We start from the raw sequence: 110,371 nt of genomic DNA on the forward strand, positions 1-110,371 counted from the left end.
GACAAGGCGCGTGCCCGCACGCGGCGGCTGAACCTGCCGAACGTCGACGCGATCCGCGTGGGAGACGCCGAGGCGCTGGATTTCGCGGACGAGTCGTTCGACGTCGTCGTGGCGCAATATGTGGTGAGCGCGGTCGCCAACCCGCGGCGGGCGCTGGATGAATTCGCGCGCGTCTGCCGGCCCGGCGGCGAGATCGTCATCACGACGCGGGTCGGCGCCGAGCAGGGGCTGCGCGGCGGGATCGAACGCGCACTGATGCCGATCACCGAGCGGCTGGGCTTCCGCACCGATTTCCCGTTCGCGCTCTACACCGACTGGATCGCGACGCGCAGCGACGTGTCGCTGACCGAGCGCCGCGCGATCCCGCCTTTCGGACATTTCTCGCTGGTCCGCATCGCCAAGGAGAAGGCATGATGCCGTCGCTTCGCAAGCTCCGTTTCGAGGATGAGCAGGGCAATCCCGGGTTCCGCGCGCAATTGAAGGAGCAGCGCTGGGACGATCATCGTTATTATCATCACGATCTGATTAACCAGAGCCTGCATTTCGTCAGCGCGTGCACGTTCATCACCGCTTATGCGTTGCTGTTCGTCGACGCCGCGTTGGCGAGCCTGCTGGCATGGGGCGTCGCGATGACCAGCCGGCAGGCCGGCCATTTCTTCTTCGAGCCGAAGGATTACGACGAGGAGAATGGCGTCAGCCACGAATATAAGGAAGAGGTGAAGGTCGGCTACAATCTGATGCGCAAATATGTGCTGATGGGGTTGTGGCTGGCGATCCCGGTGGTGCTGGCGCTGTTCCCGACATTGTTCGGGTTGCTGGAGCGGCCGGAGGGGGCGATGGACTTCCTGCGGCACGTCGGCTTCGGGTGGCTGTTCTTCGGCGTGGCGGCGATCCTGTTCCGGGTCGGGCAATTGTGGATCGAGCGCGATCTGGAGACCGGGATCGTCTGGGCGACCAAGATCGTCACCGATCCGTTCAGCGACTTCCGCCTGTACCGCACCGCGCCGGCGCGGTTGCTGAAGCACGGGCGCAGCGACGACACGCACGCCGCGGCGTGAGGCGGCTTTAGCGTCATTGCGAGCGTAGCGAAGCAATCCAGGGCCGGACCAGGACGCCCTGGATTGCTTCGCTACGCTCGCAACGACGGAAATGCCTGTCACCCACCCCGCAAGCGCGCCGTCAGCGACTCCTTCAACGCCTGCCGCTTCAATTGTTTGTTGGTCGCGACCGGCCCGTCCCACCAGCCGTCCGCCAGCATCGCTTTCCCAGCTGCGACGATCCGCGCGGCGATCTGTTCGAACAGCGCATCGTCGATGTCGAGGCTGAAGATCAGCCGCCCGGTGCCGACCCACGACAACGCCAGCCCCTCGGCGCGGAGGTAATATTGCAGCATCCAGTTATAGCGCGACGGGCGAATGTAGAGGATCGTCCATACCGTCGCGAGATGCGCGATCGAGAGCGGCAATCCCGCCGCTTCGAGCAAGGCGTTGAGCTGCGCGGCGCGAGCGGTCCAGCGCTCGGTCATGCCGTCATACAATGCGGCGACTTCCGGCGTGTCGAGCCGGCGCAGGAAGGCGTCGGTTGCGGCCATGACATAGGGGTGCGCGTTGAACGTGCCGCGCGCGAAGCAGATGTCGACCGGACGATCGTCGCGCCAGCGTTTCATCAGCGCCGCGCGGCCGGTCAGCACGCCGATCGGCAACCCGCCGCCGAGCGTCTTGCCCCACACGATCATGTCCGGGTCGATGCCCCAGGCGCGCGCGACGCTGCCCGGTGCGAGGCGGAAGCCCATGAAGACTTCATCGACAATCAGCACGATGCCGTTGGCGCGGCAGGTCTCGGCGAGCCGGCGCAGCCACGCGATGTACGCGGGCAGGTCTGCGCCGGCCGTGCGCGCGCTGTCGACCAGCTGGCTGTCGGACGGTGCGCCGGCGTTGGGATGAAGCGCCTGCAACGGATTGACCAGCACGCAGGCGATGTCCTTGCGCCGGGCGAGCACCGCGAGCGTCTGTTCGGACTGGTCGGCGAGCGTCAGCGTGTGGTCGGCGGGAACCGGGTTGCCGATGCCCGGCTGCACGTCGCCCCACCAGCCGTGATACGCGCCCGCGAACCGCACCAGCCGGCGCCTGCCGGTGTGATAGCGCGCCAGCCGCACCGCCTGCATCACCGCCTCGGTGCCCGACATGTGGAACGACACCTCGTCCAGCCCCGACAAAGCGCGCAACCGGCGGACGTTGTCGGCGACGACCGGGTGATAGCTGCCCAGCACGCCGCCGAGCGGCTCGGCGGTGTCGAGCGCTTCTCGCATCGTCGCCTTGTAGAAGTCGTTGCCGAACAGGTTGACGCCATAGCTGCCGGTCAGGTCGATGAAGCGGTTGCCATCGAGATCGGTCAGCCACGCGCCGTCCGCGCGCGCCATGAACGCGCCGACCGGCAGATGTTCGCGCACCGTCGCCGCGAACGGGAAGGGCACGCGGTAGCGGCCGGTGAATTGCAGGTCGGACAGCCCTTCGCGTGTCTCGGCGGTCAGCGCGAGCGTCTGCGGGAAGCGTTCGGCATAGAGTGCGGCGAGTCGCTCGAACCCGGCACGGCGGCGGGCGGCGACATCGGCGTCGCAGCCGTCGGCGCGGAAGAAGCGGTCGTCGACGTGCGCGTAATAAGGGATCTGCCCGGCGATCCGCTTGGCCATGCGGACGTGCCCGCCGGGGCCGGGATGCTTGGCGCGCGACAGCGCGAGCCGCTCGCGGCCCTTGGTGGCGGCGAACAGGGTGCCGGCGACGAGCCCGGCGACGGCGGCGAGGGTCTTTTTCTCCATGGCGCCACTACGCGCGCCGCGATGACGCAGGTGTGACAATGCGAGCCGGACTGATGCGCGTGCTGATGCAGGAGGACCTCAATTTCCTGCTGACCAACCGCTTGCCGCGGCGCTGGGCGACGAAGATGGTCGGGCGGATCGCCGCGATCGAGCATCCTTTGGTCGCGAAGCCGGCGCTGGCGGCGTGGCGGTTTTTCTGCGACGTCGACCTGCGCGACGCCGAGACGACGCGCTTCGCGAGCCTGCGCGACGGGTTCATCCGGCGGCTGCGCGACGGGGCGCGCGTGTTCGCGGAGGGCGACGCGGTGGTGGCGAGCCCGTGCGACGCGATCGTCGGCGCGCATGGGCGGGTGGAGAACGGGCAAGTCTATCAGGTGAAGGGGTTTCCGTACCGGCTGGCCGAGCTGGTGCCGGATGCGGCGCTGGCGGCGCGCTTCGCGGACGGGTGGTTCGTGACGCTGCGGCTGACCGCGGGGATGTACCACCGCTTCCACGCGCCCGCCGACCTGACGGTCGAGGCGGTGACCTATCAGTCGGGCGATTGCTGGAACGTCAACCCGATCGCGCTGCGCCGCGTCGAGCGGCTGTTCTGCCGTAACGAGCGCGCGGTGATCGAGGCGCGCGGGACGGGCGGGCGCGAACTGTTGCTGGTGCCGGTCGCGGCGATCCTCGTGGCGAGCATCCGGCTGACCTTCCTCGATACCGAGCGGACGTTGCGGGAGCACGGGCCGGGGCGGCGTGCGTGCGATGTCGCGGTGACCAAGGGCGCGGAAATGGGGTGCTTCGAGCATGGCTCGACGATCGTGATGTTCCTGCCCGGTGGAGCGCGGCTGCGTGAGGGGTTGCAGGAGGGGCAGCCGATCCGCGCTGGAGAGGCGATCGCTGAATGGTGAGCGGTTCGTCCTTGCGAGCGTAGCGAAGCAATCCAGGGCGTCCTGGTCCGGCACTGGATTGCTTCGCTACGCTCGCAATGACGAGTCAGGCCGCCGGCAACGTCAGCGTCACCAAGAGGCCATGCGGCGCATTTTCCGCCAGCGTCACTGCGCCGCCGTAGAGCGCCGCAAGCTCCGCGACGATCGGCAACCCGAAGCCGTGACCATCGCCGCGCTCGTCGAGCCGCGTGCCGGGTTGCAGCACCTGCGCGCGGGCGTCGGCGGGGATGCCGGGGCCGTCGTCGGCAATCGTTAACGCGACGCTGCGCCCGTCACGCCGTGCGACCACGCTGATCCGCGACGTGGCATGGCGCGCGGCATTGTCGAGCAGATTGCCGAGCAGTTCGTCGAGGTCCTGCGCATCGACCGCGACCGCGAGATCTTCCGCGATCGCGCGCCCGATCGTCAGCGGGGGGCCGTCGCGGAGCCGCTCCACCACCGCGGCGATGTCCGCGACCGCAGGCGCGAGGGGTGTGGCGACGCGGCGGTTGACCGCGGCGGCGCGGGCGCGGGCGAGATGGTGGCGGATCGTGCGGTCGATCCGCGCCACCGTCGCGGCGAGGCGCGGCTGGTCGCGCAGGTCGATCGCCAGCGCCGCGACCGGGGTCTTGAGCGCATGGGCGAGATTGGCGGCGGAGGCGCGCGCGCTCGCCAGCGCCGCTTGGCTATCGGTGGCGAGTGCGTTGAGTTCGCTCGCCAACGGCGCCAGTTCGGCGGGCTGGTCTTCGTCGACGCGCTCACGCATGCCGGTACGGATCGCCGCGACCTGCTCGCGCAACCGGCGCAGCGGCCGCAGCGCGACGCGCAGCTGGACGAGCAACGCCGCGGTCAGCAGCGCCGCGACACCCGCGAGCGCCATCAGCAACGGCGCGAGCGCCCCCTCGATCGGGCGCGCGATCACGTCGCGCGGCGCGGCGGCGGTTAGCGTCACGTCGCCGCGGCGGGTGGTAAGCGTGATCGTGCGGGCGTGGAGCGCACCGCCGTCCGCCGCTTTCGCCTCGACCGGCCGCGGGCCGGGCGGAGCGGGCGGGGCGGGGGGCGCCGGCGGCGTCGGCGGTCCGGCGGGCGGGGTCGGGACGTCGGCGGCGCCGATCGCGCCGTCCGGGCCCGCGATCCGCCATTGCCAGCCGGGATCGCTGCCGAACGCCGCGACGCGCTGCGTCAGTCGCGCGCGGTCGACACGCCCCTCGCCGTCGACGACCGAGGCGAGCACCAGCAATTGCGCGTCGAGCCGGCGGTCGAGCCCCTCGGTGACGAACCTACCGAGCAGGCCCGCCATCACCGCGCCCGCCAGCACCAGCGCGAGCGATGTCGCGACCGCCGACACCAGCAGCATCCGTGCCTGGAGCGAGCGCGGCACCCAGCGGATCATGCCGGGCACACCAGCCGGTAGCCGCGCCCGCGCACCGTCTCGATCAGCGTCGCGCCGATCTTCTTGCGCAGCCGCCCGACGATCACCTCGAGGCTGTTCGAATCGACATCGGCGTCGCCTTCGTACACGCGCTCGAGCAGGTCGAGCCGCTCGATCACCGCGTTGCGATGGAGCATCAGCTGCGACAGCACGCGCCATTCGAAGGCGGTCAGCTTGAGCGGCAGGCCGTCGCGCTCGAACACCCCGGTCTGCGAATCGAACGACAGTGGCCCGCACGTCAGCAACGCCTGCGCATGACCGGCGGCGCGGCGCATGAGCGCGCGGAGCCGCATCACCAGTTCCTCGACGCGGAACGGTTTGACGAGGAAGTCGTCGGCACCCGCCTTGAACCCGGCAACCTTGTCCGACCAGCCGTCGCGCGCGGTGAGGATCAGCACCGGCAGGTCGCGGTGCGCGTCGCGCCACGCCTTGAGCACCGAAATGCCGTCGCGCCCCGGCAGGCCGAGGTCGAGCACCGCGGCGTCGAAGCGCTCGGTTTCGCCGAGATGCGCGGCGTCGACGCCATTGGTGGCGAGGTCGACCGCGAAATTCTCCTCGCGCAGCGCGCGCGCGATCGCCGGTCCGAGATCGCGGTCGTCCTCGACCAGCAGGATACGCATCGTGCCCCTTCCTTCGTGCGTCGCGTGAACCATCTTCCCTTTGGTCATCCCGGACTTGATCCGGGATCCCGCTTCTTGCCACCGTCGCTGAAAGCGGGGCCCCGGATCAAGTCCGGGGCGACGGGGAGGTGCAGGTGCTTCCTGCTGTCTTCCGCCCCTATGCCGATCGCTTAAACCGAAACTGAACGATCCGGTTCAGCGCGGGTGGCAGGGGGCGCGCCTAAACGTCGCTCATCAACCCGAAGAGGAGTGAGTGATGAAGGCTTCGATGATCCCGCATCTGTCGCGCGGCCAGCGGGTCGCGCTCGGCGGTGCCGCCTTGCTGGCGATGGGTGCCGCGGGCGGCGCGGGCGCGGTGCAGCTGACGCGGCCGAGCGTGGAGATGGCGCCGACCGTGCCGACCGCAATCGCCAAACTGCCCGCTACCAGCGGCATCGTGACGGTGCGTGGGCGCGTCGCGGGTGTCTATGGCACGCGCTTTCTGGTCGAGGATGCCAGCGGGCGCACGCTGGTCGACGCCGGGCCGGGCGCGGGCACGTTGACCAAGGGCGCGCCGGTGCTGGTGCAGGGCCGCTTCGACGATGGCCAGTTGCGCGCGCGCTTCCTCGCCGATCAGGGCGGGGTGCGCGAGGTCGGTGCGCCGCCGCCCCCGCCGCCCCCGCCGGCTCCGGGGGCCGGCGCACCGCCGCCTCCGCCGCCTGGAGCCGGTGCGCCGCCGCCTCCGCCGCCGGGTGCGGGCGCGCCCCCGCCGCCTCCGCCGCCGGGCGCTGGCGCGCCGCCGGCCCCGCCTGCACCGGGCGCTGGTACTCCACCGCCTCCTCCCGCACCGGGCGCCGGCGCGCCGCCGCCGCCACCGGTGAACGGGCAGGTGCCGCCCGCGCCGGTCGCTCCGCGCGCGTGATCGAACCGGGGGAGCAGCGCCACGCGCGCTGCTCCCCTTTTCGCGCGTCAGGCGGTTTCAGGCACCGGGGTCAGCGCCGCTCCGCGGTCGAACCAGCTGATGAGGTTATCGACCACCAACTGCCCCATCGCCGCGCGGGTCTGTTCGGAGGCCGAGCCGAGGTGCGGCAGTAGCACGACATTGTCCATCGCGCGCAGCTCGGCCGGCACATGCGGTTCGTCGGCATATACATCGAGCCCGGCGGCGAGGATCGTGCCTTCGCGCAGCGCCGCGATCAGCGCCGGCTCGTCGGTAACGCTGCCGCGCGCGACGTTGATGAAGATGCCCCTCTCGCCCAGTGCCGCCAGCACCTCGGCGTCGACCAGATGCCGCGTCGACGCGCCGCCCGGCACGATCGCGATCAGCACGTCGCACGCTTTCGCGAGCGCGACCGGAGTGTCGTGATAGGCATAGGCAACATCGTCGCGTCGCGTCCGCTGATGATAGGCGATCGCGACATCGAACCCCTCCAGTCGCCGCGCGATCTGCTGCCCGATCGCGCCCAGCCCGAGGATGCCGACCGTCCGCCCGCGCAATGTCGGCGAGAGCGGGAAGGGCGCCTGTTCCCAGCGCCCGTCGCGCACGTAGCGGTCGGCTTGCGGCAGGCGGCGGATCGTCGCGAGCAACAGCCCGAGCGCGAGATCGGCAACCTCGGCGTCCAGCACGCCGGGCGTGTTGGTGACCATGATCCCGCGCGCCGCCGCCGCCTGCGCGTCGATATTGTCATAGCCGACGCCGAAATTGGCGACGATCTCGAGTGCGGGCAGCCGGTCGAACAGCGCGGCATCGACCCGGCCGGCAAGCGTATTGGCGGCCAGCCCGCGGATCGTCGGCCCGTGTTCCGCCAGATACGCATCGGCGTCGGGCTGCTCCCACAGGCGGTGCAGCGTGAAGCGCGCGTCGAGCGCGGCGATCACCGCGCCGGGCATCGGGGCGGGCATGAGGATGTGCGTGTCGGTCATGCCCGCCGGTGTAGCGGCTCGTGCGCCGCGCGTCAGCCGACCGGACGCGCGCCGGGCGTGCCGCATTTGACGAACTTGCCGTTGGCGGCCTTGCAGCGCGTCGCCTTTGCAGGCGGGCATTTGACGAACTTGCCGGTCTTGGGGTCCTTGCACGGCGCGGCGGCGACCGGCGGGGCCACCAGCGTCAGCACAGCGGCAACGGCGAGCAGACGAAGCATCGGACATCCTCCAGCCCGATCATCGGGCACGATCAAGGTTAAGCCCTTCTTTGTGCGAGGGAAAGTCGAAGGGCTTGTCCGCTCGACGGTTTAGCGCCGATAGGTTGGCCAAGACGAGAAGGAGGGGCTGTATGCGACGGATGATATGGGCGGGCGTGGCGGCGATGCTGGCGAGCGGGATGGCGCAGGCCGAACCGGCAAGGCTCGATCCGAAGACCGCGGTCTATGAATTGCGCACCTATTACCCGGCGCCCGGCAAGACGGCGGCGCTCAACGCGCGGTTTCGTGAGCATACGCTGGGGCTGTTCGCCAAGCACGGCATGACCAACGTCGCCTATTGGAATGAGATCGCCACCGACGCCGCGCCCGAGGGACGGGTGGTGTATGTGCTCGCCTATCCGAGCCGTGCGGCGCGCGATGCGGATTGGGCGGCGTTCGGCAAGGACCCCGAGTGGCAGAAGGTCGTCGCGGCGTCCGAGGCGGGGGGCAAGCTGGTGACCAAGGTCGACAGCGTGTTCATGACCGCAACGGATTACTCGCCGCCGATCCTTCCGAAATGATCGTCGCCCCGGACTTGATCCGGGGCCCCGCTTTTCGGACGGCCGGGAGAAGAAGCGGGATCCCGGATCAAGTCCGGGATGACGGGATCGCTACGCCGCGCCGCCCGGCTTGAGCAGGTCGAGCACCGCGGCGGTCATCGCGGTCGCGCCGGTGGTGACGACCGCCTGCGGATCGACCTTGAACAGCGGCGAATGGTGCGACGGGATCGGCGGTCCGCCCTTCGCGGCGGCGTCGAACGCCGCCTGCTGCGTGCCGCCAACCGCGAAATAATAGCCCTTGATGCCGTATTTGGGTTCGATGAACGCGGCGAAATCCTCCGCGCCCATGCCCTTTTGCTGGAAGGGGATCACCTTGTCCGCGCCCAGCGTCGTCGCCATCACCGCGTTGAGCCGGCGCGCCAGCGCGGCGTCGTTAATCGTCGTCGGCGTGCCCTCGATCACCGTCACGACCGGCAGCTTGTCCGCGGGCATCCCGTTCAGCTCGCCGATCCCGCGCGCGACGCGCCTGATCCCGGCGAGCAGTTGCGCGCGCGTCGCCTCGTCGTTTGCGCGCACCGTCACCTGCAATTTTGCCTGATCCGAGATGATGTTGTGCTTGAGCCCGGCGTGGAAGCTGCCGACGGTGATGACCGCCGGGCGCAGCGGCTGGCGCTCGCGGCTGACCAGCCCTTGGAGCGCGATGACCAATTGGCTGGCCATATAGACCGGGTCCTTGCCGGCCTGCGGGCTCGCGCCGTGCGCGCCGATGCCGGGGACGACAATGTCGACGCTGTCCGACGAGCTGTACTGGATGTCCTCCGACGCCGACACGGTGCCCGCCAGCCCTTCGGAGTTCGAGTGATAGGCCAAAGCGTAATCGGGCTTGGGGAAGCGCGTGTAGAGCCCGTCCTTGACCATCGCCGCCGCGCCGCCGACGCGTTCCTCGGCGGGCTGGACGACGAAGACGACCGTCCCGGCCCAGCGATCCTTCATCGCGGCGAGCCGCCGAGCGGTCGCGACCAGCCCGACGATATGCGTGTCGTGCCCGCAGGCGTGCATCACCGGCGCCTCGACGCCGTCCACGCCGACCTGCCGCACGGTGCTTGCGTTGGCGAGCCCGGACTTCTCCTCGACTGGCAGCCCGTCCATGTCGGCGCGGACCAGCACGACCGGGCCGCTGCCGTTCTTCAACACCCCGACCACGCCGGTCCCGCCGACCTTCTCGGTGACCTGCACGCCTTTGATCGCGCGCAGCGCCGCCGCCATCTTCGCGGCGGTGCGCTCTTCCTTGAACGACAGTTCGGGGTGGCGGTGGAAGTCGTCCCACATCGCGGCGAGCGACGTGTCGTAATCGGCGCGGATCGCCGCGGCATAATCGGGCTCGGCGGACGCAGGCTGCGCGAAAGCCCCGAGCGCGGCGGCGGCGAGAAGCAGATGACGCATGGCAAGACCCCCTTGTTTTCCGCAGCCTAGGGTCTGCGTCCGGTCACAACAAGCGATCGTGTGCCGTCTAAACGTCATTGCGAGCGGAGCGAAGCAATCCAGGGCCGGATCAGGACGCCCTGGATTGCTTCGCTACGCTCGCAATGACGAAGGTTCACATCCGCAAAGTCGCCGACAGATAGAAGCTGCGGCCGTAGAAGCTGCTCTCCTGCCAGATCGACGGATTGTTGTTGTAATAGGCTTCTTCGCGGCTGTTGTTCAGGTTGATGACGCCCGCCGCGAAGCTGAGATAATCGGTCGGGGTGAAGCCCGCCGACAGGTCGAACTGCGTGCGCGCGCGCACCGTATGGCCCTCGGTCGCGAAGAAGCTGTCCGCGCCATTCTGTTCGTAGGAGCTGCGGTAATTGGCCGACAGCCGCAGGCTGAATAGCCGGTTCTCCCAATAAGGCGTGATGTTGGCGGTGTTCTTCGACAGGTTGCGCACCGTGAAGCCGGTGCCGATCGCGACCTTGGTCGGGATCACGCGCGTATAATTGGCGAGCAGCCCGAAGCCGTCGACCGGCAGCCAGCGGTCGAACGACTGGTTCCAGCTCACCTCGACGCCGCGGATGCGGATCGTACTGGGGTCGTTCGAGGTCTGGGTGATGTTATAGATGTTGCCCGCGGCATCGACGCAGTCGCCGTTGGTCGCGCCGGTGCTGGCGCGCGACAGCGCGGTGCCGTTGAACGCCGACGGGCAGACCAGCGACGAGAAGGTGCCGTTCTTCACCCATTTGTAGAAGCCGTTGATCGACAGCGCACTGGCCGGGCCGTAATACCATTCGACGCCCAGATCGAGCTGGTCGGCGGTCAGCGGCTTGAGCCCCGACTGGCCGAGATCGATCGTCAGCGTGCGCGTGCCGACCGGGAAGGTGTTGGCGGTCGACGAGGTGGTCTGCGCCAGCGAGCTGCGCGAATCGAGGATCGGGCGCACCAGCACCTTGGCGGCGGCGAAGCGCACCTGCAGCGTGCGGGTCGGCTCCAGCACGAGGTTCAGGCTCGGCAGGACGTTGTCATATTCCTGTGTCTCGACATATTCGCCAATCTTCTGCGTGACGTCGGTGTAGCTGCCGGTGCGTGGCTGGGTGATGTTGCCGTTCACGACCTGCCGAGTGTGCTCGTAGCGCACGCCGAGATTGCCGCGCAGCGGCGCGCCGAACACCATGCTGTCGAGCGAGGCCATCGCATAGACCGCGGGGATGTAGCGATCGACGGTATAGCTGCCCTCTGGCGCAGGCAGGTCGGGCACCGCGATCCCGGCATTGGCGAGCGCCTGGCGATAGCCGGCGGTGTCGGGCGCGATCCACGCATTGGGCAGGTTGCCGTTTCCGTCGAGGAACCCGCCGACGCCGTAGCTGGCCGCCGACAGCGCCGGGAACAAGGTGCTGGTCGGCCCCGGCCGGTTGGCGATCGAGCCGAGATCGTGGCGGCCGACATCGCGGACGAAGCTTTCATGGCGGAACTTGGTGCCGGCCGCGAATTGCGAGATCGGGCCGAGCGTCACGTCCTTGGTGACGTCGACCTGCGTCGAGACTTCCTTGCCGGTGGTGCGACGCGTCGCGCCGTTCGGGAATTCGTTCCGCACCAGCGTCGCCTGATTGTAGAGCGCCGGATCGGACAGGTTCGCCGCGACCGTGTATTTCGGCTTGCGCGGATCGGTGATGTCGAGCGTCGCCGACGGGATGGTGACGCCGAGGATCGCGGCATCCTCGCGCGAATAGGCGTAGCCACGCGTGAAATTGCCGACCGCGCGGACCGCGAGCCCGTCCTCGTCCTTCCACTTCATCGCCAGCGTATAGCCCTGGCTCGACAGCTTGCGGCTTTCCTCCTGCCGGTTGTTCTCCAGCGTGAAGTTGGTGGCGGTCGTCACCTTCGACGCGCCGTCGCTGATGCTGCCGGCGGTCAGCCGCGCGGTGTTGAACAGGAACACCTGCTGGTTGACGTCATATTTGGTGTCGTCGCGCGCGTAGATCGCGGTGGCGTCGATCTCGAGCCGGTCGGTCGGGCGCCATTGCAGCCCGCCGCTGCCGGTCAATTGCTCGATCGAGCGGTCGATGCGGCGATAGCGCGGGCGGCGCGGCACCGCGATTATCGCGCCGTCGATCGTCTGCGTCGCCCAGCGATCCTGGAACAGATAGTCGGCGCGATCCTCGAGCTTCTGATAGCCGAGGTTGACGTACACGCCGAGCCGCCCGTCCGCGAACTGGTCGACATAGCTCGCGCCGAACTTCGGCGTGATCGTCTTGCCGGCATATTCGCTGTTCTGCGCCTTGGCGGACAGCACGATCTTGCGGTTCTTGTAGTCGAGCGGCTGGACGGTCTGGATGTTGATCGTCCCCGACAGCCCGCCGCTGTCCATGTCAGGGGTCGGCGACTTCAGCACCTGCACGGCATTGGCCAGTTCGGTCTGGATGATGTCGTAGCGAAAGCCGTCGGTGAAGTCGGCGCTCTTGAAGGTCTGGCCGTTGATCGTGGTGAGCGCATATTGCGGGCCGAGCCCGCGGATGCTGATCGTCGCGCCGCGGCCGTTGATGTTCTGCATCTGCACGCCGGAGATGCGCTGGATCGATTCGGTGATGTTCTGGCTCGGGAACTTGCCGAGATCCTCCGCGGAAATCCCGTCGCTGACACGCGTGTCGCGGCGCTTGGCGTCGAGCGCGGTGGCGATCGAGGCGCGGAAGCCGGTGACGACGACCTCGCCCGCTTCCTCGGCGGCATCGGCGGCGGCGATCGGCTCGCTGGTCGCCGGGGTAGGCGTGACGGGATCATTGGGGTCGACCGGGACGGTCTGTGCGGCAGCGATCTGCGCCATCAGGAACAACGCAGACCCTGCGGTGCCGAGCAGCATCGTCTTCACCGCACGCAGAGCGCGTGCCGGTTCGCGAACAACAACAGCCATTTTCCCAACCCCCGAGTTGTTAAGCATGTGACGCCGGTCGGCTTTCGTCCGATCGCGGGCCCTGCTCCTCCTGCACGACCAAGGTGCTTTGGTATCAAGCGGCTGTCAATTGGTTTTACAACGGTCCCATATTGCCCTGACCAAATCACCGTCGCTTCCTAATGGAACCTACTAATCCAGAGCAGGTTATGTTGGCGAATGCGACGCGGATCGGCGTCGTTCGGCTGCGGAGAGCGGTGGTGATCGGACGAAATCCCACGGGCACCCTGCTGCTTCAACTACTTTCATCGGAGGATCGAGCATGAACAAGCACGAACTGCACGGTGGTGCGCGCTATGTCGGCGGCAAGGTCGAGGAGGCCGTCGGCGACGTCGCCGACCGTCGCGACTGGCAGGCCGATGGCGTGCTGAACCAGGTCGCGGGCGGTGCCGAGAATTTGTTCGGCCGCGCGCAGTCGATCGCAAGCGACGTTGCGGACATGACCCCGGGGCTGATCGAGGAAGCGCGTGAGCGGATCGGCGACACCGCCGATCGTGCCGCGGCCGCGACGCGCCACGGGGCGCAGGCGGCGAGCATGACCGTGCGTGAGAACAAGGGCGCGACGCTGGCGCTGGTGGCCGCGCTGGGCGGGGTCGCATTGGGGTGGCTGCTCTTCGCGCGTCGCCGCTGACGATTACGATTCGAGTTCAAGAGTAACAGGAGTGCGTATGGCTACGAACCTCTCGGCCGGCATGATGCCGGTGGAGCAAAGCGCAATCGCTCGCGCCGGACGGCGCGTGTCGTGGGGCGCGATCTTCGCCGGTGTGGTGATCGCGGTGGCGGTGCAACTGCTGCTCGGCATTCTGGGCACCGGCATCGGGCTGTCGATGGTCGACCCGGTCGATGGGACCACGCCGGGCGCGACGGGCTTCGGGATCGGGGCCGGCATCTACTGGCTGATCACGACCGTGATCGCGCTAGGCTCAGGCGGCTATGCCGCTGCGCGGCTGTCGGGCGTGACCGAGAAGTTCGATGCCTTGTCGCATGGGTTGGTGGTGTGGGGCGTCACGCTGATCCTGACGCTCTACCTGCTGACCTCGGCGGTCGGCGGGATCATCGGCGGTGCGTTCCGCACGGTCGGCTCGGTGACGGGCGCTGCCGGGGCGACGGTCGGGGCGGTCGCCCCCAGGGCAGCGCAGGTCGCGGGCGTCGATGCCGGCGACGTGCGGCAGGAAGCGTCGGCCTATCTGTCGGACGCGCCCAGCGATCCGGCGCAGATGACGTCGGAGCAGGCGCAGACCGAAATCGCCAAGCAGTTGCCAGCGCTCGCCCGCGGCGGTGCTGACGGGCAGCGCGCGGAAAGCCGGATCGTCGACATCGTCGCTGCGCAGCGCAAGATCAGCCGCGAACAGGCACAGGCGCAGGTCACGCGGGCCAAGGCGCAGTTCGTTCAGACCAAGAATGACGCGGTCGAAACCGCCAAGTCGGCGACCGACGCCGCCGCCGGCGCCGCTGCCAGCACCTCGTTCATCCTCGTACTCGCGCTGTTGGCCGGCGCCGGTGCGGCCGCCTTTGGCGCGACGACGGCAACCCGCCGCCGCCTGCGCTGAGTGCCCGCGGCGGGCCAGCGTATCCGGCCCGCCGCACCCCTTTTTCCTGCAACGGAGACGATGATGAACCGCAAGATCGCTCTCGCTACTGCCTCGCTCGCGATGCTGACGCTGTCGGCCTGCAACACCGTTCACGGCGCAGGCAAGGACCTGAAGTCGGCCGGGCAGGCGGTGTCGAACGCCTCGGGCGAAGAAAAGAAATAGCTTCGATCGGCGGTGCGGCGCGTAGCGTAGGCCGCGCCGTCGGTCGGACTATCGGCGGCCCGCCGGGACGATCGTCCCGGCGGGCCGCTTGCTTTTCGACATATCCCGTTCCGGCGCAGCGCTCCTCGGGAAATGCGTGTCAGCCGATCAGCAACCCGGCCAGGGCTGCGCTCATCAGATTGGCGAGGCTTCCCGCCGCCAGCGCGCGCAGCCCCAGCCGCGCGATCGTCGGGCGCTGGTTGGGGGCGAGGCTGCCGGTCACCGCCATCTGGATCGCGATCGAGCTGAAATTGGCGAAGCCGCACAAGGCGAACGTCACCACCGCGATCGTGCGCGGCGACAGCGCCGCCGCCTGCTTGCCGAGATCGATGTACGCAACGAATTCGTTGAGCACGATCTTCTCGCCGAACAACCCCCCGGCGATCCCGGCCTCGTTCCACGGCACGCCCAGCAGATACATGACCGGCTGGAAGACATAACCGAGCAGCCCCTGGAAGCTCAGCCCCGGCATCCCGATCAACCCGCCCGCCGCGCCGAGCAGCCCGTTGGCGAGCGCCACCAGCGCGACGAACGCCAGCACCATCGCGCCGACCGCCACCGCCAGCTTGACGCCGGTCTGCGCCCCCTGCGCGGCGGCCATGATGAGATTGGCAGGCTTTTCCTCGTCATGCGTCGCATCGGGCAAAGGCTCGCCCGGCGTGCCCTCGGGCAGCAGCGCCGCCGGGCCACGCCCGCTGATCCGTGCCTCGGCCAGCGCGATCTGGCGCTGTTCGTCGGGCAGGTCGCCGAGCGGCAGCTCGCCCTCAGGCGGCACGACGCGATCGGGCATGATGATCTTGGCCATCAGAATTCCGCCCGGCGCGGCCATGAAGCTGGCGGCGAGCAGGTAATCGATGCTGATCCCCATCGAGGCATAGGCGGCGAGGATCGTCCCCGCGACGCCGGCCATCCCGCTGGTCATCACCGTGAACACCTGCGCCGGGGTCAGCCCGGCGAGATAGGGGCGGATCACCAGCGGCGATTCGCTTTGCCCGACGAAGATGTTGGCGGCGGCGCACAGGCTCTCGACCTTGCTGGTGCCGATCACCTTCTCGATCGCGCCGCCGATCCAGCGGACGACGAATTGCATGACCCCCAGATAATAGAGGATCGAGACCAGGCTGGCGAAGAAGATGATGACCGGCAGCGCCGCGATCGCGAAGCTCTGCCCGCCGACCGCCGGGCTGGCGAGATTGCCGAACAGGAATTCGGTGCCCTTCTGCGAATAGCCGAGCAGCGCCGCGACCCCCGCCGACGCGCCGGCCAGCGCGGCGCGACCCGGCGTCCAGTAGAGCACGATTGTCGCAATGGCTGCCTGCAATGCGAACGCGCTGGCGACGATCCGCGGCCGAATCGCGCGCCGGTCGGCCGACAGCAGCACCGCGAGCAGCAGGATGACGGCGATCCCCGCCAGGCCGATGAGAGTCCGTTGCATTTTTCTTCTTCGCTGCCGAAGTTCCGCGCCATGACATGCCCGCCGGCGGATCGCCAGCGAAGATCATGTCAACGCGCTATCCGCCCCATCCGTTCGCCCTGAGGAGAGGCTGAGCTTGTCGAAGCCTCGTCTCGAAGGGCCTTCGCCAACGCGGTGCTTCGAGACAGCATTTCGACAAGCTCAATGCTTCCTCAGCACGAACGGACTGGTGTATGTCACGGGCAATCGGTGATTGCCCGCCCCGCCGCCGCCCCGTACACCGCCGCGATGGAAGACCCCGACCATCGCCCGATCGCCCACCGCGCGATCCCGCCCTCGCTGTTCGCCTTTTCGATCTTCTACGGCGGGATGGTGTGCATCGCCGGGGTGCTCGGCAACAAGCAGGTGTCGCTCGGCCCGATCTCGCGGCTCGGGCCGCTGGTCGGGCTGCCGCCGCTCGCGGTGGAGGCGGGGATCTTCGCCTTTCTGCTGCTGGTCGTCACCTCCAGCGCGGTCGCCGAACTGCACGGGCAGAAGGTCGCGGGGCGGCTGGTGCTGATGGGGTTCGTGCCGCTGCTCGTCTCGATGGTGCTGACGCTGGTCGTGCTGGTGCTGCCCGCCGCGCCGGAGATGGATGGCGGGCATCTGGCGGCGTTCAACCAGATGATGGGCGCGACGCCATGGATCTGGGCGGGCGGGATCGTCGCCTATGGCGTGTCGCAGACGCTCAACGTTACGATCTTCTCGTGGTTGAAGGGCAGGGAAGGCGGCAAGCTGCTGTGGTTCCGCGCCGCGACGGCCAGCGCGCTCAGCCAGATCGTCGATTCGGTGCTGTTCATCTCGATTGCCTTCGGGCTGTCGGCGGTCGGGTGGTTGATGGCGGGGCAGATGCTGGCCAAGGTCGTGCTGTCGGTGGCGCTGGTGCCGCCGCTGATCTACGCGCTGGTGGCGATCGGGCGCCGGCTCGACGCCTGACCTTTTCGGCGCGCCCTGCCGCCGCTATGGCGCCGCACATGACCGATCCGAACCTATCGCCCGCCTTGAAGGCCGAAACGCTGGTCGAGGCGCTGCCGTATCTGCAACGCTATGCCGGCAAGACCTTCGTCGTGAAATACGGCGGGCACGCGATGGGCGATCCCGAGGCGCAGGCCGATTTCGCCGAGGACGTGGTGCTGCTCAAGGCGGTCGGGATCAACCCGGTCGTCGTCCACGGCGGCGGGCCGCAGATCGGTCGGATGCTCAAGCGGCTGGGCGTGGAGTCGCGCTTTGTCGATGGCTTGCGCGTCACCGATGCCGAAACCGCGCAGATCGCCGAAATGGTGCTGGCGGGCTCGATCAACAAGGAAATCGTCAGCTGGATCGGCCGCGCCGGGGGCCGTGCGGTCGGCATCTCGGGCAAGGACGCCGGGCTGGTGCAGGCCGAGAAGGTCGGCCGGAGCGATCCCGACCGGTTGCAGGGGATCGAGCGCAAGGTCGATCTCGGCTTCGTCGGCGAGCCGGTCGCGGTCGATCGCCGGATCATCGATTCGCTCAGCCGCGACGGAATCATCCCGGTGATCGCGCCGATCGGCATCGGTGCCGACGGCCACACCTACAATATCAACGCCGATACGATGGCGGGTGCGATCGCCGCCGCGCTGGGCGCGTCGCGCTTCTTCCTGCTCACCGATGTCGCGGGGGTGCTCGACAAGCAGGGGCAACTGGTCACCGACCTGAACCCGGCGGCGGTCGCCGCGCTGCGCGCCGACGGCACGATCTCGGGCGGGATGATCCCCAAATTGGAGACGTGCGTTGCGGCGGTCGAGTCCGGCGTGGATGCCGCGGTGGTGCTCGACGGGCGCGTGCCGCACGCGATGTTGCTCGAAATCTTTACGAAACGCGGTGCAGGCACGCTGATCCGCAAATGAGCGGCAGCCTTTCGATCCGCCCGCCGGTGCTCTACATTACCGGCACACCTATTGGGAGACGCCCGGCGTGCTGACGACCACCATCATCCAGATCCTGCAGGTGATCCTGAACCTCGTCTGGTGGATCATCATCGTGCAATTCGTGCTGTCGCTGCTGATCTCGTTCAACGTCGTCAACACCTCGAACAACTTCGTCCGCTCGCTGTACGAGGGGCTCGATCGCCTCACCGAGCCGATGTACCGCCCAATCCGCCGGATGCTGCCGAACACCGGCGGGATCGATTTCGCGCCGGCGGTGGTGCTGGTGCTGATGGCGATCATCAACATCATCCTCAACAATATCGCGCTGAGCGCGATGACCGGCGGTACGGCGATCTGAGCGCCTGGCGCGAGACGCCGGACGGGCTCGCGATTGCGGTTCGCGTCACGCCGCGCGGCGGGCGTGACGCGCTGCTCGCCGGGACCGACGAGCATTTCACGGCGCGCCTTTCCGCCGCGCCCGTCGACGGCGCGGCCAATGCGGCGCTGATCGTGCTGATCGCCAAGCATTTCGGCGTCGCGAAGCGTGACGTCACGCTGATCGCCGGACAGACCGCGCGCCTGAAGCGGCTCGCGATCGCGGGCGATCCGCAGGTGCTGGCGCGCGCCGCCGCTTCGCTCTATGCGGTCGCGCCATGACTGCTCGCCTCATCGACGGAAAAGCCTTTGCCGCCAAGCTGCGCGACCGTGTCGCCATCGCGGCCGCCGCCTTCACCGAACAGGCAGGGCGCAAGCCCGGTCTCGCGGTGGTGCTGGTCGGCGAGGACCCGGCCTCGTCGGTCTATGTCCGCTCCAAGGGCAAGGCGACCATCGCCGCAGGCATGGAGAGTTTCGAGCACCGCCTGTCCGCCGATGTGACCGAGGCGGAGCTGATCGCGCTGGTCGATCGCCTCAACGCCGACGAGACGGTCGACGGCATCCTCGTTCAATTGCCGCTGCCGAAGCATATCGACGAGCGTGCGGTCATCACCCGCCTCGACCCCGACAAGGATGTCGACGGCTTTCACCCGGTCAACGCCGGGCGGCTCGCGACCGGGCTCGACGGGCTGGTGCCGTGCACCCCGCTCGGCTGCCTGATGCTGCTCCAGGACATCCACCCGCATCTGGCCGGGCTGGAGGCGGTGGTGATCGGCCGCTCGAACATCGTCGGCAAGCCGATGGCGGCATTGCTGCTCCAGCAGAGCTGCACCGTCACCACCGTCCACAGCCGCACGCGCGACGTGATGGGGCATGTCCGTCAGGCCGATATCGTCGTCGCCGCGGTCGGCCTTCCCGGGTTCGTTCAGCCGGAGTGGATCAAGCCCGGTGCGACCGTGATCGATGTCGGCATCAACCGCACCGATGAAGGGCTGGTCGGCGACGTCGACCCGCGCGCGGCCGAGATTGCGGGCGCGATCACGCCGGTGCCGGGTGGCGTCGGTCCGATGACGATCGCGGTGCTGATGCGCAACACGCTCGTCGCCGCCGGACGCCGTGCTGGCATCGCGGTCGATCCGGCGCTCTGATGATCGAGCTGTTCGTCTCGTCGTTCATCACGCTGTTCGTCATCATCGATCCGCCCGGCTGCGCGCCGATCTTCGCCGGGCTCACCGCCGGCGCGACCGCCGCGCACCGCCGCGCGATGGCAATCCGCGCGGTGATGGTCGCGGCGGGGATCCTGCTGGTCTTCGCGCTGGCGGGCGAGCCGCTGCTTCATGCGCTCGGGATCGAGCTGGCGTCGTTCCGGATCGCGGGCGGGGTGATGCTGTTCCTGATCGCGCTGGAGATGGTGTTCGAGAAGCGCACCCAGCGCCGCGAGGACCGCGCCGCCAAGATCACCGAGGAAGAGGCCGACGACGTCTCGATCTTCCCGATGGCGATGCCGATGATCGCCGGACCGGGCTCGATCGCGTCGGTGATGCTGCTCACCGCGCGCAGCCACGGCATCGAACAGACCGCGGTGGTGATGGCGGCGCTGGCGGCCAACCTGCTGCTGATGCTGATGGCGCTGCTCGCCGCCGGGCCGCTGATGCGGGTGCTGGGGGCGAAGATCGAGGCGGTCATCACTCGCCTGCTCGGCGTGCTGCTCGCCGCGCTGGCGGTGCAATTCGTGATCGACGGCGTGATGGAGCAGTTGCGGTAAGTTCGTCATTGCGAGCGCAGCGAAGCAATCCAGGACCGTATCAGGATGCCTTGGATTGCTTCGCTGCGCTCGCAGTGACGTAATCTACTCCACCCGGAACGCTCTGAACGGTGATCCCTTCTTGATCGGCAGCGGCACCAGCCAGTCGAAATGCTCGCCCTTCGCCAGCCGGTCGTAGAAGCCGCCGCGCGCCTTGGCACGGTAGTTGGTCGACTCGGCCATGTCAGGACACACCAGCAGCATCGTCGCGCCGTGGCGCTTCATGATCGCGCGCGCCACCTCCGGCGTGCCCATGAACGCGTGGTGGACGTCGAGGATCGCGTTGCCGTTGCGGTGGTACGGGCCGGCGATGGCGTTGTGGTGGGTCAGGGTGATGAGCCGCGGTCCGAGGTCGACGAAGGTGAAGACGGTCTGTGCCGGATAGCGGTCGAGCGGCTGCATCGCCGGGATCGTCAGGCAGCGCCCGGTCGCCTTGTTGACGCGGCGGACATAGGCGCTGGGGCGATCGACCTTGAAGCGATCGATGATGATCTGGGTAAAGCTGCCCGAGACGATCACGAACAGCGCCGCCGCCGCCGCTGCCTTCGCCCACCAGTAACGCGGTGCGATCAGCCACGGCACGGCCATCCACGCCAGCGCCGCCGCGCCGGGGATCGCGAGCAGCTGCGCCGCCGGACCGGCGCGCGCCTGCCACAACAGCATCAGCGCCGCGAATGCCCCGAACAGCGCCACGCATGCCCAGCCGCGCAGGGTCGGCTGCCGGCGTGCCCGCCACGTCGCAAATAATGCGCCGATCAGTCCGATGAGCGGGAGGGTGACGATCGGGAGCGCGACACGCAGCGGATGGCGGTAGATCGGCTTGGCCTCGCGGACCTGCGACAGCCAGCTCGTATAGAGTTCGTTCGAAACCTGCTCGGGCCGGCCGAGGCATTGCGGGAAGGCGAGCGCGAAGAACGCCGCTACGAGCGCACCCGCCGCGACCACCAGCAACAATCGTATCAAGGGTTTGCGCGGCGAAACGACCGCGAGCGCCAGCAGCAGCCCGCCCGCCAGCACCATCGTCGAGGCATAGACCGGGGTGAGCGCATCGCAGCGATAGACGCGATTGGCGTAGGAAGTGAACGCCGCGAATCCCGCCGCCACCCCGCCGGCGAGCGCCAGCGCGTAGAAGGCCAGCCGTTCACGTTCTGCCCGCTCCCATACCCAGGCGAGCGCGATGATCCCCCCCGCCATCGCGGCATAGGGCAGCATTTCCAGCCCGATCGTCAGTGAAATTGCGGTCGCGGTGCCGACCAGTGCACCACCGCGCGCGCGGTGCGGATCGCACAGCCCGGCGACCGTCACCGCCAGCATTGCGAGCTGCCAGCCGTGATGGTCGATCCGATCGGGCATGAACATGCCGAGCGCGACGTTGGTGGCGAGGAACAGCGCGATCCCCAGCGGCCACGCCAGCGGATGCACCAGCCGCCGCAGCGTCGCGCCGAGCGCCACCAGCACCACCGCCATCGGCAGCAGCGGCGCGATCCCGCACGCCAGCCGCTCGGCCTCCGCCACGCCCACGAACGGCCGCAGCAGCACGATCAGCCCGGCGATCGGCAGGTCGACGAGCCGCGACCAATGGATGTCGAACCCGCCCGGCGGATTGAGCCGGTAGTTGCGCAGGTCGAACCAGCCCTGGCCGTTCAGCAGCGCGCGGACCTGCATCAGCCGCATATTGTCGTCGGTATCGCCCAGTGACAGCCAATGGATCGCGGCCCAGCGCTGCCACACGTACCAGATCGCGATGCCGGCCCATGCCAGTAGCGTCAGCCGGAGCCAGTGGCGATCGAGCGTCCGCGCGACGCGGTCGTGCGTGGCGGGCGGCAACAATGGGTCGGTCAACACTTTTCCTTCACGCCGCACCCTGGCGCGCGGTCCATCGATGGCGCGATAGGCCGCAGCGGGAAAAACGGCAACGGCGTCCCGTCCCCGCGCGCACGCGACCATTGCCAGCATCGGCGCGCGGCCCTAGGCGGGCGGCGGAAAGGGCTAGGTTGTGGCGACGTTGCAAGCAGACGGCAAGATCGATCAATTCCGCGCGCTTTTCTGGCAGATCGTCCGCTTCGGGCTGACCGGGGGCGCCGCGACCGTCATCTATGCGGCGGTCTACTGGCCGATCGCCACCTATGCGCAGGTGCGCTGGCCGCTGGAACATCGCAGCGTCTGGCCGCTGATCGCCAATGTCCTGGGCTATCTGGTGTCGATGATGGCGGGCTATGTCATCCACAGCCGCTGGAGCTTTCGCGGGGTGGGCGAGCGTGGCAATGTCGCGCGGACCGGCGGCCGCTACCTGGTGGTGATGCTGGTCAGCTTCACGATGAACACGTTCTTCGTCTGGTTCCTGACCGGGCCGATGCACGGGGCGACGTGGTGGCCGCTGGTGACCAACGTCTTCGTCACCCCGATGCTGACCTTCGTTCTTTATCGTTTCTGGGTGTTCGCTTGAGCAAGAGTAATCGCTGATGGACCGTCGCGTCTATGATCGCATGGCCGAACACGATTCGACCCATTGGTGGTATCGCGCGCGCCGCGACATTCTGGCCGATTATCTGACGCGCGAAGGTCGATTGCCGACGCCCGCACGGATACTGGAGATCGGTTGCGGCACCGGGCACAATCTGCCGATGCTGGCGGGGTTCGGCGAGGTCGATGCGATCGAGATCGATCCCGCCGCGCGTGCGATCGCCAGCCAGCGGCTCGGCAAGCCGGTCAGCGATGCACCGCTGCCCGCACTGCCCGGCGTGCCGCGCGGCCATTACGACCTGATCGCGGTGCTGGATGTCGTGGAGCATATCGAGGACGATGTCGCCGCGTTGACGGCGATGCGCGAATGTCTCGCGCCCGGCGGCAAGATCCTGATCGCGGTGCCGGCGCATCAGTGGATGTGGAGCGCGCACGACGTGGTGAACCATCACCACCGCCGCTATTCGAAGAAGACGCTGCTCGGCGCGATCCACAAGGCGGGATTGAAGGAGCGGGGGCTTACCTACTTCAATTCGCTGCTGTTTCCGCTGGCCGCCGCGGCGCGGGTCGCGGGTCGGCTGACCGGGCGCGACGACAGCGACGATTCGCCGCCGGCCGCGCCTGTCAACGCGCTGTTCGAGCGGATCTTCCGGGTCGAGCGGCATCTGGTCGGGCGCGTGCCGATGCCGACTGGCGTGTCGATCCTGACGCTGGCGGAGCCGAGTTAGGCTAAGGGATAGCGTCAGTGTGATGTCGTTGCGAATGCAGCGTTTAGGACGCCCTGGATTGCTTCGCTCCGCTCGCAATGACGAACGGTGTAGCCGACCTCACGTCATTGAGATCTGGCCGTCGCCCCTGCGGAGGCAGGGGCCTATGGCTGCGGAGTTTGTGTGATTGGCCGACACATGAGCGGCGTTCTTTGTGTCTGATGTTACGACAGGACGGGACAGACATGGGTCCCTGCCTGCGCAGGGACGACGGTGGTTCTTGTCGAACGGCGTTCTAGCGCATTTCCGGATTGGGCGGCATCTGGTCGGGCACTGGCGGAGTCGATGTGGCGGTGCCGAATTGATGCCTTCGCAGGCGCGACGGTCGGGAAGTGCGGTTATTCGCCGATCACATGTAGCGCCAGAGTCCGGCGGTGGGGGGCGGTGCGGTGTTCGAACAGGTAGAGGCCCTGCCACGTGCCCAACATCATCCGCCCGTCGTGAACCGGAATGCCAAGCGAGACGTTCGTCAGCGCAGTCTTGAGGTGCGCGGGCATATCGTCGGGGCCTTCGTCGTCATGTTCATAGTCGCGTGACTCGGGGGCGAGCCGCTGAAAATAGCGTTCCAGATCGCGACGGACTGCCGAGGCTGCGTTTTCGTTGATGAGCAGCGACGCCGAGGTGTGGCGGCAGAACACCGTCAGCAGCCCGTCGGTGATGCCCTGCGCATCCAGCCAGGTGGTGACGGCGTCAGTGATCTCGACCAGCCCGGCCCCGCGGGTCGCGACCGTCAATCTGCCATGCGCCTGCCGCATCAGAACAGCCGCCCGCCATCGGGAACAGGGAAGGTGGGATGCACCAGCACCACCTTGCCCTGCGCATCCGGGAAGCCGAGCGTGAGCACTTGTGACATGAACTTGCCAATCTGGCGCGGCGGGAAGTTGATCACGGCCGCCACCTGTCGCCCGACCAGTCCGTCGCAATCGTAATGTTCGGTGATCTGCGCCGACGATCGTTTCACCCCGATCGTCGGGCCGAAGTCGATCGTTAGCTTGAACGCCGGCTTGCGCGCCTCGGGGAACGGCTCCGCGGCGACGATCGTCCCGACCCGCACGTCGACCGCCAGAAAGTCGTCGAACCCTATCTCGGGCGCGGGCGGGGCGGCGGGGTCGTGGGTGGCGTGCATCAGAAGTCCGGATTCTCGTAATAGCTCGGCGGTTCGATCCCGCTGATCCGCTCGGCGAGCAGCGGGCGGAAGCTGCGGCGGCTCTTGAACGCCGAATACCACGCCTTGGTCAGCGCATGGCCCGCCCAGTCGATCCCGCCGAGATAGTCGGCGACCGAGATTTGCGCCGCCGCGGCGAGGTCGGCGAGGCTGATCGTCGAGCCGGCGATCCACTTCCGATGGTCGAGCAGGAAGTCGATGTAATCGAGGTGCCCGACCGCCGACTTCATCGCCTCGCGCAGCCGCGACGCGTCGGGGGCCATGCGGTGCGCGATGCGCTTGATCATGCGCTCGTCGAGCAGCGGTTGCGTGACGTCGCGATAGAAATGCGTGTCGAACCACGCCACCAGACGGCGGATCTCGGCGCGGTTGGCGGCGGTGCCGTTGATCATCGCGACCCGCTCGACGGTTTCTTCGAAATATTCGCAGATCGCCATCGAATCGACCAGCACGACGCCCCGATCGTTGTCGGTCATCACCGGCGTCTGCCCGGCGGGGTTCATGTCGATGAACGCGTCGCGCCGCTCCCACGGATTCTCGCGCATGAGCTGATAGCCCACGTCCTTTTCATTGAGGAGCGTGCGGACCTTGCGCGTGAACGGACACAGCGGGAACTGATAGAGCTGCCACATATATCGGCGCTGTTAGGCCGAAGTAGGGGGCGCAGGGAAGCGCCTTCGTCGCGCGAGCGGGACGATCAGCCCGTGGCGCGCGGGCGGCGGCGCGGCACCGCATCCGACTGCCGCCGGATCAGCGCGTAATCGACCACGACATGCGGGTGATCCTCGCTGCTGCCGGCGCGCCGCTGGCGAATCTCGCGCATCAGCAGGTCAACCGCGGTGCGTGCCATGTCGCTGACCGGCTGGCGGATCGTGGTCAGCTCCGGCCAGACCGTTGTGGCGAGTGCCGAATCGTCGAAACCGCAGACGGTGAGGTCGCCGGGCACGTCGAGATCGCGGCGGTGCGCGATCGCGACGGTCGCGGCGGCCATGTCGTCGTTGCTGGCGAAGATCGCGGTCGGCGCATCGGACAGGTCGAGCAAGCGTTCCGCCGCGTCCAGCCCCGAGCGATAGCCGAAATTGCCCTCCGCGATCAGCGTGTCGTCGACGTCGAGCGCCATGTCGACGAGCGCATCGCGATAGCCGGCGAGCCGCTCGCCGGTGGCGCTCTGGTTCGCCGCGCCGGTGATGAAGCCGATCCGCCGATGGCCGAGCGTACCGAGATGGCGGGTCATCTCGTAAGCGGCCTTGCGATCGTCGATGCTGACCGACAGCGCCCATTCCGGCGCGCGCCCGGTCGAAACCGCGACGACCGGCACGTCACGCTCGCGCAGCATCGCCACGACCGCCTCGGCATCGCCGAGCGGGGGCGGGAGCAGCAGGCCGTCGACGCGCCCGTTCAGCAGGTGCTCGATCGCCGCCAGTTCCGCGCCCTCCGCGCATTGTTCGACGATGATCTGCCCGTTCTGGCGCGCGGCCTGATCGAGACAGCCGACCAGGAACTCGCTGAAATAGAACAGGCTGGTCGTGGTGTGCAGGACGCCGAGGCGGAAATCCTCGCCCCCGGCCAGCATCCGTGCCGCCGCCGACGGTGCGTAGCGGAGCGCGGCGATCGCCGCCTCGACCCGCTCGCGCGTCGCCTCGCGCACGCTGCCTTCGCGATTGATGACGCGGCTGACCGTCATCGGCGACACGCCCGCGCGCGCCGCGACGTCGCTGATCGTCGGGGCGTTGCGTTGGCGGCGCGACCCGCGCGGTTCGTTCATGCCGGACAGTCCATATGCTACGGTTCTTGGCGGGCCGGAGCGGCGTCGGCAAGCACGAGATTAGTCGTGGTGACCCGGAACGTACGCAAAGGACTGCGCCTCGTACCAGGCCAGATCGTGCGCGGGCGGCGCGACGCCGGCGGGCAGGGCGCGGCCGTTGACCGACATCCAGTATGCGAGGCTGGCGTCGCGCCACCAGCGCGCCTCGCGCTCCTGCACCGCCAGATAGGTGGCGGTCTTCTGCCAGCGTTCGGCATCGACCTGCGTGCGCACGCCATCCCATTGCTGTCGCATTGCCGCGACATAGGCGACGCCGCGGTCGTAATGCGCGACAAGGTCTTCCCACAGCGTCTTGCCCGACGGCATCTTCCGGTCCCAGGCGACGTGGTGGAACCACAACAGGTCGCGCTCGGGCGTGGTCTTCGGGTCGGCAAAGCGCTTTGCGACCGGCGGCGCATATTGCGCCACCGCGTTGCTGCCCGTCTTCGTCCGGTCGAAACCGATGCCGTCGCGGTCGGCCTTGTGGTAATAGACCGGGTTCCATTCGGGGCGCGCCAGATCGGCGACCCACGGCCCCGGCCCGTAATGGTGTCCGGTCGCCATCAGATGCGCCAGCCCGAGCGCGCCGGTGTAATCGACCACCGCCTCGCGCGAGCCCATCATCATCGCAACCGCGGTATCGACCACCGGACGGTCGGTGCCGAACGTCTGCTGCGCCCATTCGCGCGCGATCGGCTCCGCCTTGAGCGCCGGGTCCCACGCCATCCGGCCGAGGGCGTACCAATTGGCCTGATTGAAGGTCGACCCCGACCAGTCGCGATCGCGCCCGATATTGGCGACGCCGGCCATGCCGGTCAGGCGATGCCGCTCGCTGCTGCCGTCGACGACCGAGGCGACCGTCTCGGCGCCGCGCCCGGTCTTCGCCGACAGCACTTCCTCGAACAGCGGGCCGAGATAGGCGAGGTGGGTCGCGAAGCCGAGATATTCCTTGGTGATCTGGAATTCCATCATCAGCGGCGTCTTCGGCATCGCGCCGAACAGCGGATGGAAGGGCTCGCGCGGCTGGAAGTCGATCGCACCATTCTTGACCTGCACCATCACATTGTCGGCGAAGGTGCCGTCGAGCGGCTTGAACTCGGTATAGGCCTGCTTCGCGCGGTCCTCGGGATCGGTCTCGGCATAGACGAACGCGCGCCACATCACGACGCCGCCGTGCGGCTTCACCGCGGCGGCGAGCATGTTCGCGCCGTCGGCGTGGCTGGCGCCGTAATCGCGCGGGCCGGGCTGGCCCTCGCTGTTCGCCTTCACCAGAAAGCCGCCGAAATCCGGGATCGCGCGGTAGATTTCGTCGGCCTTCGCCTTCCACCACGCGGCCACCTGCGGATCGCGCGGGTCGGCGGTCTTGAGACCGCCCAGCTCGATCGGCGCGGAGAAGCGCGCGGAGAGATAGACCTTGATCCCCCACGGCCGGAACACGTCGGCCAGCGCCGCCGCCTTGGCGATGTAGCGCGGGGTCAGGCTATCGGCCTTGGCGTTGACGTTGTTGAGGACGGTGCCGTTGATGCCGATCGAGGCATTGGCGCGCGCATAGTCGGTGTAGCGCGGGTCCTTGAGGTCGGGGAGCGTCCACCAGTCCCACAGCGACACGCCGGCATAGCCGCGCTCGACGGTGCCATCGAGATTGTCCCAGTGGTTGAGGACGCGCAGCTTCACCTTGGGCGCGCTGATGAGCGTCGCGTTCGCCGCCGTACCGCCGGTCGCGAGATGCCGGAGCAGCGCGAAGGCGCCGTAGAGCGCGCCCCGGTCGGTGTTGCCGGCGACCAGCAACGTCGGCTTGCCGTCCAGCGTGACCGGGCGAACCAGATAGCCCTCGTCACCGAGCGGCGCGAACGGCAGCCGCAACCCCACGACCTGTGCGTCGGCGGAGGTGGCGACGGTGACGCTCATGCCCGCCGGCAGCGCGCGGGTCAGCTCATCGGCGGCGAGGCGCAGCGTGGCGGTGTCGCCGCGCACCGCGACCGTCGCGGCGGCCGGCGTCGCCGCCGGTGCACGCAGCCACAACCGATAGCCGTCATCGGCGTGCGCGGCGCTTGCCAGCATCAGGGCAAGCGCACCCAGCCATCCCGAACGTGCCTTCATCACCGCTCCCGCTACCTTTGGCGGCATTGACAACGCCGCTTCTGAACGGCCATGGTACCGCTATCAGCAAAATTCACAAGTCCCGGCGCCAGATCGGGAAAGTTAGGAGAATGTGCGCGTGACCGCCCATCGTCGACCGACCGCGGTCATCGCCCGTCGCGACCTGCTGCGCTGGAGCGCCGGAGTTTCCGCGCTCGCTTTCCTGCCCGCCGCCGCCAGCGTGCCGATCTATCGCGACCCGCGTGCGCCGGTCGACCTGCGCGTCCGCGACCTGCTGGGGCGGATGACGCTGGACGAGAAGGTCGCGCAGCTGATCACGCTGTCGACCACCAAACGCGACGTGATGGACGAGGCGCGCGCGTTCGCGCCGGGCAAGGCCGACAGCGCCTATCCGCACGGCATTGGGCAGATCGCGCGGCCGTCGGATCGCGGCGGGGCGGCGACCGCCAACAATACCGGGACCGATGTGACCGGACGGTGGCGCAAGCCCGCCGACACGATCGCGTTCGTCAATGCCGCGCAGGACTGGGCGAAGCGGACCCCGCTGGGCATCCCGATCCTGTTCCACGAGGAATCGCTGCACGGCTATATGGCGCCGGGTGCGACCAGCTTTCCGCAGGCGATCGCGCTGGCGGGTTCGTTCGACCGCGCGCTGATGCAGCGCGTCCAGTCGGTGATCGGGCGCGAAGTGCGCGCACACGGCACGACGCTGGCGCTGTCGCCGGTGGTGGACATCGCGCGCGACCCGCGCTGGGGTCGGATCGAGGAGACGTTCGGCGAGGATCCTTATCTGTGCGGCGAGATGGGCGTCGCAGCGGTCCGGGGCCTGCAGGGGAACGGGAAAGAGCTTGGGCCGGGCAAGGTCCACGCCACGCTGAAGCATATGACCGGGCATGGCCAACCGCAGGCGGGCAACAATGTCGCGCCCGCGCAGCTGGGCGAACGCGAATTGCGCGAGAGCTATTTCCCGCCGTTCCGCAAGGTGGTCGAGCAGACCGGGATCGCGGCGGTGATGCCGTCGTATAACGAGATCGACGGCGTGCCGAGCCATGCGAACCATTGGTTGCTGGGCAAGATCCTGCGCGGCGAATGGGGCTTCGACGGCGCGGTGGTCAGCGACTACGCCGCGATCCCCGAGCTGGACTATTTCCACCATGTCGCGGCTTCCAAGGAGGGGGCGGCGAAGCTGGCGCTGGAGGCGGGGGTCGATTGCGATCTGCCGGACGGCGTCGCCTATCGGACGCTCGCCGATCAGGTGCGGGCCGGGGCGGTGCCGGTGGCGGCGATCGATCTGGCATGCGCGCGGATGCTGACGATGAAGTTCCGCGCGGGTCTGTTCGAGGAGGCGACCGTCGACGCGCGCGCCGCCGCGAAGCTGACCGCGAATGCGGAGGCGCTGGCACTGGCGCGCGAGGCGGCGGGCAAGTCGATCGCGCTGCTGGTCAATGACGGGACGCTGCCGCTGACGCCGGGTGCGCAGAAGCGGGTGGCGGTGATCGGGCCGAATGCGGCGGTGCCGCGGCTGGGCGGCTATTCGTCGCTCCCGACCGATCCGGTGTCGCTGCTCGCCGGGGTGCGCGCGAAGCTGGAGGGGCGCGCGGAGGTGGTCCATGCGCAGGGCGTGTTCATCACGCAGAGCGAGGATCGCTCCGCCAACGAGGTGCTGCTCGCCGACCCGGCGCGCAACCGGCAGTTGATCGCCGAGGCGGTCGAGGTCGCCAAAAGCGCCGACGTGATCCTGCTCGCGATCGGCGATACCGAGCAGACCAGCCGCGAGGGCTATGCCAAGACGCATCTCGGCGATCGCACCGACCTCGATCTGCTCGGCGAACAGAACGAGCTGTTCCGCGCGATGAAGGCGACCGGCAAGCCGGTGGTGGTCGTCGCGATCAACGGGCGGCCGCCGTCATGGCCGACCGTCGTGGCGGGCGCGAATGCGCTGGTCGAATGCTGGTATGCCGGGCAGCAGGGCGGGCACGCGGTCGCCGACGTGCTGTTCGGTGACGTCAATCCGGGCGCCAAGCTGCCGGTGACGGTGGTGCGCGACGTCGGGCAGGTGCCCTTCTATTACAACCACAAGCCCTCGGCGCGGCGCGGCTATCTGTTCGACGACGATCAGCCGTTGTTCCCGTTCGGCTTCGGGCTGAGCTACACGACCTTCACCCTGTCGCCGCCGCGGCTGTCCGCGCCGCGCATCGCGACCGCCGGGCAGGTGGTGGTCGAGGTCGATGTCGCGAACACCGGGCAGCGCGCGGGCGACGAAGTGGTGCAGCTCTATGTCCGCGATCAGGTGTCGTCGGTGGCGCGCCCGGTCAAGGAATTGAAGGAGTTCGCACGCGTCTCGCTCGCGCCGGGCGAGCGGAAGACCGTGCGCTTCACGCTCGGCCCCGAGGCGTTCCGGATGTGGGACGAGGACATGCGCGAGGTGGTCGAGCCGGGCCGCTTCGATATCATGACCGGCCCCAACAGCCGCGACGTGCAGACCGTCACGCTCGACATCGCCTGAGAGAGACCATGCCGATCATCACCGATGCCCGCGTCATCATCACCTGTCCGGGGCGCAATCTCGTCACGCTCAAGATCACCTGCGACGACGGCACGACCGGCGTCGGCGATGCGACGCTCAACGGCCGCGAGCTGGCGGTCGCCGCGTATCTTTCCGAGCATGTCGTGCCGTGCCTGATCGGGCGCGACGCGCACCGGATCGAGGACATCTGGCAATATCTCTACAAGGGCGCGTATTGGCGGCGCGGGCCGGTGACGATGACCGCGATCGCAGCGGTCGACGTGGCGCTGTGGGACATCAAGGGCAAGCTGGCCGGATTGCCGGTTTACCAGTTGCTGGGTGGCGCGAGCCGCGAGGCGTGCATGGTCTATGCACACGCCAACGGCACGACGATCGAGGACACGATCAACGTCGCGCTGGCCGAGCGCGACAAGGGCTACAAGGCGATCCGGCTGCAATGCGGGGTGCCGGGGCTCGCCTCCACCTATGGCGTCGCCAAGCCGGGGCAACGCTACGAGCCCGCCGATGCCGCGCTGCCGAGCGAGTCGGTGTGGTCGACCGAGAAGTATTTGCGCGTCGTGCCCGAATTGTTCGCGGCGGCGCGCGACGCACTGGGGCCGGACGTACATTTGCTCCACGACGTCCACCACCGGCTGACCCCGATCGAGGCCGGGCGGCTGGGGCGTGATCTGGAGCCGTACCGTCCGTTCTGGATCGAGGACCCGACCCCGGCGGAGAATCAGGACGCGTTCCGGCTGATCCGCCATCACACCACGACGCCGATCGCGGTCGGCGAGGTGTTCAATTCGATCTGGGACTGCAAGGCGCTGATCGAGCAGCAGTCGATCGACTATGTCCGCGCGACGATCGTCCATGCCGGCGGGATCACGCATTTGCGTCGGGTCGCTGCGCTCGCCGATCTGTATCAGGTGCGGACCGGCTGCCACGGCGCGACCGACCTGTCGCCGGTGACGATGGCCGCGGCGCTGCACTTCGGGCTGTCGGTGCCGAACTTCGGGGTGCAGGAGCATATGCCGCACACCGCCGAGACCGATGCGGTGTTCCCGCATGGCTATCGCTTCGAGGACGGCATGATGCACCCGGGCGATGCGCCGGGGCTGGGGGTCGACGTGGATGAAGAGCTGGCGGCGGGGTATGAATACAAGCGCGCGTACCTGCCGGTGAACCGGCTGGAGGATGGCACGCTGTGGAGCTGGTGAGGGTGACGCCAGCGCCGACTTTGTGGAGGCGAACAAGCTCCACCTCCGTTCGCCCTGAGGAGAGGCTGAGCTTGTCGAAGCCTCGTCTCGAAGGGCACGCGCGGGGCGGTGCTTCGAGACGGCATTTCGACAAGCTCAATGCCTCCTCAGCACGAACGGTTTGGAGAAAAGCGCGAGACGGCAGGTGAGGGAAATAGACAGCTTATGAGCGACTTCACCCACATCGCGCAGCACGCGCCCGAGACCGCCGCGCACGAGGTGCCGCGACCGAAAGGCCGCATCCGCTGGATCATCTGCGCGCTGTTGTTCGCGGCGGTGGTGCTGTCGTATGTCGACCGGCTGGTGCTGGGCGTGCTCAAGCCGCAGCTCACCGAACTCTACAACTGGACCAACACCGGCTACGGCGACGTCACCGGTTATTTTCAGGTCTTCTACGGAATTGGCTTCCTGATCTTCGGGTGGCTGATCGACCGGATCGGGCCGAAATACGGCTATCTGCTCGCGATGGGGAGCTGGACGCTCGGCCATTTCGCGCAGACATTGGTCACCTCGACGACCGGCTTCGTGATCGCGCGCATCCCCCTCGCGTTCGGCGAGGCGGGGACTTATCCTTCTGCCTTGGCGGCGGCATCGCAATGGTTCCCCAAGAAGGAACGTGCGCTCGCGATCGGGATCTTCAACGCCGGGGCGAATGTCGGCGCGGTGGTCACGCCGCTGCTGATCGGGTTCATCGTCGCCGGATTGCTGCTCGACTGGCGCTGGGCGTTCATCATCACCGGATTGTTCAACCTGGTGTGGCTGTTCGCGTGGTGGCGGCTGTATCACAAGCCCGCCGAGCATCCGCGGCTGACAATCGAGGAACGCGCCTGGATCGAGACCGAGCCGGCGGTCGATCAGGGCCGCGCCGGCTTCCTGCGCGTGCTGCGGCATCGCGAGGCATGGGCCTATATGGCGGGGCGCTTCCTGATCGATCCGGTGTGGTGGACGTTCCTGTTCTGGCTGCCGGACTTCTTCAACAAGCAATATGGCTATGATCTGAAGAGCTTCGGTCCGCCGCTCGTCGCGATCTACATCCTCGCCGATCTCGGCGCGATCGCGGGCGGCTGGTATTCGTCGCATCTGCTCAAGCGCGGCGTGGCGACCGGACGCGCGCGCAAGCGGGCGATGTTCGCCTGCGCCCTGTTTGCGCTACCCGTGATGTTCGCGGGGCAGGCGAGCAATATCTGGATCGCGGTGACGCTGATCGGGCTGGCGTGCGCGGCGCATCAGGGGTTCTCGACCAATTTGTTCGCGTTGCCGGGCGACCAGTTCCCGCGCTTCGCACAGGGGACGCTGATCGGGTTGGGCGGGTTCGCGGGCGCCGTCGGCGGGTTCATCGCGTCCAAGTCGCTTGGGTTGCTGCTGGACACGGTCGGGAGTTACGGGCCGTTCTTCGTGGCGTGCGGCGTGGCGTATCTGGTCGCGTTGCTGGTCTTCCACCTGCTCAACCCGCGCTACCGCGACGTTCGTCTGACGCAGGCCGGTTGACGGATGCGGACAAGTTCTTGATACCGCTATCAACACCACGCGGCCATGGTCTCGGATCAGGTGCGACCGGCATGAACGGTCAGGGAGAGGAAAGATGTCGATCACCACGCCCGGCCCGCTGCACGCCGCTCTTGACGTCTTTCCTCTGCTGCCGCCCGGCATCAGCCCGATTTCCTGATTGCGTTAGGCGCGCCGTTTTTCTCCCCTTTATTCGGCGCGTCGCCTCTCGGGGCCGGTCTCTTCGCGAGCCCGGCCCTTCTTTCTTTTCGGAGCGACCATGCGATCCTCTCTCGTGCTTGCCGCCGCGCTGCTTAGCCTTTCCGCCACCCCCGCCGCGGCGCGCGCCTGTAGCTGGCAAGCGGCCTGGGCCTCGGCGCAGATGACGCCGCAGGGCGAGAATGTCCTCCCCGCCAATGCGCTGCGCGATGCGACGCTGCGGCAGGTGGTGCGGCCGTCGATCGGCGGTGCGCGGGTGCGGGTGCGCTTTTCGAACGCTTATGGCCGCGCGCCGCTGCACGTCGCCGCCGCGAGCATCGCGCGCTCGGCGGATCTCGCCAGCGCACGGGTGACCCCGGGCAGCGTGCGGGCGCTGTCGTTCGGCGGCGCCCGCGAGGTGATCGTGCCGCCGGGCGCGGAATGGTGGAGCGATGCGGTGGCGCTGCCGATCACGGCCTTCGACGATCTGGCGGTGTCGGCCTATTTTCCGGTCGCGCCGGACGGGCAGACCTCGCACCCCGGGTCGCGCGCGACGTCGTGGATCGCGAAGGGCGAGGCGACCGGCGCGGCCGATCTGACCGGGGCGACCAAGACCGATCACTGGTTCCAGCTCTCCGGCATCGAGGTCGAGCGCTGCGCCGCGCCGAACGGGGTGGTCGCGTTCGGCGATTCGATCACCGATGGGTACGGCGTGAAGCCGAACACCAATGCGCGCTGGACCGATGTCCTCGCGCGGCGACTGGGCGGCAAGGCGGCGGTGCTCAACCTCGGGATCGGCGGCAACCGCGTGTTGCTCGACGGGTTGGGGCCGAACGCGATGGCGCGCTTCGATCGCGACGTGCTGGGGCAGGCGGGGGCGAAGCATCTGATCGTGCTGGAGGGCGTCAACGATATCGGCGTGCTGACCGGCGAACAGCCCGCGACCCCGGAGGCGCATCGCGCGCTGGTGGCGGGGGTGACGGGCGCCTATGCGCAGATGGTGGCGCGCGCGCACGCCAAGGGGATGACGGTGCATCTCGCGACGATCATGCCGTTTGCCACCAATGCTTATTACCACCCCGGCGCGGCGAGCGAGGCCGACCGGCAGGCGATCAACGCGTGGATCCGGACGCCGGGCAACGCCGATCGCGTGATCGACTTCGACCGGCTGATGCGCGATCCGGCGCGGCCCGACCGCTTGTTGCCCGCCTATGACAGCGGCGACGGGCTGCATCCGAGCATCGCCGGCTATCGCGCGATGGCGGAAGGAATTTCGCTGGCGTCGCTGCGCTGAGCGATGCTATTTGTCCGACTATATACCTGACTCGTTCTGGAGCCCGCCTGCATGACCGCCCCCCACGATCCGACGAAGCTGCGCAGCCGTGCGTGGTTCGACAATCCGGCGAACATCGACATGACGGCGCTGTATCTGGAGCGCTATCTGAACTTCGGTCTGACGCTGGAGGAGCTGCGCTCGGGCAAGCCGATCATCGGCATCGCGCAGACCGGCTCGGACCTGTCGCCCTGCAACCGCCACCATCTGGTGCTGGCGGAGCGGGTGCGCGAGGGCGTGCGCGAGATGGGCGGGATCGTGCTGGAATTCCCGGTGCATCCGATCCAGGAAACCGGCAAGCGCCCGACCGCCGGGCTCGACCGCAATCTGGCGTATCTCGGGCTGGTCGAGGTGCTGTACGGCTATCCGCTCGACGGCGTGGTGCTGACGATCGGCTGCGACAAGACCACCCCGGCCTGCCTGATGGCGGCGGCGACGGTCAACATCCCGGCGATTGCGCTGTCGGTCGGTCCCATGCTCAACGGCTGGCACAAGGGCGAGCGGACCGGCTCGGGGACGATCGTCTGGAAGGCGCGGCAGTTGCTCGCGGCGGGCGAGATCGACGATGCCGAGTTCATCCGGCTGGTGGCGTCGTCGGCGCCATCGACCGGCTATTGCAACACGATGGGCACCGCGACGACGATGAACTCGCTGGCGGAAGCGCTCGGCATGTCGCTGCCCGGCTCGGCGGCGATCCCGGCACCGTATCGCGACCGGCAGGAGGTCGCGTACCTCACCGGCAAGCGGATCGTCGAGATGGTCGCCGAGGATCTCAAGCCCTCGGACATCCTGACCAAGGATGCGTTCCACAACGCGATCAAGGTCAACTCCGCGATCGGCGGATCTACCAACGCGCCGATCCATTTGGCCGCGCTGGCGCGTCACATCGGCGTCGAGCTGCCGATCAAGGATTGGGAGGAGCAGGGCCACAAGGTGCCGCTGCTCGTCAACCTGCAACCGGCCGGCGAGTATCTGGGCGAGGATTATTACCGCGCGGGCGGGGTGCCGGCGGTGGTCAACCAGTTGATGGAACAGGGGCTGATCGCCGAGGACGCGCTGACCGTCAACGGCAAGACCATGGGCGACAATTGCCGTGGCGTCGCGATCGAGGACGAGAAGGTCATCCGTCCGTATGACGCGCCGCTCAAGGAAGAGGCCGGGTTCATCGTGCTGTCGGGCAATCTGTTCGACGCGGCGGTGATGAAGACCAGCGTGATCTCGCCTGAGTTCCGCGACCGTTACCTGTCGAACCCCGACGATCCCGAGGCGTTCGAGGGCCCGGCGGTGGTGTTCGACGGGCCGGAGGATTATCACGCGCGCATCGACGATCCGGCGACCGGGATCACGCCCGAGACGCTGCTGTTCATGCGCGGCGCAGGGCCGATCGGCTATCCGGGGGCGGCCGAGGTCGTCAACATGCGCCCGCCGGCCTATCTGATCACCGAGGGCGTCCATGCCTTGCCGTGCATCGGCGATGGTCGGCAGTCGGGGACGAGCGGGTCGCCGTCGATCCTCAACGCCTCGCCCGAGGCGGCGGCGATGGGGGGCCTCGCGCTGCTTCAGACCGGTGACCGGGTGCGGGTCGATCTGGGCAAGGGGACGGCCAACGTGCTGATCTCCGACGCGGAACTGGCCGAGCGGCGCGCGGCGCTGGAGGCGGCGGGGGGGCTATGCGTACCCGGCCTCGCAGACGCCGTGGCAGGAGATCCAGCGCGCGGTGGTCGGGCAGATGAGCACCGGCGCGATCCTCGAGGGCTCCGAGAAGTACCAGCGCATCGCGCAGACGAAGGGACTGCCGCGCGACAACCACTGACGGATCGGTACACGCGGCGGCGCGGAGGGTCTTCTCTCCGCGCCTTTTTTGTTCGCGCAGAGCACGCAGAGGACGCAGAGCGGTTGCGCCATAGGCACGGCTCCCGTCCGCCACCGGGATGATGGTGGTTGCTGCCGCGGAATGTGACACAGCGCACCGCCTCTCCGCGTCCTTTGCGTGCTCTGCGCGAACTCAAGATTTCTCACGCGGAGGCGCGGAGGCGCGGAGGGCTGCTCGGGGAGTCTCTCCCGGCTGCGCCAGCAGCCTCTCATATCCTTGTGAGGAGCTGCACGATGCGTAGCCCACGACCTCTCTGCGCCTCTGCGTCTCTGCGCGCATAAAACTGCTGCACGCGCCGCCGCGAGGACGCCGGACAAGTGGCACGGTGTCGCCTGCTGGACAGCTTCATGTTCGCGGCTGCGCGCGGATTGATCGCGCGCAGAGACGCGGAGGCGCAGAGAGGGCGCGTTTGCCGCGCCCGCCGGACATCATTTCCGTCATTGCGAGCGGAGCGAAGCAATCCAGGGCGTCCTGATCCGGCTCTGGATTGCTTTGCTGCGCTCGCAATGACGGATCCGCCTTCGTTGTTGAACATGCCTGCGGCGCTGGGCGGAGCACCTCCGCGCCTCCGCGTGGAAAAAAAAGGGGCGGCCCCGCGAGGCCGCCCTTTCCGCTTCACATCAACCCGCGAACCTTACCGCGGCGACGCCTCGCGCTTGCCGTCGATGCGGCGGGCGATGCCCCACGGGTTGGCGTCCGAGACCGCGTCCGGCAGCAGTCCGGCGGGCAGGTTCTGGAGGCTGACGGGGCGCAGGAAGCGATAGATCGCCCCCGTGCCCACCGAGGTGGTGCGGCCGTCGCTGGTCGCCGGGAACGGGCCGCCATGGACCATCGCCGGAGCGACCTCGACGCCGGTCGGCCAGCCGTTGACGAGGATGCGGCCGACGCGGTCGGCGAGTACCGGGATCAGCCCCTTGGCGTCGCCCTCGTCCTCGGCATCGATCTGGAGCGTCGCGGTGAGCTGGCCTTCGAGGCTGGCGATCACCTTCTTCAACTCGGCGAGATCGCGGCACGCGACGACGATCGACGACGAGCCGAACACCTCATGCCCGAGCGCGCGATCGGCGAGGAACGCCTCGGCGTCGGTGCGGAACAGCGCGCCGACCGCCTGGTTGACGCCCTCGCCGACCTTGCCGCGCGCGACGGTGGTGACCGCCGCATGCGAGGCGAGCGCCTCGACGCCCTTTTCGAAGCTGGCGTGGATGCCGGGGGTGAGCATCGTGCTCGGCGCGCTCTCCGTCAGCGCCTGACCGGCCGCTTCGACAAACGCGTCGAGCGCCGGGCCGGCGATCGCGAGCACGAGGCCGGGGTTGGTGCAGAACTGGCCCGCGCCCATCGTCAGCGACTGGACATAGGCCGGGGCGAGCGCCGCGCCGCGTGCTTCGAGCGCGTGCGGCATAAGGACGACCGGATTGATCGCCGACATCTCGGCATAGACCGGGATCGGCTCGTCACGCTCGGCGGCGATCTTCATCAGCGCCATGCCGCCGCCGCGCGAGCCGGTGAAGCCGACCGCCTTGATGCGCGGATCGCGGACGATTGCGCCGCCCAGCTCGTTGGTCTCGCCGGGCAGATAGGAGAAGACGCCGGCCGGGAGCCCGGCCTTCTCGACCGCCTTGGCGATCGCACGCGCAACCAGCTCGCCGGTGCCGGGGTGCGCCGGATGGCCCTTGACGACCACCGGGCAGCCCGCCGCGAGCGCCGAGGCGGTGTCGCCGCCCGCGACCGAGAAGGCGAGCGGGAAGTTCGACGCGCCGAACACCGCGACGGGTCCGAGCGCGACGTTCATGCGGCGCAGGTCGGGGCGTGGCAGCGGCTGGCGGTCGGGAAGCGCGGGGTCGATCGTCGCGTCCAGCCAGTCGCCCTGACGGACGACCTGCGCGAACAGCTTGAGCTGGCCGACCGTCCGGCCGCGCTCACCCTCGAGGCGCGCGCGCGGCAGGCCGCTTTCCTGCATCGCGCGGACGATCAGCTCGTCGCCGAGCGCGAGGATCTCGTCGGTGATGCCCTCGAGGAACGCGGCGCGGGTTTCGGGATCGGTCGCGCTGTAGGTCGGGAACGCCTCGGCGGCGAGCGCGGCGGCGGCGTCGACCGCATCGGGGCCGGCGGAGGAGAAGTCGGGCGTCAGCGTCTCGCCGGTCGACGGATCGACCGAGGTGAACCGCTTGTCAGCCTGACGCGCCTCGGCGCCGATGAGCATCGCTCCGTCGATCATGATCGTCCTCGTGATGGGAATTAGTCGGACATTAATTAGGCGGCAGGGGGTGGATTCGCAACCCTGCGGCTGGGTGAGCGGGCTCGGTATCATCAAGCCCCTCTCCCTCGGGGGAGGGGTTGGGGTGAGAAAGTCTTGGCGCTGGTCTCGGTGAGACACGGCCCCACCCCTAGCCCCTCCCCTGAAGGGGAGAGAGAATTTTCGTGTCACCCAGTTCCATTCACCGTGATCCCCGCGGAGGCGGGGATCCAGATGCTCTGCGGTCGCGCCTCTATCGACGGACCTGCGCGTCTGGATTCCCGCCTTCGCGAGACCTCCGCGGAAGTGCGGGCCATATCCTTCGTAAGCCGTTCCCCGGCGGAGGCCGGGGTCCAGTTGGGAAGGTGTTTCGGTTAGCTACAAGCCTCTCCCAACTGGGCCCCGGCCTTCGCCGGGGAACAGAAGACGGGTTTCGCAGAGGTCTCGCCTGCGCGGGAATGACGATTTGAGGATCAGATGAAGCGGTTGACGATATTCTCGATCCGCTCCTGACGGCCCGAGCGCGGGCGCGGGTTGACGTCGGCGCTCTCCGCCAGATCGGCGATCCCGGCGAGGTCGAGCGACGACACCTTCTGCCCGAACTCGGCGTCCCAGCCCGCGTAACGCTCCTTTTTGATCGCATCGAGGCGACCGTCCTCGATCAGCGCCGCAGCGTTGAGCAGGCCCTTCGCGACGACGTCGATTCCGCCGACATGGCCGTAGAACAGATCGACCGCGTCCATCGACTGACGGCGCACCTTGGCGTCGAAATTGAAGCCGCCAGTGGTGAAGCCGCCGGCGCGGAGAATCTCGAGCATCGCGAGCGTCAGTTCCTCAACCGAGTTCGGGAATTGGTCGGTGTCCCAGCCGTTCTGGTGATCGCCGCGGTTGGCGTCGATCGACCCGAAGATGCCGAGCGCGCCGGCCATCGCGATCTCATGTTCGAAGGTGTGACCAGCCAGCGTGGCGTGGTTCGCCTCGATGTTGACCTTGACCTCGTTCTCCAGCCCGTACTTCTTGAGGAAGCCGTACACGGTGGCGGTGTCGAAGTCGTACTGGTGCTTGGTCGGCTCGTGCGGCTTAGGCTCGATCAGGATCGTGCCGTCGAAGCCGATCTTGTGCTTGTGCTCGACGACCAGCGTCAGGAAGCGGCCGAGATTGTCCAGCTCGCGCTTCAGGTCGGTGTTGGCGAGCGTCTCGTAGCCCTCGCGGCCGCCCCACAGCACATAGTTGCTGCCGCCGAGGCGGTGCGTTGCCTCCAGCGCGTCGCGGACCTGCATGGCGCCGAACGCATAGACCTCCGGGTCCGGGTTGGTCGCGCCGCCGGCGGCGAAGCGCGGGTTGCCGAAAAGATTCGCGGTGCCCCACAGCAGCTTGCGGCCCGACGACGCCTGGAGCTTCTCGAGATGGTCGACCGCCTCGCCGAAGAAGCGGCGGTGCTCGGCGACGCTGTTGGCGTCGGCCATCACGTCGACATCGTGGAAGCAGTAATAGGGCACGTCGAGCTTGGTGAAGAAGTCGAACGCCACCTCACGCTTCTGCGCCGCCGCGGCGCTGTCGTTCGCGCCGGCATGCCACGGGCGGTTGAAGGTGCCGCCGCCGAACACGTCCGAACCCGGCCAGCAGAAGGTGTGCCAGAAGCAGGCGGCGAAGCGGAGGTGGTCCTCCATGCGCTTGCCGAGCACGACCCGATCCTTGTCGTAATAACGATAGGCGAGTTCGTTGGTGGTTTCCGGCCCCTCATATTTGATCTGGGGGATGTCGGCGAAGAAGTCGGTGCTCACGGGCGTGCTCCTTTAGGGCTTGATGCGGGGATAGGCGGCGCGGAAGGCGGCGCGCTTGGGGGCGAGCCGGTCGACCAGCGTCGGGTCGGGGGTGATGACGTGGCTGATCGGCGGGGCGACGCAGACGTCGGCGGGGATGCCGCCGTCGACCGCGAGCTGCGCGAGGCGCGCCGCGCCCATCGCCGGGCCGACCTCGCCGCCCTTGAGATAGGCGAGTTCGACCTCCAGCGCGGCGGCGAGCGTCTCGCCCCAATAACGCGAGCGCGCGCCGCCGCCGATCACCGACAGGCGTTCGACGGTGGTGCCGGACTCGCGCAGCACGCGGACGCCGTCGGCGAGCGCGAAGGAGACGCCTTCGAGGACGGCCTGCGCCAGCCGCTCGGGGGTGCTGTCGTGATCGAGCCCGAGGAAGCCGCCGCGGACCTGCGCGTCATTGTGCGGGGTGCGCTCGCCGGAGAGATAGGGGAGGAACAGTTCGGGGCCGCTCGCCGGGCCGGCGATCTCGGCGCGCGCGAACACGTCGGCCGCGGCCGCCGCCCCGATCAGCCGCGCGACCCAGTCGACGCAGACCGCCGCCGACAGATGCACCGCCATCTGGTGCCACATACCCGGGATGCAGTGGCAAAAGGCATGGACCGCCGCCGCCGGGTTGGCGCGCAGCGTGTCGGTGGCGACGAAGATCACCCCGGATGTACCGAGCGACAGCAAGGCGTCGCCGTCGCGGACGACGCCGATGCCGGCCGCGCCCGCGGCATTGTCGCCGCCGCCGCCCGCGACCGGGACGGCGTCCATCCCCCAGCTGTCGGCGATTTCCTGACGGAGCGTGCCGGTGACGTCGCTGCCCTCGACCGCGCGCGGCATCTGCGCGTGGGTGAGCCCGGTCGCGGCGAGCAGTTCGTCGCTCCAGTCGCGCTTCGCGACGTCGAGCCACAAGGTGCCGGCGGCGTCGGACACGTCGGACGCCTTCTCGCCGGTCATGATGAGCCGGACGTGATCCTTGGGGAGAAGGACGGTGCGGATCGCCGCGAAGGTCTCGGGTTCGTGATGCCTGACCCACAGCAGCTTGGGCGCGGTGAAGCCGGGCATCGCGATGTTCGCGGCGATGTCACGCAGCGCAGGGACGGCGCGCTCCAGCTCCTCGCATTCGGCAAACGAGCGGCCGTCATTCCACAAGATCGCGGGGCGCAACGGACGGTCGTCAGCGCCGAGCAGCGTCGCGCCGTGCATCTGGCCGGCGATGCCGACGCCGCGCACTGCACGCCGCACGTCGGCAGGGAGCGCGCGCACCGCGGCGTCGGTCGCCTGCCACCAGGCGTCCGGGTCCTGTTCGGACCAGAGCGGGTGCGGGCGCTGGACGGTCAGCGCGGCGGTGGCCTGTGCGGCGATCGTGCCGTCACGGTCGATCACCACCGCCTTCACGCCCGAGGTGCCGATGTCGATGCCGAGGAACATGGGGGTCTTTCAAGATGAGTGCCCCGGCGAAGGCCGGGGCCCAGTGTCGGAGGTCGCGGGGAAGGCGGCTGCGTTTCCCGACTGGACCCCGGCCTTCGCCGGGGCACAGGCATCACTTCACGAAGGGATCGATCGTCTGGATCGTGCCGTCGGGATTGTACTTCAACTCGGTCATTTTGACGTTGCGCAGCCGCGTCTGTCCCGACAGCTGCGTGTCGGCGTAGAACAGCCACCATTTGCCCTTCCACTCGACGATCGAATGGTGCGTCGTCCAGCCCTCGACCGGCTGGAGGATGCGGCCCTTGTAGGTGAACGGGCCATAAGGCGAGTCGCCGATCGCATAGACGAGGTAATGCGTGTCGCCGGTCGAATAGCTGAAGTAATATTTGCCCTTGTACTTATGCATCCACGAAGCCTCGAAGAAGCGGCGGTCGTGGTCGCCGCCGAGCAGCGGCTTGCCCTTTTCGTCGAGGATCACGACGTCGCGCGGCTTGCCGGCGAACGTCTTCATGTCGGCGGCCATCGGCGCCACCTTCGGGGTCAGCGCGGGCTTGTCGTCGGCGCCGAGATCGGTCTTCGAGCCGTTCGGATCGTATGTGCCGGTGGTGTTGCGCTGGAGCTGCCCACCCCAGATTCCGCCGAAATACATATAGCTCTTGCCATCGTCGTCGGTGAACACCGCCGGATCGATCGAGAAGCTGCCCGCGATCGGCTGCGGATCGGCCTTGAACGGGCCGACCGGCGATTTCGAGGTGGCGACGCCGATCCGGAACGCGCCCTGCCGGTCCTTGGCGGGGAAGTAGAGGAAGTAGGTGTCGTTCTTATAGGCGGCGTCGGGCGCCCACATCTGCTTTTCGGCCCAGGGCACGTCCTTGACGTCGAGCGCGACCGGGTGCGCGGTCACCTTGCCGCCGGGTTCGTCCATGCTGAGCACGCGGTAGTCGCGCATCTCAAAATGGCCGCCGAGATCGTCTTCTTTCGCCGAGCCGTCGATGTCGTGGCTGGGATAGACGTAGAGCTTGCCGTCGAAGACGTGAGCCGAGGGATCGGCGGTGTAGAAATCGGTGATCAAAGGCTGCGACAGATAGCGGCGGCCGTCCTTGGCGCGCGGTGCGTCGGTGGCGGCGCCATTGGCGGTGGTCGCATTGTCGGCGGTCGTCGTCCGGTCACCACAGGCGGCGAGCGGCAGCGCGGCGAGCAGCGGCAACAGATAGGCACGGGTCGGGCGACGCATCGTCTCGGGCTCCTCTCAGGTCCATGTCACAGGTCTACGCCTGTGCTTTCATTAGGAGTTAGCGCTACCATCTCCACCACGCAACCGTTTTCGCGTCAGAGCCCTTCACCCCCGACCCATTGGGCATTTGCGAGCCGCCGGGCGAGCGTCCAATTCTGTTGCCGGATGTCGGGAACGGCGACGACTTCCCACAAGCCGCCCCGCGTCATCGGCCCGATCGCGTAGAATTGTTCGGCGACGGTGCCGTCCGCTTCCACGACGCGCGATTGGGCATCGACCTCCAGCCCGATGCGCAGCGGATCGGGGCGAATCATGCCTCGCGCCAGCAGATCGTGGAGCAGGGGCTCGGCGGAGCGGAGCAGGTCGCCCTGCGGCCCGGTGCAATTGACCACGCGCGCGGCCCGCAGGCGGCGGACCGCTCCACCGCCCCGCGGACGCCAGTCGAGGAGCGCGTGCGCGCCATCGGCGGTGGCGGCGATCAGCTTGCCCGCCGTCACCTCCAGCCGCCCGGCGGCGAGCAACGCGTCGATGCGGTCGGCGACCGCCGGGGCGAGGCGGTGGCGGTGCACATCCCACCACGGCCGCAGGTGGCGAAGGAAGCGCGCGCGGGTCGCGGCATCGGCGGCGCCCCACATCATCTGCGTGACCGGACGCAGCTCGTCGACCGCCGCGCGCCAGCCGATCGCCGCGCTGCGAATGCGGACGTGGCGGAGCAGCGCCGACAGCGTCGCGGCGGGGCGCTCGGCAAGGCCGGGTTGCGGCGGCAGATCGGCATGGCGGCGCGGCGCGAGCCCGCGCCGCGACAGTGCGACGATCCGCCCGCAAAACCCGCTCGAATCGAGCAGCAGCGCGGCATCGACCGCGGTCAGCCCGGAGCCGAGCAGCACGACAATATCGTCTTCGCGCAGCCCCTCCGCGATGTCGCCCGCCCATGGATCGCCGCGATAGCAGCCCGGCGGCAAAGCGTCGGGCGCGAGCCCCGGCGGCGTGTGCGGCGGCAGGTTGCCGAGCGCGAGCACGGCGGCATCGGCGCGCAGCGTGCCGCCGCCGGCCAGCGTCGCGCCATAGCCTTCGCCATCGCGGACAATCGCGCGCACCTCGTCCTCGATCAGCGTGAGGCGCTGCGGATGCGCGGCGACCGCCTGTTCCAGCATCTCGCGCAGATAGCGGCCATAGACGCGACGCGGCACGAAGGTGGTGCGATCGCCCAGGTCGTTGTGCGTCAGCCAGCGGACGAAATGATCGGGATCGTCGGGCAGCGCGCTCATATTGCCGGCGCGGACGTTGAGCAGATGCTCCTCGTGCGCGGCGCTATAGGCGACGCCGCGCCCCAGCTGCGCGGGACGACGCTCGATCAGCGTGGCGCGCGGCCCGTCATGGCGCAGCAGGTTGATGGCGAGCAGCGCGCCCGAAAAGCCGCCGCCGACGATCGCGACATGGCGGATCATTGCCGGCCTGCACCGAACGAGAAACGGTTCGACGCTATCATCCCGATCGCCCCTGTGCCATGCCGCCCCATATGACGACATTGCGCCTATCGAATGAACCGCGTGCCCTGGGCAAGAGCGGGATCATGGTTTCGCCGATCGCCTGGGGCATGTGGCGGCTGGCGGGTGATGACATCGCCGCGGTGCGCGCGCTGATCGATGCGGCGCTGGCGGCGGGGATCACGCTGTTCGACACCGCCGACATCTATGGTTGCGACGTGCCCGCCGGCTTCGGATCGGCGGAGGCGCTGTTCGGGCGCGCGCTGGCCGAGGATCGCGGCCTGCGCGACCGGATGGTGATCGCGACCAAGGGCGGGATCAGGCCCGGCATCCCGTACAATTCCAGCCGCGACTATCTCGCCGATGCGCTCGACGATTCGCTGCGGCGAATGGGGGTGGAGGTGGTCGACCTGTACCAGATCCACCGCCGCGACCTGTTGACCCATCCGCAGGAAGTGGCCGCTGCGCTGGACGCGATGGTGACCAGCGGCAAGGTGCGCGCGATCGGCGTCTCGAACCATTCGCCCGCCGAATTCGACGCGTTGCAGGCGTTTCTCGGCCAGCCGATCGTCGCCACCCAGCCGGAATTTTCCGCGCTGCACGTCGCGCCGCTGTTCGACGGGACGCTCGACCATGCGATGACGCGTGACCTTGCGGTGCTCGCATGGTCGCCGCTCGGCGGTGGCCGGCTGACCGACGGCGCGCATCCGTCCGGGGCGTTGCTCGGCCAACAGGGCGCGGCGTTCGGCGTCGATGCCGCCACCGCCGCGCTGGCCTGGGTCATGGCGCATCCGGCGCGGATCATCCCGATCGTCGGGTCGCAGAACGCGCGGCGGATCGCGGCGGCCGCCGACGTCTTCCGGGTCGAATGGACGCGGTCGCAATGGTATGCGGTGCTCGAAGCGGGGATGGGAAGCAGGCTGCCCTAGCTTGCTTCGCGGCGTGGTATCGCTAACAGGAGCGGCGAAAAGCCGCAGGCGACAGGATCGGAGAGGATGGCGGACGTGTTGATGACGCAGGCGATGCGCTGGTTCGGGCCGCGCGATCCGGTGCCGCTGGCGCATATCCGTCAGGCCGGCGCGACCGACGTCGTCACCGCGCTTCACCACATCCCCAACGGCGTCGTCTGGCCACGCGAGGAAATCGCCGCGCATCGCGCGATGATCGAGGCCGCCGGACTCCGCTGGACGACGGTCGAAAGCGTGCCGGTGCATGAGGCGATCAAGACCGCCGGGCCTGAGCGCGATCGGCTGATCAACCATTATATCACCACGCTGCGGAACCTGGCGGCGGAGGGCATCACCACCGTCACCTACAACTTCATGCCGCTGCTCGACTGGACGCGCACGGATCTCGCGTGGGAGCTGCCCGATGGCGCGCGCGCGTTGCGCTTCGAGCTGGATGCGGTCGCGGTCTATGACCTGCACCTGCTAAAGCGCCCGGGCGCGGAGGCGGACTATGCGCCCGACACGATCGAGCGCGCCGCGCGGCGCTTCGCCGCGATGGACGACGAGGCGAAGCTGCGGCTGGAGCGGACGATCATCGCCGGGCTGCCGGGCAGCGAGGAGAGCTTCACCTCCGCGCAATTCCTCGACGCGATTCATGGCTATGCGCAGACGGGCGCGGACGAGCTGCGCGCCAACCACCACGCCTTCATGGCGGCGATCTGCCCGGTCGCCGAGGAACTGGGCATCCGCATGGTCGTCCACCCCGACGATCCGCCGTTCGCGATCTTCGGCCTGCCGCGCGTCGTCAGCACCGAGGCGGACGTGACCGCGCTGTTCGCGGCGGTGCCGAGCGCCGCCAACGGCCTGTGTTTCTGCACCGGATCGTTCGGGGTGCGCGCCGACAACGATCTTCCCGGCATGGTCCGACGGCTGGGGACGCGGATCGGCTTCCTCCACCTGCGCAGCGTCCAGCGCGAGCCCGACGGCGCCTTCCACGAGGCCGCGCATCTGGAAGGCAGCGGCGACCTGACCGCGGTGATGGCCGAGGTGGTGGCGCTGCAACGCCGCGAGGGACGCTCGATCGTGATGCGCCCCGACCACGGCCATCAGATGATCGACGATCTGAGCAAGGTGACCAACCCCGGCTATTCGCTGCTCGGGCGGATGCGCGGGCTGGCGGAGCTGCGCGGTTTGGAGCGCGGCCTCGCCTTCATGGGAGCGAACTGACGATGACCCGACCGCTCGAACTCCACCCCGACCGGCTGTTCCCCGCCGATCCGACGACCCGTGACATCGCGCGGACGCTCTATGCCGAGATCGGCGCGCTGCCGATCGTCAGCCCGCACGGCCATACCGACCCGACGTGGTTCGCGACCGACGCCAATTGGGAAAATGCGACCACGCTGCTGCTCGCCCCCGACCATTATGTGTTCCGGATGCTCTATTCGCAGGGCGTCGCGCTCGACGATCTGCGCATCCCGCATCGCGGCGGCGTGCCCGCCACCGACCCGCGCGCGGCGTGGAAGCTGTTCGCGTCGCACTACGACCTGTTCCGCGGCACGCCGTCGCGGCTGTGGCTCGACCATGTCTTTGCCGAGGTGTTCGGGTTCGACGTGCGGCTGGATGCCGATACCGCCGACCTGTATTTCGACACGATCAACGAGCGGCTGGCGGGCGACGATTTCCGTCCGCGCGCGCTGTTCGACCGCTTCCGCATCGACTTCCTCGCCACCACCGAGGGCGCGCACGACAGCCTCGACGCGCATCACGCGATCCGCGCCTCGGGCTGGAACGGCCGGGTCGTCACCACCTATCGCCCCGACGGCGTGATCGACGTCGAGCACGAGCAGTTCGCGGGCGCGATGGAGAAATTCGCGGCGCTGACCGGCGAGGACGTCCATCGCTGGTCGGGCTATCTGGCCGCGCACCGCAAGCGCCGCGCCGACTTCCGCGCCGCCGGGGCGACCGCCACCGACCACGGCCATGCCACCGCGCAGACCGCCAACCTGTCGACCGCCGACTGCGAGGCGCTGTTCGCGAGGATCGTCGGCGGAACGTGGGACGCCGCCGATGCCGAGCTGTTCCGCGCGCAGATGCTCACCGAAATGGCGAAGATGAGCGTCGAGGACGGGATGGTGATGCAAATCCACCCCGGCTCGTATCGCAACCACAATGCCGGGCTGTTCGCCAGCCACGGCCGCGACAAGGGCGCCGACATTCCGGTGCGCACCGAATATACCCGCGCGCTGCAACCGATGCTCGACGTGGTCGGCAACGAGCGCGATCTGACGATCATCCTCTTCACGCTCGACGAGAGCGTCTATGCGCGCGAGCTGGCGCCGATGGCGGGCCATTATCCGTGCCTCAAGCTGGGGCCGGCGTGGTGGTTCCACGATTCGCCCGAGGGAATGCGTCGCTATCGCGAGCTGACCACCGAAACCGCCGGCTTCTACAACACGGTCGGCTTCAACGACGATACCCGCGCGTTCCTGTCGATCCCGGCGCGGCACGATGTCGCGCGCCGCGTCGATTGCGCGTTCCTCGCGCGGCTGGTCGCCGAGCATCGCATCGAGGATTGGGAAGCGGTCGAACTGGCGCATGAGCTGACCGACGGGCTGGTGCGCAAGGCGTACAAGCTGTGAGGCTCTCCGACGCGACCCGCGCATTGCTGCCGGGCGATGTCGCGCAGCCCGGCTATGCGTGCACCGAACAGGCGCGCGGGATCGTGCATCTCGGCATCGGCGCGTTTCACCGCGCGCATCAGGCGGTCTATACCGACGATGCGATGGCGGCGGGCGACCGCGACTGGGCGATCACCGGCGTGTCGCTGCGCTCGCGCGGGGTCTACGATCAGCTCGCGCCGCAGGACGGGCTCTATACGGTCGCGACCCGCGATGCGGAGGGCGAGCGGCTGCGGCTGATCGGGGCGGTGCGAGAGGTGCTGGTCGCGCCCGACTCGCCCGACGCGGTGGCGGCGGCGCTGGCCGCGTCCGCGACGCGCATCGTGACGCTGACCGTCACCGAGAAGGGCTATCACCGGCTGCCCGGCGGCGGGATCGACACCGGCTCGGTCGAGGCGGCGGGCGGCACGATCTACCATTATCTGTCGCAGGCGGTGCGCGATCGGCACGCCGCGGGTGCCGGGCCAATGACGCTCGTCAGCTGCGACAACATGACCGACAACGGCCATGTGCTGCGCGATGGCGTGGCGGCGCTGCTCGACGGCGCGGCACGCGACTGGTTCGAGCGGGAGTGGGCGTGCCCGTCCACGATGGTCGACCGGATCGTCCCCGCGACGACCGCCGCCGATCTCGATGGCATCGCGGCGCGGCTCGGTCAGCGCGACGAGGGCGCGGTGGTGACCGAGCCGTTCCGGCAATGGGTGATCGAGGATCGCTTCGCCACCGATCGCCCGCGCTGGGACGTCGGCGGTGCGCAGTTCGTCGCCGACGTGCGCCCCTATGAGGCCGCCAAGCTGCGGATGCTCAACGGCGCGCATTCGGCGCTCGCCTATCTCGGGCTCGGCGCGGGGCACGACTATGTGCATCAGGCGATCGCCGACCCGGCGGTGCGCCCGGTGGTCGAGCGGTTGATGCGCGACGAGGCCGCCGCCAGCCTCGACGCCGCGCCGGGGCAGGATTTGCGCGCTTATGCCGATGCACTGCTGGCGCGCTTCGCCAATCCGTCGCTCGAACACCGGCTGGCGCAGATCGCCACCGACGGGTCGCAGAAGGTCGGGCCGCGCTGGCTGGAGGCGCTGACGGTCAATCGTGCGCGCGGGGTCGAAACGTCGGCGACGCTCACCGCGCTGGCGGCGTGGCTGCGGCATCTGCGCGGGCAGGCCGGGCCGATCAACGATCCGATGGCGGACGAGCTGGCCGCACTGTGGCGCGCGAACGATGCGCGCGGGATGGTCGATGCACTGTTCGGCACCGAGGGCAAGTTTGCCGCGCGCTGGCAGGCTGATGAGGCCGCGCGGGCGACGCTGGCGAATCTGGTGGAGCGGGGTTGATGGGCAAGTTCCTGGCGTTCGGCGAGATCATGCTTCGCCTGTCGCCGCCGGGGCGCGAACTGCTGATGCAGACGCCGCGCTTCGACGTATGGGTGGCGGGCGCGGAGGCGAACGTCGTCACGCAACTCGCCAAGCTGGGCCATGACGTCGGGATCGCCAGCCGTGTGCCCGACAACGATCTGGGGCAGAGCGCGATCACGACCTTGCGCGGCCATGGCGTGGACGTGCGGCACCTGCAGACCGGCGGCGAGCGGATGGGGCTGTATTTCGTGACCTCGGGCGCGGGGATGCGCGCCACCGAGGTGATCTACGACCGCGCCGGATCATCGTTCGCCGAGGCGCCGGCGGATGCGTGGGACTGGGACGCGATTCTCGACGGGGTGACGCGGCTGCATCTGTCGGGGATCACCCCGGCGCTGGGTCCGGTGCCCGCCGAAAGCGCGTGTCGAGCGGCCGAGGCGGCGACGGCGCGCGGGGTCGCGGTGTCGTTCGACGGCAATTGGCGCGGCAAATTGTGGGCGCGCTGGGACAGCGATCCGCGCGCGATCCTGACGCGGATCGTCGAACATGCCGATCTGATGTTCGGCAACCACCGCGACATCGCGCTGCTGCTGGGGCGCGACGATTTCGGCGGCGAGGGCGAGGATCGGCGGCGCGCGGCGGCGGAGGCGGCATTCGCGCGCTTCCCGAAGCTGATGACGATCGCCTCGACCGCGCGGCATGTCGAGCATGTCGATCTCAACCGGCTGTCGGCGCGGATCGACACGCGCGACGACCATGCGCAGACGCCAGAAACGGTGCTGGCGGGGATCGTCGACCGGATCGGCGGCGGCGATGCGTTCGCGGCCGGGGTGCTGCACGCGTTGCTGAACGGACAGGGGATTGCGGCGGCGGCGGAGACCGGGCTGGCGCTGGCGGCGCTCAAGCATTCGTTGCCCGGGGATGCGGCGTTGTTCCGGCAGGGGGATGTGGAGGCGTTTCTCGCCGGCGGGCTGGACGTGCGGCGGTAGGGTTGGCGGCGTGATCCGGGGTGACGCTATAGAGGCTGACGCGACACCGCCCCACACACCGTCGCCCCTGCGCAGGCAGGGGCCTATCGCTGTGTCGTCGTGCGCGGCGGCCGACATATGGGCGGCGCTAACTGTGTCAGATGCCCGATCAGGACGAGACAGACATGGGCCCCTGCCTGCGCAGGGGCGACGGCGTGTGACGATGCGGCGTCCAAAGCTACGCCCCTCCCAACAGGCGACGAACCTACCGCCCGATCAACGCCTCGGCGCGGCCGACCTCGTGCGCGGCGACCTGATGCGTCACGCGCAGGAACAGCCGTTGCGCCTGCCGCCACGCGTTCGTCTCGCGGGTGACGTGGCGGTTGCGGTGGCTGGCGATCAGCCGGCTGCCCCAGCTTTCGACCGCCGATTCAATCTCGCCCGCATCACCCTGCGGTGAGATCACGATCGACGGGAAGGGCAGCGGCGCGGTCGGGGAGGCAAACAGGTCGGTGTCGCCGTCGCGCGTCACCTCCGCCCCGCGCGGCGCGAACAGCAACGCGCCGGCGATTTTCGACACATAATCGCTCGGCGACAGTCGGCCCCACCACGCGCTCGCCGCGCAGCCGATCCCGTCGGCGACCAGCAGCACCGGGCGATCCGCCGCGCACACCGCCTGATCGACGCGCGCCGCCCAGATCTTGCGCTCGGCGCGCGAGCGGGCGGCGATCGGGATCGTGCGCGGATCGTTGGCGGGCCAGCCGAACATCGTCCGCCACGTCGGCTCGCGCTGCCGCGCGTCCGAGATCGCGACGATCGAGAAAGGGGCAAAGCGGTCGTTGGCGGCGATGGCGAACATGGCTGTGGCTCCCGGGTGGCGCGGACCGTTGTCGTGGCTGAGGGCCGCGATGGTACGCGAGTTCGGCGGGTTGGGGAGTCTAATTGGCCTTTTGCGCGGTGAGGCTGGGGTTTGTCGGGGTGAGGTGAGGGGGGCTGGCCATGCGACTGGAGCCAACACCTATAGCCCGTCGCCCCGGACTTGATCCGGGGCCCCGCTTCTCCTTGGCCGACAAAGAAGAAGCGGGATCCCGGATCAAGTCCGGGATGACGGTATGGAAAAAAGGGCGCCTTCCGCTTGGGAAGGCGCCCTTTTCTTGGTCGCGGCAGCGACGCGGCGGAGCCGCCCTTCGACTGCCTGCCAAGGCAGGCGCTCAGGACAGGCTTCGTCGGTCCTCGCCTGCGGCGAGGCCGGCCGACAGCGCGTGTGCGGCGGAGCCGCACCGGCTGCTGGCACGGCAGCCTTACGCGCTATAGTACATATCGAACTCGACCGGGCTCGGGGTCATTTCCCAGCGCGCCACGTCCGCCCACTTCAGTTCGACATAGGCCTCGATCTGGTCCTTGGTGAACACGTCGCCCTTCAGCAGGAAGTCATGGTCGGCCAGCAGCGACTCGAGCGCTTCACGCAGCGACGCGCAGACCGTCGGCACTTCCGCCAGCTCGGCCGGCGGCAGGTCGTACAGGTTCTTGTCCATCGCCTCGCCCGGATGGATCTTGTTCTGGATGCCGTCCAGACCCGCCATCAGCAGCGCCGCATAAGCGAGATACGGATTGGCCATCGCGTCCGGGAAGCGGACCTCGACGCGCTTGCTCTTCGGCCCGGTGCCGTACGGGATACGGCACGAGGCCGAGCGGTTGCGCGCCGAATAGGCGAGCAGTACCGGCGCTTCGTAACCCGGCACCAGCCGCTTGTAGCTGTTGGTGGTCGGGTTGGTGAAGGCGTTGATCGCCTTGGCGTGCTTGATGATCCCGCCGATGAAATACAGGCAGGTGTCGCTCAGCCCGGCATAGCCGTTGCCCGCGAACAAAGGCTCCTTGCCGTTCCAGATCGAGAAGTGCGTGTGCATTCCCGAGCCGTTATCTTCCTTGATCGGCTTCGGCATGAACGTCGCCGACTTGCCATAGGCGTGCGCGACCTGGTGCACGACATATTTGTAGATCTGCATCCGGTCGGCGGTGGTGGTCAGCGTCCCGAAGGTCAGCCCCAGCTCGTGCTGCGCGGCGGCGACCTCGTGGTGGTGCTTGTCGCACGGCAGGCCCATCTCGAGCATCGTCGAAACCATCTCGCCGCGGATGTCGACCGCCGAGTCGACCGGGGCGACCGGGAAGTAGCCGCCCTTGGCGCGCGGACGGTGCGCGAGGTTGCCGCCCTCATATTCGCGGCCGGTGTTGGTCGGCAGCTCGATGTCGTCGATCTTGAAGTACGACTGGTTGTACGACGTGTCGAAACGGACGTCGTCGAACATGAAGAATTCGGCTTCCGGCCCGACATAGACGGTGTCGCCGATCCCGGTGGTGGCGACATAGGCCTCGGCGCGCTTCGCGGTGGTGCGCGGGTCGCGGCTATAGCCCTCGCCGGTCGACGGCTCGACGATGTCGCAGAACACGATCAGCATCGGGGTGGCCGAGAACGGATCGGTGTAGACGGCGTCGAGATCCGGCTTCAGGATCATGTCCGACTCGTTGATCGCTTTCCAGCCCTCGATCGAGCTGCCGTCGAACATCAGGCCGTCGGTCCATTCGTCCTCGCCCATCACCGAGGCGACCATGGTCAGGTGCTGCCACTTGCCCTTGGGATCGGTGAAGCGCAGGTCGATCCACTCGATCTCCTCGTCCTTGATCTTCTTCAGAACGTCTGCGGCCGTGTTCGCCATGATGTTGCTCTCTCTCGCATAAGCGTCGCCCCGACCGATGGTCGAAGTGGCGCGGTAAGTGGCACGCTCCGGTGACAGCGGAGCGAAGGAATGGGATCAGATCGCTTCGTTGTCGCGCTCGCCGGTGCGGATGCGCAGCGCGGTTTCGACCGGGATCACGAAGATCTTGCCGTCGCCGATCCGCCCGGTCTGCGCGGCAGCGGCGATCGCCTCGACCACGCGTTCGGTCAGTCCGTCCTCGACGACCACCTCCAGCTTCACCTTGGGCAGGAAGTCGACGACATATTCGGCGCCGCGGTACAGCTCGGTATGGCCCTTCTGCCGCCCGAAGCCCTTCGCCTCGGTGACGGTGATGCCGGACACGCCGATCTCGTGCAGCGCCTCCTTCACTTCGTCCAGCTTGAACGGCTTGATGATCGCTTCGATCTTCTTCACGCGACGAACGCCCCACCCCGGAAAACTTGGATGCCCCAGCAGCATCGTTGCACCGATCGTGCCAGCCGCGGGCGCGAAGGGCAAGGCGACGACTCGCGGAAATCCGGGCTTTTTGCTGCCTGAAAATCGGGCAACAGCGCATCGTCTGCCACTTTGGCGGGCAGGTGCCATTTCTTAACCGGCGCGCGCCTATGCGATGCCGATGCGAATCTCACGCGGATATCGGTTCGGTGCCGTCTCGGCCTTGTCGCTGCTGCTGGCAGGTTGTGGCGGCGGGGGGAGTGACGGCGGGGGTACGGCCGCCCCGGCCAGCGGCGGCGTGCAGGTCGCGCCGGCCCCCGCGCCATCGCCGACGCCGAGCCCCACGCCCGTCCCGACGCCCAGCCCTTCGCCGACACCTAGTCCCACGCCGCCGCCCCCTGCCGCCGCGCCGAGCGGCAGCTGGGCAGCCAATGCCGCGGCGCTGTTCACCGCGCAGCCGGACGTCGCCAATTGCAAGCCGGGCACGCTGGCGCAAAGCGTCCGCGACGACGTGCTGGCGCGGCTGAACGCGATCCGCGCGCTGCATCGCCTGCCGGCGGTGAGCTATTCGAGCCCGGACGACGAGCAGGCGACCCAGGCGGCCTTGATGATGGCCGCGAACGGACAATTGAGCCACACGCCCGCCGCGTCGTGGAAATGCTACACCACGCTCGGCGCGACCGGGGCGGGGACCAGCAATCTGTATGGCGGGCTGATCTCGCCCTATCTCGCTTATTATACCGAGGATATGTACCTGGGCGGGTGGCTGACCGAGACGTCGAACCTGGTCGCCAACAATGTCGGGCACCGCCGCTGGATGCTCGATCCGTTCCTCGGCAAGATCGCCTATGGCCGCGTCGCGCAGGTGCTGGCGGATGGCAGCCGCACCGACGCCGCGGCGATGAAGGTCGTATCGTTCACCGGCGGGGTGAGCGTGCCCGGCAATCTGCCGCCGTTCGTCGCCTATCCTTACGGCGACTATCCCGCGCGCTATTTCGACACGTCGTCGCTGCTGTCGTTCACGGTGATCGCCGACACGACGCAACGCGGGGGCGCGAATGCGACGGTCGACTTCTCGAAGGCGACGATCACGGTCAGCGATGGCTCGACCGCGCTGGCGGTGTCGAACATCAGTTTCGACAATGTCGGCTATGCGGTGCCCAACAACCTGCAATTCCAGGTGACGGGGTTGAAGGCCGGGGTGAGCTATTCGGTGAAGATCGCAGGGGTCGGCGTGCGCGGGACGTCGACGGACTATAGCTACACGTTCAGGATCGTGTCCTGACCGACGGCCTCAAGGCCGGATCGTCATCCCGGACTTGATCCGGGATCCCGCTTCTTGCTTCTGTCGCGAAGAAGCGGGGCCCCGGATCAAGTCCGGGGCGACGAAAGAAGTGGCCGCTCTCCCTCAATACGGCGGCTTGTCGAGCCCAGCGGGCGAGCCGGTGAAGATCTCGCAACCATCCTCGGTGATCCCGATCGAATGTTCGAACTGCGCCGACAGCGAGCGGTCGCGCGTCACCGCGGTCCAGCCGTCGTCGAGCAGCTTTACGTCGGGGCGGCCGATGTTGATCATCGGCTCGATCGTGAAGATCATCCCCGGGCGCAGCTCCGGCCCGGTGCCGGGGCGGCCGACGTGGACCACCTCCGGCGCGTCATGGAACAGCCGCCCGACGCCATGCCCGCAGAAATCGCGGACGACGCCGAAGCGATGCCCCTCGGCGTGGCGCTGGATCGCGTGCGCGACATCGCCCATCGTGTTGCCGGGGCGCGCCTGCTCGATCCCGAGCATCAGGCATTCATAGGTCACTTCGACGAGCCGCTTCGCCTTCAGCGGCACGTCGCCGATCAGGTACATGCGGCTGGTGTCGCCGTGCCAGCCGTCGACGATCGGGGTGACGTCGACATTGACGATGTCGCCCGACTTCAGCGCCTTGTCCGACGGAATGCCGTGACAGACGACATGGTTGATCGAGATGCAGCTCGAATGCGTATAGCCGCGATAGCCGAGCGTCGCGGGCACGCCGCCGCCGGCCTTCACGAAGTCGTAGATCAGCTTGTCGAGCTCGGCGGTGGTCACGCCCGGCACCATGTGGGGCACGAGCATGTCGAGCGTTTCGGCGGCGAGTCGCCCGGCCTTGTGCATCCCCGCAAAGGCATCCGGCCCGTGCAGCTTGATCGCGCCGGTGCGCGCGAGCGGCGCATCGCTGGTGACGGTCACATAATCGGTCATGCGCGCGGATATAGCGTGGCGGGGGCGCGATTGCGAGCTAGGGAAGGGGCATGACCACTGAACGCATCTGGACCGCCGCGCTGGTGGTGATCGGTGACGAGATCCTGTCCGGCCGCACGCAGGACAAGAATATCGCGCAGCTCGCGACCTGGCTCAACGTGCAGGGCATCCGGCTGGTCGAGGTGCGCGTCGTTCCTGATCGCGAGGACGCGATCATCGAGGCGGTCAACACGCTGCGCGCGCGCAACGATTATCTGTTCACGACCGGCGGGATCGGGCCGACGCATGACGACATCACCGTCGATGCGATCGCCGCTGCGCTGAGCGTACCGGTGGTCGAACACCCCGATGCGATCGCGGTGCTGGAGCGGCATTACGCGACTCGCGGCGGGTTGACCGACGCACGGCGGCGGATGGCACGCGTGCCGGCGGGCGCGTCGCTGATCGAGAATCGCGTCTCGGGCGCGCCGGGCATCCGCGTCGACAACATCTTCATCATGGCCGGGGTGCCGCACATCACCGCCGGGATGCTCGACTGGCTGACCGGCACGCTCGAAGGCGGCCGCCCGGTGGTGAGTGCGACGATCGGCTGCTGGGTCGCCGAGCGCGAGGTCGCCGAGCTGCTGCGCGCCACCGAAAAGGCGCATGAGGGCGTGGCGATCGGTAGCTATCCGTTCTTCCGCGACGGGCGCACCGGCGCCAATTTCGTCGTGCGCTCGCCCGATCCGGCGCTGGTCGACGCGTGCATCGCCGATCTGACCACCGCGCTGGAGGCGGAGGGACGCGCGGTGATCGCCGGGGGTATTTAGGGGTGATCGACATTCATGGTTGCCTGCCCTCGCCCCTTGCAAAGGGGAGAGGGTTGCGCAGACTTAGGCTTTGCGCAGCAAAGTCTTAGTCGGAGCTGGGTGAGGGGTGGCGCTCGCGCAAGCGAGCGCGCGAGCCTTTGGCTCGCTCAACCCCTCACCTAAGCTGCGCTAGCCAGCAAGCTGGCAAGCTCCGCTATCCCTCTCCCCTGTCCAGGGGCGAGGGCAAGAGGACACCATCATGAATGTCGATCCGCCCTAGGGTCGATCATTGCACGCTGCGCCTGACCCAAGTCCGTCATCCCGGACTTGATCCGGGATCCCGCTTCTTCTCTCGTCGGGCAAGAAGAAGCGGGGCCCCGGATCAAGTCCGGGGCGACGACACGGGGAGGGGGAGGGCACCGCCCGTCCCGAACAGGGATCGGCGACACGGTAAACGACGTTGCGCGACGCCCCGCCACAAGTCACGGAAACCGCAGACTTTCCGGGACCGTGTACGATGGCGCGCGCAGCATATAGAGCAGGATTGACGGCGGCTTTGGCGATGGTGGCGGCGACGCCGGCGTCTGCCGCGACCGTCATCCAGGGCATCGATGCGCTGCACGAATGGAATCTCGTCGTGCTCGGCGACCTGAAGTCCTCGTCCGAGGTCGAGGGGCGGACGTTCGTCGGTGGCAATCTGAGCGGCACCTCGTCGAACTATCAGATCCGCACCCCCGCGGCCTCGACCGCGAACACGCCCGCGCTGACCGTGGTCGGCGACGTGACCGGCGGGACGAAGAACCTCACCGGCGGCGCGACCGTCGGCGGCGACGTGACCAGCGGCTTCTCGCTCAACGGCAATCCGCAGACGGTGCTGGTCGGCGGCACGATCGCCAACACCAACGTCAATCAGAACACCGTCAAGTCGGGGCAGGCCGCGACCGCCGGCTTCACGCAGGCGTTGATCGACCAGCGCGATGCGCTCACCCGCTCGATGGTCGATCTCTCCAACGGCCTGTCGGCGCTCGCCGCGAACAGCACCGCCCTGATCGCGAGCAATCGCGCCACCTTCAACGCGGTGGCGGGCAGCAACGGGGTGGCGGTCTTCTCGCTGACCAGCAGCGATCTGGCGAAGTTCGGTGAGATCGAGTTCAACCGCAACGGCGCGGACACGGTGATCGTCAACGTCAGCGGCGCGACGATCAAGCTGGACGACAATTTCACCGGCAGTGTCGATCAACTCGGCCGCAACGTGATCTGGAACTTCGCCGGCGCGACCCAGGTCGATATCTCGACGCAATGGCGCGGCTCGGTGCTCGCGCCGCTCGCGGCGGGGACCAACAGTAACTATATTCAGGGTACCGCCGTCTTCAACAGCATGGTGCAGAAGGGCGAGGTGCATCTCGACACGTACGCGGGGAACTTCCGTCCGACCGCGGCGGTGCCGGAGCCGGGCACGTGGATGATGATGCTCGCCGGTTTCGGCGTGCTCGGCGCGACGCTGCGGCGGCGTAAGGTGGGGGTTCCCGTGGCGGCTTGAAGAGGGCTGTGGCCCCGTTGTCGCTTGGCTAGACCCGATCGAGAGTCGGCCTTTTCGGCTGGTCTTGGCCGTAGTTTATCGTTTCCCCCGATCGTCGCCCCGGACTTGATCCGGGGCCCCGCTTCTTCTCGTTGCGTGCCGCTAGAGCGGGATTCCGGATCAAGGCTCTCCTGAGCCTGTCGAAGGATCCGGGATGACGGAAGAAGGCGGCTGGAATGCTGGATGCTGATCGATTCCACCGAATTTACGTCATTGCGAGCGTAGCGAAGCAATCCAGGGCGTCCTGATCCGGCACTGGATTGCCTCGCTACGCTCGCAATGACGCTTCATGTAAGCGGAGCAACGCTCCTAGGATCAAGCGACCTGAACGATCTCTTCCGGCTCACGCAGCACATAGCCGCGGCCCCAGACGGTCTCGATGTAATTCTCGCCCTCGCACGCCAGGCTGAGCTTCTTGCGCAGCTTGCAGATGAAGACGTCGATGATCTTCAGCTCGGGCTCGTCCATCCCGCCATATAGGTGGTTGAGGAACATTTCCTTGGTCAAGGTCGTGCCCTTGCGGAGCGACAGCAGCTCCAGCATCGCATATTCCTTGCCGGTCAGGTGGACGCGCGCGCCATCGACCTCGACGGTCTTCGCATCGAGGTTCACCGACAGCTTGCCGGTCTTGATGACCGACTGCGAATGGCCCTTCGAGCGGCGGACGACGGCGTGGATGCGCGCGATCAGTTCCTCGCGGTGGAACGGCTTGGTGACGTAGTCGTCGGCGCCGAAGCCGAAGCTGCGCACCTTCGAATCCATTTCGTTGATGCCGCTGAGGATCAGCACCGGGGTCTGCACGCGCGCGACGCGGAGCTTCTTGAGCACGTCGTAACCGTGCATGTCCGGCAAGTTCAGGTCGAGCAGGATGATGTCGTAATCGTAGAGCTTGCCCAGATCGAGGCCTTCTTCACCCAGATCAGTATTGTAGACGTTGAAGCCCTCCGTCGACAGCATCAGCTCGATGGCCTTGGCGGTGGTCGGCTCGTCCTCGATCAGCAGCACGCGCATCGGCAATTCCCCGGTTGTCGGTGGCGAAATGCCGTTGCCGGCCACGCCTGTCTGGTTCGTTTACCAAACTGCCTCTGAAGCATAAAGGTTAACTGCCACTTAAATTGAGTGTTCCCTTTTTTCACTTTGCTTGTCGACGTTCGCTTCACGCGGCGTACCCATTGCGGTGAAAAGCGTGCGTTCGCGCGAGCGTGGAATGTCCTCGCCGAGCATCTCGCGCAGATAAAGGCTGCGCACCAGCGTGAAGCTGACGACCAGAATACCGCCCGAAAAAAACAGCCCGAACAATCCGAAGACCGCGCCGGTGCCGATGATCGCGAACAGGCTCAGCGCCGGCGGGATCGCGACGACTCGGCTGGTGACGAACGGCGTGACGAAATTGGTCTGGATGATTCTCACCGCCGCGAACACGCCCAGCGCCCACAGCAACTGATCGGTGCCGGCCGTCGCGGCGAGCCCGAGCGCCGGCAGCATCGCCGCGACCGGCCCGACATAAGGAATGAACTCGCTGAGCCCGGTCAGCAGCCCGAGCATCGCCGGGGAGGGCACCCCGGCCGCCCACAGCCCCAGCCCGACCATCGTTCCCATCGCGGTCATCTGGATCAATTGCGCGCGCAGCCACAGCAGCAGCGTGGAGCCGACATCGCCCAAGGCATCTTCCAGCGCCGCGCGCCGCGACGGCGGCACCAGCAGCAGAATGCCGCGCTCGTAGATCTTCGGATCGACGGCGAAGAAGATCGCGCCGAACAGCACCAGCACGGTGTTGAGCAGCAATTGTCCGGCACCGCGGACGATCTCGCCGATATCCTGCGCCACCCGGCTGCCCGCGAAGGCGGCGCGCACCGCATCCACGACCTTCGCGCCGACCGGGCTCTGCGACATATAGGCCTGAAACTGGTCCAGCAGCCCCGGCAAGGCGACCACCAATGTGTTCACCTGCGCACGAAACTCGACCCCGAACAGCCAGAACAGCAACGCGAGGAAGCCCAGCAGCGTCAGAATCGCCGCCGTCATCGCCCGTTTGGTGCCGAGATGGGCGCGCGTCGCATATAATTCGGCGATCGCGTGAATGACGATCGCGATCAGCACCGATCCGAAAGCGAGAATCAACAGGTGCCGCGCGAGATACAGCGCAGCGACCAGCGCCACGATCACGACGATCCACAGCACGCGACGGATGAAACGCGCGTCGGCTTCGTCGGGCGCGAGGCGGTTCATGCAGGAGGGGCGGAACGTTTCACGAGCGGCACAACGCATCCGCGTCCAAAAAGGCGCGCCGCCGCCGCACGATTTCTGCTCAGCGTGGCAACAGCGTCACGGGCGGTGTCCAGCGCAGCAGGTCGTCATATTCCTGCGGCGGATCGGCGAAGGTCATGCGCGCCAGCAGTGCCGGCGCGCCGAGGAACAGGACGGCGCCCGCGACGACGCACATCGCGCGTCGTGACGGCGCCCGTTCGATCAGCAGCACTGCCGCCAGCGCGGTCGCGAGTATCGGCCACAGATGATAGCGCAGGTCGGCCGCGATCGAGACCGCCGCGAAACTCGCTTCCAGCGCCAGCGCGGAGGCGAGCAGACCCAGCGCCAGCCGGCGAGCCGCGCCGCCCTGCGCGCGGCGCGCTGCCGGTAGCAGCAGCAGCGCGGCGACGATCCAGACGAATGGCCAGCCCAACGGTCCGCGGGTGACGCGCCCGGCCAGCATTTGCCATGCCGCTGCCACGCGACCGGGGGTGGCGATGCCTTCCGCATTGGGTTCGCTGATCGTCGGCGGCTCGGCGCCGGGCAGGCGCGCCGGAACGAGCCAGCGCCATGTCATGTTCAGATGCGCCGCGCGGTGCGTGACATAGGCAGGCGGGTGGCGGAATGCCTCGACCGCGAGCCGGCGATAGAGCGTGCCGGTCGACGATGTGGCGAGTGGCGCGAGCGCAGCGGCACAGGCCGGCGTGTCTTCGAGCGGGTCCCAGAAATAGGGCGTGACGCAATGCCCAGCGCGCAACGCCGCACCTGTGCCGGGCGCAAGCCCTGCCACCGACGCGTCGGTGCGGACGGCGATCCCGGCGAGATCGTAGCGCGCTTGGGTGGTCGCGACGTCGCTCGGCTGCGCGCCGAGCACCCGGCGGTTGATCGGGCCGGACGAGGCGAGCACCGCCGCGACGATCGCGAGCGTGGCGCCGAGTCGCGCACCGGCGCGCCGCAACGGGCTTAGGGCGACGATCAGCGGCGCGAGCGCGAACACCGCATTGGCGCGGACCAGCAGCGCGTAGCCGAACAGCAACCCGGCGATCGCGATCACGCCGAGCGGTACAGGACGACCGTGGAGGCGATAGCGCGCGATCAACCCGGTCGCGGCGAGCGTCGCACCCACCAATTGCGCGTCCTTGAGCACCACCACTTGCCAGCCAAGCAGAGGAGGGAGCAGCCCAACCATCAGGGTCGCCCAGCCGGCGCGGGCACGCCCCGCGGCGGCGAGGGCGTCGGCGATCAGCGCGAGGCCGAGCCAATAGCCGGCGAGTTGCAGGACCAGCAGCGGCGCGGTGCCATGCCCCAGTGGCAGCAGCACTTGCCAGAGCCGTGCCATGATCGGGGGATGCCAGTCGTCGACCTGGTTCGCGACGACCTGCTCATACTGGCGCAGCGTGTCATATTCGGCATAGCCCGGCCAGAACAGCGCGAGCGATGCCGCGAAGAGGAACGCGCCGGCAATGAGGTGCGGGCGGCCCGGATCGATGAGTCGGCGCGGTCGCTCGGGCATCATCGTGCCGGGATAGTCACGCCGGTCGGTCATGGCGAGCGCAGCGCCGCCCGTCGGCACTGGCCTTGTATGCGAGGGATCGTCTCATGCGCTCGCGATGGTGGCGGATCGTTCTGTCTTCGCGTCGGTGCGCGTCCGGCGTTTCGTCGCAATCCGATGCGATCCGACCCGCGTGTCGGCGGTCGGGGTCAGGATGCGGACTCGCATCGACCTGTTCGTCCGCCGAGCCGCCGCCGGCTATCATCTGCGCCAACCCGTCATCCCGGCTCCTTCGACAGGCTCAGGAGAGCCTCGATCCGGGATCCCGCTTCTTCCTTCTGTTGCCAAGAGAGCGGGGCCCCGGATCACATCCGGGGCGACGAAGGGATGGGTCAGGATCGACGACCGCGCCGATCCGGTCGGCACCTGTGCTCTAGAAGTGGATCGCGCGGCCGTAGGCGCCGAGCACGCTCTCGTGCATCATCTCGCTGAGCGTCGGGTGCGCGAACACCGTTTCCATCAGCTCGTGCTCGGTCGTTTCCAGCTGGCGCGCAACGACATAGCCCTGGATCAGCTCGGTGACTTCCGCACCCACCATGTGCGCGCCCAGCAGCTCGCCGGTCTTGGCGTCGAAGACGGTCTTGATGAAGCCGTCCGCCTCGCCGAGCGCGATCGCCTTGCCGTTGCCGATGAACGGGAATTTGCCGACCTTGATGTCGCGGCTGGCTTCCTTGGCCTTCGCCTCGGTCAGCCCGACGCTCGCCACCTGCGGGCGGCTGTAGGTGCAGCCGGGGATGTTCCACGTCTCGAACGGATGCGGGTTGCCGCCGGCCAGCTTCTCGACGCAGACGATGCCCTCGTGGCTCGCCTTGTGCGCCAGCCACGGCGCGCCGGTGACGTCGCCGATCGCGTAGATGCCCTCGACGTTGGTGCGCCCGAAGCCGTCGACCTTGATATGGCCGCGCTCGGTGGTGACGCCGAGCTTCTCGAGCCCGATCTCCTCGGTGTTCGGGACGATGCCGATCGCGACGATGACGTGGCTGTAATCCTCGGTCGTGGACTTGCCGTCCTTGCCCTTGATCGTTGCCTTGACGCCGTCCGCGCCGCTGTCGATCTTCTCGAGCGCAGCGCCGGTGACGATCTTGATCCCGTCCTTGGTCAGCCGCTTTTCCATGAACGCGCTGACTTCCTCGTCCTCGACCGGCAGGATGCGCGGCAGCATCTCGACGATCGTCACGTCCGCGCCCATGTCGTTGTAGAAGCTCGCGAACTCGACGCCAATCGCGCCCGAGCCGATCACCAGCAGCTTGGTCGGCATCACCTCGGGGACCATCGCGTGGCGATAGGTCCAGATGCGCTTGCCGTCGGCCTTGGCGAACGGCAGGTCGCGGGCGCGCGCGCCGGTCGCGACGAGGATGTGCTTCGCTTCGAGATCGACGGTGCCGTTGCCCTGCTTGACGCTGAGCTTGCCCTTGGCCGTGATCGTGCCGAAGCCCTCGACCACGGTGATCTTGTTCTTCTTCATCAGGCCCTTGACGCCGGCATTGAGCTGGCCCGAGACCTTGCGGCTGCGGTCGACGATCTTGGCGAGATCGAAGCCGATGTTCTCGGCCTTGAGCCCGTAATCGCCCGCATGGGTCATGTAGTGATAGATTTCCGAGGTGCGCAGCAGCGCCTTGGTCGGGATGCAGCCCCAGTTGAGGCAGATGCCGCCGAGCCGCTCGCGCTCGACGATCGCGACCTTCAGGCCGAGCTGTGCGCCACGGATCGCGGCGACATAGCCGCCGGGGCCGGAGCCGAGAACGATAAGGTCGTAGGTGTCAGCCATGTAACCACTCCCGGGCCGCAGCCCCTGTTGTCACCACGGGCGCAGCGGCCCGAAAAATCTCACGCCGCCGGCGGCACTTCGCGCGGGCGGCGGTCCTCGTCGATCGCGACGAAGGTGAAGCGTGCTTCCGTGACCTTCCGCGATTCCTCGCCGTGGCGGTCGCGCGCCCAGCTTTCGACCTGGATCGCGATCGAGGTGCGCCCGACGCGCTCGATCCGCGCATAGACCGACACTTCGTCGCCGACATGGACGGGGGCGTGGAATTGCATCCCGTCCATCGCGATCGTCACCGCGCGCCCGCGCGCGCGGCGCGCCGCGGTCAGCCCGGCGGCCGAATCCATCAGGCTCATCAGCCAGCCGCCGAAGATGTCGCCATAGGCATTGGCGTCGGCGGGCATCGCCGAGACGCGGATCGTCGGCGCCTGTTGCGGTTCGATCGCGCTCATGCGGCGGCTCCTTCGCGGCGCACGCGCCAGATGTCGCGCGCGCCGAGCAGGCCGACCGCGACCAATGTCGCCGCGCCGACCAGCCAGATCGTCTCGGCACCCTGCGGATAGCTCCACGCCGCGCCCTTGAAGACCAAGGCGGTCAGCCCAAGCGACAGCGCGCTCCACGCGATCTCGCGCTTGTCCGCGCCCAGCTCCATCTGCGCCACGCAGCCGTGCCTCAGGCGAGCATCGCCAGCGGGTTCTCGACCAGCTCGCGGAACGCCTGCATCAGCTGCGCGCCGTCCGCGCCGTCGATCGCGCGGTGATCGAAGCTGCCGGTCGCCGACATGATCGACGCGACGCCGAGCGAGCCGTCACCCAGCACCCACGGGCGCTTCTCGCCCGCGCCGACCGCGAGGATCATGCCCTGCGGCGGGTTGATGACCGCCTCGAACTGCTTGATCCCGAACATGCCCATGTTGCTGATCGACGCGGTGCCGCCGGTAAATTCCTCCGGCTTCAGCTTCTTGTCGCGCGCGCGCGCGGCGAGGTCCTTCATGCGCGTCGAGATGCTCGACAGCGAGGCGGTATCGGCCTCGGTGATGACCGGGGTGATGAGCCCCTCGGGCGTCGACACCGCGACCGAGATGTCGGCGCGCTGGAAGCTGACGAGCTGGTCGGGCGTGAACATCACGTTGCACTTCGGCACCTGGATCAGCGCCACCGCGAGCGCCTTGATGAGCAGGTCATTGACCGACAGCTTCACGCCGCGCGATTCGAGCCCGGCGTTGAGGTCGCCGCGCAGCTTGAGCAGCTTGTCGAGCTGCACGTCGACCGTGAGGTAGATGTGCGGAACCTGCTGCTTCGATTCGGTCAGGCGACGCGCGATCGTCTTGCGCATGTTGGTGAGCTTGGTCAGCTCGTGCGGGATATCGGGCACCTGCGCCGGGGTCGGCGCGGGGGCGGGCGATGCGGCAGGGGCCGCGCTGCTCGCGGCGGCGGTCGGTGCGGATGCCTTGCCCGGCTGCGCGCTGTCGACATCGGCCTTGACGATCCGGCCGTTCGGGCCGCTGCCCTTCACGCCCGACAGGTCGACGCCCTTGTCGGCGGCGAGGCGACGCGCGAGCGGGCTCGCCTTGACGCGGTCGCCGTCCTGACGCGCGGCGGGGGCCGGCTTCGGATCGGCGGGCTTGCCGTGGTCGCGGACGTCTTCCTTGGCCGGCTGCGCCTCGGTGCCGGTCTTGTTCGGGTCGGCGGGCGACGGCTTGGGCTCGCTTTCCTTGGCGGCGGGGGCGGGGGTGCTCTCACCCTCTTCCTCGCCATCGGCGAGCAGCAGCGCGATGACGGTGCCGACCTTCACGCCGTCCGATCCTTCGGCGACCGCGATCTTGGAGATGACGCCCTCGTCGACGGCCTCGAACTCCATCGTCGCCTTGTCGGTTTCGATCTCGGCCATGATGTCGCCGGCCTTGACGGTATCGCCTTCCTTCACGAGCCATTTGGCCAGCGTGCCCTCCTCCATCGTCGGCGACAGGGCAGGCATCTTGATTTCGATCGGCATCGTGATCCTCGAGAGGCTCGTGGGACAGGCGCCCGTCTCTTGCGGACGCGCGCCGTATGGTCAAGCCCGCCGCCTTGTCCCATGTGCTTGGCGTGAGCGGGCGCGAGCGGTACACCCGGCGTTGAAGGGGGCCTTGATGCGCATCTATCTGACGGTGATCGACGATACGCCCGAGGCGCTGATCGCGCTGCGTTTCGCGGCGCGGCGCGCGGTGAAGACCGGCGGCGGGGTCGAGATCCTCGCGCTGTTGCCGCCGCAGGAGTTCATTCCGTTCGGCGGCGTGCAGGCGACGATCGAGGACGAACAGCAGCGCCATGCCGAAGGGCTGGTCGCGCGCGCGGCGGGAACGTTGCTGGAGGAATCGGGGGTGCGCCCGTCGATCACGGTGCGCAGCGGCGATGGACCGAAGGTGATCCGCGCGCTGATCGCCGAGAATCCGCAGATCGCCGCGCTGGTGCTGGGGGCGGCCGCGGATGGCGCGCCCGGCGCGCTGGTCGATCATTTCGCCGCGGATGTCGGGACATTGCCAGTGCCGCTGATGATCGTGCCGGGCGGGTTGTCGACGGAGGCGATCGACCGGCTGAGTTGATCGCAATCGCTTGAGCGCAGGCGATTCCCTCGCCACAAGCGGGGCATGAACCATCGCCTGTTGCTCGCCGCCGCGCCCTTGCTCCTTGCCACCCCCCGCCGCCGCGCGCGAGGCGCCGTCGCAAGCGCGGCAGCGCGCCACGGTCGAGAAACTGGTGTCGTTCGGTACGCGCCACTCGCTGTCGTCGGCGACCGACCCGAAGCGCGGGATCGGCGCGGCGCGTAACTGGGTGGCGGGCGAGTTCGCCGCGCTGTCGCGCGCCTGCGGCGGGTGTATCGCGACCGAGCGGCTGTCGCGGCGCTTCGTCGGTCCGCGCGCGCCCGACGGCGTGGTGATCGAGGACGTGCTCGGCGTCCAGAAGGGCAGCGACCCCAACCGCTACATCATCGTCGGCGCGCATATCGACAGCCGCGTCACCGACGTGATGAACGTGACCAGCGACGCGCCCGGCGCGAACGACGATGCGAGCGGGGTCGCGCTGGTGCTGGAGGCGGCGCGCATCCTGTCGAAGGAGAAGTTTGCGGCGAACATCGTCTATGTCGCCTTCTCCGGCGAGGAGCAGGGCTTGTGGGGCGCGACCTTGCTCGCCGAGACCGCCAAGGCGCGGGGCTGGCAGGTCGATGCGATGCTCAACAACGATATCGTCGGCAACACGGTCGGGCAGGGCGGGGTGACGATCGACGGCTATGTCCGCGTCTTCTCGGAAGGAATCCGCAGCAGCGAGTCGCTTGTCGAGGCGATCGAGCGGCGCGGCGTCGGCGGCGAGGATGACGGTCCGAGCCGCGCGCTCGCCAAGGCGATCGATGGGATCGCGGGCACGCTGCCCGGCGGGTTCGGCGTGTTCGTCGACCGCCGCCCCGACCGCTTCGGGCGCGGCGGCGATCACGAGCCATTCCTCAAGCAGGGCTATCCGGCGGTGCGCTTTTCGGTCGCGGCGGAAAACTGGGATCGTCAGCATCAGGACGTGCGTACCGAGAACGGGAGCGTCTATGCGGATACGATCGAGGGGATGGACTTCCCCTATCTGGCGAAGGTCACCGCGATCAACGTCGCGACGATCGCGCGGCTCGCCGCCGCGCCCGCCGCGCCGCCGGTCGCGTCGATCTCGGGCGCGCTGTCCTACGATACGAAGGTGACGTGGGCGGCGGTGCCGGGGGCGGCGCGCTACAGGATCTACTGGCGGCGTGCCGATGCGGCGGCATGGACGCAGTCGCGCGAGGCGACCGGCACCAGCCTCGACGTCGCGGGCGTGCCGGTCGATGATCATTTCTTCGGGGTCGCGGCGGTGGGCGCGAATGGCGCGGAAAGCCTCGTGACGTTCGCGGGCCGCGAGAAGAAATAACGATTTGCCATTGCGAGCGTAGCGAAGCAATCCAGGGCCGGATCAGGACGCCCTGGATTGCTTCGCTACGCTCGCAATGACGAGAGAACTATAGCCGCGCGGCCAGCAGCGCCATCAATTGCTCGCACCCGCGCGCGTCTTCGTCATCGAAGCGCGCCGGCGACGGGCTGTCGAGATCGAGCACGCCGAGCAGCGCGCCATCGCGGACGATCGGCACCACCAGTTCCGAGCGACTCGCCGCATCGCAGGCGATATGTCCGGGAAAGGCGTGGACGTCGGCGACCAGTTGCGTGCGGCGCTCCGCCGCCGCCGTGCCGCAGACACCCTTGCCCAGCGGAATGCGGATACAGGCCGCCTTGCCCTGAAACGGCCCGAGCACCAGCTCGTCCTCTACCAGCCGATAGAAGCCGGACCAGTTCAGGTCGGGCAGATATTGCGCGATCAGCGCGGCGGCATTGGCCATGTTCGCGATACCATCCCGCTCGCCCGCGGTCAGCGCGTCGAGCGCGCGCAGCAGCTCGCGATACAATGCCGGCTTCGATTCGGCTTCGATGTGAAAGTCGTACATGGCGTCGAGGTAGGCGCTGCGCGGGCGCTGCGCCAGAGGGAGCGCATCGCGGGACGAAATGAAATTAGGGTGCTGGTAAAGGAAGTAAACAGGAAGTAACCAGCATCCTTGAAGCGGTCCCCTAAGTATTCTAACACTTAACGAAAATAAACCAGAAGTGTTAGATTATGTTAGGGTTTTGTCGCTAATCATGTCTCTACAGCGCGGCACCGGCCGTGCCGGTCGAAAACGGTGTTCGGGATGAACTTCGGTTCAACGAACGCCCACAACGCCAGGGACTGTGATGAAGAAAATCGTCATTTCGGGCGCCATGATCCTGGCTGCCTCTACCGCTTATGCCGCCATCATTCCGTCGAACATGCTCAAGGCGCTTGGCAGCAAGGTGACTGTTATCGCCGCGCCGGCGACCGCCAAGCTGAGCGGCATTCTGCCGACGTCGGTCACGCAGGCCGTCACGACCACCGCGATCGAGCCGGTGAAGGGTGCCGTCCAGACCGGCCTGCTGCCGGGACAAGGCCAGTTGGAGAAGATCGCGTCGAACTTCGACGTGGACAAGTATCTCGTCCCGTCGTGGGGCACCGGCGATATTGCCCAGAGCGGTCGTCCCGAAGTGGTCGGCGCCTTCCGCTTCCTTTGCAGCGCGGGCGACGTGAAGCGCGACGATCCCATCGTTTTCCCGGGCCAGCCGGGCAAGAGCCACCTTCACCAGTTCTTCGGCAACACCGGCACCAACGCCTATTCGACGTACGCCAGCCTGCGTACTTCGGGCGAAAGCACCTGCGCGAACAAGTTGAACCGCTCGGCCTACTGGATCCCGGCGATGCTCAACGGCAAGGGCAAGGTCGTGCGTCCCGATTACGTGGTGATCTATTACAAGTCGCTGCCCGAGACCGACCCCGAGTGTCAGAAGATGGGCAAGGCGTGCGTCGCGCTGCCGCGCGGGATGCGCTACATCTTCGGCTACAACATGGCGACCGAGAAGGGCGAAGGCTTCTACTTCAATTGTGACGGTCCTACCGGCACCGGCGGCCATTACCCTGATCTGGTGACGGCGGCGAAGAACTGCCCGGTCGGCAATCACATCGGTGCGATGATCGCGTCGCCGACGTGCTGGGACGGCAAGAACCTGAACAGCGCCGATCACCGCAGCCATGTCGGCTATCCGCAGTGGAACAACATGGGCCAACAGCGTTGCCCCGAGAACCTTCCCTATCTGATCCCGATGTTCTCGCTGGCCGCATGGTACGCGGTCGACGAAGATCTGGACCGGTCGGGCGAGTGGACGCCGGGCATGTCGACCTGGTCGCTGGCTTCCGACAACATGCCGGGGATGGCGCCGAAGCGTCCGGGCTCGACCTTCCATGCCGACTGGATGGGTGCGTGGGACGACGATGTCATGAAGACCTGGTTCGCCAATTGCATCAACAAGCTGCTGAGCTGCAACGGCGGTGATCTGGGCAACGGCAAGCAGTTGCGCGCTGACCCGAACTTCGACTGGAAGGCGCATCCGCGACTGGTCGACGTTCCGGCGGCCTGATCCGCCCCAGCGATGACCAGGAGATCCGGTCGCACCGATGGTGCGGCCGGATCTTCGCATTTATGGAGCGTGCATGGCCCGCGTCCCCGTCACCCGTTCGATCAGCATCGATACCGATTTGATCGAGGAGAGCTTCACCCGTTCGGGTGGCGCCGGCGGGCAGCATGTCAACACCACCGATTCGGCGGTGCTGCTGCGGTACGATGTCGCGCGCTCCGATCTGCCCGAGCGGGTGAAGCTGCGGCTGGCGGAACTGGCGGGCACGCGAATGACGCGCGACGGCGTGCTGACGCTGCGCAGCGAAGGCTCCCGCTCGCAGCATATGAATCGCGCCGAGGTGCGCGAACGGCTGCTGGCGCTGGTTCGCGAGGCGACGGTGGTGCAGGCCAAGCGCCGCGCGACCAAGCCGACACGCGCGTCGCAGGTGCGGCGGGTGGATGCGAAGAAGGGGCGATCGGCGGTGAAATCAGGGCGGAAGAAGCCGGCGTTCGATTAGCGACAGGGCTGAGCGACGAACGGTTGTGGAACGCGGCCGGCCATCCGAACGCAAAGGGCTGCCGATCTCATGATCGGCAGCCCTTCAATCGGCCCCAAGGGCGCTGGGTCAGGCGAAGCGGACCCGCGTGTTGACCTTCGCCTTGCGACGCATGGCGAAGCCGACCACGCCAAAGCCAAGCATCATCATCGCCCAGGTCGCGGGCTCGGGAACCGCGCCGGCAGGCGGGTTCACCACCTGACGAGCGTCACCGATCGTCATCTGGTCGAAACCCAGCACATCGCCGCCGGAGTTGGGGCCCTGGCCGAAGGTCACGCTGGTGAACAGATCGGTCGTATTGATGAAGCCGAGGAAGTTGACCGAAGCCGTCGGCGACGCGAAGATGCGGCTGTAGTCCACGTCCGGAAAGAGCGAGGCGAAGCCGTACGTCTGGGTCCCGCCCGACGCCAGACCCAGGATCAGCTGAACATCGCTTTCGATGTCGGTGGCGTAGAAGCCGAAGGCGGCGACCGGCGTTCCGAAGGTGATCTTGAAATCGTTCGAGTCGACCTCGTAATATTTGGTGCCGTCCGTGGCGAAACGGTCATAGAAGGCATTGTTGGTCGGGCTGCTCGATACGGAACCGGCGCCGGTGAGGTTCGCGGTCAGCGCGCCGGCACTACCGGCGAAGCTAAGTGAGAGCGGCGCACCGGTGCCGCTACCGAAACTTTCGAAGCTTTCGGTGCTCGTGCCCGCCAGTGCCGACTGGAACTGTGCGCTTGCGGCGTCAGCATTGGTGCGAACGGCGACGCCCGTACCATTGCTGGCATCATAGCCCTTGTAGACGGTTGTTTGCGCCTGAGCGATTGAAGCCGAAGCGCCAAGTGCCAAAACGCCCAGCACAAGCTTTGATGTCGTTTTCATTGTTGCCCTCCCATGTCGCAGGTGTTGCGATCTGTTAAGTCACAATTAACCTTAGATTAAATGTGAGCGAAGGCGTATTTTCTTACACTACTTGGTGACCATCCCGATTTGAGACAAAGGCGCAAGGTGACAAGTGTAACGACACTTACGAGGGCGTCGTGTAACGGCTTGCGGTAGCTTGTCTGTCTTATGGCAGGCATGGCATCGACCGATAAGGCATCGCATAGAGGCACGCGTCGTCCGGCGCGTCGCACGCCTGCGGTATCGGACATCGATGTAGGGGCGGCACCGACGCCCGGTACGTTTCAGCCGGCCGTGAACCCGAGGGCCGAGAAGCGCGCCGGCCACGGTGCTTCCGCTGCGACATCGGGCTTGCCGGGACGCGGCAAGGTCAACGCGATCGCGTGGAGCATCATGCCGCCGTCATGCCCGGTGCCATAGACCGGGTCGCCGGTGACCGGTGCGCCGAGTCCCTCCAGCGCGTGGACGCGGATCTGGTGCGTGCGCCCCGTCGCAGGGCGGAACTCGACCAGCGCGCGGCCCTCGTGCGTCGCGAGCAGTCGCCAATCGGTACGCGCCGCCTTGCCACGCGGGTCACGCGTCATCCGCCAGCCCGCCTCGGCGGTCGACACCTTGCCGAGCGGCAGGTCGATCGTGCCGGCTTCACCCGCGGGGACGCCGTCGAGGATCGCGACATAGCGTTTGGAGACCTCGCCGCGCTCGAACGCCTGTTGGATACGGGCGTGCGCCTTGGGGTTGCGCGACAGGAGCAGGCAGCCGCTGGTGTCGCGGTCGAGCCGGTGCACCGCGACCGGCCAGCGCCGAAATCCGAAGGTGAGCGACGACAGGTGATTTTCGAGGCTGAGGCCCCCGGCACGCGGCGGATCGACCGGCAGCCCGGCGGGCTTGTCGATCACCAACGCCTCGCCATCGAGGAAAAGAACATGCTGACCCAACATGGCGCGGCTCTTGCCAGTTGGCGCGCGGCATGGCCAGAGGGCGCGGTGCGACTCCCGACGATCCTCGCCGCGCTGACCGCGCTCGCCGCTACGCCCGTTCAGGCGCAACTGTGCGATGGCCGCCGTGTGCCGACCGCGGCGGACAATCGCGTGATGGGGCATCTGCCTTATGGCGACGCCGCGCCCGATACTTTGGCGGCGGTGCCGGGCGCGCTGACGGTCAACCCGTGCGTGCTGCGGCGCGAGGTGCTCCCCGATTTGCAACGGCTGATCGAGGCGGCGGCGCGCGATCCGGCGGCGGGCGGGCAGGTGCTCGCGCTGTCGTGCCACCGTTCGATCACTTATCAGGAAGCGGTGTTCTGTCGCGAGGGGCAGACCGATGCCGCACAGCGCGCGCTGTCGGTGGCGCCGCCGGGGCATAGCGAACATGCGACCGGCTTCGCGCTCGACTTCGCGTTCCGCCCGCGCCGCAACGATTGCCCGGATGCCGAGGCGTGCGTCGCCGCGACACCGGCGTTCCGCTGGCTCGTGAAGAATGCGGCGCGCTACGGATTCGAGATGTCGTTCCCGGCGGGCAATCGCCAGCGTGTGAAATGGGAGCCGTGGCACTGGCGCTGGGTCGGGGCGCACGCGACCACGCCGGGCGCGGCGCGGGCACGGGCGTTGTTCGCGGCGGCGCGGGTGCGGTATCCGGCCGAGCCGGCGGTCCCGCGCGATCCGGTCGTGATCGCGCAGGTGGCGCCCCCGCCGGTGTACATGGGACCGGTCGCGCCGCCCGAATGCCGCAAGGGCAAGTGCAAGGTGGTGCGCGCGAAGAAGCGGTAAGAGTAATCAGGTCGTCCCGGACTTGATCCGGGACCCCGCTTTTCTTGTCAGAGACGAAAGGAAGAAGCGGGGTCCCGGGTCGAGCCCGGGACGACAGTGAGGGCTCTTTATGCCGTCAGCTTCGCGGCGGTCTCGGCGATGCGCTTGCCCTGATAGCGCGCGCCGTCCAGCTCGACCTGCGAGGGCTGGCGGCTGCCGTCGCCGTCCGCCAGCGTGCTCGCACCGTACGGCGTGCCGCCCTTGACCTCGTCGACGCCCATCTGACCCTGGAAGCCATAGTCGAGCCCGACGATCGTCATGCCATGGTGGAGCAGGTTGGTCAGGATCGAGAACAGGGTCGTTTCCTGGCCGCCATGCTGGCTGGCGGTCGAGGTGAACGCGCCGCCGACCTTGCCGACCAGCGCGCCCTTCATCCACAGCCCGCCGGTCGTGTCCCAGAACGCCGCCATCTGGCTGGGCATCCGGCCGTAGCGGGTCGGCGCGCCGACGACGATCGCGTCATAGTTCGCCAGCGCGTCCGGACCTTCTATCTCGGGATGCGCGGTATCGGTCTTGAAGCCGGCCGCCTTGACGATCTCGGCAGGCGCGGTCTCTGCGACGCGGCGGATGTCGACCTCCGCGCCGCTGCTGCGCGCACCCTCGGCGATGGCATCGGCCATCTTCTCGATATGGCCGTAGGACGAATAGTAAAGCACGAGCACCTTGGTCATGGTCGTCAGCTCCTTTCAGTAACGTCAGTTGGCGTCGACGAGCACCAGTTCGGCCTCGTCGATCGCGGTGATGGTGATGGTTCGGCCGCCGGTGATCGCGACGCCGTCGCGCGCGGCAAAGCGCGCGCCGTCGATCTCGATCGCGCCGGTCGCGGGGACCAGATAGGCGTGGCGGCCCGCGCCGATGTCGTGGGTCAGCGTCTCGCCCGCCGCCAACGTCGCCGCCAGCACGCGCGCCTCGGCACGGATCGGCAGCGCCGCACCCGGCCCGGTCACGTCCGCCTCGAACCCGCTCGCCAGCGTCACGAACCGGCCGCTGCGGTCGCCCTTCGGGAAGGGCTTGGCGCCCCAGCTCGGCGCGCCGCCGCTGCGGGTCGGCTCGATCCAGATCTGGAACAGCGTCGTCGGCTCGTTCTCGAGATTGTATTCGGCGTGGCGGACACCCGATCCGGCGCTCATCACCTGCACGTCGCCGGCCTCGGTGCGGCCGGTGTTGCCCAGCGAGTCCTGATGCGTGATCGCGCCGCTGCGGACATAGGTGATGATCTCCATGTCGCGGTGCGGATGCGGGGGGAAGCCGCTGTTCGGCGCGATCGTGTCGTCGTTCCAGACGCGGATCGCCCCCCAGCTCATCCGTGCCGGATCATGGTAATTGGCGAACGAGAAATGGTGGCGCGCATCGAGCCAGCCATGGTTGGCGTGGCCCAGCGTCTCGAAGCCGCGCCGCTCGATACCGGCGGGGCGGGTCAGGGTGGCGGTGTCGGTCATGATCAACCTCCGTTTCGTTGCCGCCAAGCTAGGGAGGCATGAGGCTCCCCAAAACAGAAACGATTGAAACGGATCGTTTCGCCGCGTAAAAGACCGGCCATGAGGCTCCCCGATTTCGAGGCTTGGGCGATCTTCGCCGCCGTGGCCGAGCACCGGTCGTTCAGCGGTGCGGCGGATGCGATCGGGTTGAGCAAGGCGACGGTGTCCAAAGCGGTGTCGCGGCTGGAAGCGCATCTGGGGGTGTCGCTGTTCCATCGCACCTCACGGCGGCTGGCGTTGACCGAGGCCGGCGCGCCGCTCGCCGACCATGCCGCGCGGATCGTCGCCGAGGCGCAGGCCGCCGAGGAAGCGGCGCGGATCGGCGCGAGCATGCCGAGCGGGCGGGTGCGCTTGGCCGCGCCGATGACCTTCGGGGTCAAGAATGTCGCGCCGCTGCTCGCCGACTTCCTCCACGAGCATCCGCAGATCGAGATCGAACTGCACCTCTCCGATGCGCGGGTCGATATCGTCGCGGAGGGGTTCGACGTCGCCCTGCGGATCGCCGATCTGCCCGACAGCTCCTTACGCGCGCGGCGGCTGTGCTCGATCGCGGCGCATCTGGTCGCCGCTCCCTCGTATCTGGCGGCGCACGGTACGCCGACCCATGCGGCACAATTGGGAGAGCACCGCCTGCTCGGCTACACCAACATCACCGGACCATGGCGGTTTCGTGGGCCCGAGGGCGCAGAGGTGTCGGTGCGCGCGGCGGGCCCGCTGGCGGCGAACAGTGGTGACGCGTTGGTCCCGGCCCTGGAGGCGGGCCTCGGCATCGCGCGGCTGCCGGGCTTCATCGTCGGCGAGGCGCTGGCGGCTGGGCGGGTGGTCGAGATCCTGCACGACTGGGCGCCGGCGCCGATCGGGCTGCACCTGCTTACCCCGCCGAGTGCCTTGCGCCCGGCGCGCGTCGATGCGCTGATCGCCTTTCTAACCACCCGGCTGCGCGATTGAACCGTTCGGGTCGTCGGCGCTTTTCCTCGTCCGAGGAGAAGCAGATGGCCGACGATCACGACACGATTGCGAAAGACTTCGCCGAGGCGGTCAACATGGCGCCCGCCGAGCTGGAGAAATTCCTTGACAGCGACGACAGCAAGCGTGTCGGCTGGAAGGGCGACGACGGCAAGGGCTCGGGCGAGGGCGTCGGTCACGAATCGGGCCGGCGGATCGTCGCGATCAAGCGCAAGAAGAAGGCCGATCTGACCGACGATGATTATGCGCATATGAAGAAGGTGGTCGGCTATGTTCACCGCCATCTCGCGCAGGGCGGGCCGGCGAAGGACAAGGAACAGTCCGACTGGCGCTATTCCTTGATGAACTGGGGGCACGATCCCTTGAAATGAGCCGCCTCGGCGAGGGGCGCGAGCGGCCGGCCATAGGGAAGCCGCTCGCGCACCTCGCGCCACGTCAGCACCAGACCGGCGGTCATCGCGAAGGCGCCCACGAACGCGCCGCCGGTGAGGTGAAGCAGGAAGGTGGCATAGGATAGCAGCGAGCCGATCGTCACCAGCCGCACGATCCAGAAGGCGCGCGGCGTCGGTCGCATGAACACATAGGCCCCGGCCAGCAGGTCGGCCATGAAGAAATAGCGATTGTGCATCTTGGGCAGCAGGTACGGCACCACGATCGCGCCGAGCAGTGCGACCAGCACGACATCCTCGGGCTGCATCAGATGGTGCCGCGTCCGCCACGCCACGACGATCGTCGCACTGGCGGCAGCGATCAGGCCGATCGCGACGCCGATCGGGTAGGGAATGGTGACCAGAGCGCGCAGGATCTGCCAGATATTCGGTACCGAGCGCGCCAGGTCGTGATAATGCTGTCCCTGTCCAAGGTAGAGCAGCGCGAGGTCGATCGCCGGGCGTCCGGCCAACCAGGCGGGCAGCATCGCGGCGGCATAGACCGTCGGGATGATCGCCAGCATCCACCAGCGCGCGCGTCCAGCCAGCAGCATGGCGAGCACCAGCGGCGCGATGAACACTCCTTGCAGCTTGAACGACAGCGCCGCGCCGACCGCGGCCATCGCCAGCGCCGGACGCTGGCGGATGAAGGCCGCGACCGCCAGGATCGCGCAACAGGTATAAAGCGCGTCGCACTGGCCCCAGACCGGGCCGTTCGCGACGACGGTCGGCGCGATCAAGGTCAGCGCGCCGCCCGACAGCGCCTGACGGCGGGTGAGGCGGGTCGCCAGCAGCGCGTACATCGTCACCGCCAGCAAAATCGTGCCGCCGACCGACACCAGTTTGATCGCGGGCACCACGCCGATCACCGGCGCGGTCCAGCTCCCCAGCGCCAGCAGGTAGAGGTACGGCGGCGCATATTCGGAGAAATCGTCGCCCAACGCCGCGAACCGCCCGTGATCGAGCAGATATTGCATCCACGGGATCAGGTAATTGCGGATGTCGCCGTTCATGAACGGCACGCACGCGACATAGAGCAGCGTGGCGCCGACCAATAGTGCGGCGAAATCGCGATCGCGAAAGGCGCGCGCCCGCGCCATGACATTCGGCATCGCGTGTCCTGCTAACCCATGTAAGCTCAGGCGCCTCGTAAACGGTTGCGCGGCGGCGGCAAGCGCCGATGCTACGCAGCGTGGCGATTGACCGACGGGGCGAGCGTGCGTATAGCGCGCCGGTCCGGGAGGAGGCGACTCCGCCGGGCAGCTTGAACATTGCTGGATGCATCAAGGGCCATCCGGTCGCCGCCCAAGCGGCGGCGCCGCGGTCCCTTTTCGTATTCCAAGTCTGTGTTTTAGGGCTCCAGCAAAGTAACCTATCGGAAAGGTGAAGGCTTCAATGCCGACGATCAACCAGCTGGTCCGCAAGGGCCGCGACCCGCAGAAGGCCAAGAGCAAGGTCCCTGCGATGGAGCAGAACCCGCAGAAGCGCGGCGTCTGCACCCGTGTCTATACCACGACCCCGAAGAAGCCGAACTCGGCGTTGCGCAAGGTGGCCAAGGTTCGCCTGACCAACCAGCGCGAAGTCATCAGCTACATTCCGGGTGAAGGCCACAACCTGCAGGAGCACTCGGTGGTGCTGATCCGCGGCGGCCGTGTGCGCGACCTTCCCGGTGTGCGCTACCATGTGCTGCGCGGCGTGCTCGACACGCAGGGCGTCAAGGACCGCAAGCAGTCGCGGTCGAAGTACGGTGCGAAGCGGCCGAAGTAAGCCGCTCCCGTATTCTCACCAGCTGATTGAAAGGTAACAGACCATGGCGCGTCGTCGTCGTCCCGAGAAGCGGGAAATCCTGCCTGATCCCGTGTACGGGGATGAGGTTCTCTCCAAGTTCATGAATTCGGTGATGCTGGACGGCAAGAAGTCCGTCGCGGAAGGCATCGTCTATTCGGCGCTCAACACCGTCGAGACCCGCGCGAAGCGCGAGCCGATCGGCGTGTTCCATGACGCGCTGAACAACATCAAGCCGGGCATCGAAGTCCGCAGCCGCCGCGTCGGCGGTGCGACCTATCAGGTTCCGGTCGAAGTCCGTCCGGAGCGTGCCCAGGCGCTCGCGATCCGCTGGCTGATCTCGGCCGCGCGTGCGCGCAGCGAGAACACGATGTCGGCGCGGCTGTCGGGCGAACTGCTCGATGCGTCGAACAACCGCGGCAACGCGGTGAAGAAGCGCGAGGACACGCACCGCATGGCGGAAGCGAACCGCGCCTTCTCGCACTACCGCTGGTAACACCGGCGATGCGGACGCGGCCTGTCTTGGAAGCGTCTCAAATCTGACCTATATCGTGGGGAGCCGGCGACACGCTGCGCTCCCCACATCGCTAAGGAAGCCCGATCATGGCCCGCAGCCATCCGCTCGAACTCTACCGTAATATCGGCATCATGGCGCACATCGACGCCGGCAAGACGACGACGACCGAGCGTATTCTTTACTACACCGGCAAGTCCTACAAGATCGGCGAAGTCCATGAGGGCACCGCCACGATGGACTGGATGGAGCAGGAGCAGGAGCGCGGGATCACGATCACGTCGGCTGCCACCACCTGCAAGTGGAAGGCCGAAGAGGGCAAGGGCCCCGAGCACCTCATCAACATCATCGATACCCCCGGCCACGTCGACTTCACGATCGAAGTCGAGCGTTCGCTGCGTGTGCTCGACGGCGCGGTCGCGTGCTTCGACGGCGTCGCCGGCGTGGAGCCGCAGTCGGAAACCGTGTGGCGTCAGGCCGACAAGTACGGCGTGCCGCGCATGTGCTTCGTCAACAAGCTCGACCGCACCGGCGCCGATTTCTACTTCTGCGTCAACTCGATCATCGAGCGTCTCGGCGCGAAGCCGGCGGTGCTGTATCTCCCGATCGGCATCGAAGGCGGGTTCAAGGGTCTGGTCGACCTGGTCGAGAACCGCGCGATCATCTGGCTCGAAGAGTCGCTGGGCGCGAAGTTCGAATATCAGCCGATCCCCGACGACATGGTCGAGAAGGCGGCGAAGTATCGCAACGACCTGATCGAACTCGCCGTCGAGCAGGACGACGAGGCGATGGAAGCGTATCTGGAGGGCAACGAGCCCGACACCGCCACGCTGAAGAAGCTGATCCGCAAGGGCACGCTGAACATGTCGTTCGTGCCGGTCGTTTGCGGCTCGGCGTTCAAGAACAAGGGCGTGCAGCCGCTGCTCGACGCCGTCGTCGACTTCCTGCCGAGCCCGCTCGACGTGCCGGCGATCAAGGGCGTCAAGCTCGACGGCGAGACCCCGGACGAGCGTCCGTCGTCGGACGAGGCGCCGTTCTCGGCGCTGGCGTTCAAGATCATGAACGACCCGTTCGTCGGCTCGCTGACCTTCGCGCGCATCTATTCGGGCGTCCTGACCAAGGGCGGCTACCTGAACTCGGTGAAGGACAAGAAGGAAAAGATCGGCCGTATGCTCCTCATGCACGCGAACTCGCGTGAGGACATCGAAGAGGCGCGTGCGGGCGACATCGTCGCGATCGCGGGTCTCAAGGAGACGACGACCGGCGACACGCTCTGCGATCCCGCGCACCCGATCATCCTCGAGCGCATGGAATTCCCGGAGCCGGTGATCGAGCTGTCGGTGGAGCCGAAGACCAAGGCCGACCAGGAAAAGATGGGCATCGCGCTCAACCGCCTGGCCGCCGAGGACCCCTCGTTCCGCGTGTCAACCGATCACGAATCGGGCCAGACGATCATCAAGGGGATGGGCGAACTCCACCTCGAGATTCTCGTCGACCGTATGAAGCGCGAGTTCAAGGTCGAGGCGAACGTCGGCGCGCCGCAGGTGGCGTATCGCGAATACCTCAAGAAGCCGGTCGACATCGACTACACCCACAAGAAGCAGTCGGGCGGCACCGGCCAGTTCGGTCGCGTGAAGGTGAAGCTGACGCCGGGCGAGCGCGGCGCGGGCATCATCTTCAAGGACGAGATCAAGGGCGGCAACATTCCGCGCGAATACATCCCGGCGATCGAAAAGGGCTTCCGCGAGACGGCGGCTACGGGCTCGCTGGTCGGCTTCCCGATCATCGACTTCGAGATCACGCTGTATGACGGTGCGTATCACGACGTCGACTCGTCGGCGCTGGCGTTCGAAATCACCGCGCGCGGCGCGATGCGCGAAGGCGCGCAGAAGGCCGGCATCACGCTGCTCGAGCCGGTGATGAAGGTCGAGGTCGTCACCCCGGAGGATTATCTGGGCGACGTCATCGGCGACATGAACTCGCGTCGTGGCCAGATCCAGGGCACCGACACGCGCGGCAACGCGCAGGCGGTGACCGCGATGGTCCCGCTGGCGAACATGTTCGGCTACGTGAACTCGCTGCGTTCGTTCACGCAGGGCCGCGCCAGCTACTCGATGCAGTTCTCGCACTATGACGAAGTGCCGCAGAATGTTGCGGATGAGGTGAAGGCGAAGCTCGCCTAAGGCGCACGGGAGCAGGGCAACCTGCTCCCGAGACGCCGCAGGGCCGGCCGGCCGGTCGGCCCCGCCGATCCCGTCCGACGGCGCAGGATTAAGTCCTGCGTCGGCTCGCCAGAGCAGGGCAGGGGTTTGCACAACGGTTAAACAGCCGCTATGGGGCCGCCTTCACGCGAGTCCTCGTGCGGCTTGCATGTGAAATCCAGAAGGTAGGGAAACAATGGCCAAGGCTAAGTTTGAGCGGACCAAGCCGCACCTGAACATCGGCACCATCGGTCACGTCGACCATGGCAAGACCTCGCTGACCGCAGCGATCACCAAGGTGCTGGCGGAGAACGTCGCGGGCAACGCCGCGGTCGACTTCGCGAACATCGACAAGGCGCCGGAAGAGCGTGAGCGCGGCATCACCATCTCGACCGCGCACGTCGAGTATGAGACGGCGAACCGCCACTATGCGCACGTCGACTGCCCGGGCCACGCCGACTATGTGAAGAACATGATCACCGGCGCGGCGCAGATGGACGGCGCGATCCTGGTCGTGTCGGCCACCGACGGCCCGATGCCGCAGACCCGCGAGCACATCCTGCTCGCCCGTCAGGTCGGCGTGCCGGCGATGGTCGTGTTCATGAACAAGGTCGATCTGGTCGACGACGAGGAAATCCTCGAGCTGGTCGAGCTGGAAGTCCGCGAGCTGCTCAGCTCGTACGAGTTCCCGGGCGACGACATTCCGATCATCAAGGGTTCGGCGACCTGCGCGCTGTCGGGTTCGAACCAGAAGCTGGGCCCGGATGCGGTGCTCGAGCTGATGAAGGCGGTCGACGAGTACATCCCGCAGCCGGAGCGTCCGCTGGACAAGCCGTTCATGATGCCGATCGAAGACGTGTTCTCGATCTCGGGTCGTGGTACGGTCGTCACCGGCCGCGTCGAGACCGGCATCATCAAGGTCGGTGAGGAAGTCGAGATCGTCGGCATCCACCCGGAAGTCCGCAAGACCACCGTCACCGGCGTCGAGATGTTCCGCAAGCTGCTCGACCAGGGCCAGGCGGGCGACAACGTCGGCGCGCTGATCCGTGGCGTCGCTCGTGACGAAGTCGAGCGTGGCCAGGTGCTCTGCAAGCCGGGCTCGATCAAGCCGCACACCGACTTCTCGTCGGAAGTGTACGTGCTGTCGAAGGACGAAGGTGGCCGTCACACGCCGTTCTTCGCCAACTATCGTCCGCAGTTCTACTTCCGCACGACCGACGTGACCGGCACCGTCGAGCTGCCCGAGGGCACCGAGATGGTCATGCCGGGCGACAACGTCGCGCTGGGCATCAAGCTGATCGCCCCGATCGCGATGGACGTCGGCCAGCGTTTCACCATCCGTGAGGGTGGCCGGACCGTCGGCGCGGGTGTCGTGAGCGGCATCACCAAGTAAGGACGTCGGGCCGCGTCGCGCGGCTCGTCGCAAAGGTCCCGCCCGGCGCGCCGAAAGGTGCGTCGGGCGGTTGCCTTTTTATGAGGGCGGCACTAATGCCGCCGCTTCGGTTTTCGTTCGAGAACAGCAAGAGGTGCTCCCGATTCGTCGCGCCGGGTGATCCGGCAGGCGGGCAGGGCAGGTACCCCGCTCTTTCGCATTGGTAGGGACTATGGACAGCAACATCCGCATCCGCCTGAAGGCGTTCGATCATCGCGTGCTCGATCAGGCGACCGGCGATATCGCCGACACCGCGCGCCGCACCGGCGCGCTCATCCGTGGTCCCATTCCGCTCCCGACCCGCATCGAGAAGTTCACGGTCAACCGTGGGCCGCACATCGACAAGAAGTCGCGTGAGCAGTTCGAGGTCCGCACCTACAAGCGGATGCTCGACATCGTGCAGCCGACCCCGCAGACCGTCGACGCGCTGATGAAGCTCGATCTGGCCGCCGGTGTTGACGTCGAGATCAAGCTGGCGTAACCGGCCGGCTCCCGCGGTTGACGTGAGTCCCGCGGGTTTGTCGTTTCGTGGCGTATCGCACGAAACGGACGAGCGCACCGCCTGAGCGGACGCTCCGACGACCATGAGATACCGCCGGTCGCCCTCGGGTGGCCGGGTCCAGCGTCTCCCGTCTGCTCTTCCTTCGTGGAGAGCGCCCAGCCCGGGACGGGGGCACGCTTCGCTATTCCGGGCCGGACTGATCCGCGGCGCAAGCCACGGGTCGCAAGCACCCTGGGGATGGGCTTCAGGGTGCCTCTGTCAAGGAGCAAGGGATCATGCGTACTGGCGTGATCGCGAAGAAAATAGGGATGACCCGCCTGTTCCAGGACGACGGCCGCCACGTGCCGGTCACCGTCCTGCAGATCGAGGCGCTTCAGGTCATCGCCCGTCGCGAAAATGACCGGGACGGCTACACCGCCGTCCAGCTTGGTGCAGGTGTCGCCAAGGCCAAGAACGTTGCCAAGCCGCAGCGCGGCCACTTCGGCAAGGCCGAGGTCGAGCCGAAGGCGATCGTCCACGAATTCCGCGTGAGCGAAGAGAACCTCCTCGACGTCGGGGCCGAACTGTCGGCCGATCACTATGTCGCCGGCCAGCTGGTCGACATCCAGGGTCGCACGCAGGGCAAGGGCTTCGCCGGCGCGATGAAGCGCTGGAACTTCGGCGGTCTGCGCGCCACGCACGGCGTGTCGGTCAGCCACCGTTCGCATGGTTCGACGGGTAACCGTCAGGATCCGGGCCGCGTCTTCAAGAACAAGAAGATGGCCGGCCACATGGGCGACAAGAACCGCACGCAGCAGAACCTCGAGATCGTCGGCACCGACGTCGAGCGCGGGCTGATCTTCGTGAAGGGTTCGGTCCCCGGCTCCAAGGGCGGCTGGCTGTTCGTCAAGGACGCCGTCAAGCAGGCCCGTCATGAAGGTGCGCCGTTCCCGGCGTCGATCAAGGCGGCCAACAACAATGTTTCCGCAGACCCTGCTCCGGCAGCTGCCGAGAGCCAGGAGGGCTAAGAAGTGAAGGTCAAGATTTCTTCCTTCGCCGGCACCGATACGGGCGAAGTCGAGCTCAACGACGAGGTCTTCGGCCTCGATCCGCGCGCCGACATCCTGCACCGCGTCGTGACCTGGCAGCTCGAGAAGCGTCGCGCCACCGCGCGCGGCACCCGCGAGCGTTCGGATGTCGCACGGTCGGGCAAGAAGCTCGGTCGTCAGAAGGGCGGCGGCGTCGCCCGTCACGGCGATCGTCGCGCTCCGGTGTTCATCGGCGGTGGTAAGGCGCACGGCGCCCGCGTCCGCGATTTCAATCCGGGCCTGAACAAGAAGATCCGTGCACTGGGTCTGAAGATGGCGCTCAGCAGCCACGCCAAGGCGGGTTCGCTGATCGTCCTGGAAGGTTTCGAGGTCGCCAAGACCAAGGAGCTGAAGGGCCATTTCGCGGGGCTCAACACGGGCAAGCGGACGCTGGTGATCGACGGCGAGGCGGGCGAAGGCTTCCGCGCCGGTCGCAACCTTCCGGGTGTGGACCTGCTCCCCGCCGTGGGCGCCAACGTCTACGACATCATCAAGGCTGACACGCTGGTGCTGACGCGCGCGGCGGTCGAGAAGCTGGAGGCGCGCTTCAATGGCTAAGCCGGCAAAGGCGATCGACAACCGTCATTATGACGTGATTGTCGCGCCGCACATCACCGAGAAGGCGACCCTGCTCTCCGAGCAGAACGCGGTGGTCTTCAAGGTCGCCAACAAGGCGACCAAGCCCGAGATCAAGGCGGCCGTGGAAGCGCTGTTCGACGTCAGCGTCGTCGGCGTGAACACGATCGTCCAGAAGGGCAAGACCAAGCGCTGGAAGGGTGCGCCCTACCGTCGCTCCGACATGAAGAAGGCGATCGTGACGCTCCGCGAGGGGCAGTCGATCGACGTCACCGAGGGGGCCAAGTAAGATGGCACTCAAGCATTATAACCCGACCTCGCCGGCGCAGCGCGGCCTGATCCTCGTCGACAAGTCGTCGCTGTGGAAGGGCAAGCCCGTCAAGGCGCTGACCGAAGGCAAGCGCAAGACCGGCGGCCGCAACAACAAGGGCCACGTGACCTCGCGCGGCATCGCGGGCGGCCACAAGCAGCGCTACCGCTTCATCGACTTCAAGCGTCGGAAGTGGGACGTCGACGGCACCGTCGAGCGGCTGGAATATGATCCCAACCGCACCGCGTTCATCGCGCTGGTCTCCTATCCGGACGGCGAGCAGGCGTATATCATCGCGCCGCAGCGTCTGGCCGTCGGCGACAAGGTCGTCGCAGGCAAGAAGACCGACGTGAAGCCGGGCAACGCGATGGAGCTGGGCCAGATGCCGGTCGGCACCATCGTCCACAACGTCGAGATGAAGCCCGGCAAGGGCGGTCAGATCGCGCGTTCGGCGGGCACCTACGTCCAGGTCGTCGGTCGTGACCGCGGCATGGTCATCGTCCGCCTGAACTCGGGCGAGCAGCGCTACATCCACGGCGACTGCATGGCGACGGTCGGTGCGGTGTCCAACCCGGACAACCAGAACCAGAACCTCGGCAAGGCCGGTCGTTCGCGCTGGCTGGGCTCGCGCCCGCTGACGCGCGGCGTGGCGAAGAACCCGGTCGACCACCCGCACGGCGGTGGTGAAGGCCGGACCTCGGGCGGTCGCCATCCGGTGACGCCGTGGGGCAAGCCGACCAAGGGTGCGCGCACGCGCCACAACAAGGCGACGGACAAGATGATCATCCGTAGCCGTCACGCGAGGAAGAAGTAATGGCGCGCTCCGTCTGGAAGGGCCCGTTCGTCGAACTGAGCCTGCTCAAGAAGGCCGAAGTCGCACAGGATTCGGGCGGCCGCGCGCCGATCAAGACCTGGTCGCGTCGCTCCACCATCCTGCCGCAGTTCATCGGCCTGACCTTCACCGTCTATAACGGCCGCAAGTTCGTGCCGGTGACGGTGAACGAGGACATGGTCGGCATGAAGCTCGGCGAATTCGCGCCGACCCGCTATTTCCCGGGTCACGCGGCTGACAAGAAGGGCAAGCGCTGATGAGCAAGCCTGCATCCCCCCGCAAGGTCGGCGAGAAGGAAGCCCTCTCGGTCGGCACGCAGATCCGTGGTTCGGCGCAGAAGCTGGGCCTGGTCGCCGCGCTGATCCGTGGCCGCTCGGCCGCCGACGCGATGAACATCCTCGCCTTCTCGAAGAAGTCGATGGCGGTTGATGCGCGCAAGGTGCTGGCCTCGGCCATCGCCAACGCCGAGAACAACCACAACCTCGACGTCGACGCACTGGTCGTCGCCGAGGCGTCGGTCGGCAAGTCGATCACCATGAAGCGGTTCGCCACGCGCGGCCGCGGCAAGTCCACCCGCATCCTGAAGCCGTTCTCGCGGCTGCGGATCGTCGTGCGCGAGCAGGAAGAAGCCTAATGGGTCACAAGAGCAACCCGATCGGTCTGCGCCTGCAGATCAACCGCACCTGGGACAGCCGCTGGTTCGCCGAGGGCGCGGATTACAAGAAGCTGCTGCTGGAGGATCTGAAGATCCGCCAGTACATCCTGAAGACGCTGCCGCAGGCGGCGATCTCCAAGGTGGTGATCGACCGTCCGGCCAAGCTGTGCCGAATCTCGATCTTCGCGGCCCGCCCCGGTGTCATCATCGGCAAGAAGGGCTCGGACATCGAGAAGCTGCGCAAGACGCTCGGCGCGATGACCAGCTCGGACGTGTCGCTGAACATCGTCGAGATCCGCAAGCCGGAAGTCGATGCCAAGCTGATCGCACAGGGCATCGCCGACCAGCTGGAGCGTCGTATCGCGTTCCGCCGCGCCATGAAGCGCGCGGTGCAGTCCGCGATGCGGCTCGGCGCCGACGGCATCAAGGTCTATTGCGGTGGCCGTCTGGGCGGCGCGGAAATCGCGCGTTCGGAGAGCTATCGCGAGGGCCGCGTGCCGCTGCACACGCTGCGCGCCAACATCGACTACGCCCATGCCGAAGCGCACACCGCGTATGGCGTGTGCGGCGTGAAGGTGTGGGTGTTCAAGGGTGAGATCCTCGGTCACGACCCGTTCGCCACCGATCGTCTCATGATGGAGGCCCAGACCTCCGGCGTGCGCCCGGCGCGCGACGACCGCCGCTAAGGATTAACGGACATGCTGCAACCGAAGCGCACCAAGTTCCGCAAGGCGTTCAAGGGCCGTATCCACGGCGACGCCAAGGGCGGTACGTCGCTGAACTTCGGCTCCTATGGCCTCAAGGCGATGGAGCCGGACCGTATCACCGCGCGTCAGATCGAGGCGGCCCGCCGCGCGATCACGCGTCACATCAAGCGCCAGGGGCGTCTGTGGATCCGCGTGTTCCCGGACGTGCCGGTGTCGAGCAAGCCCGCCGAAGTCCGCATGGGCTCGGGTAAGGGTTCGCCGGAATTCTGGGCCGCGCGCGTCAAGCCGGGCCGGATCCTGTTCGAGCTCGACGGTGTGGAAGGCGCGCTTGCCGCGGAGGCGTTTGAGCGCGCCGCGATGAAGCTGCCGATCAAGACCAAGGTCGTGGCGCGCCTCGGCGACACCTCGCACCTGGGAGGCGAGTAAGATGGCGAACAAGACCGACTATAACGGCCAGAGCGACGACCAGCTCTCCGAGAGCCTGGGCAACCTGAAGCGCGAGCAGTTCAACCTGCGCTTCCAGGCGGCGACCAGCCAGCTCGAGAAGCCGAGCCGCGTGCGTGAGGTCCGCAAGGACATCGCGCGCATCAAGACCCTGCAGGCGCAGCGCAACGCTGCGGCTGCGGCCAAGTAAGAGGACGACGCACATGCCGAAGCGCGTGCTGACCGGAGTGATCGTCTCCGACAAGGGCGAGAAGACGGTGGTCGTGAACGTGGAGCGCAAGGTCAAGCACCCGCTCTACGGCAAGATCATCCGCCGTTCGAAGAAGTACCACGCCCATGACGAGGCGAACGAGTACAAGGCTGGCGAGACGGTGCGCATCGAAGAGATCGCGCCGATGTCGAAGCTGAAGAACTGGAAGGTGCTGGATCGTGTGAACACGCACGTGGCACCGGAGCGGGTCGACGTCGACGCATAAGCGTCGATGACCGAGTGCCTCGCACCGTTTTGTGCAGGGTCCGGCGGCATGCCGGAGACCACATGAGCGGGCGAGGGGCGACGTGGGATGGAGGGCTTGCCTTCCATCGGCGGAGCGGCTACCGGGCTGCTCCCCCTGGCGCGGGCCAAGCCCGCCGCCGGGGGTCGTTTTTTATAGGCGGGGTTGGGTCGGTATCCACCCCATGAGCGAGAAGGAAGCGGATCGATGATCCAGATGCAATCCAATCTCGACGTCGCTGACAACAGCGGCGCGAAGCGGGTGCAGTGCATCAAGGTGCTTGGCGGGTCCAAGCGCCGCACGGCCAGCGTCGGCGACATCATCGTCGTCAGCGTCAAGGAAGCGCAGCCGCGTGGCCGCGTGAAGAAGGGCGACGTTCACCGCGCGGTGATCGTGCGTACCGCCAAGGACATCCGTCGCGCCGACGGTTCGGTGATCCGTTTCGACGGCAACGCCGCGGTGCTGGTCAACAAGAACGAGGAGCCGATCGGCACCCGTATCTTCGGCCCGGTGGTGCGTGAACTGCGCGGCAAGAAGCACATGAAGATCATCTCGCTCGCGCCGGAGGTGCTGTAATGGCTGCCGCGAAGATCAAGAAGGGCGACCAGGTCATCGTCCTGTCCGGCAAGGACAAGGGCAAGACCGGCACCGTGACCGCGTCGATGCCGCGTGACGGCAAGGTGATCGTGGGTGGCGTCAACGTCGCGACCCGTCACCGCAAGCCGAGCCAGGCGAACCCGCAGGGCGGTCTCGAGAAGATCGAGGCACCGCTGCACATCTCGAAGGTGGCGCACGTCACCGCCGACGGCAAGCCGACCCGCGTCCGTTTCGAGACGCAGGACGGCAAGAAGGTCCGCGTCGCCGTCAAGACCGGGGAGAAGATCGATGGCTGATGCCTACAAGCCCCGCATGAAGGCGATCTATGACGATCGCATCGTCGCGGCGATGACCGAGAAGTTCGGTTACAAGAATGCGCTGGAGATCCCGCGCATCGAGAAGATCGTGCTCAACATGGGCGTGGGCGAAGCGACGCAGGACAAGAAGCGCGTCGACCAGGCTGCGTCGGAGATGGAGCTGATCGCGGGCCAGAAGCCGGTGATCACCAAGGCGAAGAAGTCGATCGCGCAGTTCAAGCTGCGTGAGGGCATGCCGATCGGCGTCAAGGTGACGCTGCGTCGCGAGCGCATGTACGAGTTCCTCGACCGCTTCATCACCATCGCGCTCCCGCGCGTCCGCGATTTTCGCGGGCTGAACCCGAAGAGCTTCGACGGCCGCGGCAACTATGCCTGCGGCATCAAGGAGCAGATCGTGTTCCCGGAGATCAACTATGACCGCATCGACAAGGTGCGCGGCATGGACGTGATCGTGACCACGACCGCGAAGACCGACGACGAGGCGCGCGAGCTGCTCCGTTTGTTCGGCTTCCCGTTCCCGCAGGAAGAGACGACGGCCGACGCGCCGCGTCAGGCTGCGTAACAAAGAGAGCTTAAGTCCATGGCGAAACTGAGTTCCGTGAACAAGAACGAGCGTCGCAAGAAGCTGGTGGCGCAGTACGCGCCCAAGCTGGCGAAGCTGAAGGCGCAGGCCAACGACCAGTCGCTGGATGAGACCGAGCGTCTCATCGCGCGGCTGAAGATGGCCGAGCTGCCGCGCAACGCGAACCCCACGCGTATCCGCAACCGCTGCGCGCTGACCGGTCGTCCGCGTGCGTACTACCGCAAGTTCGGGCTTGCCCGTGTGATGCTGCGCGATCTGGCCAACAAGGGCCTGATCCCGGGTCTCACCAAGTCGAGCTGGTAAGGACGTAAGATGGCAGTGACCGATCCCCTGGGTGACCTGCTCACCCGTATCCGCAACGGCCAGCGCGCGCGCAAGGACAGCGTCCTTTCGCCGTCGTCGAAGCTGCGCGTCCGCGTGCTCGACGTGCTCCAGCGCGAAGGCTACATCCGTGGCTATTCCGAAGAGCAGATGGGCCCCGCCGCCGGCGTGCGCATCGAGCTGAAGTATTTCGAGGGCCAGCCCGCGATCAAGCATGTCGCGCGCGTCTCCAAGCCCGGCCGCCGCATCTACAGCGGGTCGCAGGACCTGCCGCGCGTGATGAACGGCCTGGGCATCACCATCGTCTCGACGCCGCGCGGCGTGCTTTCCGATGCGGAAGCGCGCGAGCAGAACGTCGGCGGCGAAGTGCTGGCGGAGGTGTTCTGATGAGCCGTATCGGCAAGAAGGCGGTCGCCATTCCGGCGGGCGTCACCGCGACCCGCAACGGCAACGAGCTGTCGGTCAAGGGGCCCAAGGGCACCCTGTCGATGCCGCTGTCGGACCTGATCACCTATGACGTCCAGTCGGACGCGATCGGTGTGCAGCCGGCCAACGACACCAAGCGCGCCCGTGCCTTCTGGGGCATGCAGCGCACGATGGTGCAGAACCTGGTCACCGGCGTGACCGAGGGCTTCACCAAGAAGCTGCTCATCACCGGCGTCGGCTATCGCGCCGCGGCGCAGGGCAAGACCCTGAAGCTGCAGCTCGGCTACAGCCACGACGTCAACATCGACGTGCCGGAAGGCATCGAGGTGAAGACGCCGGACGCCACCACCGTCGAGATCAGCGGTGCCGACAAGCAGCGCGTGGGTCAGCTCGCCGCCGAAGTCCGCCGCTGGCGCAAGCCGGAGCCGTACAAGGGCAAGGGCATCAAGTACGACGGCGAGTATATCTTCCGTAAGGAAGGGAAGAAGAAGTGACCAAGGGTCTTTCGCTTTTCGAGAAGCGGCGTCGCCGCAACCGTACCGCGCTGCGTGCGCGTGCGGGCACCCGTCCGCGCCTGTCGGTGCATCGTTCGGGCAAGCACATCTATGCGCAGGTCATCGACGACGCGCAGGGCCGCACCGTGGCTTCGGCGTCGACGCTGTCCAACCACGACGGCAAGACCGCCAATGCCGAGGCGGCTGCCGCCGTCGGCAAGCGTGTCGCAGAGGCGGCCAAGGCCGCCGGCGTCACGCAGGTCGTCTTCGATCGTGGCGGCTTCCTGTTTCACGGCCGCGTGAAGGCGCTGGCCGAGGCGGCGCGCGAAGCCGGACTGGAGTTCTAAGACATGGCTGACGAGAACAACCAGCAGCCGCAGGCTGTGGAGAACGAAGCCGCCGCGGCGCCGCAGGACGGCAATGCGGGCGGTTACCAGGGCGGCGGCGAGCGCGGTGCGCGCGGCGGCCGTGGCCGCGGCGGCCCGGGTGGCGGTCGCGGTGGCCCCGGTGGCAATCGTGGCGGTGGCCGTGACGGCCGCGGTGGTCGTCGTGACGACCGTCGCGGTGGCCAGGACGACGGCGGCGAAGAGCTGATCGAGAAGCTCGTCCACATCAACCGCGTCTCGAAGACGGTGAAGGGCGGCAAGCGCTTCGGCTTCGCGGCGCTGGTCGTCGTGGGCGACGGCAAGGGCCGCGTCGGCTTCGGTCACGGCAAGGCGCGCGAGGTGCCGGAGGCGATCTCGAAGGCGACCGCCGCTGCCAAGAAGAAGATGATGCGCGTGCCGCTGAAGGAAGGCCGCACGCTGCACCATGACGGCAACGGCCACTTCGGTGCCGGCCGTGTCACCGTCCGCTCGGCACCGCAGGGCACCGGGATCATCGCGGGCGGCCCGATGCGCGCCGTCTTCGAGAGCCTGGGCGTGCACGACGTGGTGACCAAGTCGGTCGGTACGTCGAACCCGTACAACATGATCCGTGCGACGTTCGAGGCGCTGGGCAACCAGACCTCGCCGAAGTCGGTGGCACAGCGTCGCGGCAAGAAGATCGCCGACCTGCTGGGCCGCGCGCACGGTGCCGATGCGCAGACCGCCGAGGCGGATGCCGCGGCCGTGGTGGAGTAAGGCGACATGGCGACCATCAAGGTGAAGCAGACCGGATCGCCGATCCGGCGCACCAAGGACCAGCGCGCGACCCTCGTCGGGCTGGGCCTCAACAAGATGCACAAGGTGTCCGAACTCGAAGATACCGAGTCGGTCCGCGGCATGATCCGCAAGGTGCAGCACATGGTCGAGGTGGTGGACTGACACCGTCATCCCCGCGCAGGCGGAGATCCATGACTGTCCAAAGGAACGGTCGCCGGCGCGGCGATGGGTTCCGGTGACGGATAGAGACATGGACCCCCGCCGACGCCGGGGCGACGGCCACCGGCCAGGACTTGAAACCTACGGGCAAGGGGGCTAACCGGCCCCCTTCCTCATTTCAGCGCGTAAAAAGCGAAAGCGAGTGCATAACATGAAGCTCAACGAACTCAGCGACAACCAGGGCGCCCGTCACCGCAAGATCCGCGTCGGCCGCGGCATCGGCTCGGGCAAGGGCAAGACCGGCGGCCGCGGCGTCAAGGGTCAGAAGAGCCGCGAAGGCGTGTCGATCGCCGGCTTCGAGGGTGGCCAGATGCCGCTCCACATGCGGCTGCCGAAGCGTGGCTTCAACAACATCTTCGCCAAGGATTATGCCGAGGTGAACCTTGGCGCGATCCAGAAGGCGGTCGATTCGGGCAAGCTGACCGGCACCGACATCGATCACGCCGCGCTGAAGGCCGCAGGTCTGGCGCGTGGTGGCAAGGACGGCGTCCGTCTGCTCGCCAAGGGCGAATATTCGGCCAAGCTGAACTTCACCGTCGCGGGCGTTTCGGCGTCGGCGCGCGAAGCGGTCGAGAAGGCGGGTGGCTCGGTCACCGTGCCGGAGATCGTGCCGGCCGCGGAGAAGGCCAAGGCCAAGCACCGCACCGCGCAGAACGCGCGCACGCAGGCGTAACGAATCGGGGAAGGGGCGCGGGCTGGGTCCGCGCCCCTTCGTCGTTTCCGGGCCGGTGGCGCGCGGCGATCGTGCGCGCGGGACGGCCCGACCTGCCGGCTTTCCCGCCGTTCGCGCCTCACCGGGTTAGACAAGGCGCGCCAAGCGCCTATATGAGCGGCGGGGCGGTATAAACGCATCCCGCCGTTCTTCGTTTCCAGGATACACCGACACGATGGCATCCGCAGCCGACCAGATGGCGCAGAGCATCAGCCTCGCGAAGTTCTCGCAGGCTACCGACCTCAAGAAGCGACTGTGGTTCACGATCGGCGCGCTGATCGTCTTCCGTCTGCTCAGCTACGTCCCGCTGCCGGGGATCGACCCGACGCAGCTCGGCGTGCTGGCCGAGCGGATGAAGGGCGGCGTGCTCGACTTCTTCAACACCTTCTCGGGCGGTTCGCTGTCGCGCGCGTCGCTGATCGCGCTGGGCGTGATGCCGTACATTACGGCGTCGATCGTCGTGCAGCTCGCTACCTCGCTCAGCCCGCAGCTCGCCGCGATCAAAAAGGAAGGCGAATCGGGCCGCAAGAAGCTCAACCAGTACACCCGCTACGGCACCGTCGGCCTGACCGCGGTGCAGGGCTATTTCATCGCGCGCGGGCTGGAAGCCGGCGGCGCGGTGATCGAGCCGGGGATGCTGTTCCGCGTCGGCGCGGTGATCTCGCTGATCGGCGGGACAATGTTCCTGATGTGGCTGGGTGAGCAGATCACCAGCCGCGGCATCGGCAACGGCGTCTCGCTCATCATCATGGCCGGCATCGTCGCGCACCTGCCGACGACCCTCCTCAACCTGCTCGAAGGCGGGCGCTCGGGGTCGACCAGCGCGGTGTCGATCATCGCGATCATCGTCGTCGTCGTCGGACTGATCCTGCTGATCTGCTTCATGGAGCGCGCGCAGCGCCGCATCCTGATCCAATATCCGAAGCGCCAGACGCAGCGCGGGATGCAGGCCGATCGCAGCCACCTGCCGCTCAAGATCAACACCGCGGGCGTGATCCCGCCGATCTTCGCCTCGTCGCTGCTGCTGCTGCCGCTGACGATCACGCAATTCGCGGGCAATCGCGTCGCGGGCGAGAGCCGCTTCGGCGACATCCTGATCGGGCTGAACCAGTATCTCCAGCACGGCTCGCCGATCTACATGCTGCTGTATTCGGCCGGCATCATCTTCTTCTCGTTCTTCTATACCGCGGTGGTGTTCAACCCCGAGGAGACGGCCGAGAATCTGAAGCGCTATGGCGGGTTCATCCCGGGCATCCGTCCCGGCAAGAACACCGAGAGCTATTTCGATTACGTGCTGACCCGCATCACCGTGATCGGCGCGGCCTACCTGACCTTCATCTGCGTGGTGCCGGAATATCTGGTGTCGGCGCTGTCGATCCCCTTCTATCTGGGCGGGACGAGCCTGTTGATCGTCGTCAACGTGACGATGGACACGGTGACGCAGATCCAGTCGCACCTGTTGGCGCACCAATATGGCGATCTCATCAAGAAGGCGAAGCTGAAGGGCGCGCGCCGCCGCTGAGGCAAAGACGCCCGGCAGGGACGGGCGCAAAGGGGAGAGTTCGGTGAACATCATTCTGCTGGGGCCGCCGGGGGCGGGCAAGGGAACCCAGGCGCAGCGGCTGGTCGAGCATCATGGGATGGTGCAGCTGTCGACCGGCGACATGCTGCGCGCCGCGGTCAAGGCGGGCACGCCGGTCGGGCTGCAGGCCAAGGCGGTGATGGAGGCCGGCGAACTGGTCAGCGACGCGATCGTCTCGGCGCTGATCGGCGAGCGACTCGACGCCGGCACTGCGAACGGGGCGATCTTCGACGGTTATCCGCGCACGGCCGCGCAGGCCGATGCGCTCGACCTGCTGCTCGACGAGCGCGGGCAGAAGCTCGACGCGGTCATCGAACTCGAAGTCGACGAAGATGCGCTGGTCGAGCGGATCGTCGGGCGCTTCACCTGCGGCAATTGCGGCACCGGCTATCACGATCGTTTCAAGCAGCCGAAGGTCGAGGGCACCTGCGACGTATGCGGCGCGCATGAGTTCAAGCGCCGCCCCGACGACAATGAAGAGACGGTGCGGACGCGCATGGCCGAATATCGCGCCAAGACTGCGCCGATCATCCCGATCTACGAAGCGCGCGGATTGGTGTCGCGCGTCGACGGCATGGGCGCGATGGATGCCGTCACGGCCCAGATCGAGGCGATCCTCGCTGCGGTGCCTGCGCAATAAGTGACGGAAATGTCATGGTCGCGTAAGGCGATCGTGGGGTGAGGGCGTGTAGAGGCGATCGGGTCGGCAGCGAGACACACGCTGCCCCGTCGCTCATCTCTCCCGAGGCGACGGCACTGATCGTCGCCTGAACTCCCGAAGGGCGGCGATGGCCGGCGGAGGTTCCCTGTCCTCCGCCGGCCTCTTCTTTACCGGCGGCGCGGGGTGGTCCTCGCCTGCCGTTTGCGACACAAGGCCGCGCATGGATGCGCTTTCCGCCTTCGGCCTGTTCGCCGTCAGTTTCACGCTGCTGTGTTATGCGCTGGAGGCGCGGGCGGCGTTCTGGACATTGCTGTTCGCGATCGGTTGCCTGATGGGATCGGCCTATGGCTTCCTGCAAGGGGCCTGGCCGTTCGGGCTGGTCGAGCTGGCATGGTTCGGCGTGGCGTTGCGGCGCTGGGGGCAGTTGCGGCGGATCGAGCGGAACCGCTCGCTTGACACGACGTTACCGCCCGCCTAACGGCTTTCCCTTCCTAACCACCGAGTCCCCGGCGGCCATTTCGTGCTGCCGTCTTGCCGCGTTCGCGAGCAGGGCATTGGGAAGCGGCGGGGCGGAGTTGCAATGCGACGAGATGGGGTGCGTGGCAGCCATGCCGCATCCCGTGGAGCACAGGAGAAAAGTTTCATGGCACGTATCGCGGGTGTCAATATCCCGACCAACAAGCGCGTTCTGATCGCGTTGACCTATATCCACGGCATCGGTCCGGCCAAGGCGCTGGAAATCACCACGAAGCTGAACATCGCCGCCGATCGTCGCGTGCAGGACCTGAGCGATCAGGAAGTGCTGCAGATCCGCGAGACGATCGACGCCGACCACACGGTCGAGGGTGATCTGCGTCGCGAAACCGCGATGAACATCAAGCGCCTGATGGATCTGGCCTGCTATCGCGGCCTGCGTCACCGCAAGGGCCTGCCGGTCCGCGGCCAGCGCACGCACACCAACGCGCGCACCCGCAAGGGCAAGGCGAAGCCGATCGCCGGCAAGAAGAAGTAATTCGTCCGGGGACGAGTTACTTCGCCGGAGGCAGGTTGAAGGCTGACAGCCGCCCGGTCTCCGTACTGGAAATTACGGTCAGGAATACCATATGGCACAGGCACCGCAGCGCATTCGTCGGCGCGAGCGCAAGAACATCACCGCAGGCGTCGCGCACGTGAACGCCAGCTTCAACAACACCATGATCACCATCACCGATGCGCAGGGCAATGCGATCAGCTGGTCGTCGGCCGGCATGATGGGGTTCAAGGGCAGCCGCAAGTCGACCCCGTATGCGGCGCAGGTCGCCGCCGAGGACGCGGGCAAGAAGGCCGCCGAGCACGGCGTCCGCACGCTCGAGGTCGAGGTCAAGGGTCCGGGTTCGGGCCGCGAGTCGGCGCTGCGCGCGCTGCAGGCGGTCGGTTTCCAGATCACGTCGATCCGCGACGTGACCTCGATCCCGCACAACGGCGTCCGCCCGTCCAAGCGCCGTCGCGTCTGACGATCACGCTTCGCGTGGCCGCTGACGAGTGGCCACGTTCATTACCCGGCCGTACGCGTCCCCCGCGTCCGGCCCAACCCCAGGGGACGAGAGCTTGTCTGTCAACGCAAAGAACTGGCAAGAACTGAAGAAGCCCAACCAGCTCGAAAAGAAGAGCGGTGACGGCAAGCGCAAGGCGACCTTCGTCGCCGAGCCGCTGGAGCGGGGCTTCGGCCTGACGCTGGGCAACGCGCTGCGGCGCGTGCTGCTGTCGTCGCTGCAGGGCGCGGCGGTGACGTCGATCAAGATCGAGAACGTGCTGCACGAATTCAGCTCGCTGGCGGGCGTCCGCGAGGACGTGACCGACATCGTCCTGAACGTGAAGCAGATCGCGCTGAAGATGCAGGGCGAAGGCCCGAAGCGCCTCCAGCTGTCCGCCACTGGCCCGGCCGAGGTGAAGGCGGGCGACATCGCGGTGTCGGGCGACATCGAGGTGATGAATCCCGAGCTGGTCATCTGCCACCTCGACGACGGCGCAACGTTCAACATGGAACTGACCGCCGATGTCGGGAAGGGCTATGTCGCAGCGGTCAACAACCGTCCGGCGGATGCGCCGATCGGGCTGATCCCGGTCGACGCGCTCTACTCGCCGGTCCGTCAGGTGTCGTACAAGGTCGACCCGACCCGCGTCGGGCAGGACCTCGATTACGACAAGCTGACGCTGACGATCGAGACCGACGGCACCGTGACCCCGGAAGACGCGGTCGGCTATGCCGGTCGCATCCTCCAGGACCAGCTGGCGCTGTTCGTCCACTTCGACGATTCGTCGGTCACGCGGTCGGCGCCGATCGGCGTTGCCGCGCCGGCGGCGACGGGTGGCGAGGCCCCGAGCGACACCGCGCAGATCAACCGTTACCTGCTCAAGAAGGTCGACGAGCTGGAACTGTCGGTCCGTTCGGCGAACTGCCTAAAGAACGACAACATCATCTATATCGGCGATCTGGTCGGCAAGACCGAGGCCGAGATGCTGCGCACGCCGAACTTCGGCCGCAAGTCGCTCAACGAGATCAAGGAAGTGCTGTCGTCGATGGGGCTGCGGCTTGGGATGGAAATCCCCGGCTGGCCGCCGGAGAACATCGAGGAAGTCGCCAAGAAGCTCGAGCAGGAAATTATGGGCTGAGCCGCACGCGCGTAGCAATGCTACGCGCGAGACGGCGCAAGCCCGGCCGGCGGGAGCCGAACGGCTCCCGACCGACGACGCGGCTCCGCCGCGTCGCCACCCGGCCTCCTCCTGCTACAACAACCGGCGTCCCGAACGCCGGACCAGGCACGGGCCCCTGCCTCCGCAGGGGTGACGGTTCATCCGGTCGGCCCCGTCCCGACCTGTCCCGGGGTTCCGTCGAACGGCCCCTTGACGAACGAGAAGGAAGACTATCATGCGCCATCGTGTAGGCGGTCGTAAGCTCCAGCGGACCTCGGCACATCGCATCGCGCTGTTCCGCAACATGTCGGCTGCGCTCATCAAGCACGAGCAGATCACCACCACCGTCGCCAAGGCGAAGGAACTGCGTCCGTACATCGAGAAGCTGGTGACGCTCGGCAAGAAGGGCGGCCTGTCGAACCGCCGTCTGGCGCACGCCCGGCTGCTCGACGACGCGCAGCTGGTCAAGCTGTTCGACGTGCTCGCCAAGCGCTACGCCGACCGCAACGGCGGCTACACCCGCATCATCAAGGCCGGCATCCGTGCGTCGGACGCGTCGCCGATGGCGATCATCGAGTTCGTCGACCGCGACGTCTCGGCCAAGGGCCAGGACTCGGGCCCGGTCGTGAGCGACGACGAGGATTTCGACGCCGCCGCCTGATCGGGCGACCGCGCTGAAACGAACAGGCCGCTCCGGCAACGGGGCGGCCTTTTTCGTGCGCGGTGAGGAGTGGCGCGACCGCCGTTCCACGCCGTCATTCCCGCGAAGGCGGGAATCCAGAACCCACGGGTTTTCGAAAGAGCGGCAACGCCAGCGCGTCTGGATTCCCGCCTTCGCGGGAATGACAGGTAGGGTCCTGCCTGTCGCTCCCTCACGTGACAACCGGCCATCCACTCCATATACGCTTCGTATGTTGATAACCTCGTGGAGAAGCTGTGTGGGTATTGTGAAGATCGACGACCTGCTGCACGAGGAGGCGCGCCGCGCCAGCGCAGTGATGTGCCGCTCGATCAACGCGCAGGCGGAGTTCTGGATGAAGATCGGGATGCTCGCCGAGGCAAATCCGACCCTGTCGTTCAACGAGATCGTCGCCCGCGAGCGCGCCGCGGTGCCGATCGCGACCGCCGCATGACCGCGATCCTCAAGACCCCCGACGAGCTGGCGCTAATGCGCGAGTCCGGCCGGCTGCTCGCGCAGGTGTTCGCGATGCTCGATCGCGAGACGCTCGCCGGCCAGTCGACGCTGGCGATCAACGACCGCGTCGAGCGCTATATCGTCGACGAGCTGCACGCGCGCCCCGCCAGCAAGGGGCAATATGACTTCGCGTTCGTGCTCAACAGCTCGATCAATCAGGTCGTCTGCCACGGGGTGCCGAACGACGCCGACGTGATCCGCGACGGCGACATCGTCAATCTCGACATCACGCTGGAGAAGAACGGCTTCATCGCCGACTCGAGCAAGACCTATCTGGTCGGCGAGGTGGCCCCCGCCGCGCGCCGGCTGGTGCGGGTGGCGCAGGAGGCGATGTGGAAGGGGATCGCGCAGGTTCGCGCCGGCGCCCGGCTCGGAGACGTCGGCGCGGCGATCGACCGCCACGCCAAGCAGCACGGTTATTCGGTGGTCCGCGACTTCTGCGGCCATGGCATTGGGCGCGAGATGCACGAGGCGCCCGAGGTGCTCAACTACGGGCGCCCCGGCACCGGCCCGCTGCTGCGCGAGGGCATGACCTTCACGGTCGAGCCGATGGTCAATCAGGGCACGCGCAAGGTGGCGACGCGCGACGACGGCTGGACGGTCGTCACCGGCGACGGCAAGCTCTCCGCGCAGTTCGAGCATACGGTGGCGGTGACCGTGACCGGTGTCGAGGTGCTGACACTCCGCGACGGCGAGGCGGTGCCGAAGGGCATACGCGGCTGACGCCATCCGCCGTCGCCCCGGACTTGATCCGGGGCCCCGCTTCTTCTTCCTGCGGTTGGAGGTAAGAAGCGGGATCCCGGATCAAGGCTCTCCTGAGCTTGCCGAAGGGTCCGGGATGACCGTGACGAGGGCACCCTCTTTCCCCCCGCGCGCCATCCCGCTACAGGCCCGCCATGGAGCATCCCGACAACATCCTCATCGTCGATTTCGGCAGCCAGGTGACCCAGCTGATCGCGCGTCGCGTGCGCGAGGCGGGGGTCTATAGCGAGGTCGCGCCCTTCCAGTCCGCCGCCGAGGCGTTCGCGCGGCTGAAGCCGAAGGGCGTGATCCTGTCGGGCGGCCCGGCCTCGGTGGTCGACGACAACAGCCCGCGCGCGCCGCAGGAGATCTTCGACGCCGGCGTGCCGGTGCTCGGCATCTGCTACGGGCAGCAGGTGATGAACACCCAGCTCGGCGGGCGGGTCGAGAAGGGCATGTCGGGCGAGTTCGGGCTCGCCTTCGTGCAGGTCGACCAGACCTGCGCGCTGTTCGACGGGCTGTGGCAGGCCGGCGAGAAGCACCAGGTGTGGATGAGCCACGGCGACCATGTCGCGGCGCTCGCCCCGGGCTTCGCCCCCGTCGCCTCGTCGCCGGGTGCGCCGTTCGCGATCACCGCTGACGAGGCGCGGCGCTTCTACGGGATGCAATTCCACCCCGAGGTCGTCCACACGCCGGACGGCGCGAAGCTGATCGCCAATTTCGCGCGTCACGTCTGCGGCTTGGCCGGCGACTGGACGATGGCCGAGTTCCGCAGCGTGAAGATCGCCGAGATCCGCGAACAGGTCGGCGACAAGCGCGTGATCTGCGGCCTGTCGGGCGGCGTCGACTCGGCGGTCGCGGCGGTGCTGATCCACGAGGCGATCGGTGAGCAGCTGACCTGCGTGTTCGTCGACGGCGGCATCCTGCGTCAGGGCGAGGCCGAGCAGGTCGTCGGGCTGTTCCGCGGTGCCTATAACATCCCGCTGGTGCACGTGCAGGCGCAGGACCTGTTCATGGACGGGCTGGCCGGGGTCACCGACCCGGAGGCGAAGCGCAAGTTCATCGGCAAGACCTTCATCGACGTGTTCGAGGCCGAGGCGAAGAAGATCGGCGGCGCGGACTTCCTCGCGCAGGGCACGCTCTATCCGGACGTGATCGAGAGCGTCAGCTTCACCGGCGGCCCGTCGGTGACGATCAAGAGCCACCACAATGTCGGCGGCCTGCCCGAGCGGATGAACATGAAGCTCGTCGAGCCGCTGCGCGAATTGTTCAAGGACGAGGTCCGCGCGCTCGGCCGCGAGCTGGGGCTGCCCGAGGTGTTCGTCAGCCGCCATCCGTTCCCGGGCCCGGGACTGGCGATCCGCATCCCCGGCGAGGTGACGCGCGAGCGTTGCGACATCCTGCGCAAGGCCGATGCGATCTATCTCGAGGAAATCCGCAACGCCGGGCTGTACGACACGATCTGGCAGGCGTTCGCGGTGCTGCTGCCGGTGCGCTCGGTCGGGGTGATGGGCGACGGGCGCACCTATGACAGCGTGCTGGCGCTGCGGGCGGTCACCTCGGTCGACGGCATGACCGCCGAGGCGTTCGAGTTCCCGGGCGGCTTCCTGCCGCGCGTCGCGACGCGGATCATCAACGAGGTGAAGGGCGTCAACCGCGTCACCTACGATTACACCTCCAAGCCGCCCGGCACGATCGAGTGGGAATGATCCGGACTCGTGATCGTGCGGGGCACGATCACGGCCGGATCAGTCGGCGTAGACACGGTCCGTCATTGCGAGCGTAGCGAAGCAATCCAGGGCGTCCTGGTCCGGCTCTGGATTGCTTCGCTACGCTCGCAATGACGTCCTGGTGGCCGCCGCCGTCCAATCGTGCCACAGTCGCCGCGACCAGAACGGAATAACCGATGATCGCCGCACTTCTGTCCCTCGCACTGCAAGCCGCGCCGCTACCGCAGCCTTCTGGCGCGCCGACCTTCCGTGGGCAGGGGCAGATGGCGATGTTCGACATGATCTGCGGGCGGGTCTTCCCCGACGAAGCGCGAATCGCGACGGCGATGGCGAAGCTGCCCGGCGCGCGCGCGCTGACTCCCACCGAACTGCGCACGTACCTGAAGGACGATCCCGGCCGCGGCTGGATCATGCCTGCGGGGACCAGCCGGATCGTCGTGACGCTGGAGGCGCCGCCGATCCGCTCCTGCGCGGTGCGCATGACCAACACTGACGGCGTGATCGACGAGGGTAAATGGCAGCAACTGCTGACCGCGGCGCAGGCGCGCAGCGGCGGCGGGTTCGTCACGCTGCCGCCGCAGACGTTCGAGGTCGGCGACATCCGCTCGCAGGCCAGCGGCGTGCAGAAGCAGGGGGCAGGCGGCGCGGCCGAAGCGATCTACCTGATCCGCAGCACGCCAAAGCAACCCGGCTTCGCGACCGAGATCCGCATGGTGCGGCAGTTGGTCGCACCGAACGGGCGGTGATGGCATGGGGCCCGCGCGATCATGGCTGCCGCTCGCATCCTTGTGCAGCCTGACCCTCGGTTGTGCGACGCCGGCAGCCAGCGCCCGGTTTGACGTCGCGTTGCGTGAGAAGGACGGCGCGTGCGTCACCACGTTCGAGGGGCGCGACGTCACCAACGCCGAAGTGCTGGAATTGGCTCGCGTCCGAGCGGGGAAGACCCATGAGGCGCAGGTCGCCACAAAGGCGGCCGACACTCCGTGGCGGTGCGTTGCAGGTCTGATCTACACGTTGCAGATGGCCGGGTTCGGCAAGATCAACTTCTCCGCGCTTCCGCCGTCTCGCCGCTAGCCGGCGATTGTCACCTATCCACGAACCGGACCGATAATGACCATCACCCTCTACGGCATTCCCAATTGCGACACGGTGAAGAAGGCGCGGACGTGGCTGACCGAGCATGACGTCGCGCATACCTTCCACGACTACAAGAAAGCCGGCGTCGACGAAGCAGCGCTCGACCGATGGATCACGCAGCTCGGCTGGGAGCCGCTGCTCAACCGCGCCGGCACCACCTTCCGCAAGCTGCCCGACGCCGACAAGGCCGACATCGACACGGCGAAGGCGCGCGCGCTGATGATCGCGCATCCGTCCACTATAAAGCGCCCGGTGCTGGTCGACGGCGACCGGATCGAGGTCGGGTTCAAGCCGGACCGCTACGCCGCGCTGTTCGCCTGACCCGCTTCGCCGTTGACCGGGCGCGTGCGGAAACCTAGGAAAACCGCCCGTGCCCCCGTAGCTCAGCAGGATAGAGCGACGGTTTCCTAAACCGCAGGCCGTGAGTTCGAATCTCGCCGGGGGCACCACACCTGCGACGGAGCAAGACGTGGCGCGTGCGCTCGGCCTCGATTTCGGCACCACCAACACCGTCGTCGCGCTCGCCGAGGATGACGAGGCGCGCCTCGTCGAGTTCGCCGGGAAGGAAGCGACCGGCGCGGTGTTCCGCTCGGCCCTGTGCTTCTGGGAAGACGAGCAGGGCTGGAACGGCGTCGCCAGCGAGGCCGGGCCGTGGGCGATCGCCGAATATCTCGAGGCCCCGCTCGACAGCCGCTTCGTCCAATCGTTCAAGACCGTCGCCGCCAGCTCGCTGTTCGAGCGCACGACGATCTTCAACCGCCAGATGCGCTTCGAGGATCTCGGGCGATTGCTGCTCCAGAAGCTGGTGCGCCATGCCGGCGGGCAGCTCGACGATCGTCCCGCGCGCGTGATCGTCGGGCGGCCGGTCGAATATGCCGGCGCGCGCCCCGACGAAGCGCTAGCGCGGCAACGTTACGACCTGATGCTGCGCGAGTTCGGCGCCGAGGTCCATTACGTCTACGAACCGCTCGGCGCGGCGCACAGCTTCGCGTCGCGGCTGACCGAGCCGGCGACGATCCTCGTCGCCGATTTCGGCGGCGGGACGACTGATTTCTCGCTGGTGCGCGTCGCCGCGCCGGGCGCGGAGCGCCGCTGCGTCCCGCTCGCCTCGACCGGCGTCGGGATCGCCGGCGACCGTTTCGACCAGCGGATCGTCTCGCAACTGGTGCTGCCGCTGCTGGGCAAGGGCGGCCGATATCGCTCGTTCGGCAAGGTGCTCGACATTCCCGGCGGCTTCTTCAACGACGTCGCGGACTGGTCGCGGCTGGCGATGATGCGCAACCGCCGCACGCTTGAAGAACTGCGCAAGCTGCAACGCGACGCGCTCGATCCCGAGGCGATCGGGCGGATGATCGCGCTGGTCGAGGAGGAGCAGGGCTTCCCGCTCTACGACGCGGTCGGCCGGCTCAAGCGCGCGCTGTCGAGCGCCGACCACGCCGAATTCGCGTTCGAGGGCGGCGGGATCCGCATCGCCGCCGACGTGACCCGCGCCGAGTTCGAGCGCTGGATCGCCGACGATCTCGTACGGATCGAGGCGGCGCTCGACGCGGCGCTGGCGCGCGGCGGGGTGGAGGCGGGGGCGATCGACCGCGTGTTCCTGACCGGCGGCTCGTCGCTGATCCCGGCGATCCGCGCGATCTTCGACCGCCGCTTCGGCGCGGAGCGGATCGCGACCGGCGGCGAGCTGACCTCGATCGCGCATGGCCTCGCGCTGATCGGCGCCGAGCCCGACATCACGCCATGGGAGGCGTGACGATGGTCTATACCGATATCGCGACGCGCACCTGGGATCATGGCTGGCGGCTCGACCCGATCGTGCGCAGCCTGCTCGACACCGACTTCTACAAGCTGCTGATGCTCCAGCTGATCTGGCGGCGGCATCGCGACACACATGCCACCTTCGCGCTCATAAACCGCACGCACAATGTCCGGCTCGCCGAGGTGATCGACGAAGCCGAGTTGCGCGCCCAGCTCGATCACGCGCGCGCGCTGCGCTTCACCAAGAAGGAGCTGATCTGGCTGGCGGGCAACAGCTTCTATGGCGAGGCGCGGATGTTCGCGCCCGATTTCCTTGCGTGGCTCGCCGACTTCCGGCTGCCCGACTATGAGCTGCGCACCGTCGACGGCCAGTTCGAGCTGCATTTCGACGGCCCGTGGATGTGCACGACGATGTGGGAAATCCCTGCGCTCGCGATCGTCAACGAACTGCGTGCGCGGGCGGCGCTGCGCGGCAAGGGGCGCTTCACGCTCGACGTGCTCTACGCGCGCGCCAAGGCCAAATTGTGGGAGAAGGTCGAGCGGTTGCAGGAACTTCCCGACCTCGCGCTGTCGGATTTCGGCACCCGCCGCCGCCACGGCTTCCTGTGGCAGCGCTGGTGCGTCGAGGCGCTCAAGGAAGGGCTGGGCAAGCGCTTCATCGGTACGTCGAACGTGCTGCTCGCGATGGATCACGATCTGGAGGCGATCGGCACCAACGCGCACGAGCTGCCGATGGTGGCCGCCGCGCTGGCGCCTGACGACGCCGCGCTGGCGCAGGCGCCGTATCGGGTGCTCGACGAATGGCGGCAGGCCTATGGCGGCAATTTGCTGATCGCGCTGCCCGATGCGTTCGGCACCGCCGCCTTCCTGCGCGACGCGCCCGACTGGGTAGCGGACTGGACCGGCTTCCGACCCGACAGCGCGCCGCCGGTCGCGGCGGGCGAGCGGATCATCGCCTGGTGGCAGGCGCATGGCCGCGATCCGCGCGACAAACTGCTGATCTTCTCCGACGGCATGGACACCGACTCGATCGCGGCGACCTATCGCCATTTCCAAGGCCGGGTAAGGATGAGCTTCGGCTGGGGGACGAACCTGACCAACGACTTCCGCGGCTGCGATCCCGATAGTGCGACCGGTCTGGAGCCGATCTCTTTGGTCTGCAAGGTGGTGAGCGCCGATGGCCGTCCGGCGGTCAAACTGTCCGACAATCCCGCCAAGGCGACAGGCACGCCCGAGGAAATCGCGCGCTATCTCCGCGTGTTCGGCGACGAGGCGCGCACGGCGGTGCCGGTGGCGGTGTAAAGGCGGACCGCGTCCGACTCCGTCATTGCGAGCGGAGCGAAGCAATCCAGGGCGTCCTGGTCCGTCACTGGATTGCTTCGCTCCGCTCGCAATGACGGATGAATTTCGCACGCTACGGCGACCGCCCTTCGGCGGTGTCAGTGCGATTGATTGATAGAAAAAAACGCGCCGCCGGTCATAACCAGCGGCGCGTCACATCGATCGAAAAGCCTCAGGCCTTTACGTGTTGCGAGATATACTTGTTCATCTCGAACATCGTCACCTTGTCCTTGCCGAACACCTTCTTCAGATTGTCGTCGGCGAGGATCTCGCGCTTGTTCTCCGGGTTCTGCAGGTTGTTCGACTTGATATAGTCCCACACCTTGCTGATGACCTGGCTGCGCGGCAGCTTCTCGTTGCCGACGACCGCGCCCAGCTCAGCCGAGGGCTGAACGGGGGCGTGAATACCGCCGGTCTTGGGGGTGGTAGCCATTGTAATCCTTCCATGTGCGGCGACCCAATCGGGCCGCGCGCAGAATCACGCCTTTTTCAGCGCAGCGGGCTTGTGCGCCGCCTTTCCGCCATTGTCACTCTCCACGAGATATTGCGGATCGTCCTTCGACGCCTTGACCTTGTGCCCCTTGATCGAGGTTTCGGACGTCAGCTTCTTCTCGACCGTGCCGTGCGCGGTGCCGCCGTGCGACTTCCAGGTCACGTCGTCGCCCTTCTTCAGATTGTCCGCCATCGTCCGTCTCCTTCGTTGCGGAGGATGCAACCCACGGAGGACATGACAGGTTGCGCTGGATCAATTCGTGCTACAGCCGGCGTCGATACGAACGAGGACATGATGAACGACAAGGGTCAGGCGACGCCCGACGACGGCGATCTGGTGGCGGAAGACGGCAAGATCGCGGTGCCCGATCACGTCGCGGAGGCGGTGCGGACGCTGCTGCGCTGGGCGGGTGACGATCCCACCCGCGAGGGGCTGGTCGACACGCCGAAGCGCGTGGCGCGGGCGTGGAAGGAATATTGCGCCGGCTATGGCGAGGACCCTGGCGTCCACCTGTCGCGCGTCTTCGAGGAAGTCGGCGGCTATGACGAGATCGTGCTGCTGAAGGACATTCCGTTCCAATCGCATTGCGAGCATCACATGGCACCGATCATCGGCAAGGCGCATATCGCGTACCTGCCGCGCAACCATGTCGTCGGCATTTCGAAGCTGGCGCGCGTCCTCCACGGTTATGCGCGGCGGTTGCAGGTGCAGGAGCGGCTGACCGCCGAGGTCGCCGATTGCATCTGGAACGGGCTCAAGCCGCTGGGGGTCGCGGTGGTGATCGAGGCGAGCCACGCGTGCATGACCGCGCGCGGCGTTCGCACCTCGGGGGTCGGGATGGTGACCAGCCGCATGATGGGCGTGTTCCGCGACGACGACCGCAGCCGCAAGGAAGTGCTGTCGCTGATGGGGCTCGGCTGACCGCGATGCGGGTGCTGGTGACCGGCGGCGCGAAGCGGCTCGGCGCGGCGATCGCGCGCGCGGTCGCGGCGGCGGGGCACGAGCCGGTGATCCACTACGGGTCCTCACAGGCGGAGGCCGAGGCGCTCGCCGCCGAACTGGGGGGCGCGGCGGTGCAGGGCGATCTGTCCGACCTTGCCGATGTCCGCGCGCTGTTCTCCCGCGCGTCCGAGGGCGGTCCGATCGACGGGCTGGTCAACAGCGCCTCGCTGTTCGAGTATGACGCGCCTGCCGCGCCCGACGCGACGCTCGCCGCGCGGCTCCATGCGGTGAACGTCGTCGCGCCCTCGTTGCTCGCCGCCGCGCTGGCGGGGCAGGGGCGCGAGGGCGCGGTCGTCAACCTGCTCGACCAGAAGCTCGCCAACCCCAATCCTGATTTCTACAGCTATACGCTGACCAAGGCCGCGCTCGCGCAGGCGACGATCTTGATGGCGCAGGCCCATGCGCCGCGCGTCCGCGTCAACGCCGTGTCGCCGGGGCTGACGCTGCCCAGCGGCGACCAGACCGATGCCGACTTTGACGCGGTCGCGCGCGCCAATCTGTTGCAGCGCCCGGTCGGCGCGGAGGCGGTCGCCGACGCGGTGGTGTGGCTGCTGGGCGCGCGCAGCGTCACCGGGCAGAACGTGTTCGTCGACTGCGGCCAGCGCTTCGTCAAAAGCGCGCGCGACGTGATGTTCGAGACCGATCATGGCTGACTATACGATCATCCTCGACGATCTCGCGGTGCAGATGCGGCTCGGCATCCACCCGCACGAGGCCGCGCCGCAGCGCGTGCTGGTGTCGGTGCGGCTGACCGTCGACTATCCAGCGACGCCGGGTGCGGACACGATCGCCGAGGTGCTCGATTACGACACGATCCGCGACGGCATCCACGCGTTGGCGGCGGGCGACGGCTTTGCGTTGCAGGAGACCTTGGTCGAACGCGTCGCCGCCTTCTGCCTCGCCGACCCGCGCGTGCGCGAGGTGCGCGTCCGCTCGATGAAGCCCGACGTCTACCCCGACGCGCGCGTCGGCTGCGAGATCGTGCGCGGGCGCTGAAGGCCTTTCGTCATCCCGGACTTGATCCGGGATCCCGCTTCTTGCCGCGCTGGCCAAGAAGAAGCGGGGCCCCGGATCAGGTCCGGGGCGACGAAGCGGTGCGTCGTGGTGAATTAGCGCCAACGGCGCGCCCTGTCCTACATCGCGTCGTTCCTGATACGTTCTCACCGCAACCAAGGAGAACGTCCACCATGATCGACGACCTCATCGACGCGGTGATCGACCGCGAGGGCGGTTTCGTGAACAACCCCGCCGATCGCGGCGGCGCGACGCGCTTCGGCATCACCGAGGCGGTCGCGCGCGCCAACGGCTATACCGGCGACATGCGGCATTTCGCGCGCCCGGCGGCGGTGGCGATCTACCGCCGCCGCTACTGGACCGCGCCCGGCTTCGACCAGATCGCCTCCCACGCCCCGCGGCTCGCCGCCGAATTGTTCGACACCGGCGTCAACATGGGGCCGGAGACCGCGACGACGTTCCTGCAACGCGCGCTCACCGCGCTCAACCGCGGCGGGCGCGACTATCCCGATCTCGCCTGCGATGGCCGGATCGGCGCGCAGACACTCGCCGCGCTGACCCGCTTCCTCGCCACGCGCGGCCCGACCGCCGAGACGGTGCTGATCCGCGCGGTCGAGGCCCTGCAGGGCGAACGCTATCTGTCGCTCGCCGAGCATCGCCCGGCCAACGAGGCGTTTCTCTACGGCTGGCTCGCCAACCGCGTCGGCGGCGGGGAGCGCTGAGCATGGCGGTGCTCGACTCGATCGTCGCGCCGGTCGCCGGGCTGCTCGACAAGCTGATCCCCGACCCCCGCGCACGTGAGGCCGCGCAGCGCGAGCTGCTGCGGCTGGAAGGCACGCAGGAGCTGGAGCGCGTCAAGGCGCAGATGGCCGCGATCCTCGCCGAGGCGCAGGCGACCGACCCGTGGACCAGCCGCGCTCGGCCCGGCTTCCTCTACGTCATGTACGCGCTGCTGCTGTGGAGCATCCCGATGGGGCTGATCGCCGCGGTCCGCCCGCAGGCGGCGGCGGCGATCGCGCAGGCGATGAACGCCTATCTCTCCGGCCTGCCCGAGCCGCTCTACACGCTCTTCGCCACCGGCTATCTCGGCTACACCGTCGCGCGCGAATGGGGGAAGACCAAGGCGAGATGAAGTTTCGTCATTGCGAGCGTAGCGAAGCAATCCAGGGCGTCCTGGTCCGGCCCTGGATTGCTTCGCTACGCTCGCAATGACGGCATCAACCCGACCGCGCCAGCCGTTGCGGATCGGGCGGCAGGCGCATGTTCGCGCCGTGCGCGGCCTCCAGATATTCGGTCGCCATCGCATAATGCGCCTGGCACACCACCGGGTCTTCTGCCTCTGCGGCCAGCCGGAGTTCGGCCTCGGCCCGCGTCTGGAAATACAAACGATCTTTATCGGTAATCATCGACGCACTCACTCTCCGCGCGCCATATGGTCGTTCGTCCGTGGCGATACCATCGCCGGCGTGCAAACTTTCGTTGCCCTTGCCTGGGACACATCCGCGCCCCAAATTCCGCAGCCTATGAACGGGAACGATCCACATTCCATGCCGGTCTGGCATGGCACCACCATTCTTTCGGTACGGCGCGGCGGCAAGGTCGTCGTCATCGGCGACGGTCAGGTCTCGATGGGGCAGACCGTGATGAAGCCCAATGCGCGCAAAGTCCGCACGCTCGGCGACGGCAAGGTCATCGCCGGCTTCGCGGGTGCGACCGCCGACGCCTTCACCTTGTTCGAGCGGCTGGAGGCCAAGCTTGAGCGCCACGGCTATCACCTGATGCGCGCCGCGGTCGAGCTGGCCAAGGACTGGCGCACCGACAAGTTCCTGCGCAACCTGGAGGCGATGATGATCGTCGCCGACAAGGAAGTGACGCTGATCCTTACCGGCAACGGCGACGTGCTGGAGCCGGAGGCGGGGATCGCCGCGATCGGTTCGGGCGGCAATTACGCGCTCGCCGCTGCGCGCGCCTTGGTCGAATACGAGAATGATGCCGA

120 protein-coding genes, 1 tRNA gene and 1 pseudogene (2 of these 122 only partly in view) are annotated in these 110,371 nt (G+C 67.5%); 83 read left to right on the forward strand and 39 right to left on the reverse strand.

What is annotated here, in order from left to right; all coding sequences use genetic code 11:
- Positions 1-414, forward strand: the 3' portion of a protein-coding gene (locus tag PGN16_RS00265) for a class I SAM-dependent methyltransferase (protein WP_335307427.1). Its footprint begins 219 nt before the window's first position; 414 of the gene's 633 nt are visible here — the last part of the coding sequence; its start codon lies beyond the left edge, outside the window; the stop codon is at positions 412-414.
- The gene (locus PGN16_RS00270; protein WP_335307428.1) at positions 411-1,058 is read left to right on the forward strand and encodes a hypothetical protein; all 648 of its coding nucleotides are present in this window, start codon (positions 411-413) and stop codon (positions 1,056-1,058) included. The genes PGN16_RS00265 and PGN16_RS00270 overlap by 4 nt, the downstream gene beginning before the upstream one ends.
- Positions 1,059-1,156: 98 nt before the next feature.
- Here the strand turns inward: PGN16_RS00270 and PGN16_RS00275 are convergent, their stop codons facing one another.
- The gene (locus PGN16_RS00275; RefSeq protein ID WP_335307429.1) at positions 1,157-2,815 is read right to left on the reverse strand and encodes an aminotransferase class III-fold pyridoxal phosphate-dependent enzyme; all 1,659 of its coding nucleotides are present in this window, start codon (positions 2,813-2,815) and stop codon (positions 1,157-1,159) included.
- A 38-nt stretch (positions 2,816-2,853) separates the two neighbouring features.
- On the opposite strand from PGN16_RS00275, the gene asd reads away from it, so the two are divergent.
- Positions 2,854-3,708: an archaetidylserine decarboxylase gene (gene asd / locus PGN16_RS00280; RefSeq protein WP_335307430.1), complete on the forward strand. Its 855-nt coding sequence runs from the start codon at positions 2,854-2,856 to the stop codon at positions 3,706-3,708.
- Positions 3,709-3,793: 85 nt separating this feature from the next.
- Here asd and PGN16_RS00285 read toward each other — a convergent pair whose 3' ends face one another.
- Both PGN16_RS00285 and PGN16_RS00290 read right to left on the reverse strand, forming a co-directional pair.
- Positions 3,794-5,119, reverse strand: coding sequence for a HAMP domain-containing sensor histidine kinase (locus PGN16_RS00285; protein WP_335307431.1), 1,326 nt, complete (start codon positions 5,117-5,119; stop codon positions 3,794-3,796).
- Positions 5,116-5,778, reverse strand: coding sequence for a response regulator transcription factor (locus PGN16_RS00290; protein ID WP_335307432.1), 663 nt, complete (start codon positions 5,776-5,778; stop codon positions 5,116-5,118). Before PGN16_RS00290 ends, PGN16_RS00285 begins: the two co-directional genes overlap by 4 nt.
- A 256-nt stretch (positions 5,779-6,034) precedes the next feature.
- On the opposite strand from PGN16_RS00290, the gene PGN16_RS00295 reads away from it, so the two are divergent.
- The gene (locus tag PGN16_RS00295) at positions 6,035-6,679 is read left to right on the forward strand and encodes a hypothetical protein (RefSeq protein WP_335307433.1); all 645 of its coding nucleotides are present in this window, start codon (positions 6,035-6,037) and stop codon (positions 6,677-6,679) included.
- 47 nt (positions 6,680-6,726) lie between these two features.
- Here the strand turns inward: PGN16_RS00295 and PGN16_RS00300 are convergent, their stop codons facing one another.
- Positions 6,727-7,680: a 2-hydroxyacid dehydrogenase gene (locus PGN16_RS00300; protein WP_335307434.1), complete on the reverse strand. Its 954-nt coding sequence runs from the start codon at positions 7,678-7,680 to the stop codon at positions 6,727-6,729.
- Positions 7,681-7,712: 32 nt separating this feature from the next.
- The gene (locus PGN16_RS00305) at positions 7,713-7,898 is read right to left on the reverse strand and encodes a hypothetical protein (RefSeq protein WP_335307435.1); all 186 of its coding nucleotides are present in this window, start codon (positions 7,896-7,898) and stop codon (positions 7,713-7,715) included.
- A gap of 131 nt (positions 7,899-8,029) precedes the next feature.
- On the opposite strand from PGN16_RS00305, the gene PGN16_RS00310 reads away from it, so the two are divergent.
- The gene (locus PGN16_RS00310; protein ID WP_335307436.1) at positions 8,030-8,458 is read left to right on the forward strand and encodes an NIPSNAP family protein; all 429 of its coding nucleotides are present in this window, start codon (positions 8,030-8,032) and stop codon (positions 8,456-8,458) included.
- 90 nt (positions 8,459-8,548) lie between these two features.
- Here the strand turns inward: PGN16_RS00310 and PGN16_RS00315 are convergent, their stop codons facing one another.
- A complete protein-coding gene (locus tag PGN16_RS00315; protein WP_335307437.1) occupies positions 8,549-9,880 on the reverse strand; it encodes an amidohydrolase in 1,332 nt (443 codons plus the stop codon).
- Positions 9,881-10,034: 154 nt separating this feature from the next.
- A complete protein-coding gene (locus tag PGN16_RS00320) occupies positions 10,035-12,767 on the reverse strand; it encodes a TonB-dependent receptor (RefSeq protein ID WP_335308362.1) in 2,733 nt (910 codons plus the stop codon).
- Positions 12,768-13,119: 352 nt separating this feature from the next.
- On the opposite strand from PGN16_RS00320, the gene PGN16_RS00325 reads away from it, so the two are divergent.
- The 3 genes from PGN16_RS00325 to PGN16_RS00335 all read left to right on the forward strand — a co-directional run bounded on the left by PGN16_RS00325 (position 13,120) and on the right by PGN16_RS00335 (position 14,611).
- A complete protein-coding gene (locus tag PGN16_RS00325; RefSeq protein WP_335307438.1) occupies positions 13,120-13,488 on the forward strand; it encodes a CsbD family protein in 369 nt (122 codons plus the stop codon).
- Positions 13,489-13,525: 37 nt separating this feature from the next.
- The gene (locus tag PGN16_RS00330) at positions 13,526-14,407 is read left to right on the forward strand and encodes a hypothetical protein (protein WP_335307439.1); all 882 of its coding nucleotides are present in this window, start codon (positions 13,526-13,528) and stop codon (positions 14,405-14,407) included.
- Positions 14,408-14,470: 63 nt separating this feature from the next.
- Positions 14,471-14,611 carry an entericidin A/B family lipoprotein gene (locus PGN16_RS00335; RefSeq protein ID WP_443019552.1) on the forward strand — a complete coding sequence of 47 codons (141 nt, stop codon included), beginning with the start codon at positions 14,471-14,473 and terminating at the stop codon, positions 14,609-14,611.
- A gap of 139 nt (positions 14,612-14,750) precedes the next feature.
- Here PGN16_RS00335 and PGN16_RS00340 read toward each other — a convergent pair whose 3' ends face one another.
- On the reverse strand, positions 14,751-16,085 hold the full coding sequence (locus PGN16_RS00340) for a NupC/NupG family nucleoside CNT transporter (protein WP_335307440.1): 1,335 nt from the start codon (positions 16,083-16,085) through the stop codon (positions 14,751-14,753).
- A gap of 267 nt (positions 16,086-16,352) precedes the next feature.
- On the opposite strand from PGN16_RS00340, the gene PGN16_RS00345 reads away from it, so the two are divergent.
- The 6 genes from PGN16_RS00345 (at position 16,353) to PGN16_RS00370 (ending at position 20,132) form a co-directional block, all read left to right on the forward strand.
- Entirely contained in the window at positions 16,353-17,039 is a 687-nt protein-coding gene (locus PGN16_RS00345) for a queuosine precursor transporter (protein ID WP_335307441.1), read from the forward strand.
- Positions 17,040-17,065: 26 nt separating this feature from the next.
- Entirely contained in the window at positions 17,066-17,971 is a 906-nt protein-coding gene (gene argB, locus PGN16_RS00350) for an acetylglutamate kinase (protein WP_443019553.1), read from the forward strand.
- A gap of 67 nt (positions 17,972-18,038) precedes the next feature.
- Positions 18,039-18,350 (forward strand): YggT family protein, encoded by a 312-nt coding sequence (locus PGN16_RS00355; protein WP_335307443.1) that lies wholly within the window; start codon positions 18,039-18,041, stop codon positions 18,348-18,350.
- Between the two features lie 32 nt (positions 18,351-18,382).
- On the forward strand, positions 18,383-18,649 hold the full coding sequence (locus PGN16_RS00360; protein ID WP_335308364.1) for a DUF167 domain-containing protein: 267 nt from the start codon (positions 18,383-18,385) through the stop codon (positions 18,647-18,649).
- The gene (gene folD / locus PGN16_RS00365) at positions 18,646-19,515 is read left to right on the forward strand and encodes a bifunctional methylenetetrahydrofolate dehydrogenase/methenyltetrahydrofolate cyclohydrolase FolD (RefSeq protein WP_335307444.1); all 870 of its coding nucleotides are present in this window, start codon (positions 18,646-18,648) and stop codon (positions 19,513-19,515) included. The genes PGN16_RS00360 and folD overlap by 4 nt, the downstream gene beginning before the upstream one ends.
- A complete protein-coding gene (locus PGN16_RS00370) occupies positions 19,515-20,132 on the forward strand; it encodes a MarC family protein (protein WP_335307445.1) in 618 nt (205 codons plus the stop codon). Before folD ends, PGN16_RS00370 begins: the two co-directional genes overlap by 1 nt.
- Before the next feature lie 84 nt (positions 20,133-20,216).
- Here PGN16_RS00370 and PGN16_RS00375 read toward each other — a convergent pair whose 3' ends face one another.
- Entirely contained in the window at positions 20,217-22,013 is a 1,797-nt protein-coding gene (locus PGN16_RS00375) for an AcrB/AcrD/AcrF family protein (protein ID WP_335307446.1), read from the reverse strand.
- A 154-nt stretch (positions 22,014-22,167) separates the two neighbouring features.
- Here PGN16_RS00375 and PGN16_RS00380 point away from each other — a divergent pair, with 154 nt between their 5' ends.
- Together PGN16_RS00380 and PGN16_RS00385 are read left to right on the forward strand one after the other, a co-directional pair.
- Positions 22,168-22,617, forward strand: a complete 450-nt coding sequence (locus PGN16_RS00380) for a GtrA family protein (protein ID WP_335307447.1) — start codon at positions 22,168-22,170, stop codon at positions 22,615-22,617.
- A gap of 16 nt (positions 22,618-22,633) precedes the next feature.
- On the forward strand, positions 22,634-23,362 hold the full coding sequence (locus tag PGN16_RS00385) for a class I SAM-dependent methyltransferase (protein ID WP_335307448.1): 729 nt from the start codon (positions 22,634-22,636) through the stop codon (positions 23,360-23,362).
- A 377-nt stretch (positions 23,363-23,739) separates the two neighbouring features.
- Here PGN16_RS00385 and PGN16_RS00390 read toward each other — a convergent pair whose 3' ends face one another.
- The 5 genes from PGN16_RS00390 to PGN16_RS00410 form a co-directional block, all read right to left on the reverse strand.
- Entirely contained in the window at positions 23,740-24,156 is a 417-nt protein-coding gene (locus tag PGN16_RS00390; RefSeq protein ID WP_335307449.1) for a secondary thiamine-phosphate synthase enzyme YjbQ, read from the reverse strand.
- Positions 24,156-24,527 carry a tRNA-binding protein gene (locus PGN16_RS00395; RefSeq protein ID WP_335307450.1) on the reverse strand — a complete coding sequence of 124 codons (372 nt, stop codon included), beginning with the start codon at positions 24,525-24,527 and terminating at the stop codon, positions 24,156-24,158. Before PGN16_RS00395 ends, PGN16_RS00390 begins: the two co-directional genes overlap by 1 nt.
- Complete coding sequence (locus PGN16_RS00400) at positions 24,527-25,198, reverse strand: glutathione S-transferase family protein (protein ID WP_335307451.1); 672 nt, start codon at positions 25,196-25,198, stop codon at positions 24,527-24,529. The genes PGN16_RS00395 and PGN16_RS00400 overlap by 1 nt, the downstream gene beginning before the upstream one ends.
- A gap of 65 nt (positions 25,199-25,263) precedes the next feature.
- On the reverse strand, positions 25,264-26,331 hold the full coding sequence (locus PGN16_RS00405) for a LacI family DNA-binding transcriptional regulator (protein WP_335307452.1): 1,068 nt from the start codon (positions 26,329-26,331) through the stop codon (positions 25,264-25,266).
- 60 nt (positions 26,332-26,391) lie between these two features.
- On the reverse strand, positions 26,392-28,470 hold the full coding sequence (locus PGN16_RS00410) for an alpha-glucuronidase family glycosyl hydrolase (protein WP_335307453.1): 2,079 nt from the start codon (positions 28,468-28,470) through the stop codon (positions 26,392-26,394).
- Positions 28,471-28,588: 118 nt separating this feature from the next.
- On the opposite strand from PGN16_RS00410, the gene PGN16_RS00415 reads away from it, so the two are divergent.
- The 5 genes and pseudogenes from PGN16_RS00415 (at position 28,589) to PGN16_RS00435 (ending at position 37,064) form a co-directional block, all read left to right on the forward strand.
- Complete coding sequence (locus PGN16_RS00415; protein WP_443019554.1) at positions 28,589-30,976, forward strand: glycoside hydrolase family 3 N-terminal domain-containing protein; 2,388 nt, start codon at positions 28,589-28,591, stop codon at positions 30,974-30,976.
- A gap of 8 nt (positions 30,977-30,984) precedes the next feature.
- Entirely contained in the window at positions 30,985-32,196 is a 1,212-nt protein-coding gene (gene manD, locus PGN16_RS00420; RefSeq protein ID WP_335307454.1) for a D-mannonate dehydratase ManD, read from the forward strand.
- Between the two features lie 204 nt (positions 32,197-32,400).
- Positions 32,401-33,723: an MFS transporter gene (locus PGN16_RS00425; RefSeq protein ID WP_335307455.1), complete on the forward strand. Its 1,323-nt coding sequence runs from the start codon at positions 32,401-32,403 to the stop codon at positions 33,721-33,723.
- Positions 33,724-34,000: 277 nt separating this feature from the next.
- A complete protein-coding gene (locus tag PGN16_RS00430) occupies positions 34,001-35,212 on the forward strand; it encodes an SGNH/GDSL hydrolase family protein (RefSeq protein WP_335307456.1) in 1,212 nt (403 codons plus the stop codon).
- Positions 35,213-35,263: 51 nt separating this feature from the next.
- Positions 35,264-37,064: pseudogene (locus PGN16_RS00435) on the forward strand (IlvD/Edd family dehydratase).
- 694 nt (positions 37,065-37,758) lie between these two features.
- On the opposite strand, the gene PGN16_RS00440 reads toward PGN16_RS00435, so the two are convergent.
- The 5 genes from PGN16_RS00440 to PGN16_RS00460 form a co-directional block, all read right to left on the reverse strand.
- Positions 37,759-39,339 (reverse strand): aldehyde dehydrogenase (NADP(+)), encoded by a 1,581-nt coding sequence (locus tag PGN16_RS00440; RefSeq protein WP_335307457.1) that lies wholly within the window; start codon positions 39,337-39,339, stop codon positions 37,759-37,761.
- A gap of 491 nt (positions 39,340-39,830) precedes the next feature.
- Positions 39,831-41,141 (reverse strand): xylose isomerase, encoded by a 1,311-nt coding sequence (gene xylA, locus PGN16_RS00445; RefSeq protein ID WP_335307458.1) that lies wholly within the window; start codon positions 41,139-41,141, stop codon positions 39,831-39,833.
- A 12-nt stretch (positions 41,142-41,153) separates the two neighbouring features.
- Positions 41,154-42,593 carry a xylulokinase gene (gene xylB, locus PGN16_RS00450; protein WP_335307459.1) on the reverse strand — a complete coding sequence of 480 codons (1,440 nt, stop codon included), beginning with the start codon at positions 42,591-42,593 and terminating at the stop codon, positions 41,154-41,156.
- A gap of 112 nt (positions 42,594-42,705) precedes the next feature.
- Positions 42,706-43,827 (reverse strand): glycoside hydrolase family 43 protein, encoded by a 1,122-nt coding sequence (locus PGN16_RS00455; RefSeq protein WP_335307460.1) that lies wholly within the window; start codon positions 43,825-43,827, stop codon positions 42,706-42,708.
- A 95-nt stretch (positions 43,828-43,922) separates the two neighbouring features.
- Positions 43,923-45,275 carry an FAD/NAD(P)-binding protein gene (locus tag PGN16_RS00460; RefSeq protein ID WP_335307461.1) on the reverse strand — a complete coding sequence of 451 codons (1,353 nt, stop codon included), beginning with the start codon at positions 45,273-45,275 and terminating at the stop codon, positions 43,923-43,925.
- Positions 45,276-45,346: 71 nt separating this feature from the next.
- On the opposite strand from PGN16_RS00460, the gene PGN16_RS00465 reads away from it, so the two are divergent.
- The 5 genes from PGN16_RS00465 to PGN16_RS00485 all read left to right on the forward strand — a co-directional run bounded on the left by PGN16_RS00465 (position 45,347) and on the right by PGN16_RS00485 (position 51,283).
- Complete coding sequence (locus PGN16_RS00465; RefSeq protein ID WP_335307462.1) at positions 45,347-46,243, forward strand: aldo/keto reductase; 897 nt, start codon at positions 45,347-45,349, stop codon at positions 46,241-46,243.
- A 66-nt stretch (positions 46,244-46,309) separates the two neighbouring features.
- Complete coding sequence (gene uxuA / locus PGN16_RS00470; protein WP_335307463.1) at positions 46,310-47,488, forward strand: mannonate dehydratase; 1,179 nt, start codon at positions 46,310-46,312, stop codon at positions 47,486-47,488.
- A gap of 2 nt (positions 47,489-47,490) precedes the next feature.
- Positions 47,491-48,903: a glucuronate isomerase gene (uxaC, locus tag PGN16_RS00475; RefSeq protein ID WP_335307464.1), complete on the forward strand. Its 1,413-nt coding sequence runs from the start codon at positions 47,491-47,493 to the stop codon at positions 48,901-48,903.
- Positions 48,900-50,273, forward strand: a complete 1,374-nt coding sequence (locus PGN16_RS00480; protein WP_335307465.1) for a mannitol dehydrogenase family protein — start codon at positions 48,900-48,902, stop codon at positions 50,271-50,273. Before uxaC ends, PGN16_RS00480 begins: the two co-directional genes overlap by 4 nt.
- Positions 50,273-51,283 (forward strand): sugar kinase, encoded by a 1,011-nt coding sequence (locus PGN16_RS00485; RefSeq protein WP_335307466.1) that lies wholly within the window; start codon positions 50,273-50,275, stop codon positions 51,281-51,283. Before PGN16_RS00480 ends, PGN16_RS00485 begins: the two co-directional genes overlap by 1 nt.
- A 244-nt stretch (positions 51,284-51,527) precedes the next feature.
- Here PGN16_RS00485 and PGN16_RS00490 read toward each other — a convergent pair whose 3' ends face one another.
- The 3 genes from PGN16_RS00490 to PGN16_RS00500 form a co-directional block, all read right to left on the reverse strand.
- Positions 51,528-52,121 carry an alpha/beta hydrolase gene (locus PGN16_RS00490; protein WP_335307467.1) on the reverse strand — a complete coding sequence of 198 codons (594 nt, stop codon included), beginning with the start codon at positions 52,119-52,121 and terminating at the stop codon, positions 51,528-51,530.
- Between the two features lie 442 nt (positions 52,122-52,563).
- The gene (gene glnA / locus PGN16_RS00495) at positions 52,564-53,976 is read right to left on the reverse strand and encodes a type I glutamate--ammonia ligase (protein WP_335307468.1); all 1,413 of its coding nucleotides are present in this window, start codon (positions 53,974-53,976) and stop codon (positions 52,564-52,566) included.
- Positions 53,977-54,072: 96 nt separating this feature from the next.
- On the reverse strand, positions 54,073-54,411 hold the full coding sequence (locus PGN16_RS00500) for a P-II family nitrogen regulator (RefSeq protein WP_028056880.1): 339 nt from the start codon (positions 54,409-54,411) through the stop codon (positions 54,073-54,075).
- Positions 54,412-54,613: 202 nt separating this feature from the next.
- On the opposite strand from PGN16_RS00500, the gene PGN16_RS00505 reads away from it, so the two are divergent.
- A complete protein-coding gene (locus PGN16_RS00505) occupies positions 54,614-55,717 on the forward strand; it encodes a CAP domain-containing protein (RefSeq protein ID WP_335307469.1) in 1,104 nt (367 codons plus the stop codon).
- A gap of 123 nt (positions 55,718-55,840) precedes the next feature.
- On the opposite strand, the gene map (PGN16_RS00510) is transcribed toward PGN16_RS00505, so the two are convergent.
- Positions 55,841-56,665: a type I methionyl aminopeptidase gene (gene map / locus PGN16_RS00510; RefSeq protein WP_335307470.1), complete on the reverse strand. Its 825-nt coding sequence runs from the start codon at positions 56,663-56,665 to the stop codon at positions 55,841-55,843.
- Positions 56,666-56,715: 50 nt separating this feature from the next.
- On the opposite strand from map (PGN16_RS00510), the gene PGN16_RS00515 reads away from it, so the two are divergent.
- Both PGN16_RS00515 and PGN16_RS00520 read left to right on the forward strand, forming a co-directional pair.
- Positions 56,716-57,474 (forward strand): competence/damage-inducible protein A, encoded by a 759-nt coding sequence (locus PGN16_RS00515; RefSeq protein ID WP_335307471.1) that lies wholly within the window; start codon positions 56,716-56,718, stop codon positions 57,472-57,474.
- 496 nt (positions 57,475-57,970) lie between these two features.
- A complete protein-coding gene (locus tag PGN16_RS00520) occupies positions 57,971-58,993 on the forward strand; it encodes a choice-of-anchor A family protein (RefSeq protein ID WP_335307472.1) in 1,023 nt (340 codons plus the stop codon).
- A 354-nt stretch (positions 58,994-59,347) separates the two neighbouring features.
- Here PGN16_RS00520 and ctrA read toward each other — a convergent pair whose 3' ends face one another.
- From ctrA to PGN16_RS00555, 7 genes are all read right to left on the reverse strand, one after another.
- Positions 59,348-60,043, reverse strand: coding sequence for a response regulator transcription factor CtrA (gene ctrA / locus PGN16_RS00525; protein ID WP_335307473.1), 696 nt, complete (start codon positions 60,041-60,043; stop codon positions 59,348-59,350).
- A gap of 99 nt (positions 60,044-60,142) precedes the next feature.
- Positions 60,143-61,261, reverse strand: a complete 1,119-nt coding sequence (locus PGN16_RS00530) for an AI-2E family transporter (protein WP_335307474.1) — start codon at positions 61,259-61,261, stop codon at positions 60,143-60,145.
- Between the two features lie 79 nt (positions 61,262-61,340).
- A complete protein-coding gene (locus PGN16_RS00535) occupies positions 61,341-62,825 on the reverse strand; it encodes a hypothetical protein (RefSeq protein WP_335307475.1) in 1,485 nt (494 codons plus the stop codon).
- Positions 62,826-63,204: 379 nt separating this feature from the next.
- On the reverse strand, positions 63,205-64,599 hold the full coding sequence (gene lpdA, locus PGN16_RS00540) for a dihydrolipoyl dehydrogenase (protein ID WP_335307476.1): 1,395 nt from the start codon (positions 64,597-64,599) through the stop codon (positions 63,205-63,207).
- Between the two features lie 59 nt (positions 64,600-64,658).
- The gene (locus PGN16_RS00545; RefSeq protein WP_335307477.1) at positions 64,659-65,045 is read right to left on the reverse strand and encodes an acyl-CoA thioesterase; all 387 of its coding nucleotides are present in this window, start codon (positions 65,043-65,045) and stop codon (positions 64,659-64,661) included.
- The gene (locus PGN16_RS00550) at positions 65,042-65,254 is read right to left on the reverse strand and encodes a hypothetical protein (RefSeq protein ID WP_335307478.1); all 213 of its coding nucleotides are present in this window, start codon (positions 65,252-65,254) and stop codon (positions 65,042-65,044) included. Before PGN16_RS00550 ends, PGN16_RS00545 begins: the two co-directional genes overlap by 4 nt.
- An 11-nt stretch (positions 65,255-65,265) precedes the next feature.
- On the reverse strand, positions 65,266-66,588 hold the full coding sequence (locus PGN16_RS00555) for a pyruvate dehydrogenase complex dihydrolipoamide acetyltransferase (RefSeq protein WP_335307479.1): 1,323 nt from the start codon (positions 66,586-66,588) through the stop codon (positions 65,266-65,268).
- A gap of 136 nt (positions 66,589-66,724) precedes the next feature.
- Between PGN16_RS00555 and PGN16_RS00560 the strand changes: the two genes are divergently transcribed.
- A complete protein-coding gene (locus tag PGN16_RS00560) occupies positions 66,725-67,177 on the forward strand; it encodes a universal stress protein (RefSeq protein ID WP_335307480.1) in 453 nt (150 codons plus the stop codon).
- Positions 67,178-67,262: 85 nt separating this feature from the next.
- Positions 67,263-68,519 carry a M20/M25/M40 family metallo-hydrolase gene (locus PGN16_RS00565; RefSeq protein WP_335307481.1) on the forward strand — a complete coding sequence of 419 codons (1,257 nt, stop codon included), beginning with the start codon at positions 67,263-67,265 and terminating at the stop codon, positions 68,517-68,519.
- 88 nt (positions 68,520-68,607) lie between these two features.
- Here PGN16_RS00565 and PGN16_RS00570 read toward each other — a convergent pair whose 3' ends face one another.
- The gene (locus PGN16_RS00570) at positions 68,608-69,087 is read right to left on the reverse strand and encodes a GAF domain-containing protein (RefSeq protein WP_335307482.1); all 480 of its coding nucleotides are present in this window, start codon (positions 69,085-69,087) and stop codon (positions 68,608-68,610) included.
- A gap of 283 nt (positions 69,088-69,370) precedes the next feature.
- On the opposite strand from PGN16_RS00570, the gene PGN16_RS00575 reads away from it, so the two are divergent.
- Both PGN16_RS00575 and arfB read left to right on the forward strand, forming a co-directional pair.
- Complete coding sequence (locus tag PGN16_RS00575) at positions 69,371-70,624, forward strand: DUF1996 domain-containing protein (protein WP_335307483.1); 1,254 nt, start codon at positions 69,371-69,373, stop codon at positions 70,622-70,624.
- A 73-nt stretch (positions 70,625-70,697) separates the two neighbouring features.
- On the forward strand, positions 70,698-71,120 hold the full coding sequence (gene arfB, locus PGN16_RS00580; RefSeq protein ID WP_335307484.1) for an alternative ribosome rescue aminoacyl-tRNA hydrolase ArfB: 423 nt from the start codon (positions 70,698-70,700) through the stop codon (positions 71,118-71,120).
- A gap of 108 nt (positions 71,121-71,228) precedes the next feature.
- Here the strand turns inward: arfB and PGN16_RS00585 are convergent, their stop codons facing one another.
- Together PGN16_RS00585 and PGN16_RS00590 are read right to left on the reverse strand one after the other, a co-directional pair.
- Positions 71,229-72,023: a PEPxxWA-CTERM sorting domain-containing protein gene (locus PGN16_RS00585; RefSeq protein ID WP_335307485.1), complete on the reverse strand. Its 795-nt coding sequence runs from the start codon at positions 72,021-72,023 to the stop codon at positions 71,229-71,231.
- 305 nt (positions 72,024-72,328) lie between these two features.
- The gene (locus tag PGN16_RS00590; RefSeq protein ID WP_335307486.1) at positions 72,329-72,982 is read right to left on the reverse strand and encodes an RluA family pseudouridine synthase; all 654 of its coding nucleotides are present in this window, start codon (positions 72,980-72,982) and stop codon (positions 72,329-72,331) included.
- Between PGN16_RS00590 and PGN16_RS00595 the strand changes: the two genes are divergently transcribed.
- Positions 72,968-73,807 (forward strand): M15 family metallopeptidase, encoded by an 840-nt coding sequence (locus PGN16_RS00595; RefSeq protein WP_335307487.1) that lies wholly within the window; start codon positions 72,968-72,970, stop codon positions 73,805-73,807. The two genes, PGN16_RS00590 and PGN16_RS00595, sit on opposite strands and share 15 nt — an antisense overlap.
- A gap of 107 nt (positions 73,808-73,914) precedes the next feature.
- Here the strand turns inward: PGN16_RS00595 and wrbA are convergent, their stop codons facing one another.
- Positions 73,915-74,517, reverse strand: a complete 603-nt coding sequence (wrbA, locus tag PGN16_RS00600; RefSeq protein ID WP_335307488.1) for an NAD(P)H:quinone oxidoreductase — start codon at positions 74,515-74,517, stop codon at positions 73,915-73,917.
- Positions 74,518-74,541: 24 nt separating this feature from the next.
- On the reverse strand, positions 74,542-75,285 hold the full coding sequence (locus PGN16_RS00605) for a pirin family protein (protein WP_335307489.1): 744 nt from the start codon (positions 75,283-75,285) through the stop codon (positions 74,542-74,544).
- Between the two features lie 99 nt (positions 75,286-75,384).
- Between PGN16_RS00605 and PGN16_RS00610 the strand changes: the two genes are divergently transcribed.
- Both PGN16_RS00610 and PGN16_RS00615 read left to right on the forward strand, forming a co-directional pair.
- Positions 75,385-76,272, forward strand: coding sequence for a LysR family transcriptional regulator (locus PGN16_RS00610; RefSeq protein ID WP_335307490.1), 888 nt, complete (start codon positions 75,385-75,387; stop codon positions 76,270-76,272).
- A 44-nt stretch (positions 76,273-76,316) separates the two neighbouring features.
- Positions 76,317-76,661 carry a DUF3140 domain-containing protein gene (locus tag PGN16_RS00615; protein WP_335307491.1) on the forward strand — a complete coding sequence of 115 codons (345 nt, stop codon included), beginning with the start codon at positions 76,317-76,319 and terminating at the stop codon, positions 76,659-76,661.
- Here PGN16_RS00615 and PGN16_RS00620 read toward each other — a convergent pair.
- Positions 76,622-77,830: a hypothetical protein gene (locus PGN16_RS00620; RefSeq protein ID WP_335307492.1), complete on the reverse strand. Its 1,209-nt coding sequence runs from the start codon at positions 77,828-77,830 to the stop codon at positions 76,622-76,624. The genes PGN16_RS00615 and PGN16_RS00620 overlap by 40 nt on opposite strands.
- Before the next feature lie 283 nt (positions 77,831-78,113).
- On the opposite strand from PGN16_RS00620, the gene rpsL reads away from it, so the two are divergent.
- The 41 genes from rpsL (at position 78,114) to pncB (ending at position 105,827) form a co-directional block, all read left to right on the forward strand.
- Positions 78,114-78,485 (forward strand): 30S ribosomal protein S12, encoded by a 372-nt coding sequence (gene rpsL, locus PGN16_RS00625; protein WP_022691828.1) that lies wholly within the window; start codon positions 78,114-78,116, stop codon positions 78,483-78,485.
- Between the two features lie 43 nt (positions 78,486-78,528).
- Complete coding sequence (gene rpsG / locus PGN16_RS00630) at positions 78,529-78,999, forward strand: 30S ribosomal protein S7 (RefSeq protein WP_058754871.1); 471 nt, start codon at positions 78,529-78,531, stop codon at positions 78,997-78,999.
- Between the two features lie 107 nt (positions 79,000-79,106).
- The gene (fusA, locus tag PGN16_RS00635; RefSeq protein ID WP_335307493.1) at positions 79,107-81,200 is read left to right on the forward strand and encodes an elongation factor G; all 2,094 of its coding nucleotides are present in this window, start codon (positions 79,107-79,109) and stop codon (positions 81,198-81,200) included.
- 214 nt (positions 81,201-81,414) lie between these two features.
- Complete coding sequence (tuf, locus tag PGN16_RS00640; protein ID WP_058754869.1) at positions 81,415-82,611, forward strand: elongation factor Tu; 1,197 nt, start codon at positions 81,415-81,417, stop codon at positions 82,609-82,611.
- A 211-nt stretch (positions 82,612-82,822) separates the two neighbouring features.
- Positions 82,823-83,131 carry a 30S ribosomal protein S10 gene (gene rpsJ / locus PGN16_RS00645; RefSeq protein WP_007406109.1) on the forward strand — a complete coding sequence of 103 codons (309 nt, stop codon included), beginning with the start codon at positions 82,823-82,825 and terminating at the stop codon, positions 83,129-83,131.
- A gap of 296 nt (positions 83,132-83,427) precedes the next feature.
- A complete protein-coding gene (gene rplC / locus PGN16_RS00650; protein ID WP_335307494.1) occupies positions 83,428-84,159 on the forward strand; it encodes a 50S ribosomal protein L3 in 732 nt (243 codons plus the stop codon).
- A gap of 3 nt (positions 84,160-84,162) precedes the next feature.
- On the forward strand, positions 84,163-84,777 hold the full coding sequence (rplD, locus tag PGN16_RS00655) for a 50S ribosomal protein L4 (RefSeq protein ID WP_335307495.1): 615 nt from the start codon (positions 84,163-84,165) through the stop codon (positions 84,775-84,777).
- Complete coding sequence (locus PGN16_RS00660; protein WP_310098839.1) at positions 84,770-85,084, forward strand: 50S ribosomal protein L23; 315 nt, start codon at positions 84,770-84,772, stop codon at positions 85,082-85,084. The genes rplD and PGN16_RS00660 overlap by 8 nt, the downstream gene beginning before the upstream one ends.
- A gap of 1 nt (position 85,085) precedes the next feature.
- On the forward strand, positions 85,086-85,919 hold the full coding sequence (gene rplB, locus PGN16_RS00665) for a 50S ribosomal protein L2 (RefSeq protein ID WP_335307496.1): 834 nt from the start codon (positions 85,086-85,088) through the stop codon (positions 85,917-85,919).
- Positions 85,919-86,194: a 30S ribosomal protein S19 gene (gene rpsS, locus PGN16_RS00670; protein ID WP_028966618.1), complete on the forward strand. Its 276-nt coding sequence runs from the start codon at positions 85,919-85,921 to the stop codon at positions 86,192-86,194. The genes rplB and rpsS overlap by 1 nt, the downstream gene beginning before the upstream one ends.
- Positions 86,194-86,571: a 50S ribosomal protein L22 gene (gene rplV / locus PGN16_RS00675; RefSeq protein WP_132909140.1), complete on the forward strand. Its 378-nt coding sequence runs from the start codon at positions 86,194-86,196 to the stop codon at positions 86,569-86,571. Before rpsS ends, rplV begins: the two co-directional genes overlap by 1 nt.
- Positions 86,571-87,278, forward strand: coding sequence for a 30S ribosomal protein S3 (gene rpsC, locus PGN16_RS00680; protein WP_028966616.1), 708 nt, complete (start codon positions 86,571-86,573; stop codon positions 87,276-87,278). Before rplV ends, rpsC begins: the two co-directional genes overlap by 1 nt.
- A 12-nt stretch (positions 87,279-87,290) precedes the next feature.
- Positions 87,291-87,725 carry a 50S ribosomal protein L16 gene (gene rplP, locus PGN16_RS00685; protein ID WP_335307497.1) on the forward strand — a complete coding sequence of 145 codons (435 nt, stop codon included), beginning with the start codon at positions 87,291-87,293 and terminating at the stop codon, positions 87,723-87,725.
- A 1-nt stretch (position 87,726) separates the two neighbouring features.
- Positions 87,727-87,933 carry a 50S ribosomal protein L29 gene (gene rpmC, locus PGN16_RS00690; protein ID WP_335307498.1) on the forward strand — a complete coding sequence of 69 codons (207 nt, stop codon included), beginning with the start codon at positions 87,727-87,729 and terminating at the stop codon, positions 87,931-87,933.
- A gap of 13 nt (positions 87,934-87,946) precedes the next feature.
- Positions 87,947-88,219 carry a 30S ribosomal protein S17 gene (rpsQ, locus tag PGN16_RS00695; protein ID WP_028966614.1) on the forward strand — a complete coding sequence of 91 codons (273 nt, stop codon included), beginning with the start codon at positions 87,947-87,949 and terminating at the stop codon, positions 88,217-88,219.
- A 225-nt stretch (positions 88,220-88,444) separates the two neighbouring features.
- Positions 88,445-88,813 carry a 50S ribosomal protein L14 gene (rplN, locus tag PGN16_RS00700; RefSeq protein ID WP_007406105.1) on the forward strand — a complete coding sequence of 123 codons (369 nt, stop codon included), beginning with the start codon at positions 88,445-88,447 and terminating at the stop codon, positions 88,811-88,813.
- A complete protein-coding gene (gene rplX / locus PGN16_RS00705; RefSeq protein WP_184034911.1) occupies positions 88,813-89,130 on the forward strand; it encodes a 50S ribosomal protein L24 in 318 nt (105 codons plus the stop codon). The genes rplN and rplX overlap by 1 nt, the downstream gene beginning before the upstream one ends.
- Positions 89,123-89,713 carry a 50S ribosomal protein L5 gene (rplE, locus tag PGN16_RS00710; protein ID WP_310098815.1) on the forward strand — a complete coding sequence of 197 codons (591 nt, stop codon included), beginning with the start codon at positions 89,123-89,125 and terminating at the stop codon, positions 89,711-89,713. Before rplX ends, rplE begins: the two co-directional genes overlap by 8 nt.
- Before the next feature lie 18 nt (positions 89,714-89,731).
- On the forward strand, positions 89,732-90,037 hold the full coding sequence (gene rpsN / locus PGN16_RS00715) for a 30S ribosomal protein S14 (RefSeq protein WP_028966611.1): 306 nt from the start codon (positions 89,732-89,734) through the stop codon (positions 90,035-90,037).
- A gap of 9 nt (positions 90,038-90,046) precedes the next feature.
- Positions 90,047-90,442, forward strand: a complete 396-nt coding sequence (gene rpsH, locus PGN16_RS00720; RefSeq protein ID WP_028966610.1) for a 30S ribosomal protein S8 — start codon at positions 90,047-90,049, stop codon at positions 90,440-90,442.
- The gene (gene rplF / locus PGN16_RS00725; protein ID WP_335307499.1) at positions 90,442-90,975 is read left to right on the forward strand and encodes a 50S ribosomal protein L6; all 534 of its coding nucleotides are present in this window, start codon (positions 90,442-90,444) and stop codon (positions 90,973-90,975) included. Before rpsH ends, rplF begins: the two co-directional genes overlap by 1 nt.
- The gene (gene rplR / locus PGN16_RS00730; protein WP_335307500.1) at positions 90,972-91,322 is read left to right on the forward strand and encodes a 50S ribosomal protein L18; all 351 of its coding nucleotides are present in this window, start codon (positions 90,972-90,974) and stop codon (positions 91,320-91,322) included. The genes rplF and rplR overlap by 4 nt, the downstream gene beginning before the upstream one ends.
- Before the next feature lie 3 nt (positions 91,323-91,325).
- Complete coding sequence (rpsE, locus tag PGN16_RS00735; protein ID WP_294195964.1) at positions 91,326-92,096, forward strand: 30S ribosomal protein S5; 771 nt, start codon at positions 91,326-91,328, stop codon at positions 92,094-92,096.
- A gap of 6 nt (positions 92,097-92,102) precedes the next feature.
- Entirely contained in the window at positions 92,103-92,279 is a 177-nt protein-coding gene (rpmD, locus tag PGN16_RS00740; protein ID WP_335307501.1) for a 50S ribosomal protein L30, read from the forward strand.
- 208 nt (positions 92,280-92,487) lie between these two features.
- On the forward strand, positions 92,488-93,009 hold the full coding sequence (rplO, locus tag PGN16_RS00745) for a 50S ribosomal protein L15 (protein ID WP_335307502.1): 522 nt from the start codon (positions 92,488-92,490) through the stop codon (positions 93,007-93,009).
- 214 nt (positions 93,010-93,223) lie between these two features.
- A complete protein-coding gene (gene secY, locus PGN16_RS00750; protein WP_335307503.1) occupies positions 93,224-94,570 on the forward strand; it encodes a preprotein translocase subunit SecY in 1,347 nt (448 codons plus the stop codon).
- 43 nt (positions 94,571-94,613) lie between these two features.
- Positions 94,614-95,270, forward strand: a complete 657-nt coding sequence (locus PGN16_RS00755; RefSeq protein ID WP_335307504.1) for an adenylate kinase — start codon at positions 94,614-94,616, stop codon at positions 95,268-95,270.
- A gap of 241 nt (positions 95,271-95,511) precedes the next feature.
- Positions 95,512-95,769, forward strand: coding sequence for a hypothetical protein (locus PGN16_RS00760; protein ID WP_335307505.1), 258 nt, complete (start codon positions 95,512-95,514; stop codon positions 95,767-95,769).
- 165 nt (positions 95,770-95,934) lie between these two features.
- Entirely contained in the window at positions 95,935-96,303 is a 369-nt protein-coding gene (gene rpsM, locus PGN16_RS00765) for a 30S ribosomal protein S13 (RefSeq protein WP_056637528.1), read from the forward strand.
- A gap of 91 nt (positions 96,304-96,394) precedes the next feature.
- A complete protein-coding gene (gene rpsK / locus PGN16_RS00770) occupies positions 96,395-96,784 on the forward strand; it encodes a 30S ribosomal protein S11 (protein WP_019516037.1) in 390 nt (129 codons plus the stop codon).
- A gap of 94 nt (positions 96,785-96,878) precedes the next feature.
- Positions 96,879-97,943 carry a DNA-directed RNA polymerase subunit alpha gene (locus PGN16_RS00775; RefSeq protein WP_335307506.1) on the forward strand — a complete coding sequence of 355 codons (1,065 nt, stop codon included), beginning with the start codon at positions 96,879-96,881 and terminating at the stop codon, positions 97,941-97,943.
- A gap of 256 nt (positions 97,944-98,199) precedes the next feature.
- Positions 98,200-98,625: a 50S ribosomal protein L17 gene (rplQ, locus tag PGN16_RS00780; RefSeq protein ID WP_335307507.1), complete on the forward strand. Its 426-nt coding sequence runs from the start codon at positions 98,200-98,202 to the stop codon at positions 98,623-98,625.
- Positions 98,626-98,902: 277 nt separating this feature from the next.
- The gene (locus PGN16_RS00785; protein ID WP_335307508.1) at positions 98,903-99,097 is read left to right on the forward strand and encodes a ParD-like family protein; all 195 of its coding nucleotides are present in this window, start codon (positions 98,903-98,905) and stop codon (positions 99,095-99,097) included.
- A 5-nt stretch (positions 99,098-99,102) separates the two neighbouring features.
- Entirely contained in the window at positions 99,103-99,882 is a 780-nt protein-coding gene (gene map, locus PGN16_RS00790) for a type I methionyl aminopeptidase (RefSeq protein WP_335308366.1), read from the forward strand.
- Positions 99,883-100,055: 173 nt separating this feature from the next.
- Positions 100,056-101,609 (forward strand): glutamine-hydrolyzing GMP synthase, encoded by a 1,554-nt coding sequence (gene guaA / locus PGN16_RS00795; RefSeq protein WP_335307509.1) that lies wholly within the window; start codon positions 100,056-100,058, stop codon positions 101,607-101,609.
- A 197-nt stretch (positions 101,610-101,806) separates the two neighbouring features.
- The gene (locus PGN16_RS00800) at positions 101,807-102,376 is read left to right on the forward strand and encodes a hypothetical protein (RefSeq protein WP_335307510.1); all 570 of its coding nucleotides are present in this window, start codon (positions 101,807-101,809) and stop codon (positions 102,374-102,376) included.
- 100 nt (positions 102,377-102,476) lie between these two features.
- Positions 102,477-102,704, forward strand: coding sequence for a hypothetical protein (locus tag PGN16_RS00805; protein ID WP_335307511.1), 228 nt, complete (start codon positions 102,477-102,479; stop codon positions 102,702-102,704).
- A gap of 36 nt (positions 102,705-102,740) precedes the next feature.
- Positions 102,741-103,088, forward strand: coding sequence for an ArsC family reductase (locus PGN16_RS00810; protein ID WP_335307512.1), 348 nt, complete (start codon positions 102,741-102,743; stop codon positions 103,086-103,088).
- Positions 103,089-103,139: 51 nt separating this feature from the next.
- Positions 103,140-103,216: transfer RNA gene (locus PGN16_RS00815), tRNA-Arg, on the forward strand.
- Positions 103,217-103,236: 20 nt separating this feature from the next.
- Entirely contained in the window at positions 103,237-104,520 is a 1,284-nt protein-coding gene (locus PGN16_RS00820; protein WP_335307513.1) for an Hsp70 family protein, read from the forward strand.
- 2 nt (positions 104,521-104,522) lie between these two features.
- Positions 104,523-105,827: a nicotinate phosphoribosyltransferase gene (gene pncB / locus PGN16_RS00825; protein WP_335307514.1), complete on the forward strand. Its 1,305-nt coding sequence runs from the start codon at positions 104,523-104,525 to the stop codon at positions 105,825-105,827.
- A gap of 211 nt (positions 105,828-106,038) precedes the next feature.
- Here the strand turns inward: pncB and PGN16_RS00830 are convergent, their stop codons facing one another.
- Positions 106,039-106,299, reverse strand: coding sequence for an SWIB/MDM2 domain-containing protein (locus PGN16_RS00830; protein ID WP_333915927.1), 261 nt, complete (start codon positions 106,297-106,299; stop codon positions 106,039-106,041).
- A 45-nt stretch (positions 106,300-106,344) separates the two neighbouring features.
- Entirely contained in the window at positions 106,345-106,551 is a 207-nt protein-coding gene (locus PGN16_RS00835; protein ID WP_333915926.1) for a DUF2945 domain-containing protein, read from the reverse strand.
- A gap of 102 nt (positions 106,552-106,653) precedes the next feature.
- Between PGN16_RS00835 and folE the strand changes: the two genes are divergently transcribed.
- From folE to PGN16_RS00860, 5 genes are all read left to right on the forward strand, one after another.
- The gene (gene folE / locus PGN16_RS00840; protein ID WP_443019557.1) at positions 106,654-107,280 is read left to right on the forward strand and encodes a GTP cyclohydrolase I FolE; all 627 of its coding nucleotides are present in this window, start codon (positions 106,654-106,656) and stop codon (positions 107,278-107,280) included.
- Positions 107,281-107,285: 5 nt separating this feature from the next.
- Positions 107,286-108,014, forward strand: coding sequence for an SDR family oxidoreductase (locus PGN16_RS00845; RefSeq protein ID WP_335307516.1), 729 nt, complete (start codon positions 107,286-107,288; stop codon positions 108,012-108,014).
- Entirely contained in the window at positions 108,007-108,357 is a 351-nt protein-coding gene (locus tag PGN16_RS00850) for a dihydroneopterin aldolase (protein ID WP_335307517.1), read from the forward strand. The genes PGN16_RS00845 and PGN16_RS00850 overlap by 8 nt, the downstream gene beginning before the upstream one ends.
- A 191-nt stretch (positions 108,358-108,548) precedes the next feature.
- Complete coding sequence (locus PGN16_RS00855) at positions 108,549-109,097, forward strand: glycoside hydrolase family 108 protein (RefSeq protein WP_335307518.1); 549 nt, start codon at positions 108,549-108,551, stop codon at positions 109,095-109,097.
- A 2-nt stretch (positions 109,098-109,099) separates the two neighbouring features.
- Positions 109,100-109,507 carry a 3TM-type holin gene (locus PGN16_RS00860; RefSeq protein ID WP_335307519.1) on the forward strand — a complete coding sequence of 136 codons (408 nt, stop codon included), beginning with the start codon at positions 109,100-109,102 and terminating at the stop codon, positions 109,505-109,507.
- 85 nt (positions 109,508-109,592) lie between these two features.
- On the opposite strand, the gene PGN16_RS00865 is transcribed toward PGN16_RS00860, so the two are convergent.
- The gene (locus PGN16_RS00865; RefSeq protein ID WP_184034847.1) at positions 109,593-109,781 is read right to left on the reverse strand and encodes a hypothetical protein; all 189 of its coding nucleotides are present in this window, start codon (positions 109,779-109,781) and stop codon (positions 109,593-109,595) included.
- Between the two features lie 141 nt (positions 109,782-109,922).
- Here PGN16_RS00865 and hslV point away from each other — a divergent pair, with 141 nt between their 5' ends.
- A protein-coding gene (hslV, locus tag PGN16_RS00870; protein WP_081668595.1) for an ATP-dependent protease subunit HslV crosses the window boundary here: on the forward strand, positions 109,923-110,371 show its 5' portion. Its footprint extends 94 nt past the window's final position; only the first 449 of its 543 coding nucleotides appear in the window; it begins with the start codon at positions 109,923-109,925; its stop codon lies off the right edge, out of view.

The organism is Sphingomonas phyllosphaerae (assembly GCF_036946485.1).
Taxonomy (GTDB): domain Bacteria; phylum Pseudomonadota; class Alphaproteobacteria; order Sphingomonadales; family Sphingomonadaceae; genus Sphingomonas; species Sphingomonas phyllosphaerae_E.

Bases quoted from the DNA above. Each gene is read 5' to 3' on its own strand.
- PGN16_RS00590 (WP_335307486.1), bottom strand. From the start codon at position 72,982: ATGTTGGGTCAGCATGTTCTTTTCCTCGATGGCGAGGCGTTGGTGATC.
- fusA (WP_335307493.1), top strand. From the start codon at position 79,107: ATGGCCCGCAGCCATCCGCTCGAACTCTACCGTAATATCGGCATCATG.
- tuf (WP_058754869.1), top strand. From the start codon at position 81,415: ATGGCCAAGGCTAAGTTTGAGCGGACCAAGCCGCACCTGAACATCGGC.
- PGN16_RS00465 (WP_335307462.1), top strand. From the start codon at position 45,347: ATGACGACATTGCGCCTATCGAATGAACCGCGTGCCCTGGGCAAGAGC.
- PGN16_RS00315 (WP_335307437.1), bottom strand. From the start codon at position 9,880: ATGCGTCATCTGCTTCTCGCCGCCGCCGCGCTCGGGGCTTTCGCGCAG.
- PGN16_RS00760 (WP_335307505.1), top strand. From the start codon at position 95,512: ATGGATGCGCTTTCCGCCTTCGGCCTGTTCGCCGTCAGTTTCACGCTG.
- PGN16_RS00560 (WP_335307480.1), top strand. From the start codon at position 66,725: ATGCGCATCTATCTGACGGTGATCGACGATACGCCCGAGGCGCTGATC.
- rpsK (WP_019516037.1), top strand. From the start codon at position 96,395: ATGGCACAGGCACCGCAGCGCATTCGTCGGCGCGAGCGCAAGAACATC.
- rpsN (WP_028966611.1), top strand. From the start codon at position 89,732: ATGGCGAAACTGAGTTCCGTGAACAAGAACGAGCGTCGCAAGAAGCTG.
- PGN16_RS00865 (WP_184034847.1), bottom strand. From the start codon at position 109,781: ATGATTACCGATAAAGATCGTTTGTATTTCCAGACGCGGGCCGAGGCC.
- PGN16_RS00320 (WP_335308362.1), bottom strand. From the start codon at position 12,767: ATGCTGCTCGGCACCGCAGGGTCTGCGTTGTTCCTGATGGCGCAGATC.
- rpsM (WP_056637528.1), top strand. From the start codon at position 95,935: ATGGCACGTATCGCGGGTGTCAATATCCCGACCAACAAGCGCGTTCTG.
- glnA (WP_335307468.1), bottom strand. From the start codon at position 53,976: ATGGCGAACACGGCCGCAGACGTTCTGAAGAAGATCAAGGACGAGGAG.
- rpsQ (WP_028966614.1), top strand. From the start codon at position 87,947: ATGCCGAAGCGCGTGCTGACCGGAGTGATCGTCTCCGACAAGGGCGAG.
- PGN16_RS00585 (WP_335307485.1), bottom strand. From the start codon at position 72,023: ATGAAAACGACATCAAAGCTTGTGCTGGGCGTTTTGGCACTTGGCGCT.
- rpmC (WP_335307498.1), top strand. From the start codon at position 87,727: ATGGCGAACAAGACCGACTATAACGGCCAGAGCGACGACCAGCTCTCC.
- PGN16_RS00340 (WP_335307440.1), bottom strand. From the start codon at position 16,085: ATGCAACGGACTCTCATCGGCCTGGCGGGGATCGCCGTCATCCTGCTG.
- PGN16_RS00850 (WP_335307517.1), top strand. From the start codon at position 108,007: ATGGCTGACTATACGATCATCCTCGACGATCTCGCGGTGCAGATGCGG.
- PGN16_RS00835 (WP_333915926.1), bottom strand. From the start codon at position 106,551: ATGGCGGACAATCTGAAGAAGGGCGACGACGTGACCTGGAAGTCGCAC.
- rpsC (WP_028966616.1), top strand. From the start codon at position 86,571: ATGGGTCACAAGAGCAACCCGATCGGTCTGCGCCTGCAGATCAACCGC.
- PGN16_RS00570 (WP_335307482.1), bottom strand. From the start codon at position 69,087: ATGTACGACTTTCACATCGAAGCCGAATCGAAGCCGGCATTGTATCGC.
- rpmD (WP_335307501.1), top strand. From the start codon at position 92,103: ATGGCGACCATCAAGGTGAAGCAGACCGGATCGCCGATCCGGCGCACC.
- rplV (WP_132909140.1), top strand. From the start codon at position 86,194: ATGAGCAAGCCTGCATCCCCCCGCAAGGTCGGCGAGAAGGAAGCCCTC.
- PGN16_RS00330 (WP_335307439.1), top strand. From the start codon at position 13,526: ATGGCTACGAACCTCTCGGCCGGCATGATGCCGGTGGAGCAAAGCGCA.
- PGN16_RS00440 (WP_335307457.1), bottom strand. From the start codon at position 39,339: ATGATCGACGGAGCGATGCTCATCGGCGCCGAGGCGCGTCAGGCTGAC.
- PGN16_RS00290 (WP_335307432.1), bottom strand. From the start codon at position 5,778: ATGCGTATCCTGCTGGTCGAGGACGACCGCGATCTCGGACCGGCGATC.
- PGN16_RS00545 (WP_335307477.1), bottom strand. From the start codon at position 65,045: ATGAGCGCGATCGAACCGCAACAGGCGCCGACGATCCGCGTCTCGGCG.
- lpdA (WP_335307476.1), bottom strand. From the start codon at position 64,599: ATGGCTGACACCTACGACCTTATCGTTCTCGGCTCCGGCCCCGGCGGC.
- PGN16_RS00575 (WP_335307483.1), top strand. From the start codon at position 69,371: ATGAAGAAAATCGTCATTTCGGGCGCCATGATCCTGGCTGCCTCTACC.
- PGN16_RS00860 (WP_335307519.1), top strand. From the start codon at position 109,100: ATGGCGGTGCTCGACTCGATCGTCGCGCCGGTCGCCGGGCTGCTCGAC.
- PGN16_RS00605 (WP_335307489.1), bottom strand. From the start codon at position 75,285: ATGACCGACACCGCCACCCTGACCCGCCCCGCCGGTATCGAGCGGCGC.
- rplF (WP_335307499.1), top strand. From the start codon at position 90,442: ATGAGCCGTATCGGCAAGAAGGCGGTCGCCATTCCGGCGGGCGTCACC.
- secY (WP_335307503.1), top strand. From the start codon at position 93,224: ATGGCATCCGCAGCCGACCAGATGGCGCAGAGCATCAGCCTCGCGAAG.
- map (WP_335307470.1), bottom strand. From the start codon at position 56,665: ATGACCGATTATGTGACCGTCACCAGCGATGCGCCGCTCGCGCGCACC.
- rpsE (WP_294195964.1), top strand. From the start codon at position 91,326: ATGGCTGACGAGAACAACCAGCAGCCGCAGGCTGTGGAGAACGAAGCC.
- PGN16_RS00530 (WP_335307474.1), bottom strand. From the start codon at position 61,261: ATGAACCGCCTCGCGCCCGACGAAGCCGACGCGCGTTTCATCCGTCGC.
- PGN16_RS00300 (WP_335307434.1), bottom strand. From the start codon at position 7,680: ATGACCGACACGCACATCCTCATGCCCGCCCCGATGCCCGGCGCGGTG.
- uxuA (WP_335307463.1), top strand. From the start codon at position 46,310: ATGGCGGACGTGTTGATGACGCAGGCGATGCGCTGGTTCGGGCCGCGC.
- rplQ (WP_335307507.1), top strand. From the start codon at position 98,200: ATGCGCCATCGTGTAGGCGGTCGTAAGCTCCAGCGGACCTCGGCACAT.
- PGN16_RS00345 (WP_335307441.1), top strand. From the start codon at position 16,353: ATGGAAGACCCCGACCATCGCCCGATCGCCCACCGCGCGATCCCGCCC.
- xylB (WP_335307459.1), bottom strand. From the start codon at position 42,593: ATGTTCCTCGGCATCGACATCGGCACCTCGGGCGTGAAGGCGGTGGTG.
- PGN16_RS00490 (WP_335307467.1), bottom strand. From the start codon at position 52,121: ATGTTCGCCATCGCCGCCAACGACCGCTTTGCCCCTTTCTCGATCGTC.
- PGN16_RS00505 (WP_335307469.1), top strand. From the start codon at position 54,614: ATGCGAATCTCACGCGGATATCGGTTCGGTGCCGTCTCGGCCTTGTCG.
- PGN16_RS00520 (WP_335307472.1), top strand. From the start codon at position 57,971: ATGGCGCGCGCAGCATATAGAGCAGGATTGACGGCGGCTTTGGCGATG.
- PGN16_RS00515 (WP_335307471.1), top strand. From the start codon at position 56,716: ATGACCACTGAACGCATCTGGACCGCCGCGCTGGTGGTGATCGGTGAC.
- rpsL (WP_022691828.1), top strand. From the start codon at position 78,114: ATGCCGACGATCAACCAGCTGGTCCGCAAGGGCCGCGACCCGCAGAAG.
- arfB (WP_335307484.1), top strand. From the start codon at position 70,698: ATGGCCCGCGTCCCCGTCACCCGTTCGATCAGCATCGATACCGATTTG.
- asd (WP_335307430.1), top strand. From the start codon at position 2,854: ATGCGAGCCGGACTGATGCGCGTGCTGATGCAGGAGGACCTCAATTTC.
- PGN16_RS00410 (WP_335307453.1), bottom strand. From the start codon at position 28,470: ATGAAGGCACGTTCGGGATGGCTGGGTGCGCTTGCCCTGATGCTGGCA.
- PGN16_RS00275 (WP_335307429.1), bottom strand. From the start codon at position 2,815: ATGGAGAAAAAGACCCTCGCCGCCGTCGCCGGGCTCGTCGCCGGCACC.
- PGN16_RS00595 (WP_335307487.1), top strand. From the start codon at position 72,968: ATGCTGACCCAACATGGCGCGGCTCTTGCCAGTTGGCGCGCGGCATGG.
- folE (WP_443019557.1), top strand. From the start codon at position 106,654: ATGAACGACAAGGGTCAGGCGACGCCCGACGACGGCGATCTGGTGGCG.
- rpsG (WP_058754871.1), top strand. From the start codon at position 78,529: ATGGCGCGTCGTCGTCGTCCCGAGAAGCGGGAAATCCTGCCTGATCCC.
- uxaC (WP_335307464.1), top strand. From the start codon at position 47,491: ATGACCCGACCGCTCGAACTCCACCCCGACCGGCTGTTCCCCGCCGAT.
- PGN16_RS00660 (WP_310098839.1), top strand. From the start codon at position 84,770: ATGGCTAAGCCGGCAAAGGCGATCGACAACCGTCATTATGACGTGATT.
- PGN16_RS00460 (WP_335307461.1), bottom strand. From the start codon at position 45,275: ATGATCCGCCATGTCGCGATCGTCGGCGGCGGCTTTTCGGGCGCGCTG.
- PGN16_RS00405 (WP_335307452.1), bottom strand. From the start codon at position 26,331: ATGAACGAACCGCGCGGGTCGCGCCGCCAACGCAACGCCCCGACGATC.
- rplO (WP_335307502.1), top strand. From the start codon at position 92,488: ATGAAGCTCAACGAACTCAGCGACAACCAGGGCGCCCGTCACCGCAAG.
- PGN16_RS00800 (WP_335307510.1), top strand. From the start codon at position 101,807: ATGATCGCCGCACTTCTGTCCCTCGCACTGCAAGCCGCGCCGCTACCG.
- PGN16_RS00610 (WP_335307490.1), top strand. From the start codon at position 75,385: ATGAGGCTCCCCGATTTCGAGGCTTGGGCGATCTTCGCCGCCGTGGCC.
- guaA (WP_335307509.1), top strand. From the start codon at position 100,056: ATGGAGCATCCCGACAACATCCTCATCGTCGATTTCGGCAGCCAGGTG.
- PGN16_RS00285 (WP_335307431.1), bottom strand. From the start codon at position 5,119: ATGATCCGCTGGGTGCCGCGCTCGCTCCAGGCACGGATGCTGCTGGTG.
- rplC (WP_335307494.1), top strand. From the start codon at position 83,428: ATGCGTACTGGCGTGATCGCGAAGAAAATAGGGATGACCCGCCTGTTC.
- PGN16_RS00620 (WP_335307492.1), bottom strand. From the start codon at position 77,830: ATGCCGAATGTCATGGCGCGGGCGCGCGCCTTTCGCGATCGCGATTTC.
- PGN16_RS00395 (WP_335307450.1), bottom strand. From the start codon at position 24,527: ATGCACGCCACCCACGACCCCGCCGCCCCGCCCGCGCCCGAGATAGGG.
- PGN16_RS00485 (WP_335307466.1), top strand. From the start codon at position 50,273: ATGGGCAAGTTCCTGGCGTTCGGCGAGATCATGCTTCGCCTGTCGCCG.
- PGN16_RS00535 (WP_335307475.1), bottom strand. From the start codon at position 62,825: ATGACCGACCGGCGTGACTATCCCGGCACGATGATGCCCGAGCGACCG.
- PGN16_RS00370 (WP_335307445.1), top strand. From the start codon at position 19,515: ATGATCGAGCTGTTCGTCTCGTCGTTCATCACGCTGTTCGTCATCATC.
- PGN16_RS00845 (WP_335307516.1), top strand. From the start codon at position 107,286: ATGCGGGTGCTGGTGACCGGCGGCGCGAAGCGGCTCGGCGCGGCGATC.
- wrbA (WP_335307488.1), bottom strand. From the start codon at position 74,517: ATGACCAAGGTGCTCGTGCTTTACTATTCGTCCTACGGCCATATCGAG.
- PGN16_RS00295 (WP_335307433.1), top strand. From the start codon at position 6,035: ATGAAGGCTTCGATGATCCCGCATCTGTCGCGCGGCCAGCGGGTCGCG.
- argB (WP_443019553.1), top strand. From the start codon at position 17,066: ATGGCGCCGCACATGACCGATCCGAACCTATCGCCCGCCTTGAAGGCC.
- PGN16_RS00400 (WP_335307451.1), bottom strand. From the start codon at position 25,198: ATGTGGCAGCTCTATCAGTTCCCGCTGTGTCCGTTCACGCGCAAGGTC.
- pncB (WP_335307514.1), top strand. From the start codon at position 104,523: ATGGTCTATACCGATATCGCGACGCGCACCTGGGATCATGGCTGGCGG.
- PGN16_RS00385 (WP_335307448.1), top strand. From the start codon at position 22,634: ATGGACCGTCGCGTCTATGATCGCATGGCCGAACACGATTCGACCCAT.
- ctrA (WP_335307473.1), bottom strand. From the start codon at position 60,043: ATGCGCGTGCTGCTGATCGAGGACGAGCCGACCACCGCCAAGGCCATC.
- rpsJ (WP_007406109.1), top strand. From the start codon at position 82,823: ATGGACAGCAACATCCGCATCCGCCTGAAGGCGTTCGATCATCGCGTG.
- PGN16_RS00325 (WP_335307438.1), top strand. From the start codon at position 13,120: ATGAACAAGCACGAACTGCACGGTGGTGCGCGCTATGTCGGCGGCAAG.
- rplE (WP_310098815.1), top strand. From the start codon at position 89,123: ATGGCTGATGCCTACAAGCCCCGCATGAAGGCGATCTATGACGATCGC.
- rplX (WP_184034911.1), top strand. From the start codon at position 88,813: ATGGCTGCCGCGAAGATCAAGAAGGGCGACCAGGTCATCGTCCTGTCC.
- PGN16_RS00555 (WP_335307479.1), bottom strand. From the start codon at position 66,588: ATGCCGATCGAAATCAAGATGCCTGCCCTGTCGCCGACGATGGAGGAG.
- PGN16_RS00855 (WP_335307518.1), top strand. From the start codon at position 108,549: ATGATCGACGACCTCATCGACGCGGTGATCGACCGCGAGGGCGGTTTC.
- PGN16_RS00810 (WP_335307512.1), top strand. From the start codon at position 102,741: ATGACCATCACCCTCTACGGCATTCCCAATTGCGACACGGTGAAGAAG.
- PGN16_RS00455 (WP_335307460.1), bottom strand. From the start codon at position 43,827: ATGCGTCGCCCGACCCGTGCCTATCTGTTGCCGCTGCTCGCCGCGCTG.
- folD (WP_335307444.1), top strand. From the start codon at position 18,646: ATGACTGCTCGCCTCATCGACGGAAAAGCCTTTGCCGCCAAGCTGCGC.
- PGN16_RS00310 (WP_335307436.1), top strand. From the start codon at position 8,030: ATGCGACGGATGATATGGGCGGGCGTGGCGGCGATGCTGGCGAGCGGG.
- PGN16_RS00830 (WP_333915927.1), bottom strand. From the start codon at position 106,299: ATGGCTACCACCCCCAAGACCGGCGGTATTCACGCCCCCGTTCAGCCC.
- PGN16_RS00425 (WP_335307455.1), top strand. From the start codon at position 32,401: ATGAGCGACTTCACCCACATCGCGCAGCACGCGCCCGAGACCGCCGCG.
- PGN16_RS00430 (WP_335307456.1), top strand. From the start codon at position 34,001: ATGCGATCCTCTCTCGTGCTTGCCGCCGCGCTGCTTAGCCTTTCCGCC.
- rplN (WP_007406105.1), top strand. From the start codon at position 88,445: ATGATCCAGATGCAATCCAATCTCGACGTCGCTGACAACAGCGGCGCG.
- manD (WP_335307454.1), top strand. From the start codon at position 30,985: ATGCCGATCATCACCGATGCCCGCGTCATCATCACCTGTCCGGGGCGC.
- PGN16_RS00615 (WP_335307491.1), top strand. From the start codon at position 76,317: ATGGCCGACGATCACGACACGATTGCGAAAGACTTCGCCGAGGCGGTC.
- rpsS (WP_028966618.1), top strand. From the start codon at position 85,919: ATGGCGCGCTCCGTCTGGAAGGGCCCGTTCGTCGAACTGAGCCTGCTC.
- PGN16_RS00305 (WP_335307435.1), bottom strand. From the start codon at position 7,898: ATGCTTCGTCTGCTCGCCGTTGCCGCTGTGCTGACGCTGGTGGCCCCG.
- PGN16_RS00335 (WP_443019552.1), top strand. From the start codon at position 14,471: ATGAACCGCAAGATCGCTCTCGCTACTGCCTCGCTCGCGATGCTGACG.
- PGN16_RS00270 (WP_335307428.1), top strand. From the start codon at position 411: ATGATGCCGTCGCTTCGCAAGCTCCGTTTCGAGGATGAGCAGGGCAAT.
- rplP (WP_335307497.1), top strand. From the start codon at position 87,291: ATGCTGCAACCGAAGCGCACCAAGTTCCGCAAGGCGTTCAAGGGCCGT.
- PGN16_RS00390 (WP_335307449.1), bottom strand. From the start codon at position 24,156: ATGCGGCAGGCGCATGGCAGATTGACGGTCGCGACCCGCGGGGCCGGG.
- rplB (WP_335307496.1), top strand. From the start codon at position 85,086: ATGGCACTCAAGCATTATAACCCGACCTCGCCGGCGCAGCGCGGCCTG.
- rpsH (WP_028966610.1), top strand. From the start codon at position 90,047: ATGGCAGTGACCGATCCCCTGGGTGACCTGCTCACCCGTATCCGCAAC.